Origin of the sequence: Corallococcus sp. AB011P (assembly GCF_003611605.1) — a bacterium.
Classification (GTDB): domain Bacteria; phylum Myxococcota; class Myxococcia; order Myxococcales; family Myxococcaceae; genus Corallococcus; species Corallococcus coralloides.
Genome location: NZ_RAVX01000007.1, coordinates 111,971 through 223,145, shown reverse-complemented (window position 1 = coordinate 223,145; position 111,175 = coordinate 111,971). Strand labels below are relative to the sequence as shown.

At 68.9% G+C, this 111,175-nt stretch carries 110 protein-coding genes (2 of these 110 cut by a window edge); 58 read left to right on the top strand and 52 right to left on the bottom strand.

Features of this window, described 5'->3' with window-relative positions:
* Positions 1-249, bottom strand: partial view of a metalloregulator ArsR/SmtB family transcription factor gene (locus D7X30_RS20850; protein ID WP_120564688.1) — the 5' portion only. Its footprint begins 81 nt before the window's first position; only the first 249 of its 330 coding nucleotides appear in the window; its start codon is at positions 247-249; its stop codon lies beyond the left edge, outside the window.
* Between the two features lie 56 nt (positions 250-305).
* On the opposite strand from D7X30_RS20850, the gene D7X30_RS20845 reads away from it, so the two are divergent.
* The 5 genes from D7X30_RS20845 (at position 306) to D7X30_RS20825 (ending at position 5,026) form a co-directional block, all read left to right on the top strand.
* Positions 306-743 carry an SRPBCC domain-containing protein gene (locus D7X30_RS20845; RefSeq protein WP_120564687.1) on the top strand — a complete coding sequence of 146 codons (438 nt, stop codon included), beginning with the start codon at positions 306-308 and terminating at the stop codon, positions 741-743.
* A gap of 69 nt (positions 744-812) precedes the next feature.
* On the top strand, positions 813-1,832 hold the full coding sequence (locus D7X30_RS20840; RefSeq protein WP_120564686.1) for an alpha/beta fold hydrolase: 1,020 nt from the start codon (positions 813-815) through the stop codon (positions 1,830-1,832).
* 11 nt (positions 1,833-1,843) lie between these two features.
* On the top strand, positions 1,844-2,701 hold the full coding sequence (locus D7X30_RS20835) for a helix-turn-helix domain-containing protein (RefSeq protein ID WP_120564685.1): 858 nt from the start codon (positions 1,844-1,846) through the stop codon (positions 2,699-2,701).
* Between the two features lie 65 nt (positions 2,702-2,766).
* On the top strand, positions 2,767-3,183 hold the full coding sequence (locus tag D7X30_RS20830) for a VOC family protein (protein ID WP_120564684.1): 417 nt from the start codon (positions 2,767-2,769) through the stop codon (positions 3,181-3,183).
* Between the two features lie 49 nt (positions 3,184-3,232).
* Positions 3,233-5,026, top strand: a complete 1,794-nt coding sequence (locus D7X30_RS20825; protein WP_120564683.1) for an alkaline phosphatase D family protein — start codon at positions 3,233-3,235, stop codon at positions 5,024-5,026.
* A gap of 5 nt (positions 5,027-5,031) precedes the next feature.
* Here D7X30_RS20825 and D7X30_RS20820 read toward each other — a convergent pair whose 3' ends face one another.
* From D7X30_RS20820 to thrA, 7 genes are all read right to left on the bottom strand, one after another.
* Complete coding sequence (locus D7X30_RS20820; protein WP_120564682.1) at positions 5,032-5,757, bottom strand: double-CXXCG motif protein; 726 nt, start codon at positions 5,755-5,757, stop codon at positions 5,032-5,034.
* Between the two features lie 29 nt (positions 5,758-5,786).
* A complete protein-coding gene (locus tag D7X30_RS20815; RefSeq protein ID WP_120564681.1) occupies positions 5,787-6,431 on the bottom strand; it encodes a TIGR02269 family lipoprotein in 645 nt (214 codons plus the stop codon).
* 139 nt (positions 6,432-6,570) lie between these two features.
* Positions 6,571-7,299 (bottom strand): double-CXXCG motif protein, encoded by a 729-nt coding sequence (locus D7X30_RS20810; RefSeq protein ID WP_120564680.1) that lies wholly within the window; start codon positions 7,297-7,299, stop codon positions 6,571-6,573.
* A gap of 29 nt (positions 7,300-7,328) precedes the next feature.
* Entirely contained in the window at positions 7,329-7,973 is a 645-nt protein-coding gene (locus D7X30_RS20805; RefSeq protein ID WP_120564679.1) for a TIGR02269 family lipoprotein, read from the bottom strand.
* A 553-nt stretch (positions 7,974-8,526) separates the two neighbouring features.
* On the bottom strand, positions 8,527-9,255 hold the full coding sequence (locus D7X30_RS20800; RefSeq protein WP_120564678.1) for a double-CXXCG motif protein: 729 nt from the start codon (positions 9,253-9,255) through the stop codon (positions 8,527-8,529).
* Between the two features lie 23 nt (positions 9,256-9,278).
* A complete protein-coding gene (locus D7X30_RS20795; protein ID WP_120564677.1) occupies positions 9,279-9,929 on the bottom strand; it encodes a TIGR02269 family lipoprotein in 651 nt (216 codons plus the stop codon).
* 24 nt (positions 9,930-9,953) lie between these two features.
* On the bottom strand, positions 9,954-12,410 hold the full coding sequence (gene thrA, locus D7X30_RS20790) for a bifunctional aspartate kinase/homoserine dehydrogenase I (RefSeq protein ID WP_120564676.1): 2,457 nt from the start codon (positions 12,408-12,410) through the stop codon (positions 9,954-9,956).
* 456 nt (positions 12,411-12,866) lie between these two features.
* Here thrA and D7X30_RS20785 point away from each other — a divergent pair, with 456 nt between their 5' ends.
* Positions 12,867-13,148, top strand: coding sequence for a hypothetical protein (locus tag D7X30_RS20785; RefSeq protein ID WP_120564675.1), 282 nt, complete (start codon positions 12,867-12,869; stop codon positions 13,146-13,148).
* A gap of 65 nt (positions 13,149-13,213) precedes the next feature.
* On the opposite strand, the gene D7X30_RS20780 is transcribed toward D7X30_RS20785, so the two are convergent.
* Both D7X30_RS20780 and D7X30_RS20775 read right to left on the bottom strand, forming a co-directional pair.
* Positions 13,214-14,710 (bottom strand): pitrilysin family protein, encoded by a 1,497-nt coding sequence (locus D7X30_RS20780; protein ID WP_120564674.1) that lies wholly within the window; start codon positions 14,708-14,710, stop codon positions 13,214-13,216.
* A 2-nt stretch (positions 14,711-14,712) separates the two neighbouring features.
* The gene (locus D7X30_RS20775) at positions 14,713-16,119 is read right to left on the bottom strand and encodes a pitrilysin family protein (protein WP_120564673.1); all 1,407 of its coding nucleotides are present in this window, start codon (positions 16,117-16,119) and stop codon (positions 14,713-14,715) included.
* Between the two features lie 132 nt (positions 16,120-16,251).
* Here D7X30_RS20775 and D7X30_RS20770 point away from each other — a divergent pair, with 132 nt between their 5' ends.
* Positions 16,252-17,073 carry a hypothetical protein gene (locus tag D7X30_RS20770; protein ID WP_120564672.1) on the top strand — a complete coding sequence of 274 codons (822 nt, stop codon included), beginning with the start codon at positions 16,252-16,254 and terminating at the stop codon, positions 17,071-17,073.
* A gap of 9 nt (positions 17,074-17,082) precedes the next feature.
* On the opposite strand, the gene D7X30_RS20765 is transcribed toward D7X30_RS20770, so the two are convergent.
* Positions 17,083-17,877 (bottom strand): hypothetical protein, encoded by a 795-nt coding sequence (locus D7X30_RS20765; RefSeq protein ID WP_147443258.1) that lies wholly within the window; start codon positions 17,875-17,877, stop codon positions 17,083-17,085.
* 145 nt (positions 17,878-18,022) lie between these two features.
* On the bottom strand, positions 18,023-18,811 hold the full coding sequence (locus tag D7X30_RS20760; RefSeq protein WP_120564670.1) for a hypothetical protein: 789 nt from the start codon (positions 18,809-18,811) through the stop codon (positions 18,023-18,025).
* Positions 18,812-18,925: 114 nt separating this feature from the next.
* On the opposite strand from D7X30_RS20760, the gene D7X30_RS20755 reads away from it, so the two are divergent.
* The gene (locus D7X30_RS20755; protein WP_120564669.1) at positions 18,926-19,366 is read left to right on the top strand and encodes a CBS domain-containing protein; all 441 of its coding nucleotides are present in this window, start codon (positions 18,926-18,928) and stop codon (positions 19,364-19,366) included.
* Between the two features lie 6 nt (positions 19,367-19,372).
* Here the strand turns inward: D7X30_RS20755 and dnaA are convergent, their stop codons facing one another.
* Complete coding sequence (gene dnaA, locus D7X30_RS20750) at positions 19,373-20,731, bottom strand: chromosomal replication initiator protein DnaA (RefSeq protein WP_120564668.1); 1,359 nt, start codon at positions 20,729-20,731, stop codon at positions 19,373-19,375.
* A 257-nt stretch (positions 20,732-20,988) separates the two neighbouring features.
* Here dnaA and D7X30_RS20745 point away from each other — a divergent pair, with 257 nt between their 5' ends.
* Together D7X30_RS20745 and D7X30_RS20740 are read left to right on the top strand one after the other, a co-directional pair.
* A complete protein-coding gene (locus D7X30_RS20745) occupies positions 20,989-21,675 on the top strand; it encodes a hypothetical protein (protein ID WP_120564667.1) in 687 nt (228 codons plus the stop codon).
* A gap of 131 nt (positions 21,676-21,806) precedes the next feature.
* Positions 21,807-22,193, top strand: coding sequence for a hypothetical protein (locus tag D7X30_RS20740; protein ID WP_147443257.1), 387 nt, complete (start codon positions 21,807-21,809; stop codon positions 22,191-22,193).
* 300 nt (positions 22,194-22,493) lie between these two features.
* On the opposite strand, the gene D7X30_RS20735 is transcribed toward D7X30_RS20740, so the two are convergent.
* The gene (locus tag D7X30_RS20735) at positions 22,494-23,261 is read right to left on the bottom strand and encodes a DUF5953 family protein (RefSeq protein WP_120564665.1); all 768 of its coding nucleotides are present in this window, start codon (positions 23,259-23,261) and stop codon (positions 22,494-22,496) included.
* On the bottom strand, positions 23,258-23,854 hold the full coding sequence (locus D7X30_RS20730) for a DUF6310 domain-containing protein (RefSeq protein ID WP_370051484.1): 597 nt from the start codon (positions 23,852-23,854) through the stop codon (positions 23,258-23,260). Before D7X30_RS20730 ends, D7X30_RS20735 begins: the two co-directional genes overlap by 4 nt.
* Positions 23,855-24,453: 599 nt before the next feature.
* Here D7X30_RS20730 and rpmH point away from each other — a divergent pair.
* The 8 genes from rpmH to D7X30_RS20690 all read left to right on the top strand — a co-directional run bounded on the left by rpmH (position 24,454) and on the right by D7X30_RS20690 (position 30,281).
* Entirely contained in the window at positions 24,454-24,606 is a 153-nt protein-coding gene (rpmH, locus tag D7X30_RS20725; protein WP_120526629.1) for a 50S ribosomal protein L34, read from the top strand.
* 15 nt (positions 24,607-24,621) lie between these two features.
* Positions 24,622-25,041, top strand: a complete 420-nt coding sequence (rnpA, locus tag D7X30_RS20720) for a ribonuclease P protein component (RefSeq protein WP_014400871.1) — start codon at positions 24,622-24,624, stop codon at positions 25,039-25,041.
* Positions 25,038-25,256 carry a membrane protein insertion efficiency factor YidD gene (gene yidD, locus D7X30_RS20715; protein WP_014400870.1) on the top strand — a complete coding sequence of 73 codons (219 nt, stop codon included), beginning with the start codon at positions 25,038-25,040 and terminating at the stop codon, positions 25,254-25,256. Before rnpA ends, yidD begins: the two co-directional genes overlap by 4 nt.
* A 52-nt stretch (positions 25,257-25,308) precedes the next feature.
* Positions 25,309-27,129, top strand: coding sequence for a membrane protein insertase YidC (gene yidC, locus D7X30_RS20710; protein ID WP_120564663.1), 1,821 nt, complete (start codon positions 25,309-25,311; stop codon positions 27,127-27,129).
* Positions 27,126-27,905, top strand: coding sequence for a hypothetical protein (locus tag D7X30_RS20705; RefSeq protein WP_120564662.1), 780 nt, complete (start codon positions 27,126-27,128; stop codon positions 27,903-27,905). The genes yidC and D7X30_RS20705 overlap by 4 nt, the downstream gene beginning before the upstream one ends.
* Positions 27,906-27,951: 46 nt before the next feature.
* Positions 27,952-28,179 carry a hypothetical protein gene (locus D7X30_RS20700; RefSeq protein WP_120564661.1) on the top strand — a complete coding sequence of 76 codons (228 nt, stop codon included), beginning with the start codon at positions 27,952-27,954 and terminating at the stop codon, positions 28,177-28,179.
* Between the two features lie 58 nt (positions 28,180-28,237).
* The gene (mnmE, locus tag D7X30_RS20695) at positions 28,238-29,596 is read left to right on the top strand and encodes a tRNA uridine-5-carboxymethylaminomethyl(34) synthesis GTPase MnmE (protein ID WP_120564784.1); all 1,359 of its coding nucleotides are present in this window, start codon (positions 28,238-28,240) and stop codon (positions 29,594-29,596) included.
* Positions 29,597-29,672: 76 nt separating this feature from the next.
* Positions 29,673-30,281 (top strand): Uma2 family endonuclease, encoded by a 609-nt coding sequence (locus D7X30_RS20690; RefSeq protein ID WP_120564660.1) that lies wholly within the window; start codon positions 29,673-29,675, stop codon positions 30,279-30,281.
* A 10-nt stretch (positions 30,282-30,291) separates the two neighbouring features.
* Here the strand turns inward: D7X30_RS20690 and D7X30_RS20685 are convergent, their stop codons facing one another.
* The gene (locus tag D7X30_RS20685) at positions 30,292-31,311 is read right to left on the bottom strand and encodes a general secretion pathway protein GspE (protein ID WP_120564659.1); all 1,020 of its coding nucleotides are present in this window, start codon (positions 31,309-31,311) and stop codon (positions 30,292-30,294) included.
* A gap of 325 nt (positions 31,312-31,636) precedes the next feature.
* On the opposite strand from D7X30_RS20685, the gene D7X30_RS20680 reads away from it, so the two are divergent.
* Positions 31,637-32,200, top strand: a complete 564-nt coding sequence (locus D7X30_RS20680) for a cysteine dioxygenase family protein (RefSeq protein ID WP_233591687.1) — start codon at positions 31,637-31,639, stop codon at positions 32,198-32,200.
* A gap of 1 nt (position 32,201) precedes the next feature.
* Here D7X30_RS20680 and sppA read toward each other — a convergent pair whose 3' ends face one another.
* Positions 32,202-33,998 carry a signal peptide peptidase SppA gene (gene sppA, locus D7X30_RS20675; protein ID WP_120564657.1) on the bottom strand — a complete coding sequence of 599 codons (1,797 nt, stop codon included), beginning with the start codon at positions 33,996-33,998 and terminating at the stop codon, positions 32,202-32,204.
* A 250-nt stretch (positions 33,999-34,248) separates the two neighbouring features.
* On the opposite strand from sppA, the gene D7X30_RS20670 reads away from it, so the two are divergent.
* Positions 34,249-35,235, top strand: a complete 987-nt coding sequence (locus D7X30_RS20670) for an aldo/keto reductase (protein WP_120564656.1) — start codon at positions 34,249-34,251, stop codon at positions 35,233-35,235.
* 21 nt (positions 35,236-35,256) lie between these two features.
* On the opposite strand, the gene D7X30_RS20665 is transcribed toward D7X30_RS20670, so the two are convergent.
* Complete coding sequence (locus D7X30_RS20665; protein ID WP_120564655.1) at positions 35,257-35,646, bottom strand: hypothetical protein; 390 nt, start codon at positions 35,644-35,646, stop codon at positions 35,257-35,259.
* 230 nt (positions 35,647-35,876) lie between these two features.
* Here D7X30_RS20665 and D7X30_RS20660 point away from each other — a divergent pair, with 230 nt between their 5' ends.
* The 6 genes from D7X30_RS20660 to rsmG all read left to right on the top strand — a co-directional run bounded on the left by D7X30_RS20660 (position 35,877) and on the right by rsmG (position 43,633).
* Positions 35,877-38,702, top strand: coding sequence for a pitrilysin family protein (locus tag D7X30_RS20660; RefSeq protein ID WP_199724462.1), 2,826 nt, complete (start codon positions 35,877-35,879; stop codon positions 38,700-38,702).
* Positions 38,703-38,742: 40 nt separating this feature from the next.
* The gene (locus D7X30_RS20655; RefSeq protein ID WP_120564653.1) at positions 38,743-39,204 is read left to right on the top strand and encodes a macro domain-containing protein; all 462 of its coding nucleotides are present in this window, start codon (positions 38,743-38,745) and stop codon (positions 39,202-39,204) included.
* Between the two features lie 36 nt (positions 39,205-39,240).
* The gene (locus D7X30_RS20650) at positions 39,241-39,918 is read left to right on the top strand and encodes a glutathione S-transferase family protein (RefSeq protein ID WP_120564652.1); all 678 of its coding nucleotides are present in this window, start codon (positions 39,241-39,243) and stop codon (positions 39,916-39,918) included.
* A gap of 108 nt (positions 39,919-40,026) precedes the next feature.
* Complete coding sequence (locus tag D7X30_RS20645) at positions 40,027-40,581, top strand: hypothetical protein (RefSeq protein ID WP_147443256.1); 555 nt, start codon at positions 40,027-40,029, stop codon at positions 40,579-40,581.
* A gap of 480 nt (positions 40,582-41,061) precedes the next feature.
* Complete coding sequence (mnmG, locus tag D7X30_RS20640) at positions 41,062-42,903, top strand: tRNA uridine-5-carboxymethylaminomethyl(34) synthesis enzyme MnmG (protein ID WP_120564650.1); 1,842 nt, start codon at positions 41,062-41,064, stop codon at positions 42,901-42,903.
* A 76-nt stretch (positions 42,904-42,979) separates the two neighbouring features.
* Complete coding sequence (rsmG, locus tag D7X30_RS20635; RefSeq protein ID WP_120564649.1) at positions 42,980-43,633, top strand: 16S rRNA (guanine(527)-N(7))-methyltransferase RsmG; 654 nt, start codon at positions 42,980-42,982, stop codon at positions 43,631-43,633.
* Positions 43,634-43,661: 28 nt separating this feature from the next.
* On the opposite strand, the gene D7X30_RS20630 is transcribed toward rsmG, so the two are convergent.
* Positions 43,662-44,822: an NAD(P)/FAD-dependent oxidoreductase gene (locus D7X30_RS20630; RefSeq protein WP_120564648.1), complete on the bottom strand. Its 1,161-nt coding sequence runs from the start codon at positions 44,820-44,822 to the stop codon at positions 43,662-43,664.
* Positions 44,823-44,852: 30 nt separating this feature from the next.
* On the opposite strand from D7X30_RS20630, the gene D7X30_RS20625 reads away from it, so the two are divergent.
* A complete protein-coding gene (locus D7X30_RS20625; RefSeq protein WP_147443255.1) occupies positions 44,853-45,158 on the top strand; it encodes a MarR family winged helix-turn-helix transcriptional regulator in 306 nt (101 codons plus the stop codon).
* Between the two features lie 267 nt (positions 45,159-45,425).
* Entirely contained in the window at positions 45,426-46,274 is an 849-nt protein-coding gene (locus D7X30_RS20620) for a helix-turn-helix transcriptional regulator (protein WP_233591683.1), read from the top strand.
* Positions 46,275-46,295: 21 nt separating this feature from the next.
* On the opposite strand, the gene D7X30_RS20615 is transcribed toward D7X30_RS20620, so the two are convergent.
* Complete coding sequence (locus D7X30_RS20615) at positions 46,296-47,249, bottom strand: oxidoreductase (RefSeq protein ID WP_120564783.1); 954 nt, start codon at positions 47,247-47,249, stop codon at positions 46,296-46,298.
* A gap of 99 nt (positions 47,250-47,348) precedes the next feature.
* Between D7X30_RS20615 and D7X30_RS20610 the strand changes: the two genes are divergently transcribed.
* The 7 genes from D7X30_RS20610 to D7X30_RS20580 all read left to right on the top strand — a co-directional run bounded on the left by D7X30_RS20610 (position 47,349) and on the right by D7X30_RS20580 (position 55,212).
* A complete protein-coding gene (locus tag D7X30_RS20610) occupies positions 47,349-47,741 on the top strand; it encodes a VOC family protein (protein WP_120564645.1) in 393 nt (130 codons plus the stop codon).
* A gap of 3,684 nt (positions 47,742-51,425) precedes the next feature.
* Entirely contained in the window at positions 51,426-52,217 is a 792-nt protein-coding gene (locus tag D7X30_RS20605) for a ParA family protein (protein WP_120564782.1), read from the top strand.
* 116 nt (positions 52,218-52,333) lie between these two features.
* The gene (locus D7X30_RS20600) at positions 52,334-53,242 is read left to right on the top strand and encodes a ParB/RepB/Spo0J family partition protein (RefSeq protein WP_120564781.1); all 909 of its coding nucleotides are present in this window, start codon (positions 52,334-52,336) and stop codon (positions 53,240-53,242) included.
* A 3-nt stretch (positions 53,243-53,245) separates the two neighbouring features.
* The gene (gene bacM, locus D7X30_RS20595; RefSeq protein WP_014400844.1) at positions 53,246-53,692 is read left to right on the top strand and encodes a bactofilin BacM; all 447 of its coding nucleotides are present in this window, start codon (positions 53,246-53,248) and stop codon (positions 53,690-53,692) included.
* Positions 53,693-53,694: 2 nt separating this feature from the next.
* Entirely contained in the window at positions 53,695-54,255 is a 561-nt protein-coding gene (locus D7X30_RS20590; protein ID WP_120564644.1) for a hypothetical protein, read from the top strand.
* Between the two features lie 51 nt (positions 54,256-54,306).
* Positions 54,307-54,756: a CoA-binding protein gene (locus D7X30_RS20585; protein WP_120564780.1), complete on the top strand. Its 450-nt coding sequence runs from the start codon at positions 54,307-54,309 to the stop codon at positions 54,754-54,756.
* 264 nt (positions 54,757-55,020) lie between these two features.
* Positions 55,021-55,212 carry a hypothetical protein gene (locus D7X30_RS20580; protein ID WP_014400841.1) on the top strand — a complete coding sequence of 64 codons (192 nt, stop codon included), beginning with the start codon at positions 55,021-55,023 and terminating at the stop codon, positions 55,210-55,212.
* A gap of 101 nt (positions 55,213-55,313) precedes the next feature.
* Here the strand turns inward: D7X30_RS20580 and egtD are convergent, their stop codons facing one another.
* Together egtD and egtB are read right to left on the bottom strand one after the other, a co-directional pair.
* Entirely contained in the window at positions 55,314-56,336 is a 1,023-nt protein-coding gene (gene egtD / locus D7X30_RS20575; protein ID WP_120564643.1) for an L-histidine N(alpha)-methyltransferase, read from the bottom strand.
* Positions 56,337-56,343: 7 nt separating this feature from the next.
* Positions 56,344-57,678: an ergothioneine biosynthesis protein EgtB gene (gene egtB, locus D7X30_RS20570; RefSeq protein ID WP_120564642.1), complete on the bottom strand. Its 1,335-nt coding sequence runs from the start codon at positions 57,676-57,678 to the stop codon at positions 56,344-56,346.
* Between the two features lie 359 nt (positions 57,679-58,037).
* On the opposite strand from egtB, the gene D7X30_RS20565 reads away from it, so the two are divergent.
* Positions 58,038-58,415, top strand: coding sequence for a response regulator (locus D7X30_RS20565; RefSeq protein WP_120564779.1), 378 nt, complete (start codon positions 58,038-58,040; stop codon positions 58,413-58,415).
* 36 nt (positions 58,416-58,451) lie between these two features.
* On the opposite strand, the gene D7X30_RS20560 is transcribed toward D7X30_RS20565, so the two are convergent.
* Positions 58,452-58,721: a hypothetical protein gene (locus tag D7X30_RS20560; RefSeq protein ID WP_147443254.1), complete on the bottom strand. Its 270-nt coding sequence runs from the start codon at positions 58,719-58,721 to the stop codon at positions 58,452-58,454.
* A gap of 313 nt (positions 58,722-59,034) precedes the next feature.
* On the opposite strand from D7X30_RS20560, the gene D7X30_RS20555 reads away from it, so the two are divergent.
* The 3 genes from D7X30_RS20555 to D7X30_RS20545 all read left to right on the top strand — a co-directional run bounded on the left by D7X30_RS20555 (position 59,035) and on the right by D7X30_RS20545 (position 60,585).
* A complete protein-coding gene (locus D7X30_RS20555) occupies positions 59,035-59,544 on the top strand; it encodes a hypothetical protein (RefSeq protein ID WP_120564640.1) in 510 nt (169 codons plus the stop codon).
* A gap of 146 nt (positions 59,545-59,690) precedes the next feature.
* Entirely contained in the window at positions 59,691-60,071 is a 381-nt protein-coding gene (locus tag D7X30_RS20550) for a helix-turn-helix domain-containing protein (protein ID WP_120564778.1), read from the top strand.
* Between the two features lie 28 nt (positions 60,072-60,099).
* A complete protein-coding gene (locus D7X30_RS20545; RefSeq protein ID WP_120564639.1) occupies positions 60,100-60,585 on the top strand; it encodes a cupin domain-containing protein in 486 nt (161 codons plus the stop codon).
* A gap of 6 nt (positions 60,586-60,591) precedes the next feature.
* Here the strand turns inward: D7X30_RS20545 and D7X30_RS20540 are convergent, their stop codons facing one another.
* The 8 genes from D7X30_RS20540 to D7X30_RS20505 form a co-directional block, all read right to left on the bottom strand.
* Positions 60,592-61,305 carry an immunity 52 family protein gene (locus tag D7X30_RS20540; RefSeq protein ID WP_120564638.1) on the bottom strand — a complete coding sequence of 238 codons (714 nt, stop codon included), beginning with the start codon at positions 61,303-61,305 and terminating at the stop codon, positions 60,592-60,594.
* Positions 61,306-61,317: 12 nt separating this feature from the next.
* Positions 61,318-62,670, bottom strand: coding sequence for a restriction endonuclease fold toxin 5 domain-containing protein (locus tag D7X30_RS20535; RefSeq protein WP_120564777.1), 1,353 nt, complete (start codon positions 62,668-62,670; stop codon positions 61,318-61,320).
* 89 nt (positions 62,671-62,759) lie between these two features.
* Positions 62,760-65,609 carry an Ig-like domain-containing protein gene (locus D7X30_RS20530; protein ID WP_120564637.1) on the bottom strand — a complete coding sequence of 950 codons (2,850 nt, stop codon included), beginning with the start codon at positions 65,607-65,609 and terminating at the stop codon, positions 62,760-62,762.
* A gap of 262 nt (positions 65,610-65,871) precedes the next feature.
* On the bottom strand, positions 65,872-66,675 hold the full coding sequence (epsA, locus tag D7X30_RS20525; RefSeq protein WP_120564636.1) for an exopolysaccharide biosynthesis glycosyltransferase EpsA: 804 nt from the start codon (positions 66,673-66,675) through the stop codon (positions 65,872-65,874).
* 10 nt (positions 66,676-66,685) lie between these two features.
* On the bottom strand, positions 66,686-68,833 hold the full coding sequence (gene epsB, locus D7X30_RS20520) for a GH44 family glycoside hydrolase EpsB (protein ID WP_120564635.1): 2,148 nt from the start codon (positions 68,831-68,833) through the stop codon (positions 66,686-66,688).
* A 66-nt stretch (positions 68,834-68,899) separates the two neighbouring features.
* Positions 68,900-69,436: a serine O-acetyltransferase EpsC gene (gene epsC, locus D7X30_RS20515; protein WP_014400828.1), complete on the bottom strand. Its 537-nt coding sequence runs from the start codon at positions 69,434-69,436 to the stop codon at positions 68,900-68,902.
* A gap of 5 nt (positions 69,437-69,441) precedes the next feature.
* Positions 69,442-70,479 (bottom strand): exopolysaccharide biosynthesis glycosyltransferase EpsD, encoded by a 1,038-nt coding sequence (gene epsD, locus D7X30_RS20510; RefSeq protein ID WP_120564634.1) that lies wholly within the window; start codon positions 70,477-70,479, stop codon positions 69,442-69,444.
* Entirely contained in the window at positions 70,476-70,997 is a 522-nt protein-coding gene (locus D7X30_RS20505; RefSeq protein WP_233591682.1) for a hypothetical protein, read from the bottom strand. The genes epsD and D7X30_RS20505 overlap by 4 nt, the downstream gene beginning before the upstream one ends.
* Before the next feature lie 473 nt (positions 70,998-71,470).
* Here D7X30_RS20505 and D7X30_RS42350 point away from each other — a divergent pair, with 473 nt between their 5' ends.
* On the top strand, positions 71,471-71,785 hold the full coding sequence (locus D7X30_RS42350) for an IS66 family insertion sequence element accessory protein TnpB (protein WP_199724456.1): 315 nt from the start codon (positions 71,471-71,473) through the stop codon (positions 71,783-71,785).
* Here D7X30_RS42350 and D7X30_RS20495 read toward each other — a convergent pair.
* The 3 genes from D7X30_RS20495 to D7X30_RS41680 form a co-directional block, all read right to left on the bottom strand.
* Positions 71,690-72,364, bottom strand: a complete 675-nt coding sequence (locus D7X30_RS20495) for a hypothetical protein (RefSeq protein WP_199724454.1) — start codon at positions 72,362-72,364, stop codon at positions 71,690-71,692. The genes D7X30_RS42350 and D7X30_RS20495 overlap by 96 nt on opposite strands.
* Positions 72,365-73,168: 804 nt before the next feature.
* Positions 73,169-73,756 carry a hypothetical protein gene (locus D7X30_RS41685; RefSeq protein WP_147443253.1) on the bottom strand — a complete coding sequence of 196 codons (588 nt, stop codon included), beginning with the start codon at positions 73,754-73,756 and terminating at the stop codon, positions 73,169-73,171.
* A gap of 15 nt (positions 73,757-73,771) precedes the next feature.
* A complete protein-coding gene (locus D7X30_RS41680) occupies positions 73,772-74,173 on the bottom strand; it encodes a type II toxin-antitoxin system MqsR family toxin (protein WP_147443252.1) in 402 nt (133 codons plus the stop codon).
* 181 nt (positions 74,174-74,354) lie between these two features.
* Between D7X30_RS41680 and epsE the strand changes: the two genes are divergently transcribed.
* Positions 74,355-75,569, top strand: a complete 1,215-nt coding sequence (epsE, locus tag D7X30_RS20485) for an exopolysaccharide biosynthesis GT4 family glycosyltransferase EpsE (RefSeq protein WP_120564631.1) — start codon at positions 74,355-74,357, stop codon at positions 75,567-75,569.
* A gap of 3 nt (positions 75,570-75,572) precedes the next feature.
* Here the strand turns inward: epsE and D7X30_RS20480 are convergent, their stop codons facing one another.
* A complete protein-coding gene (locus tag D7X30_RS20480; RefSeq protein WP_233591681.1) occupies positions 75,573-76,226 on the bottom strand; it encodes a DUF6445 family protein in 654 nt (217 codons plus the stop codon).
* Positions 76,227-76,655: 429 nt separating this feature from the next.
* Here D7X30_RS20480 and D7X30_RS20475 point away from each other — a divergent pair, with 429 nt between their 5' ends.
* The gene (locus tag D7X30_RS20475) at positions 76,656-77,204 is read left to right on the top strand and encodes an RNA polymerase sigma factor (protein WP_158619307.1); all 549 of its coding nucleotides are present in this window, start codon (positions 76,656-76,658) and stop codon (positions 77,202-77,204) included.
* Positions 77,205-77,208: 4 nt separating this feature from the next.
* Here D7X30_RS20475 and D7X30_RS20470 read toward each other — a convergent pair whose 3' ends face one another.
* Complete coding sequence (locus D7X30_RS20470; RefSeq protein WP_120564628.1) at positions 77,209-78,816, bottom strand: mechanosensitive ion channel family protein; 1,608 nt, start codon at positions 78,814-78,816, stop codon at positions 77,209-77,211.
* Between the two features lie 166 nt (positions 78,817-78,982).
* On the opposite strand from D7X30_RS20470, the gene D7X30_RS20465 reads away from it, so the two are divergent.
* From D7X30_RS20465 to D7X30_RS20455, 3 genes are all read left to right on the top strand, one after another.
* Positions 78,983-80,029 (top strand): cation diffusion facilitator family transporter, encoded by a 1,047-nt coding sequence (locus D7X30_RS20465; protein ID WP_120564627.1) that lies wholly within the window; start codon positions 78,983-78,985, stop codon positions 80,027-80,029.
* An 81-nt stretch (positions 80,030-80,110) separates the two neighbouring features.
* Positions 80,111-80,746, top strand: a complete 636-nt coding sequence (locus D7X30_RS20460; RefSeq protein WP_120564626.1) for a hypothetical protein — start codon at positions 80,111-80,113, stop codon at positions 80,744-80,746.
* The gene (locus D7X30_RS20455; RefSeq protein ID WP_120564625.1) at positions 80,747-81,202 is read left to right on the top strand and encodes a hypothetical protein; all 456 of its coding nucleotides are present in this window, start codon (positions 80,747-80,749) and stop codon (positions 81,200-81,202) included.
* Here D7X30_RS20455 and wzy read toward each other — a convergent pair.
* Complete coding sequence (gene wzy / locus D7X30_RS20450; RefSeq protein ID WP_120564624.1) at positions 81,199-82,764, bottom strand: exopolysaccharide repeat unit polymerase; 1,566 nt, start codon at positions 82,762-82,764, stop codon at positions 81,199-81,201. The genes D7X30_RS20455 and wzy overlap by 4 nt on opposite strands.
* A gap of 56 nt (positions 82,765-82,820) precedes the next feature.
* Here wzy and epsH point away from each other — a divergent pair, with 56 nt between their 5' ends.
* Genes epsH through D7X30_RS20420 form a run of 6 tightly spaced genes read left to right on the top strand, consistent with a single transcriptional unit; the run spans position 82,821 to position 86,977 of the window.
* Positions 82,821-84,131 (top strand): exopolysaccharide biosynthesis glycosyltransferase EpsH, encoded by a 1,311-nt coding sequence (gene epsH / locus D7X30_RS20445; protein WP_120564623.1) that lies wholly within the window; start codon positions 82,821-82,823, stop codon positions 84,129-84,131.
* 21 nt (positions 84,132-84,152) lie between these two features.
* Complete coding sequence (locus D7X30_RS20440; protein ID WP_120564622.1) at positions 84,153-84,848, top strand: TIGR02269 family lipoprotein; 696 nt, start codon at positions 84,153-84,155, stop codon at positions 84,846-84,848.
* Positions 84,848-85,564 (top strand): double-CXXCG motif protein, encoded by a 717-nt coding sequence (locus D7X30_RS20435; RefSeq protein WP_120564621.1) that lies wholly within the window; start codon positions 84,848-84,850, stop codon positions 85,562-85,564. The genes D7X30_RS20440 and D7X30_RS20435 overlap by 1 nt, the downstream gene beginning before the upstream one ends.
* Before the next feature lie 10 nt (positions 85,565-85,574).
* Positions 85,575-86,006, top strand: a complete 432-nt coding sequence (locus D7X30_RS20430) for a hypothetical protein (protein WP_120564620.1) — start codon at positions 85,575-85,577, stop codon at positions 86,004-86,006.
* A 49-nt stretch (positions 86,007-86,055) separates the two neighbouring features.
* Complete coding sequence (locus D7X30_RS20425) at positions 86,056-86,496, top strand: hypothetical protein (protein ID WP_120564619.1); 441 nt, start codon at positions 86,056-86,058, stop codon at positions 86,494-86,496.
* Positions 86,471-86,977 (top strand): MerR family DNA-binding protein, encoded by a 507-nt coding sequence (locus tag D7X30_RS20420; protein WP_158619305.1) that lies wholly within the window; start codon positions 86,471-86,473, stop codon positions 86,975-86,977. The genes D7X30_RS20425 and D7X30_RS20420 overlap by 26 nt, the downstream gene beginning before the upstream one ends.
* Positions 86,978-87,049: 72 nt before the next feature.
* Here the strand turns inward: D7X30_RS20420 and epsU are convergent, their stop codons facing one another.
* From epsU to glp, 10 genes are all read right to left on the bottom strand, one after another.
* Positions 87,050-88,261, bottom strand: a complete 1,212-nt coding sequence (epsU, locus tag D7X30_RS20415; protein WP_120564617.1) for an exopolysaccharide biosynthesis GT2 family glycosyltransferase EpsU — start codon at positions 88,259-88,261, stop codon at positions 87,050-87,052.
* A 56-nt stretch (positions 88,262-88,317) separates the two neighbouring features.
* Complete coding sequence (epsV, locus tag D7X30_RS20410; protein ID WP_120564616.1) at positions 88,318-89,817, bottom strand: PCP family exopolysaccharide biosynthesis protein EpsV; 1,500 nt, start codon at positions 89,815-89,817, stop codon at positions 88,318-88,320.
* On the bottom strand, positions 89,814-90,221 hold the full coding sequence (epsW, locus tag D7X30_RS20405) for an exopolysaccharide biosynthesis response regulator EpsW (protein WP_120564615.1): 408 nt from the start codon (positions 90,219-90,221) through the stop codon (positions 89,814-89,816). Before epsW ends, epsV begins: the two co-directional genes overlap by 4 nt.
* A 23-nt stretch (positions 90,222-90,244) precedes the next feature.
* Entirely contained in the window at positions 90,245-90,421 is a 177-nt protein-coding gene (locus tag D7X30_RS42345; protein ID WP_014400807.1) for a hypothetical protein, read from the bottom strand.
* Between the two features lie 10 nt (positions 90,422-90,431).
* On the bottom strand, positions 90,432-91,754 hold the full coding sequence (gene epsX / locus D7X30_RS20400; protein WP_120564614.1) for an exopolysaccharide export protein EpsX: 1,323 nt from the start codon (positions 91,752-91,754) through the stop codon (positions 90,432-90,434).
* 3 nt (positions 91,755-91,757) lie between these two features.
* Positions 91,758-92,393, bottom strand: a complete 636-nt coding sequence (gene epsY, locus D7X30_RS20395) for an exopolysaccharide export protein EpsY (protein WP_120564613.1) — start codon at positions 92,391-92,393, stop codon at positions 91,758-91,760.
* Positions 92,394-92,408: 15 nt separating this feature from the next.
* Positions 92,409-93,962 (bottom strand): exopolysaccharide biosynthesis flippase, encoded by a 1,554-nt coding sequence (gene wzx, locus D7X30_RS20390; RefSeq protein ID WP_233591680.1) that lies wholly within the window; start codon positions 93,960-93,962, stop codon positions 92,409-92,411.
* A 114-nt stretch (positions 93,963-94,076) separates the two neighbouring features.
* On the bottom strand, positions 94,077-95,549 hold the full coding sequence (epsZ, locus tag D7X30_RS20385; protein ID WP_120564612.1) for an exopolysaccharide biosynthesis polyisoprenyl-phosphate hexose-1-phosphate transferase EpsZ: 1,473 nt from the start codon (positions 95,547-95,549) through the stop codon (positions 94,077-94,079).
* 293 nt (positions 95,550-95,842) lie between these two features.
* Complete coding sequence (gene fdhD, locus D7X30_RS20380; RefSeq protein WP_120564611.1) at positions 95,843-97,273, bottom strand: formate dehydrogenase accessory sulfurtransferase FdhD; 1,431 nt, start codon at positions 97,271-97,273, stop codon at positions 95,843-95,845.
* Entirely contained in the window at positions 97,270-98,523 is a 1,254-nt protein-coding gene (gene glp, locus D7X30_RS20375; protein ID WP_120564610.1) for a gephyrin-like molybdotransferase Glp, read from the bottom strand. Before glp ends, fdhD begins: the two co-directional genes overlap by 4 nt.
* A 156-nt stretch (positions 98,524-98,679) precedes the next feature.
* On the opposite strand from glp, the gene D7X30_RS20370 reads away from it, so the two are divergent.
* Together D7X30_RS20370 and D7X30_RS20365 are read left to right on the top strand one after the other, a co-directional pair.
* Entirely contained in the window at positions 98,680-99,291 is a 612-nt protein-coding gene (locus D7X30_RS20370; RefSeq protein WP_120564609.1) for a molybdenum cofactor guanylyltransferase, read from the top strand.
* Positions 99,292-99,353: 62 nt separating this feature from the next.
* The gene (locus tag D7X30_RS20365; RefSeq protein WP_147443251.1) at positions 99,354-99,962 is read left to right on the top strand and encodes a hypothetical protein; all 609 of its coding nucleotides are present in this window, start codon (positions 99,354-99,356) and stop codon (positions 99,960-99,962) included.
* Between the two features lie 3 nt (positions 99,963-99,965).
* Here D7X30_RS20365 and D7X30_RS20360 read toward each other — a convergent pair whose 3' ends face one another.
* The 5 genes from D7X30_RS20360 to fdh are packed head-to-tail and all read right to left on the bottom strand — an operon-like array spanning position 99,966 to position 106,977.
* Complete coding sequence (locus D7X30_RS20360) at positions 99,966-100,565, bottom strand: hypothetical protein (protein ID WP_120564607.1); 600 nt, start codon at positions 100,563-100,565, stop codon at positions 99,966-99,968.
* Between the two features lie 6 nt (positions 100,566-100,571).
* A complete protein-coding gene (locus D7X30_RS20355; RefSeq protein ID WP_120564606.1) occupies positions 100,572-101,681 on the bottom strand; it encodes an AAA family ATPase in 1,110 nt (369 codons plus the stop codon).
* 43 nt (positions 101,682-101,724) lie between these two features.
* Positions 101,725-102,930 (bottom strand): NrfD/PsrC family molybdoenzyme membrane anchor subunit, encoded by a 1,206-nt coding sequence (gene nrfD, locus D7X30_RS20350; RefSeq protein ID WP_120564605.1) that lies wholly within the window; start codon positions 102,928-102,930, stop codon positions 101,725-101,727.
* Complete coding sequence (locus D7X30_RS20345) at positions 102,927-103,727, bottom strand: 4Fe-4S dicluster domain-containing protein (protein WP_199724452.1); 801 nt, start codon at positions 103,725-103,727, stop codon at positions 102,927-102,929. The genes nrfD and D7X30_RS20345 overlap by 4 nt, the downstream gene beginning before the upstream one ends.
* A 4-nt stretch (positions 103,728-103,731) precedes the next feature.
* Entirely contained in the window at positions 103,732-106,977 is a 3,246-nt protein-coding gene (gene fdh, locus D7X30_RS20340; protein WP_199724472.1) for a formate dehydrogenase, read from the bottom strand.
* A 321-nt stretch (positions 106,978-107,298) separates the two neighbouring features.
* Between fdh and D7X30_RS20330 the strand changes: the two genes are divergently transcribed.
* From D7X30_RS20330 to D7X30_RS20310, 5 genes are all read left to right on the top strand, one after another.
* The gene (locus D7X30_RS20330; protein WP_158619303.1) at positions 107,299-107,691 is read left to right on the top strand and encodes a response regulator; all 393 of its coding nucleotides are present in this window, start codon (positions 107,299-107,301) and stop codon (positions 107,689-107,691) included.
* 136 nt (positions 107,692-107,827) lie between these two features.
* Entirely contained in the window at positions 107,828-108,427 is a 600-nt protein-coding gene (locus tag D7X30_RS20325; RefSeq protein WP_158619302.1) for a DUF2378 family protein, read from the top strand.
* 129 nt (positions 108,428-108,556) lie between these two features.
* Positions 108,557-109,555: an SDR family NAD(P)-dependent oxidoreductase gene (locus D7X30_RS20320; protein ID WP_120564601.1), complete on the top strand. Its 999-nt coding sequence runs from the start codon at positions 108,557-108,559 to the stop codon at positions 109,553-109,555.
* A gap of 201 nt (positions 109,556-109,756) precedes the next feature.
* Positions 109,757-110,356 carry an outer membrane beta-barrel protein gene (locus tag D7X30_RS20315; protein WP_120564600.1) on the top strand — a complete coding sequence of 200 codons (600 nt, stop codon included), beginning with the start codon at positions 109,757-109,759 and terminating at the stop codon, positions 110,354-110,356.
* Between the two features lie 118 nt (positions 110,357-110,474).
* A protein-coding gene (locus D7X30_RS20310) for a protein kinase (protein ID WP_120564599.1) crosses the window boundary here: on the top strand, positions 110,475-111,175 show its 5' portion. It continues 259 nt past the right edge of the window; the window shows 701 of its 960 coding nt (coding positions 1-701); it begins with the start codon at positions 110,475-110,477; its stop codon lies off the right edge, out of view.

Genomic DNA, 111,175 nt, shown 5'->3' with positions numbered 1-111,175 from the left:
GATGTCCTGGATGGGCGCCGCGTTGAGGTGGTTCCACCGCGTGCGCCCCTCCTTGTGGGACAGCACCAGCTCCGCCTTCTCCAGGACCTTCAGGTGCTGCATCACGGTGCAGCGGTCCAGGGTCTTCTCGAAGTGCTCGCACAGCTCCCCGGTCGTCCGGGGCGCGTCCTTCAACAGGTCCAGGATGGCCCGCCGGCGCGAGTCCGCCAGCGCCTTGAAGAGGACGTCGTCCTGGTCGCTCCTTGACATGTTATATTTCTATAACCTATTTGCGGGCAGGACCAGTTCACGACCAGGGGTGCCACATGGAGCCGAAGTTCCAGGTGCAGTTGAAGATCCGCAAGCCGGTGGCGCAGGTGTTCGAGGCGGTGGTGAACCCCGCGAAGCTGAGCGGCTACTTCGTGAAGACGAGCAGCGGTCCGCTGGCGGCGGGCGCGACGGTGAAGTGGAGCTTCGCGGAGGCGCCGGGCGAGTTCGACGTCATCACGCGCGAGGTGATTCCCAACGAGCGCATCGTCTTCGAGTGGCCCGCGGACGACAGCTACAACACGCGCGTGGAGATGCGCTTCGTGCCGTTGGACGCAAGCAACACGATGGTGAAGATCAGCGAGTCCGGATGGAAGCCGGATGAGAAGGGCATCAAGGCGTCCTACGACAACGCGGGTGGCTGGATGCACATGATGCTCTGCCTCAAGGGCTACCTGGAGTTCGGCATCAACCTTCGGGAGGGCGGGGCGTTCTGAAATCCGCGACGCGGGGGAATGTCCCGGCCAGACTGCCGTTCCCTCGCGTCCCGTTCGCAAAGGAGCCCCATGTCGTCCATCCGCGTGCCCGCCCTGCTCCTGTCCGCCCTGCTGCTCTCCGCGCCCGCCGCGAACGCGCAGGAGTCCAAGCGCGCCCCGGAGGCGCTGGGCCTGGGCATGGAGGGCTACCCCTACCCTGCTCCCGTGCAGTTCCTGTCCGTGAAGCTGGAGGGCCAGGACCTGCGCATGGCGTACATGGACGTGAAGCCCACGGGCAACGCCAACGGGCGCACGGTGGTGCTGCTGCACGGCAAGAACTTCTTCGGCGCGTACTGGAAGGACACGATTCGCGTCCTCACCGGCGCGGGCTACCGGGTCGTGGTGCCGGATCAGATTGGCTTCGGCAAGTCGTCCAAGCCGGCCATCGCGTACAGCTTCCACACGCTGGCGTCGCTGACGAAGCAGGTGCTGGACGAAGTGGGCGTGAAGCAGGCCGTGGTGGTGGGTCACAGCATGGGCGGCATGCTCGCGACGCGCTTCGCGCTGATGTACCCGGAGGTGACGACGCAGCTGGTGCTGGAGAACCCCATCGGCCTGGAGGACTACCGCGAGTCCGTCCCCTGGAAGTCCACCGAGGACCTCTACCAGGAGAACCTGAAGGCCACGGAGGAGGGGCTGCGCAAGTACCAGCGCGGCTACTACGTGAAGTGGAAGCCCGAGTACGACGAATACGTCCAGGTCCTCTACCGCCAGACGCTCAGCGGTGAGTACCCGCGCCTGGCCTGGGTGTCCGCGGCCACGCAGACGATGATCTACGAGCAGCCGGTGGTGCACGAGTTCCCGTTCGTGAAGGTGCCCACGCTGGTGGTGATTGGTCAGGAGGACCGCACGGTGGTGGGCAAGGGCAGCGTGCCGCCCGCGCTCTTGCCGAAGCTGGGGCAGTACCCGGCGCTGGGGAAGAAGACCGCCGCGGCCATTCCGGGCGCCACGCTGGTGGAGATCCCGAACGTGGGCCACATCCCCCACTTCGAGTCGCCGGAGAAGTGGCACTCGGCCCTGCTGGACTTCCTGCGCAAGGTTTCGAAGTAGCCTTCCGCGCCATGCATCGCATCCGCGTGGTGCGCCACGCGTCCGAGCGGGGCGGCTGGGAGATGGCGCTGGCCACGCCGCCACCGGCGCTGGCGCCGCTCATCCGGGACTACTGCGGCTTTCGCGAGGCCATGCCCCAGCCCATGCGCCGGCAGGAGCTGCCCGGCGTGCAGGTGGTGCTCATCCTGGAGTTCGGTCCGCTGCTGAAGCACCTGGACGACGCGGGCCGGGTGACGCGGCATCGCTCCGGCTTCGTCGCGGGCCTCGATGAGCGCTGGAGCACCACCGAGCACAACGGCGAGTCCCACGGGCTCCAGGTGAACCTGACGCCGCTGGGGGCAAGGCGCCTCTTCGGTCTGCCCATGCACGAGCTGGCTCACCGGGTGACGGGCCTGGAGGACCTGTGGGGCGGCGAGGCACGGCGGCTGGTGGAGTCCCTTGCGGAGGCGCGGGACTGGGCAGCGCGCTTCGCCCTCGCGGACGCGTTCCTGATCCAGCGAGCGGAGCGGGGGCCCGCGGTGGATGCGGGGGTGAAGTGGGCGGTGGAGCGCATCCAGAGGACAGGAGGCCAGGTGGACATCGCCACGCTGGCGAGCGAGCTGGGCCACAGCCACAAGCACCTCATCCACCAGTTCCATGAACAGGTGGGGCTGCCGCCACGCAGGCTTGCGCGCCTGTTGCGCTTCGACCGGGCGGTGGAGCGGATCAAGTCCGGAGGCCCGGTGCGCTGGGCGGAGCTCGCGCTGGAGCTGGGCTATTTCGACCAGGCGCACCTGAACCGGGACTTCCGCCAGTTCACCGGCGGGCCGCCGTCCGCCCTCCTGCGGCGTGCGCTACCGGACGCGGGCGGGTTCGAATCCGGTGCGTAGGTAAAATCCGTCCAAGAAGAACCGTGAGCGGATGGGCAGGATGCGCGGTGAAAGGAAGACACACCATGTCCCTGCCCAGCCTGTATCCCTTCGTCCACTACGCCGACCCCGAAGCGGCCCTGCGTTTCCTGAAGCAGGCCTTCGGCTGCGAGGAGCGGGTCGTCTACCGCAAGCCTGACGGCGCCATCGCCCATGTCGAGCTGACGCTGGGCCACGGCCTGGTCATGTTCGGCGGCGCGGAGGGCGGCCGGCTGAAGATGGCCGCGTCGAAGGACGTGCCCCTGAAGAACCAGGGCATCTACGTGGTGGTGACGGACCCGGATGCGCTGTACGCGCGGGCGAAGGCGGCGGGCGCGAGCATCGTCATGGAGCTGCACGACACGGACTACGGCTCGCGAGACTTCAGCGCGCTGGACCCCGAGGGGAACGTCTGGAGCTTCGGCACGTACCAGCCGCTCGCGGTGCCTCCGCCGAAGGGGTGAGCCTGGCGCCTTCGTCGACGGGAGGGGGTGTCCATGCAAGGCTTTCCCCATGAAGCTCTTGCTGGGACCCATCCTGTACGCCCGGGCGCAGGCCACGCCGGACCCGAAGTCTCACGACGTGTGGAGCTTCTTCGTCAACGTGTTCCTGGACAGCACGTCAGCGAAGAAGCCTCCGGCGTTGAGGCTGTGTTTCCGGGATGCGAAGGGCAAGCGGGTCGCGGTCTTCGACGAGGCGAAGCCCGCCGCGGACCTCACCGCCCTGCCCAAGGACACCCGGGGCGTGGTGTGGCGCTGGGAGGTCATCCTGCCGCGCACGGACGTGGCCCAGCGTCTGTCCTATCACTTCGAATCACCAGACACGCCCGGCGTGCCGGTGACCTTCGAGCGTCCGACGCCGCGAGACAACCGGCCGTGGTCCTCGAAGGTCATCCCGCCGGAGCCGCTGGTGGTGTCCGACGTGGTCGTCCCCGCGAAGGGTGTGTCGCCGAACATCGCGTTCTTCTCCTGCAACGGCGCCAGCCGTGCGAGTGATTGGAGCAATCTGGCGCAGCCCTTCGCGCTGTGGGATCGGATGCTGCAACAGCATCAGAGGGACCCGGTGGATCCGGCGAAGACGCCGGGCTTCCAGCTGCTGATCGGGGGTGGGGATCAGCTCTACGCGGACTCGCTGCACAACACGCTGGATGTGTTGAACGCGTTCATGAAGCTGCCCCGGTCGGAGCGGTTGAAGCTGCCGGTGCCGGACGGACTCTCGGAGAAGCTGTTCGCGGAATACGTCTGGCTCTACCGGGAGCGGTGGGGCGGGAGCCAGGGCATCGCGCCGTTGCTGCGGAGGGTGCCGGGCCTGTTCATGTGGGACGACCACGACATCTTCGACGGATGGGGTTCGCACGAGGATCTCCAGCAGGCGCCCTGGTACCGGGCGCTCTACAGCGCGGCGGCGCGAGCATTCGAGGCCTTCCAGCGGGGCTGGCTGGAGCAGCCGGCGAAGGCACGCGAGCCGGACGACCGGGGCGTGGTGAAGCCCGCGCAGCACTATCTCCAGACGTTCTGTTTCTCCACGGCGGACTGTGACCTGGACGTGGTGTTGCTGGACCTGAGGAGCGGCCGGACCAGCCGGGTGATGGACACCGGGGACGCGCATCCGCAGACCGAGTTCACGGTGATGAGCCGGTCACAGTGGGACGCCTTCGACGCGTGGCGCGAGGAGCACCGTCAGCGGCCGGAGAACGGCAAGAAGGCGCGGCACGTGTTGGTGGTGTCGTCGGTGCCGCTGGTGCACTTGCGTTTCGGTCCGGCGATGGAGCGGATGACCGGAGGTGGCGTCGAGCTGCGCGACGACCTGTTGGACCAGTGGGAGTCCTCGGTGCACAGGGGCGAGCGCACGCGGTTGTTGATGAACCTGTTCTCGCTGGCGAAGAAGTCCTACTGCGCGGTGACGGTGTTGTCGGGGGACGTGCACGTGGGGGCGAGGGCGCGCGTGCGTTCACGCAATCCGGACCACCTGGTGCCCGCGTTGGGAACGGTGGGGGAGGTGTTCATCGAACAGGTGACGTCCTCGCCCATCGTGCATCCGCCGCCGGGATGGCTCTCGTTCAAGGGGATGCTGGCGTTGTCGGAGGATTCCCGAGAGGACCTGCCAGGGTTCCTGCAGACGGAGCTGTTGCCGGTGGGCAAGGAGCTGTACCTGCGGGACCGCAACTGGCTGTCCATCCGGCTGGAGCGGCCCAAGCACCGCGACACGACCGCGCGTCCGAAGCTGTGGGTGAAGTGGATCGCGGAGAAGGAGAACCTGCCCATGGAGGTGGTGGTGGAGCCACCGCCCTTCCCCGCCGCGGGCTGAGGGTTTCAGCGGACTGGGAGCTCACGGAAGGAGATACCGGCCCAACCGCCCTGCTCCACCGCGTCCTTGAAGCGGTCCGTGCCGATGATCATGGTGCTGAAGTTGCCGACGCGGAACAGGTCCCTGTCCGTGGGCAACGAAGCACCGTCGAGGATGGGGTCGTCCGGACGTCGGAAGCCTTGTCGTCCGCAGGTGGGACAGGGCGGCTCCAGGTCAGGAGGAAGGCAGTCGCGGTGCAGGAGGCCGCGCGGTTCGATCTGGAGTTCGAGGATGTCCGGAGCCGCCTTCTGCCGGAACCGCAGCTCCGTCTTGCAGCCCAGCAGCCCACGAACGCCCGCGGCCTGGAGACCGTCGAGTGCGTCGCGGCGGATGAGCATCAGCGAGGTCCCCTGCCAGGTGAACGGCCCGAACTGACCGGACGCAGTGCCCGTGAGCGGACCGAAGCTTGTTCCGGGAGGAAGAGATGCATTGGGTGGCATCAGCGGGCGCACCAAGTCCTGGAGACGGACGAATTCGTGAAACGGCTCCGGTCGAGGCTCTTCAAATTCCCGATGCTCGGGGATGAGCGAAAGGTCCACGGCTGGGTACTGATCTCCCCATCCACCCCACGTTACACCGCAGCCTGGGCACTCCTTGATGCCGGGCAGGATCCATTTGTGTGCGGCATCGAAGTCTCCGCTGTAACGGGATGTGGCTGCTTCGTCGTCGCGGAGCCAGAAGAAGGGGGGCATGGACCGTCAGGCCTCAGATGGATGAAGGCTCAGTTGTACCGCTGGATGGGACCACCCAGGAGTTGGAATCGATAGATCAGCTCCCCGGCATGCTTGAAGATTTCCTCTGGGGGAGCGCCTCCGTTCGTATCCCTGAACTCACGCCAGTCCTTGTTCCACAAACCTCCCTTGGGACCATCGCTGTGGATACGCCGGTGGACATGCACGGGAATGGGGATCGTGAACTGGTGGATGTTGATGCCCTTGATTTTGAACCACGCGGCAAGGTCCTGCGCCTGCGGGAAGATGTGGTGCTTCTCGAACTTGCCCGCTGGCAGCTGCCGTTGAGGAGGCACGGGCTTGGGGTTCCCGTACCAGGGGAACACCATGACGGGTTCCGCATCACCCGGCAGGCCCATGCTGCCGCCCCAGTTGCGCCGGGGCCCGCTTCCCGGTGCGGGGGCCACGGCCACGGGTGGTGGCCGGGGCGGCAGTCCCCGCGCCAGCACCACCTCCCCGGGCACATCCTCGCACCGGAAGAAGCCGCAGGTCGTGTCCCCACAGACCAGGGTCACACAGGCGTCGCTGCTCGCGTCACCACACTCCGCCTCGGCTTCATCCCAGCGCTGCTGGAGCGGCGTGCTGGACGCGCACGCCGCCATCCACAGCGCCAGGAACATCAGCATCTTTCGCATGGCGGCAAAACCTACTCATATCCGGCATCTCTGTTTCCGTCAGGCCGTGGAAGCCGCACGTGCCGGTCAGTCGCTGTTCCTTCACGGGGTCGAGGAGCGCTTTCCCCAGCGGTTGTCTTCACGAAAGACAGTCTGAACTTCAGGAACGCACGGGCAGTTCGCGAAAGGAGATGCCGGTCCAACCGCCCTGCTCCACCGCGTCCTTGAAGCGGTCCGTGCCGATGATCATGGTGCTGAAGTTGTCCAAGCGGAACAGGTCTCTGTCCGAGGGCAGCGAAGCACCGTCGAGGATGGGATCGTCCGGACGTCGGAAGCCTTGTCGTCCGCAGGTGGGACAGGGCGGCTCCAGGTCGGGAGGAAGGCAGTCGCGGTGCAGGAGGCCGCGCGGTTCGATCTGGAGTTCGAGGATGTCCGGAGCCGTCTTCTGTCGGAACCGCAGCTCCGTCTTGCACCCCAGCAGTCCCCGGATGCCCGCGGCCTGGAGGCCATCGAGTGCGTCGCGGCGGATGAGCATCAGCGAGGTCCCCTGCCAGGTGAACGGCCCGAACTGACCGGACGCAGTGCCCGTGAGCGGACCGAAGCTTGTGCCGGGAGGAAGAGATGCATTGGGTGGCATCAGCGGGCGCACCAATTCTTGGAGACGGACGAGCTCGTGAAACGGCTCGGGTCGGGGCTCTTCAAATTCCCGATGCTCAGGGATGAGCGAAAGGTCCACGGCGGGGTATTGCCGCCCTGATCCGCTCCACGTCAGGCCGCACCCCGGACAATCTTTGAGGCCAGGAAGTCCCCACCTGTGTGCAGCATCGAAGTCTCCGCTGTAACGGGAGGTGGCTGCCTCGTCGTCGCGCAGCCAGAAGAAGTGGATCATGGACTGTCAGGCCTCGGATGGATGAAGAATCAGTTGTACCGCTGGATGGGGCCACCCAGGAGCTGGAATCGATAGATCAGTTCCCCGGCATGCTTGAAGATTTCTAGAGGAGGAGCGAGGTCGTTCGCGTTCTTGAACTCGCGCCAGGCTTCATTCCACATGCCCCCGCTGGGCCCATCGCTGTGAATGCGTCGGTGGACATGCACGGGAATGGGGATCGTGAACTGGTGGATGTCGATGCCCTTCTCCTTGAACCACCGGGCCAGGTCTTGCGCTTGCGGGAAGATGTGGTGCTTCTCGAACTTGCCCGCTGGCAGCTGCCGCTGAGGAGGCACGGGCTTGGGGTTCCCGTACCAGGGGAACACCATGACGGGTTCCGCATCACCCGGCAGGCCCATGCTGCCGCCCCAGTTGCGCCGGGGCCCGCTTCCTGGCGCAGGGGCCACGGCCACGGGTGGCGGCCGGGGCGGCAGTCCCCGGGCCAGCACCACCTCCCCCGGTACGTCCTCGCACCGGAAGAAGCCGCACACTGTGTCCCCACAGACCAGGGTCACACAGGCGTCCGCGCTGGCGTCACCGCACTCCGCCTCGGCTTCATCCCAGCGCTGCTGGAGCGGCGTGCTGGACGCGCACGCCGCCATCCATAGCGCCAGGATCATCAGCATCTTTCGCATGGCTGAAAAACCTACTCATATCCGGCGTCCCTGTGACCAACGTCAGACTTGAAGACCTGGGCAACGCAACGACCCTCGACTCCCTTCGCGATTCCCAGTGGGAAGCGGAACTCCGTGCTTTTGACGGACTCAATCCCTGCATCCTCCGGAGCATCGACACAGGCGTGGATGTCCCTGGAGGCATCGACACGGGCGACGGTCCCTACGTCATCCAGACGGCCGGTACGGAGACCGCAACGCGGTGCTCAGCGCCAAGGGAGAGCTCCAGGCACGGGCTGTCTTCCTCGCGAACAGCGCCCGTGTCTACGCGGATGGAGGCGTACGGGCCCTGATCTACGCGCCGCAAGGAGCTGGGAGTCCCTGACACCTGACATCGAGAATGAAGGGAATGGAGACGGAGCTGAGTACTTCGACCCCTCGGTACTCGACCGCTACGGCGACCTCCACTTCCGTCAGGCCGTGGAAGCCGCACGTGCCGGTCAGTCGCTGTTCCTTCCCGGGGTCGAAGAGCGCTTTCCCCAGCGACTGTCTTCACGAAGGGCAGCGTAGGGCTTCAGGAACGCACGGGCAGTTCGCGGAAGGAGATGCCGGTCCATCCGCCCTGCTCCACCGCGTCCTTGAAGCGGTCCGTGCCGATGATCATGGTGCTGAAGTTGCCGACGCGGAACAGGTCCCTGTCCGTGGGCAACGAAGCACCGTCGAGGATGGGATCGTCCGGACGGCGGAAGGCCTGCCGCCCGCAGGTGGGACAGGGCTGCGCCAGGTCGGGAGGAAGGCAGTCGCGGTGCAGGAGGCCACGCGGTTCGATTTGAAGCTCGAGGATGTCCGGAGCCGTCTTCTGCCGGAACCGCAGCTCCGTCTTGCAGCCCAGCAGCCCACGAATGCCCGCGGCCTGGAGACCATCGAGTGCGTCGCGGCGGATGATCATCAGCGCATTCCCCAACCACGTGAAGGGACCGAACTGACCGGAGGCGCTTCCTACGAGGGGGCCGAAGTCCGTTCCGGGAGGGAGCTCGGCATGGGACGGGGCCAGTGGACGCACCAGGGCTTGAAGACGCAGGAACTCGTGAAGGGGTTCAGGTCGAGGCTCTTCAAACTCCTGATGCTCGGGGATGATCGAAAGATCCACGGCTGGATACTCGTGTCCCGCCTCAGACCAGGTAGCGCCACACTCCGGGCAGTTCTTGAGACCCGGCAGTCCCCACTTATGTCCTGCGTCGAAGTCCGCGCTATAGCGCGCTGTCGCCACCTTGTCGTTGCGCATCCAGTAGAAGAGGGACATGTGCTGGTGGGTTCGCTCGAAGTTCAGTGGTACTGCTGGATGGGTCCGCCCAGAAGCTGGAAGCGATAAATGAGTTCCCCGGCGTGCCGGAAGATTTCTTGCGGCGAAGCGCCTCGATTCTGTTCCTTGAAGTCGCGCCAGGCTTCATTCCACATGCCTCCGCTGGGCCCATTGCTGTGAATACGACGGTGGACGTGCACGGGAATGGGGATCGTGTACTGGTGGATGTCGACGCCTCGTTCCTTGAACCACCGGGCAAGGTCCGGGGCCTGCGGGAAGATGTGGTGCTTCTCGAACTTGCCCGCCGGCAACTGCCGCTGAGGAGGCACGGGCTTGGGGCTCCCGTACCAGGGGAACACCATCACCGGTTCCACATCACCCGGCAGGCCCATGCTGGCGCCCCAGTTGCGCCGGGGCCCGCTTCCCGGAGCGGGAGCCACGGCCACGGGTGGCGGCCGGGGCGGTAATCCCCGCGCCAGCACCACCTCCCCCGGTACGTCCTCGCACCGGAAGAAGCCGCACACTGTGTCCCCACAGACCAGGGTCACACAGGCGTCCGCACTGGCGTCACCGCACTCCGCTTCAGCTTCATCCCAGCGCTGCTGGAGCGGCGTGCTGGACGCGCACGCCGCCATCCACAGCACCAGCGCACAGAACGCCAGGCTTTTCCTCATGGCGGAAAAGCCTAACACCCGCGCTCAGGGCAACGGCCCCTCCACCAATCGCAACACATCCGCGAGCACCCCCGCCGCGGTCACCGCCGCGCCCGCGCCATACCCCCGAATCACCAGCGGCGTGGGGCTGTACCGCTCCGACAGGAAGCTCAACGCGTTCTCGCCGCCCTTCACCGCCGCCAGCGGATGCTCCAGTGGCACCGGCACCAGGCCCACGCGCACGCCCTCCGGTCCCACGCTGCCCACGTAGCGCAGCACCTTGCCTTCCTTCCGGTGCGCGTCCACCCGCCTCTGGAAGATCTCATCCGCCTGAGGCAGCCGCGCCAGGAACTCCGGCAGCGGCCCCTTCGCGTCGAACTCCTCCGGCAACAGCGACGCCAGCGCCACCTCCTCCAACTCCAGCGACCGCCCCAGCTCTCGCGCGAGGATGAGCACCTTGCGCGCCACGTCCGTGCCCTCCAGGTCGTCTCGCGGATCCGGCTCCGTGAAGCCCTTCTCCATCGCCGTGCCCACCGCCTTCGACAGCGGCACCCCGGCCTCCGTCAGCCCCAGGATGAATGACAGCGAACCCGACAGGATGCCCTCCACCCGGTGCACCGTGTCTCCCGTGCGCAGCATGTTCTTCAACGTGTCGATGACCGGCAGCCCCGCCCCCACGTTCGTCTCGTAGAGGAACTTCCGCTGGTGCCGCACCGCCGTCTCCCGCAGCGCCTTCCAGTGCTCCTGCCGCCCCGCATTGGCCTTCTTGTTCGCCGTCACCACGTGCAGCCCGGACGCCATCAACGCCGGATACCCCAACGCCACGTCCTCGCTGCTCGTGCAGTCCACGAAGATGGGCCGGCCCGGCCGCCTCGCCTTCGCCCACGCTCGGAACGTGTCCAGCGTGAAACCAGACTCACTTGCGTCCAGCCGCGCCTTCCATCCGTCCAGCGCCACGCCCTCCGGCGCCACCAGGCTGTGTCTGCTATTCGCAACGGCACACACCCGCAAATCCAATCCGTGTGCCCGCAGCTTCGGCGCTTGCTGATGAATCTGCCGCAGCAGCTCCCCGCCCACCGTGCCCACGCCCGCAACCAACAGCTCCACCACCTCCGTGGTGCCAAAGGCCTTGCGGTGCACGTGTGCCATGGCACGCGGCCCGTCCTCCCGCGAAATCACCGCGGAGATGCTCCGCTCACTGGACCCCTGCGCGATGGCAGCGATGCTGCAATCCACGTCCGCCAGCGCGCTGAAGAACGTCCCCGCCACGCCCACCCGGTGCCGCATCCCGTCTCCCACGATGCTCAACACCGCGAGCCCCGGCTGGTGCTCGATGGGGTCCACCTTCCCTGCCTCGCGCTCCACCTCGAACTCGTCCTCCAGCGCCAGCACCGCCCGCGTGGCCTCCGCCTCCCCCACGCAGAAGCTGATGGAGGACTCGCTGGAGCCCTGGGTAATCAGCACCACGGAGATGGACGCCAGCGCCATCGCCTCGAAGACGCGCGCGGCCGTGCCCGGCACACCCTTCAACCCCGCGCCCGCGATGTTGATGAGCGCGATGTCCGGCAGGAACGACAACCCCCGCACCGGGTGCCGCGAAGCCGGCGCCGTGGCCGTCACCCGCGTGCCCGGATGCTCCGGCCGGAAGCTGTTGCACACCCGCACCGGGATGCCTCGCTCCCTCGCGGGCGCAATCGTCTTCGGATGCAGCACCTTCGCGCCGAAGTAGGCCAGCTCCATCGCCTCCTCGAAGCTCACCTCCTCCAGCGCGAACGCCTCCGGCACCAGCCGCGGGTCCGCGCTGAAGATGCCGTCCACGTCCGTCCAGATCTCCAACAGCCGCGCATCCAGCGCCACCGCCGCCAGCGCCGCCGAGTAGTCCGACCCTCCCCGCCCCAGTGACATCGTCTTGCCGCGCGCATCCCCTCCAAAGAAGCCCGGCATCAACATCAGCCCCGGCCCGTCCTCACGCAGCGCCGCGAACCGCGCGCGGATCTCCTCCACCCGGGGCGTCGCCTGCAGCGGGTCTCCCGAACACACCAGCACCTGCCTCGGGTCCAGGCTCACGGGCGAAAGCCCCCGTGCATCCAACAGCGCCGCGAGCAGCAGGCACGACGCCCGCTCCCCCAGCCCCGACAGGTGCGCCAGCACCGACGGCGAGCACTCCCGCAAGAGCCCCACGCCCTGCAACAGCCCGCGCAGCTCCACTCCCAGCGCCACCAACCCCTCCGCCAGGGGCCGGGTCTGCGCGGGCTTCAGGTCCACGCTCAGCGCCTTCGCGATGGCGGAGTGCGTGTCGTCGAACCGGGCGCAGGCCTCCTGCACGGACTCGCCCTCCTGCGCCACCTTCGCCGCCTCCACCAACAGATTCGTGATGCCCGACACCGCGGACGCCACCACCATCACCCGCTCGGCCTTGCGCGCCTCCTCCACCAGCGCCACCACGCCGCGCATCCGTTCCGCATCTCCGACACTGGTGCCACCGAATTTCATCACGCGCATGACACGGCCTCCTCTCGGAACATCGGGACTCGGTGGCTGGGGCGGCACATCGGAAGCGGCGTCATGCGGGGCCTCGGGGTTGGCGACTGGCAGGTGGGGCAACGAAAAAGCCCCGCGCTCGGGAGGAGCGCGGGGCCGGGTTCGGAAGGGGGACCTTCAGGAGGTCCGCTTCGGAAGTCAGGCGGTCCGCGCTCCGCGAGGAGTCAGGCCGGTGCGAGTGCAAGTCTCGGTCAGCAGGGTCTGGACACGCACGCCCACGGAGGACGTCGTCCCCTCGTGCCGCTGGTTGTTCCCGCTGCGTCCGACCATGGAGTCCCCATCCTAGCCGCTTCCGCGCGCCAAGGTCAGGGGGCAGGCAGCCAGCCCCCCGCTCCAGGGCCCCCACCGTGGTGCTCGCGGCCAGGGCTGCCGACATTGAGCGTGTGTGAGCCGTCCCACCCCCTTCAGGAGCAACCCATGGCCACCCACAAGAAGAGCGACACCGCCCACAAGCCCGGCTTCGCCAAGGACCGCGTGGAGCGGGGGCTGGAGGCGGACGACACCAAGCCCCTGTACGCGGACGACGCCAAGCACTCCACCGAGGAGCAGAAGTTCGCCCTCGACAGCGACGGCCCCGTCGGCGGGCCTCGCAACAATCCCCAGAGCGTCCTCGATGACGTCGATGACGAGGAGCGCGAGGAGAGCGGACGCCTCAAGGCCGAAGCCCGCCAGGAAGAGAACGAGCCCACCCGGGAATGAAAAAAACGGGGCCCCGACACCCACGTCGGGACCCCGGCTTCAACACCTCGAAGTGAAGCGCCCGGCTACTTGGACGCCGGCGTCTCCACCAGCGTGAGCTTGCCCAGGTTGAGCGGCGTCACCTGCTCCTGGATGACCAGCGGGTCGCCCACGAGCACCACCTGCATGCTGGCCGGATCCAGGTAGGACTCGGCCACGCGCTGCACCTCCGCGGCGCTGGCGTTCTCCAGGCCCTCCACGGTGCGCTTGAACTCATCCATCGGCCGGCGGTGGAAGTAGAGCTGCGCGGCGCTGCCACCCAGGCCCTCCACCGTCTCGAAGGCGCCCGGGAACGCGCGGATGAGGCCTTCTCGCGCGGCGGCCAATTCCTTCTCCGTGATGGGGTTGGACTTGATGCCGGCCAGCTCCTTGATGAACTCGTTGAGCGCCGGACCCGTCACGTCCTGCCGCACGGCCGCGTACGCGGTGAGCGGTCCCACGCCCAGGCGCGTGCCCAGGTGCGCGTTGGCGCCGTAGCTGTAGCCCTTGTCCTCGCGGATGTTCATGTTGAGCCGGCTGCCGAAGAAGCCGCCGAACACCGTGGTCGCCAGCTCCAGCGGGTACTCGTCCGGGTGGCCCGCGGCGAGGCCCGGACGGCCCACCAGCACCACCGTCTGCTCCAGGCCCGGCTTGGGCACCACGCGCACCTGCTGACGCGGCGGCGCGGGCGGCGCGGGCGGCGGCTTGGGCGCCACGGCCCCGCCCTTCCACCCTCCGAAGTACTTCTTCCCCCACTCCACTGCCTGCGGGAGCGTCACGTCGCCGGTCATGATGAGCGCGGCGGCGCGAGGGCCCGTGTTCTTCGTGTAGAAGCTCTTCGCGTCCGCCAGCGTGAGCGCCTCCACCGTCTTCGGCGTACCGCCGGACGTGTGGCCATACGGGTGATCCGCGCCGAACACGGCCTGGTAGTAGGCCTGCTGCGCCAGGAAGTTCGGGTCGCCCATGCGGCGCACCAGCTCACCCAGCTGCTGCTTCTTGCGGCGCTCGAAGGCCTTCGCGTCGAAGGTGGGCCGCAGGACGACGTCCGACAGCAGGCTCATCGCCGCGTCCACGTTGGTGGTGAGCACGCGCGCGCCCACGAAGGCGCCATCCGGGTCCACCGACATCGCGGGCGACACGCCCAGGTCCGCGAACGCGTTGTCCAGCGCCACCGTGTCGCGCTTGCCCGCGCCCTCCAGCAGCATGCGGTAGGACAGGTCCGCGATGCCCAGCTTCGCGGCGGGCTCCTGCGACACGCCCGCGGCGAAGGCGATGCCCACGAACACCAGCGGCAATTCCTTGCGCGTGCTGACGATGACGGTGAGGCCGTTGTCCAGCTTCGCCTGCTCGAAGGTGGGCAGCACCAGCTCCGGCGGCTTGCCGGGCTTGGGCTGCTGCTCGCGGAACGCCTCCGCGTCCGGAGCCGGTGTCTGGGTTCGCGGCTGCGCGGCCGGCGCCGTTTCAGCCGGCGTCTCCGCGGGCTTCGTGGTGGCGCAGCCGGCGACGGACAGCGTGAGGAGGGCAGTGAGGATTCGGCGGTGCATGACTAGCGGGCCTCCTTGCCCGGAGCGGAAGACGGCGCGGCCTTGCCGGCGGACGGCACCGCGTGGAGCACGACGCGCGCGTCGGGGCGCAGCACGTCGTTGGCGAACTGCTTCACCGCGTCGGGGGTGACGTCCTGGTAGCGCGCCAGGTCCTGCGCGACGTAGCTGGGCTCGCCCACGAACTGGTTGTACGTCTGGAGCGTGTCGGACTTGCTGCCGCTGCCACCCACCGCCTGCAGACCCGCCAGCTGCCGCGTGTCATAGCGGGTGCGCGCGCGGACGATCTCCTCCTGCGTGACGCCGTCCTTGCGGACCTCGTCCAGCACCGCGTCGATCTCCTTCTTCAGCGTGTCCGTGGTGACGCCGGGCCGGGCCACCGCCTCGATGGAGAAGACGGACTGCGCGCCCTGGCTCTGCTGCACGGCGTCCACGCTCTGCGCCAGCTGCTTGTCCAGCACCAGCCGGCGGTACAGGCGGCTCGCGCGGCCCGTGCCCAGCGCGGTGGCGAGCACGTCCGCCGTCGCGTCCCCGGGCTTCAGGTACGGGGCGGTGAGCCAGGACATGGTGAGCAGGGGCAGCGTGGCCACCTTCTCGTCGTGGCGGATGGTCGTCTCGCGAGTGACCTTCACCGGCTGCACGTCCGGACGCTGGGGCTTGGGCGCGGAGGTCAGCGTGCCGAAGTACTTCTCCACCAGCGCCTTGGCCTTCGCGGGGTCGAAGTCGCCCACGATGGCGAGCGTCGCGTTGGAGGGCGCGTACCACTTGCGGAAGAACGCCTTCACGTCATCCACCGTGGCCGCGTCCAGGTCCTTCATGGACCCAATCACGTTGCCGGAGTACGGGTGCGGCGCGGGGAACAGCGCCTGCCACGCCTTCTCCTGTGCTTCACCGTAAGGGGCCGTCTCCACGCCCTGGCGGCGCTCGTTCTTCACGACCTCCTTCTGCGTCTGGAGCTTCTTCTCCGTGAGCGAGTCCAGGAGGAAGCCCATGCGGTCGCTCTCCAACCACAGGGCCGTCTCCAGCAGGTTGCTGGGCACGGTCTCGTAGTAGTTGGTGCGGTCGAAGCTGGTGGTGCCGTTCAGGTCCGTGGCGCCCGCCTGCTCCAAGAGGCCGATGTGCACGTCGTCCGGCACGTGCTTGGAGCCCTGGAACATCATGTGCTCGAAGAGGTGCGCGAACCCGGTGCGGCCCGGCGTCTCGTCGTAGGCGCCCACGTGGTACCAGACGTTGACGGCCACCACGGGCAGCTTGCGGTCCACGGAGAAGATGACCTCCATGCCGTTGGGCAGCGTGTACTTCTCATAGGGGATGGCCAGGTTTTCGCGGCCGGGCTCCAGCGGCTTCGCCTCGGGGGTCTGCGCGAGCGCCGGAAGCCCCACGAACAGGGCCGCTGCGGCGAGGGCCTTCAATCGGGACAAGGTTCCTCCACGGTTCAGGACGGTCTTTCGCGCGCTTAGCACGCGCCTCGGGGCCTGTAAGCCGGAAGGAGACGGGGTGGGCTCCAGGGTGCCGGGTGTTGCTCGCCGTGCGACACTGCGGCCATGAGCCTGGAGGTGCCCCTCTCCCAGCAGGGTCGCTGCGCCGTCCACCCGGACCTGCCCGCGGGCGGCACCTGTTTCCGCTGCGGAAGCTTCATCTGCGCGGACTGCACCACGTCCGTGCCGGGCCTGGGCGTGCGCCTGTACTGCCAGGCCTGTGCGGCGCGTCCGGACGTGAACTACCTGGAGGCGCTGCGCCAGCGCTACCAGGGCAAGCGTGATGGATGGGCGTGGGTGGTGGCGGGCGTGACGCTGCTGCTCTGCGTGGCCACCGCCGCCGCCCTGTCGCAGTGGGGGCTGCGCGCGACGAAGGAGGCACTGTTCACGCTGGTGCTGCTCATTCCCGTGCCGGTGGGCGTGGCCTTCTTCCTGGGCCGGCGCTGGGCACGGCATGCGCTGGTGGCCACGCCGCTGGTGATGGCGGTGGTGGCGGATGCCCTGGCACCGTCCGGGCGCTTCCTCTTCTTCCTGTGCGCCATGCCCGGCCTGATCACCGCGGCACGCATCCACCGGGACGTGCGCAATCAGCTCTTCTTCCGGCTGCCGGTGCCGCCCGCGATGCTGAAGGTGCTGTGGAACGAGCGCTTCAACAACCCGATGGCGCGTCAGGCCTCGCGGTTCGGTTTCAGCGCGCTGTTCATGCCCATGCTCGCGCCCGTGGCGGTGATTTGCGGCGTGGTGGCGCTGAAACGCGTGGACCCGAAGGCCACGCCGCCCATCGGCCGCCGGGACCAGGCCTTGATGGGACTGGTCCTGGGGCTGGTCAGTCCGCTGCTGTGGGGGGCCGTCCTGCTGCTGTGGCTGTCCGACCGGATCCACTTCTGACCGCGGTGGTCAGAAGGAACGGGTCTGCAGCTTGAGCCGGGTGCGGATGGCGTCGCGCGCCCGGTCCCCGGCGCCCTGGCACTCGCCGCCCACCTCGTCCAGGCTCCGCTTGGGGCCCGGCCGGGGCCAGTCCCCGTTCTGGTAGCACGCGGACAGCGGCAGCTCCTTCAGCCAGGCATTCTGGTCGAACATCACGCGCAGGGAACCGCCCTCCTCCAGCCTGAGGTCAGAGGTGGCCTCGACGGCCATGGCCGTGCCTTCGGGCAGGTCCAGGTCCATGCCCCAGGATGCATCCCCGGCGTGGAGGGTCTGGGCCGTGAAGCCGTTCTTCCCCAACACGAAGTCGATCCGCCGGTAGGTGCCGGGAGGGAGCTCCATCACGGCATTGGAGACATTCCCGGACGGCAGGTTGATGCCGAACGGACCCGCGAGCGTGACCGTGGCCGGGGAACCTTCGGGCTGCACGCACCCGGTGCCCTCCGGGAGTTGGTCGCGCACGTCGTCGCAGCCGAGCCCCCCGGCCAATTCCAGACGGATGTCGGACACCCGGACGCTGGCGTCCTCCAGATGGAAGCGCATTCCGTCGCCAGACGTGATGTCGGGAGGCGTGGGCGGGGACGTCATGGCTCGGACGCCAGAGGCCGGAACCGCCAGGGACGACGCGCCCAGCGGGTTCGCGTTCAGCGAGAAGATGAGCCGGGTATGGGTTCCGGTGTCACAGCCGGACAGCCCCAGGGACATCAAAGACAGACACAGCACGGTGACAGCAAGGCCGGAGGTACGCAACCAGGGGATGGAGGGCATGTCGGAAGTAACTCGTGAGGGGGAGCGCCTCCGGCCGGGCGTCCCGATGCGCGAGCCCCACTGGGCCCGCGAAGTCCCAGCATGCCTCAGGACGGGAGAGGGGGAACAGCCAGGCCCTCTTCCGGACGTCCTGGGGAGAAACACTTCAGGGGTGCAAGGACAGTCCCATCGCACCGCTGGCTTCGATGTTGCCGCGCATCCGTTCCGAGGCGCCCGCACAGGCACCCTGGCCCGCCTCCAGTGTCAGGCTGTTGCCCAGAAGGCTCAGGTCTCCAGACTCCAGACAGCCCGCCACGGGCACCTCATCGAGCCAGCGGTCCACGACCAGCCAGCCCCAAAGGGCGGAGCCATCCTCCGCGGAGGCGAAATCCAGCGAGCCTTCTCCTCCCTGGGGTTCGAAGCGGAGGACCGCGTCGGACTGGAAGTCGGCGTCCAGCACGGAGGCCATGCCCTGCCATGTGAAGCTCGAGCGAGACTGGAAGGTGGGATGGGAGGGCGTCCCGCGTTCCAGCCTGGCCTCGATGCGGGGATAGACGCCCCGAGGGATGCGCAGCCCGGCTGCATCGAGGGACAACCCCTGCCGCAGGTCCCATTCGAGCGGGCCCGCCACGGTCAACCGGCCCGGCTGCTCCTCTGTCGCGTCCTCGCAGGTCATCCGTGGAGACAGCAGACCTTGCTGGTCCGCGCACCGGATGCCCGGTGGCAATTCCAGACGGATGTCGGACAGCCTGGCGAGGACGCTGTCCACGTGGAAGGTGAGGCCGTCCGAGGACTCGAAGGCGTACTCGGGAGGCGGCATGGGGTCGCGCGCCGCGCGCACGCGGTTCGAGTGGAGGCTGAACCGCAACGAGTAGCCGTTCGGATCCTCGCCACACGCGGACAGGCACAGCACGGCGGCAAGGCTGGAAGCGTACGACTTGAGCGAAGGGGCCACGAAGCCGAAGCATGCCCGGCGCCCGGGGAAATGGGCAGACACCCGCGATGGCGGCGCATGCCAGCGGACAGGCCGGTGCCCACGCTGAGGGAGGAACCCCACAGGAGAGACACCATGGCAACGCAACGAGTGAGCGACGTAATGACATCCGACGTGGAGGTCGTCCGTCCGTCTGATTCCCTGAGGATGGCCGCGGAGAAGATGCGCCTGCTGAACGTAGGCCCCATCCCCGTGTGTGACGGCGACGAGCTGGTGGGCATCGTCACGGACCGGGACATCGTCATTCGCGCGGTGGCGCAGGGGCTGGACGCCGAGCGCACCCAGGTGGCCCAGGCGATGACCCGGGGCGTGGAGGTCGTCTACGACGACGACGACCTCACCCAGGCGGCCCAGAAGATGAGGGCCTCGCAGATCCGCCGCATCCTGGTGTTGAACCGGGCCAGGCGGCTGGTGGGCATCCTCTCGCTGGGAGACGTCGCGGCGGAGCTCAGCGACCAGGAGAGCGGCAGGACGCTGGAAGAGGTCTCCGCCCCATCACAGCCGGCACAGCCCTGAAGTGGGCTACATGCCGCCGAGCTTCGTCTCCAGCTCCGACAGGTCGCGGTGCACGGCCGCGTCCGTCTCCCGCAGGCCTTCGACCTTGCGCACGGCGGAGATGACGGTGGAGTGGTCCTTGTTGAAGCGCGAGGCGATCTCCGGGAAGGAGCTCTTCGTCAGCTTGCGGCTCAGGTACATGGCCACCTGGCGCGCGTGCGCGAGCGCCTTGTGGCGCCGGTCTTCCTTCAGCGCTTCGACGGTCACCTTGTAGAAGCGGGCGACCTCGCGCTGGATGGCCTCCACGTCCACGGTGCGCTGCGCGGGCAGGATGTCGCGCAGCACCTGGGACGCGAACTCCTCCGTCACCGGCTGCTTGGTGAGGCTGTGCATCGCGGACAGCTTCACGAGCGCGCCTTCCAGTTCGCGCACGTTCTTCTGCACGTGCTTCGCGATGAAGTGCGCCACGGGGTCCGGCAGGTCGAGGCCCTCCTGCTCCGCCTTCTTCTGGAGGATGGCGACGCGCGTCTCGTAGGTGGGCTCGCGGATGTCCGCCATCAGGCCCATGACGAAGCGGCTGCGCAGGCGGTCCTCCATGCCGGGCACTTCCGCGGGCACCATGTCGCTGGTGAGCACGATGGCCTTGTTGAGGCCGAAGAGCGTCTCGAAGGTGTAGAAGAACTCCTTCTGCGTCTCCTCGCGCTTGCCCAGGAACTGGATGTCGTCGATGAGCAGCACGTCGCACTCTTCGCGGAACTTCCGGCGGAAGTCCGTCATGCGGTGCTCGCGCACGCTCTCCACGTACTCGTTCGTGAACTGCTCGCTGGAGAGGTAGACGATGCGCTGGGTGGGGTCCTTCTCCCAGATGTGATTGCCCACCGCCTGGAGCAGGTGTGTCTTGCCCAGGCCCGTGCCGCCGTAGATGTAGAGCGGGTTGTAGTTGTGGCCCGGCCGGTGGGCCACGGCCTGCGCGGCGGCGGCGGGGAGCTGGTTGCTGTCCGCGACGACGTAGGTATCGAAGGTGAAGCGCGGGTTGAGCCGCGCGGGCCGCATCGAGTTCACCTTGACGGTGGGCGCGGGCGGCAGGTCCGCGGACGACGGCGGGGGACCGACGATGACCTCGTAGGCGACGCGGCCCAGGGACGGCTCCAGCCGGGCCAGGTGCGTCTCCAGCATGGCGCGGTAGTGGTCATCCACCCAGTCGCGGAAGAAGCGGTCCGGCACGCCCAGGACCAGGGCGTTCTCGCGCACCTCCATGGGGCGCATCCGCTCCAGCCAGGTGAGGGCGTAGTGGAGCCCCTCCTGACGGATGGCTTCCAGCGTGCGGGTCCAGATGACGCCGGCACTGGGAAGCGAAGGCGAAGGGGCTTGGGCGAGGGCGTTCACTTGGAGGCTCAGGGACGGCGCGGAACGAGGGAACCCGCAGGCGTTCGGCGGTGCTAACACCCGCTCTCCGGCTGATCAAGGAACCGGCCTGTAGCACGGATCAGCGGGACCCCCTGGCGGGTGGGGATGATCACTCCCGGTGGATCCGCTTTTCCGCCACCGGCGCGAGCCGTTCCGCCGGGTTGTGCGAGGTGTGCCGTGGAGCCACCTGAACAGCCTTGACGTGATGCACCCAACGTTGCCAGGGACATGACCCCATGGCGCTCGATGAGCGCAGGACGCTGTTCGCGACGACGACCCTGGGACGCATGTTCGTGCTCCGCCGGTATGATCCACCGGGCGAGCCCCTCGCTTATGAGCTGTCGCTGTACGACGACTACCTGGGCCCCGCGCCCAAGGAGCTGTCGCTCCCCGACGCCCTCCAGAAGAGCTTCGATTCGGAGGCGGAGGCCGTGGCGCAGTTTCGCCAGCACTGGCCCGAGCAGACCGGCCCGTTCGAGGACGTCCGTCTGGGCCACCAGGTGACCTTCGACCTGGCGGAGGCGCTGAGACAGGGGACCCTGAAACCGCTGCGGGCCTCGATGAGCGCGGAGGAGGTGGTGGATGTGCTGGGCCTCCCCGAGGATGTGGCGCCCACCTCGCAGCCGGGCTGCGTCCGCTGGTTCTATGGTGCCGTGCAGGTCCACCTGGAGGACGGCCGGTTCCGGTACCTGGAAGTCGAAGACGCCTTGGAGTCCTTCACCACGCTGGACTTCACGGGCTGGTTCCTGAAGCCCTCCATGACGAAGCGGCGGCTGGAAGGCGCACTGAAGTCCCGGGGCATCCCCTTCACGCGGGAGACCCAGGGCCTCGCCGTGCCCGGCGGCTTCCTGTTCGACTTCCACGCGGAGGTGGGCCGGCTGCACGCGCTCTCCTGGAACCACCCGCTCGCGGTTCCCAGGTAGCGGAGTCACTTGAACGGACCCGCTGTCGTGGCCGGGACGTCCTGCGCTGGACGGATGACGGAGGTCCGTCCGTGGCCCTCCCCTGCTCCCGGACTCATGGGCGGGAACCCTCGAGGCCTGTGAGCGGCGGGATGTGTGAGGCGCATCGTGGAGTGGGGCTGACGCGCAGGAGCGAACTGTTCGCCGGGGCGCTGCTCCTGGGCGCGGGATGTTTTCGACGGGGGACGGTGCCCGTGCGCGAGGCGATGCCTCCGGACACGGCGAAGGCGGGCCGTCGTTACCTGGTGAAGGGCGGCGTGGTGACGCTCATGGAGCGCGGCAACGTGGACACCGTCATCGTGGCCGGGCAGGTCCGCAAGTGGCGGGGGGCGTTGGAGGTGGACCTGGAGGGCCTGCGCCAACGGGTCACCGCGTCGCGGGACTTCCTGTTCGAAACAATTCGGTGCGGTACATGGCGTACAGGCTTTCCGTCTGAATCTTCTGGGCCGTTCCGTCAGCAGAAACCCACGAGAAGGTGACATCGGAGTCGTGACTCTTCCCAGAGTTACTCCGATAGATGAGTACGCGCTTGGTCACGAGCAGGCCCCCAATCCTCATTTGGAGGATCTCCGGAAGAGAGGTGGCATACGCCCGGAGCTCTACGGGGTCGCCGAGGCCCGCCCTCTTCTTGCGCAGCTCGAAGAGTCCCGCTTCATCCATTCGGATAAGCAGGGACGCACCTGTGGGAGTCACCCGATTGTGCCCGAAGCCCTTGGAGCATTCGTACAGGTCCGAAGGCGGTGATGATCAACCCGGGACTGGGTTCTCGACGGCGTGGATCAGGAGGTTTGGGAATAGGGGTGCCGTCCGCCGACCTCCGGAAAACGCTCGTAGGCCCACAGGAGTGCTGCCAGGTGCGCGCGGTTTCCCAGGTCGAGCGGAGCATCCGTGAGCCGGACCACCCACCCGCCAGTGGCCGTGCGCCGGGCACGTGACAGCAACTCGGCGTCACGCGAAGGGTCCGGGAACCCGATGGCCTTCGCGGCCTCGGCCGACCAGTAGTTCAGCCAACCCAGGTGGCGTGGAATCTCTGGAGCGGAAATCGCTTCTGGGAGCTTGAGGGCGGGCAGTCCCAGAGGTGGCTTTTCAGGTCCATGTCGCTTCGGGCCTGTCTGATCCGCGATGACCTGCATCACGGATGACGGCGCCAGGAGCCCCCAATATGCGCGGACACCCTCCGCGACGTGCTCCAGCACCTCCGCTGCCGCCGCGATGCTGGCTGCGTCCTGAGGCAGCTTCGCATGGACCTGGAGTTGAGGCTGTCCGCCCGGACTCGAACTGGCGGATCTGCGCAGTCCGGAAATCGTCACGGGGTGGTCCTCGTCTCCGTTGCAGATGAGCGGAAACTCTCCTCGTGCCGCTGAGGCCGCGAGCCACGCGTCTCGCTGAGATAGCGCGACGGGCTTTCCTTCCTTGGATATCTCCCACGCCAGACGCATGCCGGGCATCGCCCGTTCCATGCCTTCAACGACAGCGAGCGTACGGCCGTCGTCCATCGTCAGAGCCGGCGCATGGACATTCAGGATGAGGCGGTCGCGCGTCGTCATCGTTCGCACCCCGTGACGACGATATCCAACTCGTCGGCAATCTCCTTCAGCGCGGCTTTATGCGCCTCGCTGCTCACGCCCACCACGAAGGCGTAGCCACATGCCCCCGCGATGTCTCGCTCCTCCAGCAGTTCGGCCACCTGGTCCCTGACCACCTGCGCTTGAAGGAAGTCGCTGTACGTGTCGAACTGGTCGGTCTTGATTTCCCACAGCACGCGCACACCGACTTGCAACGCATCGAAGTGCTTGCCGTTCACGAGCACGTCATGGCCGGGGTAGCGATTCGGTGGAATCCTGTCGGCACACAGGTTGTGCGCGTCGTCTCCTCCCCGGTGCTTGACCGGGATGGGTTCGCACCTGGGATGGCGCGTCCGGTCCAAGGCGTCGGGAGGCATCGGGGGCTGCCAGTCCTTCCCAACAGGGTCGGGTTCAAGCCTGGGCTTCCGTTTCGCCACGGTCTCCCGGGGAACGGCCTTCGCTCCACGCATGGCCCCAGCTTCCTCGGGATAGAGCTGGCGGAACTCGTACGCGTCCAGTGCTTCTTTGATGGCGACCGCCACCACGACAACACCTGTGATGATGACTGCGCCCATGACGATTTCAGGAGCGACAAGGACACAAACTCCAAGCCCCAGGGTCGCGGCTCCAGCGGAGGCGACCGTGCAACGTCCAGTCGGATCGTGAAACCGGATCCGGTCATGGTCCAGCGCTCCGAAGCAGCGCTCCACCACCACTGACCAAGGCGAAGAAGCCTCCTGGACGACGCATCGCCCCTCATCACTCCAGGGCAGCTTTGACGCCCTATGGAGGTTGGCGACTCTCAAGGAAGGGGTCGTGCGGGCCCTCAGGGGCGTTGAGGTAGCGCACGCCGAGGATAGGAGCAAAAGCAGGATGCAGGCAGGGAGGCGCATGGCCACGTCCGTTCAACCGGCCAGCCACTCGTGGGTCAACAGCGAAGGACCTGGAACGGGCCCGCCCCGCGCTGGACCCAGGGTCCTTCAGCCAAGCCCTCTTCCTTGCCCCCTCTCCCCTTTTCCTACATGATCGCCCGGTCCACCCGGCGCAGGGCTGCACAGTCGGCGCTGGTGATCCTTGATTGACTTGTCCAGGAAATAGGGTTACGGACGCCCCCTTTCCACTGTACGGGTCGCGCCGATGATTCAGGCGCTGCCTTCAGCTCTCAGGAGTCGTTGTGTCCAAGCGCACGTACCAGCCGTCGAAGATCCGGCGCAACCGCGCCCACGGGTTCCGTAAGCGGAATGCCACCAAGGGCGGCCGGGATGTCCTCAAGCGCCGCCGCGCCAAGGGCCGTAAGCGCTTGGTGGTGTCGTCGTTCAAGAAGTAACCGGACGCACGGACGATGGCCGAGGGAGCGGCGCCGCGGGTGCCTCAGGCAACCGACGAGCGCTTCCCCAAGGCCTTTCGCCTGCTCCAGCGGCGTGAGTTTCTTGAAGTCCAGGAGGGCGGTCAGAAGATTCCGTCCGACTGCCTCCTGGCCCTCGTTCAACGCAATTCCCGGGCGCACTCCCGCGTAGGTCTCACCGTTTCCAGCAAGGTGGGCAACGCGGTGGTGCGCGCACGCCTGCGCAGAGTGCTTCGCGAGCTGTTCCGCAAGCACCGCGGGCAATGGCCCCCCGGTCTCGACGTAGTCCTGGTCGTTCGCTCCTCGGCGAAGGAAGCCTCCTTCGCGCAAGTTTCCCGTGCGTTCGACGGTGTCACCCGTAAGCTGCAACGGCTCTTTCCGGCACCTCGCGTGCCTCCCAAAGAGCCCGCCCCATGAGTCCACTCGCCTTCGTCATCGCCCTGCCCATCCGCTTCTACCGGCGGTTCCTGGGGCCGCTGCTGCCGAAGGCGTGTCGGTTCCATCCCTCGTGCTCCACCTACGCCATGCAGGCGCTGGAGAAGCACGGCGGGTTGAAGGGCAGCGCCCTCACCGTCTGGCGCCTGCTGCGCTGCCAGCCATTCCACCCCGGTGGATTCGATCCCGTCCCCTGACGGTTTGCTTCCGCCCGCCCTCCGGCGCCGTGCCGCCGGCACAGGGAACTCCATGACGAACGACCCGCTGTCGCCCCAGTCCAACGATTCACAGAAGCGGCTGCTCCTGGCGCTCGCCCTCTCCTTCGCGGCCACCGCCGCCTACACCTTCTTCTTCGCCCCCCAGGGATCGCCCCCGGGCGCCGAAGGGACGGATGCGGGCGTCGAAGTCGCCGCCACGCTGGATGCCGGCACCCCAGGCACGGCCGCCGTGCCGCCGCCGGGCGCGGGTGGCGAGGACGCGGGCACCCACGCGGAGGCTCCGCTCCCGCCGGCGCGCACCGTGGAGTTCGCCCGCCCGGAGGTGAAGTACACCTTCTCTTCCGAAGGCGCCGGCCTCACCTCCGCCGTGCTCCAGGGCACGAAGATGCGCGAGCAGCAGTCGCTCACCGTCAAGGAGGGCTTCGAGAAGCTCTTCGGCAAGGACATCCCCCCGCCGCCGCAGATGAATGTGGCGCACCCGGTGCCCGGCCAGCCCCTGCCGCTCGCGGTGACGATTGAGGGCGCTGCTCCGCTGGCGGCGAATGCCCGCTACGCCGTGCAGGAGGCCCCCACCGACAACGGCGGCAGCGTCGCGTTCACCGGCCGCCAGGGCCCGTGGGAGGTGACGAAGACGGTGCTGTGGCCGCGCGACGGCTTCGAGTTCACCTACACCCTCCAGGTGCGCAACACCTCCGCCCAGCCGCAGACGGGCGAGCTCAAGCTGCACTACGGCCGCGCCATCGACCCGGAGTTCGAGCACGCGCCGTCCTTCTTCGGCGGCGTGGGCAACCTGAGCCGCGCCTCGTGCCATGTGGGTGAAGAGCTTCACAACCTGTCCCCGGGCGACAAGCCGCCCGAGGAGACGCGCGGCCCCATCTCCTTCTTCGGCATCAACCAGCAGTACTTCCTGTCCGCGCTCTACCCGCTGGACGGCGCCCTCAACGGCCATTGCACGCTGACCGCCACGCCCACCGCGCGCGAGGTGTCCGCGGGCTTCCCGCTCAACGTGGGCCCCGGTCAGGTGGCCACGTTCCGCTTCGGCGGCTACGCGGGCCCCAAGGACCCCGACCTCCTGCGCATCGTGCCCGGCACGGAGCTGCGCGCCGTGTCCGCCCTGTCCGCCACCACCTTCCACCCGACGCTGGAGGACACGGTCGACTTCGGCATCTGGGCGGTGGTCTGCAAGCTCCTGCTCGCCGTCATGAAGTTCTTCCACGGCATCGTGGGCAACTGGGGCGTCGCCATCATCCTGCTCACCGTGGTGGTGAAGCTGGCGCTGCTGCCGCTCACCTACCGCTCCATGGTCAGCATGGAGGCGGTGAAGGTGCTCCAGCCGAAGATGGAGGAGATCCGCAAGAAGTTCGCGGACGACAAAGAGCGCCAGAACATGGAGATCATGAAGCTGTACCAGGAGGCGAAGGTGAACCCCCTGGGCGGCTGTCTGCCGTTGCTCATCCAGATGCCGGTGTGGATCGCCCTGTTCACGTCGCTGCGCAACAGCTTCGAAATCTACGGCGAGCCCTTCTTCGGCCCCATCTGGCGCGACCTCACCTACAAGGATCCGACGTACATCCTGCCGCTGGCGCTGGGCGTGTCGATGATCATCACGCAGAAGATGCAGCCGCAGATGATGGACGCGGCGCAGGCGCGGATGATGACCTGGGTGATGCCCATCATCTTCACCTTCACGCTGCTCCAGTACCCGGCGGGCCTGTCGCTCTACATCTTCACGAACAACGTGCTCTCCATTGGCCAGCAGTGGGGCCTGCGCAAGTGGCTGGACCGCAACAAGAACCAGACGGGCGGCGGGACGCCGGCGGTGGTCTCCGCCGGGGGAGGCAAACGCAAGTGAGCGGGGCTCAGGTCGTGGCGGGTGGCGGGGACTTCCGCCCCCGGGTGGAGAAGCTGCTCACGGACATCCTCGGGCTGATGGGGTTCCCTGCGCGGCTGGACCTGCAGGACGCCACCGACGGCAGCCTGTCCGTGGCGCTCCACTTCGAGTCCGGCGCGCCTCCGGGCGTGGAGCCGGGCAAGCGCAGCCAGGTGCTGGATTCGCTCCAGTTCCTGCTCAACAAGATGCTCCACCGCCCCGGCGTGGAGCGCCGCTGGGTGATGCTGGGCGCGGGCGCGCACCCGGAGCCCCGGCCGCGCCGTGACGCGGCGGCGCAGCAGCAGGCCGCCGCTGCCGCTCCGGTGGCGTCCGTGGCGCAGGTGGCTTCCACGCCCGCGCAGCAGCCGGCCCGGGCCGCGGCGCCCGCTCCGGCCGCGCAGCCGCAGCAGCGCAACGCCCGGGGAGGGCAGCAGGCCGCGAAGCCCGCGCAGACTCCCGCGAAGAGCGCGGAGGCGGACGAGCGCACGCTGCAGGTCGAAGAGGATCCGGTGTTCCGGGAGGCCGTCCGCAAGCTCGCGGAGAAGTCCGCCAGCCTGGGGCGCTTCTATGCGTTCGCCGCGATGAAGACGGAGGACCGCGCGCGCGTCCTGAAGGCAGTAGAAGGAGTGGGTGGAGTGAAGGTGGCGGCGGAAGGCGAAGGCCGCAACCGGCGCGTGGTGTTCACCCCGGCGAAGCCCGCACCGATGCCCAAGCGGAGCCTGCTGCCGGACGACGACGAAGACGACGTCGACGCCTGAGCAGGTGTGCCCGCTTCGGGACCACCGGCGGGCGCGAGAGGAGCGAATGGGTAAGTCGAAGGGTTTGAAGGACAAGCTGTACGGCGCGGCGGTGCTGAAGATGAGCTTCCGCCTGCGAGGGGACGAGGAGTCCCCGGCGTTCCGCTTCGTCTACCCGGGCGTGCTGCGCGACCTGGCGGTCGACGACGCCGAGGTGGAGAAGTACATCGAGGAGCACCGCGACGACGTGGAGCGCGCCGCTCGCGGCTCCACTCCGCCGCAAGGCGTCCGGTAGGCGCTCGGGGGCGGGAGCCATGCGTGCGCGCCCGCCCGCCGGTGGCCCCTTCCCCGCCATGACGTCTGACTCCGCCACCATCGTCGCCCTCGCCACCGCGCCCGCCGCGGGGGCGGTGGGCATCCTCCGGCTCTCCGGGCCGGCAGCGCTGGAGGTGGGTCGCAGGCTCGCGCCCGTTGTTCCCGCGTCCCCGGCTCCGCGCCATGCGTACCTGGCGTCGTTCGTGGACGCGGCGGGCGCGGTGCTGGATGAGGGCCTGTTCCTCTACTTCCAGGCGCCCCGGTCCTTCACCGGCGAGGACGTGGTGGAGCTCCAGGCGCATGGCAGTCCGCGCCTCTTGCGGCTGCTGCTCGTGCGAGCGCTGGAGGATGAGCGCGTGCGTCCGGCGCTTCCCGGTGAGTTCACCCGGCGCGCGTTCCTGAATGGCCGCATCGACCTGACCCGCGCGGAGGCGGTCGCGGACCTGGTGTCCGCGGATTCGGAGGCGGCCGTGCGCGCCGCCGCGGCCGGTCTGTCCGGCGCGTTGGCCGAGCGGATCCGCGCGCTGGAGACGCCGCTGCGCGAGCTGCATGCGGACCTGGAAGGCGTCCTCAACTTCCCCGACGAGGCGGAGGGCGCGGACTCGGGAGCCGGCGCTCGCGTCGCCGCGCTGCGCTCCGTCGCGGAGGCGCTGCGCGCGGAGGTGGGCCGTGGACGGCTGGTGCGCCAGGGCGCGCGCGTGGCGCTGTACGGCCCGGTGAACGCGGGCAAGTCCACGCTGTTCAACCGGCTGGTGGGCGAGGCCCGCGCGCTGGTGGATGACGAGCCCGGCACCACCCGCGACGCGCTGGAGGCCCGCGTCGAGTGGGACGGCCTGGGCGTCACCCTCTACGACACCGCCGGCCTGCGCGAGGCTCCCGGACGCGTGGAGGCCCTGGGCATCGCGCGCACGCGGGAGCTGCTCGCGGCCGTGGACCTGGCCGTGCTCGTGCTGCCTCCGGAGACGTCGCGCGAAGAGGCCGCTTCATGGACGCGCGAGGCCGGCGCCACGCCCGTGCTCTCCGTCACCGGCAAGTGCGACGTGATGCTGGGGGATCGGGGGGAGCACGGCTCCGCCATCCACCCCTCCCCTGCCCCGCCGCGCGTCAGCGGCCTCACGGGCGAAGGGGTGGAGGCGCTCCGGACCTCCGTGCTCACGCGGTTGTGGGGCGGTGGCACGCCCTCCGCGGTGGCGCTCGTCTCCGAGCGTCACGCGGACGCCCTGCGTCGCACCGCCGAGGCGCTGGGCCGCGCCGAAGCCGCGTCACGTGTGTCCACCCTGGAGGTCCTCTCCGGCGAGGTGGGGCTCGCGCTGGAAGCCCTGGGCGAAGTGTCCGGAACGAGCGTTTCCGAAGCGCTTCTGGACACCCTTTTCCAGCGCTTCTGCATCGGGAAGTAGTGCCCGGCGGGTGGCGGTCGGCATGTCAGACCCCTCCCTAGAATGCCTCGCGTTCACCGGCGCTCCCCGAGGATTCATGACGGCACTCCAGCAGCTTCAACCCACCTCCCACTCCCTGCTCTCGGCGCTGCCGTCGGGCTGGGTGGGGGAAATCCTCGATGGCGAGCTGGTGGCCTCGCCCCGCCTCTCCGTGGCGCCCGCTCGCGCGGCCTTCATGATGGGCGTGGAGCTGGGAGAGCGGCTGGATCCGCGCCGTGGCGGCAACGGCCGCTGGTGCTTCCTGCGCGCGCCGGAGCTGCACCTGGGCGAGGACATCCTCGTGCCCGACCTGGCCGGCTGGCGCCGTGAGCGCGTGGCCGCCCCGCCGGAGCCCGGCGCCGCCTTCTTCACCCTGGTGCCGGATTGGGTCTGCGAGGTCCTCACCCCCGCCACCACCGCGCTGGACCGGGCCCGCAAGCTGCCTCTGTATGGGCGGGCCGGCGTGTCCTACGTCTGGCTGGTGGACCCCGTCGCGCGCACGCTGGAGGTCTACCAGCGCCTCAAGCGCGGCTGGCTCCTCACCTCGAGCCACGAGGACGACGCCCTGGTGCGCGCCGAGCCCTTCCCTTCCGTCTCCCTGGAGCTGGGCTCGCTGTGGCTCCCCGACGCGCCGGAGGAGATGCCCCGGCTCGTCGCGGTGCCCTGAAGCCGCGGCTTCAGCTCGCGTGCTTGAGGCGCGCTTCCTCGGAGGCGCGCGACAGCCGCCGCACGGAGCGCAGCAGCAGGTCCGGATCCACCGGCGCCGCCACGAAGCCCCGCGCATGCACGGCCTGCGCGCGGGGCAGGTCCCGCTCCGGCGCCTTGCCCGCCACCAGCACCTGCGCGCGCAGCCGCTGCGCCAGCACCTCCATCGCGGGCAGCGGCGCCACCACCACCTGCGCCTCGGTCGCGGCGCACACGTCCCCCGTGCTCGCCACCTTCACCGTGAAGCCCGCCCCGCTCAGCACCTGCACCAGGCCCGCCGCCGCGTCCGCGCCCCAGCCGTACACGAGCACCTGCTCGCGCACCGTCACGCTCGGCTTCGGCGCCGCCGGCACCGGCGCCCAGGCGAGCTCCAGGGGCGCCAGCATGGGCAGGCTCGTGCTGTCCGCCTGCCGCACGGGTTCGCGGACGGGCTCCGGCGTCGGCGTGTCCGTCAGCTCCGGCAGGGACGTGCCCACCACCAGGGGCATGGGCTCGTCCCACTCCGGGAGGGAGAAGCTCTCCATCCCGGGACGGCGTTGCGGCGTCGCCGGCTCACCCCGGTACATCCGCCCGATGGCCCGCCCCAGCGCCGCGTCCGTGGCCAACCGGGGCACCACCCGCGCCTTGCCGGACACGCTCTTCACCACATCCAGCGTGGCCAGGCTCGCCGGCGCGGCCAGGGCCACCACCAGCACCTCCCGCGCGCCCTGCCCTTCCAGCCGCAGCGGCACCACGCGGTGGGCCTCCGCCACCTTGCACGGAATCAGCCTCGCGAGCGACGCGTCCAGCGGACAGGCGTCCAGGTCCACCGCCTCCACGCCGGACTGGGCCGCCAGCGCGGACAGCACCGCCTCCGCCGTGCAGAAGCGCTGGTCCACCACCACCTGCCCCAACGCCACGCCCCACTTGCGCTGGTACGCCAGCGCCGACTGCAACTGCAATGAATCCACCACACCCCGCGCGAGCAGGATGTCCCCCAGGCGCTTCTTCATCGCTCGTTCTCCTCCGGCCCCCCTCGATGCTTCGGCCGGGACGACCTGACCACCATGCCCTCCCCTCTACGTCAGGAGAGTGTAAAATTACATTTAAAACGGAGGAAGCGGGCTCTAGGTAGGTGCTGGTTGCCTGCTCGGACCCAGAAGGCGCCGGATGGCCACTTCTTCCCGCCGGTGCACCGTCCTTCAACGAACCCCGCCTCGATCCTTGAGGGGGGGGCGACAAAGCGGACGTTCATTGGCAGACCCGAGGGTGGCCGGATGTCGCAGACGTTCCTAGCCTGTACGCATGGCTGACGCGTGTCTGAGAGAATTCGTGCGGATGCTCCGCGCGCGCCGTGCCGCTCCCGGTGGACTCGCGGGGGTGGACGCGCAGATGGCAGGGCTGCGGTTGGAGCCCTCCAGCCTCAAGCCCTACCTGCACTTCCTGCCGGGGCGCTACACGCGCAACCTCGTCCACCGCGACGAGGGAATGGAAATCATCCTCAACTGCTGGTCCCCGGGAGTGGCCTCGCCCATCCATGACCATGACGGTCAGGAGTGCTGGTTCAGCATCCAGCGCGGCGAGTTCCTCCTGGAGAACTACCCGCTGCTGGAGGGCGGCACGCAGCCCGGCCTGGCGCGGCTGGGGGCGCCGGCGCGCGTGGGGCCGGTGGGCGCCGGGCACGTGGACTTCCGCGACCCGGGCGCCTCCATCCACCGCGTGAGCATCGCCGGCAACGTCCCGGGCGTGACGCTGCACGTCTACGCCGGCCCGGTGGCCAGCTGCCTCGTGTTCGACCCGCGCCGCCACCGCTGCGCGTCGCACGACCTCCGCTACCACAGCATCTTCGGGCGACCGGTGCGGCCCTCCGAGGGCCGCGTCCCGGTCCCACTGCACGTCTGAGCTACCAGCGCACCTCCGGAAGCGGCGCGTACAGCATGCGCCCCTCCGCGCCCTGCCCGGTGAGGCCCAGCTTCGCGCCCACGCGGTACACGGCCCGCACCTGCTCCAGCACCTGGGACGACACGGCGGCGTGGCTTCCGGTGGTCTCGTCATCGCTGTTGTCCGCCTCGTGGTTGCCCAGCAGCTCCGACAGCACCTGGCCCGTGGGCCGGGGGCGCGGGAAGACGACGAGGCGGACCGGGGCGCCCTTCTCCAGCTTCGCGGCTTCCCTGGCCAGCTCCAGCGCCTTCGGGTAGCCGCCGAGCGCGTCCACCAGCCCGCGCTCCAGCGCGTCCTCGCCCGTCCAGACGCGCCCCTTCGCGACCGCCTGGAGCTTCTCCAGCGGCATGTTCCGCGCCTGGGCGGCGCGGCTGGTGAAGTCCAGGTAGATGGTGTCCAGCTCGGTCTCCAGCTGCGCGCGCTGCTCGGGGGTGAACTCCTGGTCGGAGCTGGCGAAGGTCGCGTTCTTCCCGAAGGCGATGGTGTCGAAGTTCACGCCCAGCTTCGCCCACAGCTCCGACGTGACGAACTTGCCGTTGTACACGCCGATGCTCCCCGTCAGCGTGCCCGGCTGGGCGACGATCTTGTCCCCGGCCATGGCCACGAAGTAGCCGCCGCTGGCCGCGTACGTCCCCATGGAGACGATGACGGGCTTGCCCGCCTCACGCGCGCGCTGCACCTCCCGGCGGATGGTGTCGCTGGCGGAGTAGCTGCCGCCCGGGCTGTCCACGCGGAAGAGGATGGCCTTCACGGACGGGTCCTCCACCGCCTTGCGGAAGGCCGCCGCCACCGTGTCGCCGCCCATCACCTGGCCGCCGGAGAGCGGGTTGGACTGGCTCTTGCCGCGCAGCACTTCGCCCACGCCGTAGATGAGCGCGATGCTGGTGCCCGTCTGGTGCGGCCGGCCCGCGCGCTCCAGGTACTTGTCCACGTAGAGGAACTGCGCGCCCTCTCCGGCCTGCTGCTTCAGCTCGTCGTGGATTTCGTCGCGGTAGCGCAGCCCGTCCACCAGCTTCGCGTCCACGGCCGCCTGGCCCATGAAGGGCGCGCGGTCGATGAGCGCGCGCACCTCGTCCTCGGACAGCTTGCGGCCCTCGGCCACGCCCTTCACCACCTGCTGGAAGAGGCTGCCGCCGTAGGCCTCCGTGGCCTCACGCTGGTGCGGGCCGTAGGACTCGTCGGTGAAGCTGTTGACGGCGTTCTTGAACTCGGCGCGCTTGCCGAACTCCGGCTTCACGCCCAACTTCGCGAAGGCGTCGCGCGCGAAGGGCGTCTCCATCACCAGGCCGGTGAGCCCCACGTCGCCGGAGGGCTGGATGTAGACGGAGTCGAAGGCGCTCGCGAGGTAGTAGGCGCCGGTGCCGTTGCCCGCCTCACCGAAGCCGTCCGCGTAGGCCACCGCCCGCTTGCCCGACGCGCGGAAGGCCTTCACCGCGTCCCGCAGCTCCTGCACCTGCGCCGCGCTGCCCGGCTGCCCGATTCGCACCACCAGCGACTTCACCCGGGGGTCCGTGGCGGCCTTCTCCAGGCCCTCCACCACGTCCCTCAGCGACGTGGGCTCCTCGCCGAAGGCGCCCGCCAGGGACGTGTCCAGCGTGTACTCCGGCAGCGGCTCCTTCAGGTCCAGCTCCAGCACCAGGTTGGACGGCACACCCGGCTTGCTCGATGCCGCGAGCATCAGCAGCCCCACCACACCCACCACGAAGAGGATGGACAGCGCTCCAATGAAGGCCAGCGCGCCAATGAAGAAGCGTTTCATCCGAGAGGACTCCTGGTGCCCAAGTACCCGAGGGGCATTCCCCCATCATCAGGCGGCCTACCATCAACGCGCGCGTCCGACGACGCTTGCGTGCGATGCATTGATGGACGGCGGACGGGGAGGCAGGGCCCGCCCGTCCTGGTGGCCGGTGGGCGGGCCGGCACCCGGGCCCGGGCGAGGGCCGCCGCGGTGCACACCGTCCTTCTTGGAGCCAGGGGAACCAGGGGCCTCCGGCCCCGGGAGGCATGGGATGCAGAAGCGACGGTTGGGCAATTCCGACATGGACCTCACCGCGCTGGGGTTTGGCGCGTGGGCCATTGGAGGGGGCGGCTGGGCGTTCGCCTGGGGCGCGCAGGATGACGCGCAGTCCATTGAAGCCATCCAGCGCGCGTTGGATTCGGGCATCAACTGGATCGACACGGCGGCGGTGTATGGGTTGGGGCACTCCGAGGACGTGGTGTCCCGGGCGCTGAAGGGCCGGGACAAGCGGCCGTATGTCTTCACCAAGTGCGGGATGGTCTGGGATGACCGGGGCAAGGTCAGCCGCGGGTTGAGAGCGGACTCGGTGCGCAAGGAGTGTGAGGCATCCCTGCGCCGGCTGAAGGTGGATGCCATTGATTTGTATCAGGTGCACTGGCCGGTGGAGGACGGGGCGGAGCTTGAAGAGGGATGGACGGCGCTGGCGGAGCTGCAACGGCAGGGCAAGGTGCGCTGGCTGGGTGTGTCCAACTTCAATGTCTCGCAGTTGGAGCGGGTGCGGCGCATTGCTCCGGTGACGTCATTGCAGCCGCCTTATTCGATCATCCACAGTGACATCGAGGACGACCTGCTGCCCTACTGCCAGACGCAGGGCATTGGGGTGATTGTGTATTCACCCATGGCGTCCGGCCTGCTGACCGGAGCGATGACACGCGAGCGCATCCTGGCGATGCCAGACGACGACTGGCGCCGCGGCAGCGAGGACTTCCAGGAGCCGAAGTTGTCGCATCACCTGTCACTGGTGGAGCGCATGCGTGAGGTGGGTGCGCGGCATGGGCGTTCTCCGGCGGAGGTGGCCCTTGCCTGGACGCTGCGAGGGCCGGCCGTCACCGCCGCCATCGTGGGGGCGCGCAGCGCGAAGCAGGTGGATGGCTTCATCCAGGCGGGGGACTTCCGGCTGACGTCCGAGGAGGTCCGCGAGGTGGAGGAGGTCCTGGGGTCCGGCTCCGCGATGGCGCCCGGGGGCATCTACGCCTGAGTAAGGAGGCGCATGGAGGGTTTAGTTCTCCCCTGGGCCGTCCATGCGCTCTTCCAGCACGTCGATGCGGTTGCGGTCCGTGCTCTGGGCATCCGCGAGCTGGTTCAGCATGCGGCCCGCCTGACCGAACATTTTCGTCTGGTGGAGTTTGATGCCATCCACCTCTTTCGCAAGCGTCGAGAGGTGCGTGACGAACTCATCCATGTTGTCGCGGAACCCATCCACTTCCCTGGAGAAGGCACGGACCTGATCCGCGAAGACTTGGGTCCTCCGGTAGACGACCCGGCACTTCGTGCGGAGCACCCTCAGCTCCTTCTGGGTCCGCGCGTACTGCTCCTTCGCCTCCTCCTGCATCTCGCGGAACTCGTGCAGCATCTGCAGCATCAGGTCCCCGCCCATCGCCTTCGCCATTCCGTTCCCTCCCTGGTGACGCGCGAGTCTCCTACCAACCCATCCTGACATCGGATCCGCGCCAGGATACATGACGACCTGTGAGGTTGGAAGCGCGGGACAGGACCTGTGACGGTCCATGGGTGTCCCTGGGTGGACGCCTGCCCGGGGGGTTCGGGTTTCTCGGGATGGGAGGACCCGGTGGAGCGGTTAGAAGTCCCGTGCCTACTCCTTCGCACCCCGAGAACCGCATGACGCGTCGTACCCCGCTCGCCCTGCTGGCTGTCCTGCTCGTGGCGGCCCCGCCCGTGTGGGCCCGGGCCCCGGCTCCCCTTCCGAAACCCGCTGCCTCCTCGACCGCGCGCGCTCAGACGAAGCCGGCCGCCCTGGCTCCCGTCGCGAGCGTCGAGGGCATCACCGAATACCGCCTGCCCAATGGCCTGCGCGTCCTGCTCTTCCCGGACCCCACCAAGGCCACCGTCACCGTCAACGTCACCTACCTCGTGGGCAGCAAGCACGAGGGCTACGGCGAGACGGGTATGGCGCACCTGCTCGAACACCTGATGTTCAAGGGCACGCCCACCACCCCCAACGTGCCCCAGGCCCTCACCGAACGCGGCGCGCGCCCCAACGGCACCACCTGGCTGGACCGCACCAACTACTACGAGACCCTGCCCGCGTCGGACGACAACCTGTCCTGGGCGCTCGCCTTCGAGGCGGACCGCATGGTCCACAGCTTCATCGCGAAGAAGGACCTGGACAGCGAGATGACCGTGGTCCGCAACGAGTTCGAGTCCGGCGAGAACGACCCGCGCGGCATCCTCTTCAAGCGCACCATGAGCGCCGCGTACCGCTGGCACAACTACGGCAAGGCCACCATCGGCGCGAAGGCGGACCTGGAGAACGTGCCCATCGACCGGCTCCAGGCCTTCTACCGGCGCTACTACCGCCCCGACAACGCGACGCTCGTCATCGCCGGCCGCTTCCAGCCGGAGAAGGCCCTGTCGCTCGTGCAGTCCACGTTCGGCAAGCTCCAGAAGCCCGCGGATCCGGTGCCCGTCACGTACACCCAGGAGCCCACCCAGGACGGTGAGCGCGAAATCACGCTGCGCCGCGTGGGCGACAACCAGCTGATCTCCAGCGTCTACCACGTGCCCGAGGGCGCCCACCCCGACTTCGCCGCCATCGACGTGCTCACCCAGGTGCTGGGCGACGTGCCGTCCGGCCGCCTCTACAAGGCGCTCGTGGAGACGAAGAAGGCCTCGCGCGCGGGCGCGTTCAACTTCCAGCTGCGCGACCCGGGCGTCATCGGCTTCAGCACGGAAGCCCGACAGGATCAGCCCCTGCCCCCCGTGCGTGAGGCGCTGATCAAGACCGTGGAGGAGGCCTCCCGCACGCCCTTCACCGACGAAGAGGTGAACCGCGCGAAGACGGCCCTCGCGAAGCAGACGGAGCTCCTGCTCAACAACTCCGAGCGCGCCGCCATCCTCCTGTCCGAGTGGGCCGCCGTGGGCGACTGGCGCCTGCTCTTCCTGCACCGCGACCGCATCGAGGCCGTCACGCCCGCGGACGTCACCCGCGTGGCCGCCGCGTACCTCAAGAGCTCCAACCGCACCCTGGGCACCTTCGTGCCCACGCCCAAGCCGGACCGCTCGGAGCTGCCGCCCGCGGTGGACGTGGCGAAGATGGTGGACGGCTACCAGGGCAAGGCCGCTGTCGCCCAGGGCGAGGCCTTCGACCCCTCCCCCGCCAACATCGAGTCGCGCGTGCAGCGCGGCGAGCTGGCCAACGGCGTGAAGTACGCGCTGCTGCCCAAGAAGACGCGCGGTGAGATGGTCAACCTGGCGCTGGACCTGCGCTGGGGCACCGCGGAGGCCGTGAACGGCAAGCTGCCCGCTGCCTCCTACGCCGGCGGCATGCTGATGCGCGGCACGAAGAAGCACACCCGCCAGCAGCTCTACGACGCGCTCGACAAGCTCAAGGCCCGCGTGGGCATGGACGGCGGTGCGATGGGCGCCAGCGTCTCCATCGAGTGCCCGCGCGCGAGCCTCCCGGAGGTCCTCAAGCTGGTGGCCGAAGTGCTGCGCGAGCCCGCCTTCGACGCGAAGGAGTTCGCGCTCCTCAAGCAGGAGCGGCTGGCCTCGCTGGAGTCGCAGCGCAGCGAGCCGCAGCCCCAGGGCAGCATCGCGTTCTGGCGCGTGCTGAGCTCGCACTACCCCAAGGGCCACCCGTACTACATCTCCTCGCTGGATGAGCGCCTGGCCGACGCGAAGGCCGTCACGCTGGAGCAGGCGCGCGACTTCCACCGCCAGTTCTACGGCGCCTCGCGCGGGGAGCTCGCCGTGGTGGGTGACTTCGACGCGAAGGAGATCACCTCGCTCGTGGGCACCCTGCTCGACGGCTGGAAGAGCCCGGTCCCCTACGCGCGCGTGCCTCGCACGTTCCAGGCCGTGGCCCCGAAGTCCGTGGTGCTGGAGACGCCGGACAAGGCCAACGCGTACTTCCTCGCGGGCCAGCTGCTCCAGCTGCGCGACGACCATGCGGACTGGCCCGGCGTGATGATGGGCAACTTCATGCTGGGCGGCGGCTTCCTCAACTCGCGGCTGGCCACGCGCGTGCGCCAGCAGGACGGCCTGTCCTATGGCGTGGGCAGCAGCGTGTCCGTCGAGGAGCTGGACTCGGTCGGCTGGTTCCTCACCTACGCCATCTACGCGCCGCAGAACGCCCAGAAGCTGGAGGCCGCCATGCGCGACGAGGTCACTCGCGCCGTGCAGAAGGGCTTCACGCCGCAGGAGCTGGACAAGGCTCGCGCGGGGCTCCTGGAGTACCGCCAGTCCGCTCGCGCGCAGGACAGCAACCTGGCGCAGCAGCTGGTAGACGGCCTGTATCTGGGGCGCACGCTCGCGTTCGACGCGGCCGTGGAGGCGAAGCTCCAGAAGCTGACCCCCGAGGACGTGCGCAAGGCCCTGTCCAATCACGTGGACTTCAGCAAGGCGACCTTCGTGCGCGCGGGTGACTTCGCGAACGCCGCCAAGCAGCAGGCCCCGGCGCCGGCCAAGGCGACCGCGGCGCCATAAGGCCGTGTCTGTCATTGGGCATGGGCGCTAGAGTCCGCCCATGCCCGTGCAACTGGTGGAAGGCGACCTGCTGGACCAGCCGGTGGACGCCATCGTCAACGCGTGGAACCGGAACATCATCCCCTGGTGGCTGCTGTTGCCGCAGGGGGTGTCCGGGGCCATCAAGCGCCGGGGCGGCACGGCGCCGTTCCGCGAGGTCGCGCGCGTGGGGCCCATGCCGCTGGGCTCGGCGGTGGTGACCGGGCCCGGGCGCCTGCCCTTCAAGGGCATCATCCACGTCGCGGGCATCAACATGCTCTGGCGTGCGTCCGCGCGGTCCATCCAGGACTCGGTGCGAAACGCGCTGGGGCGGGCCACGGAGCACGGCTTCCGCTCCTTGGCGTTCCCCATCATCGGCGCGGGCTCCGGGAGCTTCAACGAGGACCGCGCGCTGGAGCTGATGCGCGAGGCCCTGGGGGACGCCCCCGATTTCGACGTGCGCGTGGTGCGCTTCCGCCGTTAGACGAGCGCACCTCTTCACACGCGAAGCGAGGGTGACATGATCGACCTGTACACGTGGGGCACGCCGAACGGCTTCAAGGTCTCCGTGGCTCTGGAGGAACTGGCGCTGCCATACACCGTGCACGCGCTGGACATCTCCACCGGCGTGCAGAAGCAGCCCGCGTTCCTGGCCATCAACCCGAATGGCCGCATCCCCGCCATCGTGGACCGCTCGGAGGGCGACTTCGCCGTCTTCGAATCCGGCGCCATCCTCATCTACCTGGCTGAGAAGACGGGCAAGCTGATGCCCACGGACGCGAAGGGCCGCTCGCGAGTCATCCAGTGGCTGATGTTCCAGATGGGCGGCGTGGGCCCCATGCAGGGGCAGGCCAACGTCTTCTTCCGCTACTTCCCGGAGAAGCTTCAGCCCGCCATCGACCGGTACCAGAACGAGACGCGCCGCCTGTACACGGTGCTGGAGAGCCGGCTGAAGGACCACGAGTACCTGGCCGGGGACTACAGCATCGCGGACATCGCGAACTGGGCGTGGGTGCGCTCGCACGAGTGGGCGGGCGTGTCCGTGGACGGGCTGCCGGGCGTGCAGCGGTGGCTGGCCTCCATCGAGAACCGGCCCGCGGCGCAGCGCGGACTGGATGTGCCCACGCCGCGCAAGCAGGAGGACGCACGGACCGCCGCGCAGCGCATCGAGGGCGCTCGCGGGCTCATCCAGCGCTGAAGCGCCCTCCCCTCCCCTGCCCCGTCATGGACCCGGACATCCGTCTCGGGCGTGCGCATGATGGGGCCGTTCAAGGCTCCTGAATCGGGAGCCCGGGGAGTGGATGACATGGAAGTGGTGCGGAGCCTGGGCCGGTGGGCCGGACTGTGTCTGGCATTGGGACTGTGGGGCGCGTGCACGCCGAGCGGCGGCACCGTGCGCGCGTCGCGGGACAACGTGGCGCTGGATGGCTGCGCGCCGGCCACGTGCTCGCAGGCGATGGTGGCCTGTGGCCGGACGCCGGACGGGTGTGGCGGCTTCATCGACTGCGGCGACTGTCAGGCCGGCACGTGCACCGACGGCCGCTGCGTGGCCCCGCCCGTGCCCGCCGAGCCGAAGAAGGAACCCACCGGCCCCATCAGCACCTGCAGCCCCGGGTGCAAACCCAACGAGTCCTGCGTGGACGACCGCTGCGTCTGCCAGCGCTCGACGTGCGCCTCGCTGGGGCTGAAGTGCGGCACCGCGAACGATGGCTGCGGCGGCGTGGTGCAGTGCGGCGCGTGCGTGCCGGCGTGCCGCCCGGACGAGATGGAGTGCTGCGGCGCGTGCATCCCGAAGTCCGACGGGCGCTGCCCGGAGAACGTGCACTGCCCCAGCCGGTCGAATCCCCTCCCCACCCGCTGACGCCGGGCGGTTTCCGGGCCCGGGTGAAGGGCCCGGAACCGGGAATGTCAGACCCCCCCGCTATACCCTTCCCCGTCGCGCACACGGAGGGTCCGCCGGCCTCGCTGGTTCGAGTCCGAGAGCCCCATGCGCCCTCACCGCATGGGCCGCTTTCCGGCCCCCGTGTGTGCGACGCCATGTGAAGGCACGAGGTCCGGGGGACTCGTGCGGGCAAGGTCCCATGGATGCCATCGCCGTCGAAGGGCCAGAGACGCCACCGGTGTGTCAGGCGCGTCCTTGACGGATCCACGATGACTGGTGCGCGCGAGGCGGGCGGCGTTGTTACCCCTCCCACTGCCCGCCTCGCGTGCTCCCAAACTTGGCCGGGCCATGTCTGTGTTTGGGCCACGGCCCAGGCCGGGGAGGAACCAGCCGGGTGGACGGTGTCCCCAGGGTCGGCTTGCCACGGACGCGCCGGGGCGTGATACCCCCCGGGACGCGATGGAACTCCGATACGACATCGTCGTGGTGGGCCTGGGCCACGCGGGCTGCGAGGCGGCGCTCGCGTGCGCCCGAATGGGCCTGTCCACCCTGGGCGTGACGCTCAAGCGCGAGCGCGCCGCCGTGATGAGCTGCAACCCCGCCGTGGGTGGCACCGCCAAGGGCCACCTGGTGCGTGAGCTGGATGCGCTCGGGGGCCAGATGGGCCGCGCGGCGGACCTCGCGGGCACGCACGTCAAGGTCCTCAATCCCTCCAAGGGCCCCGCCGTGCAGGCCACTCGCGTCCTCTGCGACCGCGATGCCTACGCCGCAGGCATGCAGTCCTTCCTCTTCACCCAACCCAACCTCGCCGTGCTCGAAGGCGAAGTGGCCGCCGTCGTCGCGGAGGAGGGGAGGGTGAAGGGCGTGGTGCTGGGGGACGGCACGCACGTACTGGCCCGCGCGGTGCTCCTCACCACCGGCACCTTCCTTCGCGCGCTCATGCACGTGGGCGAGCAGAAAGAGGTCGGCGGCCGTCTGGGAGACGAAGCCGCGCGCGGCCTGTCGGAGTCGCTGCACGCGCTCGGCTTCACGCTGGGCCGCTTCAAGACGGGCACTCCCGCGCGCCTGTCCCGGGACAGCATCGACTGGGACGCAGTCACGCCGCAGTCGGGGGACGTGGGCGTGCGGCCGTTCTCCTGGCGCACGCAGGTGGAGCAGGGCCTGCCGTTCCCGCGCCGGCCCTCCGTGATGTGCGGCCTCACCGCGACGACGGAGGCGACGCACCGGCTGCTGCGCGACAACCTGCACCGCTCGCCGCTGTTCCAGGGGGACATCGTGGGGCGAGGGCCCCGGTACTGCCCGTCACTGGAGGACAAGGTGGTGCGCTTCGCCGCTCGCGAACGGCACCAGGTGTTCCTCGAACCGGAGGGGCCCACGTCGCCGCTCGTGTACCCGGCGGGCCTGTCCACCAGCATGCCCGCGGACGTGCAGCTGGAGTTCCTGCGCACCATCCCCGGCCTGTCCCGCGTGGAGGTGGTCCGCTACGGCTACGCGGTGGAGTACGACTACGCGCCTCCCACGCAGCTGCACTCCACGCTGGAGACGAAGGCCGTCGCGGGCCTGTTCTTCGCGGGCCAGCTCAACGGCACCTCCGGCTACGAGGAGGCCGCCTTCCAGGGCCTGTGGGCCGGCATCCAGGCGGCGCTCCAGGTGAAGGGCGAACCGGCGCTCGTCGTGGGTCGTGATGAAGCGCACGGCGCGGTGCTCGTGGATGACCTGGTGACGAAGGGCGTGGATGAACCGTTCCGCATGTTCACCAGCCGCTCCGAACACCGGCTCAAGCTGCGCGAGGGCAACGCGGACCTGCGGCTCGCTCGGCACGGACATCGCGTGGGGCTCCTGCCGAAGGAGGCCCTGGAGCGCGCGGAGGCTCGGGCCCAGGCGGTGACGGCGGAGGTCGCGCGGCTCAAGCGCTCCGGCCTGGCGATGCGGCTCAAGCGCCCGGAGGTGACGTACGCGCAGCTGGCGCAAGAGCGCGAGGACTTCCCGGCCCTCACCCCCGACGTCGCGGAGGAGGTGGAGGTGGAGGTGAAGTACGAGGGCTATATCGCCCAGGCCGCCCGGGCCGCGGCGCGCGAGGCGGAGGCGTCCGACCGCTGGCGCATCCCCGACACGTTCCGCTTCACGGACGTGCGCGGTCTGGGTACGGAGGCTGTGGAGAAGTTGTCCGCGCACCGGCCCGGGACGGTGGGGCAGGCTCGGCGGATTCCGGGCCTGACGCCCGCCGCGGTGTCCCTGCTCCTGGTCGCGCTCAAGCGGGGGCAGGGGTCGTCAAGTGATCAGGAACAGGGCTGTGGATAACGTGTGGATATTTCTGGGGATGAATTTCTCCTGAATGATTCCAAGGACTTGAAGGGCCCTTCGGGGTGGAGGTGTTGTGGATAACGCGCGGTTCGCAGATCAGCTGGCATCAGGATGCAGTGCGTTGGGAATCACCGTGGGACCGGACGTGGGACCCAAGCTCCAGCGGCTGATGGCGGAGCTCCTGAAGTGGAACGCGAAGGTGAACCTCACGGCCATCACCGCGCCGGAGGAGGTGCTGGAGAAGCACTTCCTGGACTCGCTCGCGGTGCTGCCGGAGGTGAAGGGCGCGACGTCGCTGTTGGACCTGGGCGCGGGCGCGGGCTTCCCCGGGCTGCCGCTCAAGCTGGAGCTGCCGGAGATGGGCGTGACGCTGGTGGACACGGTCGGCAAGAAGATCGCGTTCATCAAGGCCGCCGCCGCCAGCCTGGGCCTCGTCGGCGTGCGCGGACTGCACGCTCGGGCGGAAGGGAAGCCGGAGACGGAAGGGATTCCGCGCGCGCAGGTGCTCATCGCGCGAGCGTTCATGGACCTGCCGGACTGGCTGAACCTGGCGCCCGCGTACGTGGAGGAGGGTGGACGCGTGGTGGCGATGCTGGGCAAGCAGCAGACGGACGCGGAGCTCCAAGCGCGCGCGGCCGAGCGCAACCTGCGCGTGGTGTCCGCTCGGGCGTACCGGCTCCCTTTCTCCGGCGCCGAGCGTCAGGTCGCGGTGTTCGCGAAGCAGTAGGGGAGGGGAGGGCGGTCGGGCTCCGCCTTCAGTGCGAGCCCATGCCCGCCGCCTGCTGCTGGATCTCCCGGAAGTGCTCCAGCACGTGCTCGAGCGCGTGCTCGGAGACGAAGTCGAGTCCCTGCATGGCGCCTGCGGCGGCCGAGGCGGCGCGCTCGAACATGGCCTCCTCGTAGCCCTTCACGGCGCGGCTCCAGTCGGCATTCGCCGCGAGCGCGAGCCCCAGCTCCAGACCATCGAGCATCGCCATGTTCACGCCCTCGCCGGAGAAGGGCGGCATGACGTGGGCCGCGTCTCCGAGCAGCGTCACGCCCGGCCGGTGCATCCACCGGTGGCCCACGGGCAACGCGACGATGGGGCGCGCGACGAGGGTGTCGTTGCACGCGTCGATGAACGCGAGCAGGAACGGCGCCCATCCTGGGAGCAGTGCCTTGAGCTGTTCGCGGGCCCGGGCAGGGGAGGACGTGTCCACGAGCCCCTGCTGGAGCTGTGCCTCGGACACCCGGAACATGAAGTACGCGCGCACGTGGCCGTGGCTGCTGCGCTGGGCGATGAGTCCCTGGTTGTTCCCGATGACGGAGATCTTCCCGCGCGGGAGCAGCTTCGCGACCTCCGGATGCCGCGTGTCCACGTCGTCGATTTGCAGCTCGATGAAGAGCACGCCCGTGAAGGCCGGCGTCGCTGAGGACACGAGCGGGCGGATCCGCGACCACGCACCATCCGCGCCCACCACCAGGTCGAACTCGCCGAGCGAACCCGCCGGACCCACGACGCGGTAGCGCCCGTCGGGGAGCGGCTCCACGGAGGACACCTTGCTTCCCCAGCGGATCCGCTCCGCGGGGAGGCTGTCCAGCAGGAGTGAGCGCAGCTGCGTGCGGTCAATCTCTGGCCGGTCGCCGTCGCTCGCCTCGTTGTGTTGGAAGTGGAGCGTCCCCTGAGCGTCGTAGATGGCGTCGCCCTGGTCGTCGTACCGGGCGACGGCCTTGAACTCCGCCTCCAGTCCGGCCTCGCGAAGCGCGCGCAGTCCGGAGTCGCCGTGCAGGTCCAGCGAACCTCCCTGGGGACGGGCGAGCGGGTGCTCATCCAACTCGAACACCGTGGCCGCGATGCCCCGTGTCTCCAGGACCCGAGCCAACGTCAGCCCACCCGGACCACCTCCAATGATTCCCACTGTCTTCGTGATGTGCATAGTGTGCTATGTAAATTGGGATGGGGCCTCATGCAACCCAAAGGGACTCCGGGTGGTGGGACACCAATCGAGGCGAAGTGGGTGCGGGTGGAGCAGCCGGCGATGGCGGAGCTGCTGGCGCGCATGGAGCGCGATGGCGTGGTCCAGCGCGAACCCAATCCGGCGGACGCGCGCGGAAGCCTGACGTCGCTCACCTGCACGGCGCGACAGCGATGGCCGGAGGGGAAGGCGGCGCTGATGGCCGTGGAACAGGACGTGATGGCGGGCTTCAGCGCGAAGGAGAAGGAGCAACGGGTGAGACTGCTTCAACGCGTGGTGGAGAACCTGAAGCGGTGACGCGGATCCGCGTCACGACGTGAGTGGATCCACGGTCGCTTCAGCGGTGCTCGGATCCATCGCACGGAGAAGCAGCAGGGCCTCCCGTCTGAGTCGCACCGCGCGAACTTGTCCGACAGTCGGACAGGTTTGGAGCGCCCCGTCGGGAGGGGAGGGCACCTGGACCGTTCGCCTGAACGTCTGGGGTGGTCACGAACGTTCGCGGACGATGCGTGGAACGCGCGGTTCCGATGCCGCACGCGGATGGTTCGCCTAACGTGCCTCCGCGTGACGGACACCTCCCGCAGCTCCGGGCGCGTCGAACTCGCGCACTTCCTTCGCAGCCGCCGTGAGCGTTTGCATCCGGAGGAGGTGGGACTTCCCACGGGTTCGCGGCGTCGCACGCCGGGCCTTCGTCGCGAGGAACTGGCGCGGCTCGCCGACGTGGGCGTCAGTTGGTACACGTGGCTGGAGCAGGGGAGGGACATCCACGTCTCCGAACCGCTGCTGGAGCGCCTGGTGGTCGCGCTCCGCCTGACGCCGACGGAACGTCTGCACCTCTTCGCGCTGGCGCACGGCCGGCCCGCGCCCCTGCCCGTGCGCTCTCCGGAGTCGGTCAGCGACGCGCTTCAACGGCTGCTCGATGCGCATCCCTTTCCGGCGCTCGTCTCCACCCGGCGGTGGGACATCATCGCGTGGAACGCGGCGGCGACGATCCTCTACGCGGACCTGGGACTTCCGGCCTCCTCGCCGGAGGAGCGCAACGGCTTGTGGGCGCTGTTCATGAATCCGGACCGGCGCGCGCGCATGCCCTCTTGGGAGGAGGCGGTGCGCCGAGCCGTGGCGGGATTCCGGATGGACGCCGCGAGGGCCGCGGACCGGTCGGAGTTCGACGCGCTGGTGGAGAAGCTCCAGGCCGCGAGCCCGGAGTTCGCGCGCCTCTGGCGTGAGCACGACGTGGTGGAGACCCCCTCCATGTTGAAGGTGCTCATCCTCCCGGAGCTGGGGCCCATCGAGTTCGAGAACGTCACGCTCACGTACTCGGAACCCGATGGGCGGGAGCTGCGCGTGTCCTTCTATGCGCCGCATCCCGGTCCCAACCTGGATCGCGCGCGGAAGCTGTTCCTGCGGACGTAGCGCGGATCCGCGGACCGCGCGTCACGGGTTGAAGCGAACGCCGGTCCACGCCTCGCTCGCGGACCACAACCGGTCGGCCCGCTTCGGATCCACGGCCCAGTCCTTCACGCCGCGCCGGATGGTGGCGTCGGCGGGCGCCATCACGGCGATGTCGACGTTCTCGCAGTAGACGCCGCCCTTGCCCGCGAGATGGGGGCTGGTCGCGCACCAGACCGTGGTCGCTGCGCCCTGTTCCGGCGTCTTCAGCGGTTCGACCTTGTTGGAGTTCTCGATGGAGGCGCGGACCTCCTCCTCGGACATGGACCGGACCAGCTCCGTGAGGATGCCGCCGGGGTGGACGGCGAACGCGCGCACGCCGTGGGCCTCGCCGCGCGCATCCAGTCCGACAGCGAAGAGGATGTTCGCGGTCTTCGACTGACCGTAGGCGACCCACTTGTCGTAGGGGCGCTGCTGGAAGAAGGGGTCCTCGAAGTCGACGTCGGCGAAGAAGTGGCCGCGCGATGACAGGCACACCACGCGCGCGCCGTTCGCCTGCTTCAGCGCGGGCCAGAGCCGGGCGGTGAGCTGGAAGTGGCCCAGGTGGTTGGTGGCGAATTGGGACTCGAACCCGCGCGCGTCGCGGGTGAGCGGCGAGGCCATGATGCCCGCGTTGTTGATGAGCAGGTGCAGCGGCCGGCCGGACGCGATGAAGCGCGATGCGAACGCATCGATGGACGCCGGGTCGATGAGGTCCAACGGCTCCAACTCCACGCGCTCCAATCCAGCGAGCGCGGCGCGGGCCTTGTCGGGAGTCCGCGCGGGGACGATGACGGTGGCACCCGCGGCGTGGAGCGTGCGGGTGGTCTCCAGTCCGATGCCCGCGTAGCCGCCGGTCACGATGGCGACAGTGCCATCGAGCCGGGTGTTGCCCAGCGCCTCGCGTGCGGTGGTGGTCGCGCTGAAGCCGGAGTTCAGGGGCTGCTGTTTCGTGGTCATGGACACAGGGTGCAGGCCCGAGGTCCGCGCGAAAAGAGCGTCAATTCATCCTATGTCTGGCACCACCCGGATGCGGATCCGGGAAGGGGAGGGCAGCGCATGGACGCGGTGAAGCTGCGGGTCGCGAGGCCGACACGGGACCTGGATGCGGTGGTGCGCTTCTACCGGGACGGGTTGGGCTTCGAGGTGCTCGGAGGATTCGAGGACCACGCCGGGTTCGACGGCGTGATGCTTGGACATGCGGGTGCGCCGTATCACCTGGAGTTCACGGTGGAGCGCGGACACGAAGCGCCGCGAGCTCCGTCCGAAGACCACCTCCTGGTGTTCTACGTGCCGGACCCGGAAGCGTGGGCAGCGCGAGTCCACCGCATGGAGACCGCGGGCTTCGCGCCGGTGCCATCACGCAATCCGTACTGGGACGCGAACGGAAGGACCTTCGAGGATCCGGACGGCTACCGCGTCGTGCTTCAGCAAGCCGCCTGGTCACGCTGAACGGCGAAGCGCGGCGGCGCATGTTCCACGTGGAACGTCCAAGGCGGAGTCGCCCGGATGCGTTCGCGGGTCATGAGGCTCCGCGTTCCACGTGGAACACGTGCGCGAGTTCAGCCGCGTGATGAATCGAAGTTCGGGACCGTCGCCGTGAAACGCGGCATCGGTCTGAGCCACGGAGCTCCATGCGGATGAAACGCATGCCCGAAGTTGTGGCGCGAAAGCGCATGCGGACCGGACTCCCTGCCGCGGCGTTGGGAGGCCTCCTGTTCCACGTGGAACGTCTGAAGCGGAGTCGCTCGGAGGCGTTCGTTGCTCATGAGGCTCCGCGTTCCACGTGGAACATGTTCACGGCGAGAGGCTCGAAGCGGAACGCGGACGCACGTGATGCCCATGTTCCACGTGGAACACGCGCTGCCTGAAGGTCCCGCGGATGGACCCGAAGGTCGATGCGGTTGAGTCCTGGCTGAGCATCACAAGAAGCCGCGTGAAAGCCCGCTCACGAAGGACCGGACTCACGTCGTTGTTCGCGCATGGGCATGCACGTGGGCCCGCGTCGCGCCGCGGCTTCGGGTCCAGGCATCCGCATGCGCGGGGCTTTGAGGTCATGAGCCTCCGCCCACCACCGGATCCGATGCGTGATGGGCTGCGCTGAAAGAGATGAAGCGATGGAGGCACGGGCTGAGTGGCCGACCGGTGTTCCACGTGGAACACGGCCGGCCTCCGGTCCGCGTGTGGAGGCGCTGACGAACAAGCGTTGAAGCGGCACGCGGTTGTTCGTTGTGTCGGTTAACCGTGGCTGACCTGAAGCGCTTGATGGGGAGAAGGGGAGGGGAGCCGGCGCTCATGCGGCTTCGCATGTTCCACGTGGAACACGCTCCAAGAAGGGGCTCCCCTGGTTGCTCGGACTGCGGCCGTCAGCGTGAGGGACAGCGCATCGGACGTGCTGTTGGGTGATGAGGAAGGGAGCGCATGAACGGCTCCGCATCAGGCGCGCATCACGGCGGTGCGCGGACCCTTGGGTGCCGGATCCGGACAGGCATCCATGCGCTGATTCATGGATGGCGGATGCGAAGCGCGGTGGATGAAAGGGAGCCCCAGGCTGGTTGCTCCTTCCCCAACCACGGCTCGAATCGCGCGTGCCGGAAGTGGTTCAGACACTTCCACTTCGCGGCCTCCATGACGTGTTCCACGTGGAACGTCCCGGCATGGATGCGGCGCTTGAAGTGAGCAACGCGCTCAACGAGCAGTAGTGGGTTCAGTGCGTGGAGGAGCGCATGAGGGACGGCGTGTTCCACGTGGAACGTCCCGTTGGATCCACTGCCTTGAGGCGCCGTGTTCATGAACAGCGCGGGACCGGTCGTCGCCTGCGCGTGTTCGCGGATGCGTGAGCGTGTTCCACGTGGAACCTCATGGGGGATGCAGTCCCTGCCGGAAGCACGGTCCGCATGAAGCGCTGAAGGTTCTTCCGCAGCGCAGGCGCGTGACGGCTCGCGCGTGTTCCACGTGGAACGGCCCGCGTGGATCCACTGCCCGAGCATGGTCAGACCCCTGCGGCTTCTGGACCGAGCTTCCTCCTGCCCGTGTTCGCGGATGCGTGAGCGTGTTCCACGTGGAACGTCCCGCGTGGGAACCAACAGGCCGGGCAGAAGGGGTTCACGTCAGATGCTGGACCGAGGCTCGCCGCATGCGCGCGAGATGGCGTGAGCGTGTTCCACGTGGAACGAGCCGCACGGGCCTGTCGCTTTGAAGTGGCGCCGTTGTCCGTGATGGATCCCGGCCCTTCCTTCGCGCATGTGCTCGCGACCGCATGTGCGTGTTCCACGTGGAACGGCTTGGCCCGTGTTGGGTCACGGCTTGGAACCGTCGTTGTCCGCGCCTGAAGCCGGACCTTCTTTCGCGCCGCCTGTTCGAAACGGCGTGGCGTGGTCCGCCTGAAGCAGCGGCGCTGAATCGCGGACTCGAACTGATGGGGTCCACGCGAGATGCCGCGCTCCGCATCGTGTGCTCGCCACCGCGTGAGCGTGTTCCACGTGGAACCTGCCGGCGCAGGCGCGCGGCCTTTGGGTTGGCGCGGTCCACGAAACGCGATGGACCGTTCTTCCGCATGGCGGCGCTCGCATCCGCGGGCGGTCGTTCATGCCGAGCGACTCGTCTTCAAGGCACCGCTCGATTCGCGCGGGGTTCGTGAGAAGCGGCAGCCCGTCCGTTCGCGTCGCGCCGCTCACGCCAACGGATGCGGCTACGGAAATGCCTGGTGTGGCGGCTTCGATGGGCGTGGTTCGCGAAAAGCGGAGGGAGCGCTCTTTCGCGGCGTGGTGCTCGCAACGGCATGGCGCGTGTTCCACGTGGAACGGCTGGCGGTCGTGGCTGGGACCACCGCATCCCATGGACTCGTCACCGGATGGGGCTCGGCCGGGAACCCGGTGCCTCGACACATGTCGCGTGACGCGCTCCCCATCAAGCGCGGCTCCAGGTCCGAAGCCGGCGACGTGTGGCCGGTGGTGCCGGTGCCTCCGATGACGGTTCGCTGTGGAGGTCCGTGGGCCGCATCGCCCGGTCGACGCCACGAACCCAGGCATCGCATCCACGGTCCGCGTGCATGCCAGACCGATGATGGACGCCGTGCTTCGCGGCGGTTCGTGCATCCCATGCGGTGCGCCGCACGAACCGCCAACTCACGACCCGAGGCCGACATGGCGGAGCAGTTGGCGCCGATGCGCGTTCCACGTGAAACGACCGTCGCGGCCGGCATGAAGTGGCGGCGGTCTTGGGATGGCGGCACTGCGCATGGCGGCTCGGTTCCGCGAAGGCGCCTGGCGGAACGTCGCATCCGGCTGACGCGTCGAACCGGATGCCATCCGGCGCGCACCGCGAACCGCGTGGCGTTCACGGGTCCCATCCATGAACGTGGCCCGGACGCTCATCAGGCCCGGCACCCACGGCGCTCCATGTGCTCCGCGGAGGTGGACCTCGCGCGGAGGGCATCACCCGGATGGCTGGGGCGTGTCGGCCGCGCATGAGCATCGACCCCGGTTCAGCGGCGAGCTTGAGAAGGCCTCGCGGCCAGGGACTGACCACGACACCTCCGCCCGCGCGAACGCCCACCGTGGTTCAACGGCGCGCTCGCGCTGCGTCCACGCCACCGCGAATCCGGAACCCACGACCCGAAGTCGCCGGACCAGAACGCGGACTCGCGCGGCGACCTCAGCTCAGAACCGGCGCCCACTCCGCCGCGCCCAAACGTGAACTCGAACCGGACGCCGTGCCCGAACGCGTGAACCGAATCGCCGCACCAGTTCGCGCGAAATCCACCCGCCGCACGGACCCACGAAGCCCCGACCCGTTCCACGCGAAACGCCGGACCCGCGAACCGCGTGAAGCCGCCACCACGAACTCGCCGCGCGCGACCCCCTGAAAAACCCAACACCCTTCCGCCCCGCACGGAATCGGCCTCCCGAAAGCAGCCGAGCATGCACACGCAGCCACCCCCATCCGCGCGAATTCCCATCATCCACGGGCTCCCGAGCGAGGGACCGGGCAGGGCTCCCATCCCACCTTGGATGGGAAATTGATCCGTCCTCGAACCCCGTGCTAGCTGCCTGATCAGGCTCCGATTCGCGCGCACGTCCGCGCGAACCGCGGGCGGGGCTCTGGCGTCAGCCGGGGCGAGAGAGGATGGGCCACGTGGGTCGTATCATCTGCATCTCCAACCAGAAGGGCGGCGTGGGTAAGACCACCACCGCCATCAACCTCGCAGCGAGCCTCGCCTCCGCGGAGCGCCGCACCCTGCTGGTGGACATGGACCCCCAGGGCAACGCCGGCAGCGGCCTGGGCCTCAAGCGCGAGAACCTCACCGGCACCGTCTACGACGCACTCCTCGGCGGCCGTCCCGCTTCGGAACTGATCCACCCCACCGAGCTGCGCTTCCTCCAGGTCATCCCCGCCACGCCCGACCTCACCGGCGCGGAAGTCGAACTCGTCAACCAGGAGCGCCGCGAGTTCCGCCTTCGCGAAGCCCTGCTGCCGCTCAAGGACAAGTACGACTACATCATCATCGACTGTCCGCCCTCGCTCGGCCTGCTCACGCTCAACGCGCTGGTGACCGCGGACTCCGTCCTCATCCCGCTCCAGTGCGAGTACTACGCGCTGGAAGGTCTGTCCCAGCTCACGCACACCATCGACCTGGTCAAGCAGGGGCTCAACCCCTCGCTGAAGATGGAGGGCATCCTCCTGACCATGTTCGACGCGCGCGCCAACATCGCCCACCAGGTCGTGGACGAGGTGCGCGGCTACTTCAAGGACCAGGTCTTCCAGGCCGTCGTGCCGCGCAACGTGCGCCTGTCCGAGTGCCCGTCCTTCGGCAAGCCGATCATCCTGTACGACATCAAGTCCAAGGGCTGCGAGAGCTACCTGGCCCTGGGCCGCGAGCTGATGCGCCGGGACTCCCCCAAGCCGTCCAAGCGCCGGGTCGCCTGACCGGCCGCCTCCTTAATAGAGCGATGTGAATGGTGGGACCGGGTGCCCGGTTCGCCGTGAAGCACTCAAGGCCCATGCGCGCCGGCCCCTCGCCGGCGCGGGAGTTCCCAACCGCCGTGCAGAAGAACGCAGACACCCAGAAGCGCGCCCTGGGCCGGGGCCTGTCCGCCCTCATCCCCCAGGCCGCCCCCGCCGCGCCGGCGCCCGCCGCCCCGCCGCCGAAGCCCGGCGTGCTCAAGCTGGCCATCGAGTCCATCCACCGCGACCCGCTCCAGCCCCGCCGCCACTTCGACGAGACCAAGCTCCACGAGCTCACGGAGTCCATCAAGGCGCAGGGCCTGCTCCAGCCCATCCTCGTCCGGAAGAACCCGAACAAGGGCGGCGAGGGCTACCTCATCATCGCGGGCGAGCGCCGCTGGCGCGCATCCCAGGCCGCGGGCCTGAAGGAAATCCCCGCCATCATCCGCGAGGTCACGGAGGCCGAGTCCTTCGAGCTCGCCCTGGTGGAGAACCTCCAGCGCGCGGACCTGAACCCCATTGAAGAGGCGGACGGCTACCGGCGCCTGGTGGAGGAGTTCAAGCTCACGCAGGAGCAGGTGGCCCAGAAGGTCGGCAAGGAGCGCTCCACCGTCGCGAACGCGCTGCGCCTGCTGGCCCTGCCCCCGGACGTGAAGGCCATGGTGGCGGACGGGTCGCTCAGCATGGGCCACGCTCGCGCGCTGCTCGGCGTGCCCCGGCTGCCGGAGCTCCAGAACCTGGCGAAGCAGGTGACGGAGAAGAAGCTGTCCGTGCGCGACACGGAGCGGCTGGTGCAGCAGGGCAAGTCCGCGAAGGGCGGCAAGGATGCAGGCAAGCCGGCGCCCAAGGTGAGCCCGCAGGTGAAGGCGCTCACCGAGGAGCTGCAGCGTCGGTTGGGAACAAAGGTCCGTCTGTCGGAGAAAAGCCCGGGAAAAGGCACCCTGGAAGTCGACTTCTTCTCCTACGATGACCTGGACAGGTTGTTGAAGCTTCTGAGGAAGGAGTAGGGCGTGGCGCTCCTTGGCGGGAAGAAAGACGAAGCACCCAGCAAGCCCCTGTTCAAACGGGAGGAGGATTTCGTGTCGACGCGTCCGGGTGAGGTTCACACGCTTCTGGGTAAGGGAAGCGAGTTCGAGGGGAAGCTCACCTTCGAAGGTCAGGTTCGAATCGACGGCAAGTTCAACGGGCAGATTGTCACCAAGGACGTGCTCGTCATTGGCGACGGCGCCCGCGTGCAGGCGGAGATCCAGGCCGGCACCGTCATCATCAACGGCACCGTGGAAGGCAACGTGCGCGCCACGCAGCTCATCGAGCTGAAGCAGCCGGGCCGCGTGAAGGGCAACCTGGAGACGCCGTCGCTCTCCATGGACCGCGGCGTCATCTTCGAGGGCTCCCTCAAGATGGAGAACATCGGCAAGGGCGGCGGAAACCCGCCCCCGCCCGGAGAGAAGAAGTAACGGTGCGCGTGTTCGCGTCCAACGCGCGGAAGGTCCCGGGGCTCATCGGCCTCGGGGTCGTCTCGCTCGGCGTCCTGTTCGGCGGCTGCGAGGGCTGCCAGAAGAAGACGCCGGTCGACGACATCCATGCGGAGGACGCGGGGCTGCGCTCGGGCGTGAAGGTGCCGCTGCCGCCGGGTTGGTCCGCGCAGGTGGCCACCGACGGCAGCTTCCAGGCGGGCCCTCCCGGCCGCCCGGTGCTGCGAGTGGATTTGAAGCCGGGGCAGGGTGAGCAGATGCCCTCCTCGGAGACGCTGGCGGACAACGTCCGTCAGCAGATGAAGCAGTTCACGCTGTCGCTGGACCAGGAGGAGGACACCCCCTCCTTCGCCCTCTTGCGCGTGACCATGGCCCCGTCCCTGTCGGATGGCGGCGTGGGCCCGGAGGCACCCGCGTTCTTCGGCGCCCGGCGCGTGGGGGACGACCTGTTCCTCTGCGCCAGCCTCCCCGGCGCCACCGCCGAGGAAGTCCGCCTGGCCACCGAAGCCTGCCGTACCATCCAGGTCCAGGCCGCGCCCCGCTGACAGTCCCTGCGTGAGGGTCGCGGCCTCCTTATGAAGGAGGGCGGAGACCCCATGGACGACTGGCGCAAGAACCTCATCGACGACGCGGAAGGCATTGGCGAGCTGCTCGCGCGCACGAAGCGCATCGCCGTGCTGGGCATCCGGCCGGAAGCGCAGGCGGACAAGCCCGCGCACGCCATCCCGAAGTTCCTCCAGGACCACGGCTTCACCGTGCTGCCCGTGCCCACGCACGGCGAGCAGGGGAGCATCCTGGGCGAGCCCATCTCCGCGTCGGTGAAGGACGTGCCCGGGGAGGTGGACGTGGTGCAGGTGTTCCTGCGGCCGGACGACATCAACGCGCACGTGGACGGGATGCTGGAGAAGAAGCCGCACGCGGTGTGGTTCCAGCTGGGCATCCGCAACGACGCCGCGGCCGAGCGGCTGGCGCGCGCGGGCATCCGCGTGGTGCAGGACCACTGCATGAAGGTGGAGTGGAAGAAGCGCCACCCGGACGCCCGATAAGCGCCAGCCGGAGGGGAACCCGGGAACGTCCTGCGCGGCCCGGGTGTCCTCATTACGTGAGGAGCGTGATGTTTCGGGTGGCTGCGACTGGCAGGGGATGGACTTCGGGCCCGGCCCGGGGTGCAATTCCGTCCACGTCCTGTCAGCTGGAGTCCCCGGGACTTCCCGAAAGCCTTCCGACTTCCTAACCTTAGCTTCCCGACCTGTGTCGAGCGCCCGCGCGGCCCGGGTCTTCACGCTGTGCCCCTCGTAAGGAGTCCGCGCATGACGCTCACCGAGATGCTTCCCCTCCCCCTGGCAGCCGTGGAGATCGGGCCCCTGGGTGAGCAGCTAGCAGCGGCGGGGGGACTGGTCATCACCGCGGCCGCCGCGCTTTGGGCCGCGTGGACCCGCCCGCAGCAGCAGCCGGCTCCGGTGCCGGTGCCCGTGCGTCGCGATCCTCCGCGCCGCCGCTAGGCCGCGCCCGTCGCACCCGTCGTCACCGTCTGGATCCGGGCCCTGACCCGGCGCCGCGAAGAGCAGCGCCGGGCGGCCCTCAGCAAGAGCGGCCCTGCTGCTCAGCGCTTCATCGCCAGCGACAGCGCGAAGTCTCCGTCCTCGTCCGTCCACCACGCGGTCAGGTCGAGGCCCGCGTCGCCAAGCTCCGCCTGCACCTGCTCGCGACAGAACTTGCAGCTCACCTCCGTGCGCAGACATTCGCCTTGCGCGAACTCCACGCGCCGCTCCAGGTCCTTCAGCCACACGGACTGGGCCCTGCGTGAGATGAGGCGCATCTCGATCCACTTGTTCGTTTCATCGAACGGGGCCAGGTGCTCGAAGGCCTCCGGGTCGAAGTCCGCGTTCAGCTCGCGGTTGAGCACGCGCAGCACGTTGCGGTTGAAGTCCGCCGTCACGCCCGCGCTGTCGTTGTAGGCGGCGAACAGGCGCTCGCGGTCCTTGATCAGGTCCGTGCCCAGCAGCAGGCCGTCCCCGGGCTTCAGCCCGGACGCCAGCTCGCGAAGGAACAGCGCGCGCTGCGCGGGCTTCAGGTTGCCGATGGTGCCGCCCAGGAAGGCGATGAGCCGCCGGCCGCCGCCCGGGATGCGGCCCAGGTGCTGCTCGAAGTCGCCCACCACCGCGTGCACGGCGATGCGCGGGTACTCGCGCGCCAGGCCCTCCGCGGCCTTGCGCAGGAAGGCCTCGCTCACGTCGAAGGGCACGAAGCGCTTGAGCTGTCCGGCCGCGTCCATGGCGTCCAGCAAGAGGCGCGTCTTCTCACTGGTGCCGCTGCCCAGCTCCACCAGCGTGTCCGCGCCGCTCAGCCGGGCCACGTCGTCCGCGTGGGCGCGCAGAATCTCGCGCTCGCGGCGCGTGGGGTAGTACTCCGGCAGGCGGGTGATGTCGTCGAAGAGCTGGCTGCCGCGCTCGTCGTAGAGCCACTTGGGGCTCAGCTCCTTGGGCCCGTGGCAGAGCCCGTCCAGCACCTCCGCGCGCAGCGCACGCCGCGCGTCCCCGGGCTGCACGTGCACGTCCACCTTCACGCCCGGCGCCGAGTAGCCCTCCGCGCCGCGTGCCTCGCCCTGCTCCGTCCTCATCCTCATGTGGCCCTCACTTCACGTCGCGTGCACAGCGGAAGCCGGCGAAGATCTGCCGGCGGATGGGGAAGTCCCAGTTGCGGAAGCTGTTGCGCACCGCCACCGGCGCGCTCGCCCAGGCACCGCCGCGCAGCACCTTGGACGTGTCTCCGAAGAAGACCTCCGAGTACTCGCGGTACGGAAAGGCCCGGAAGCCCGCGTACGGTTGGAAGTCGCTGGCGGTCCATTCCCAGACGTCGCCCAGCAAGCCCCAGACGCCGTCCGCGCTACGGCCCGAAGGGTGGCTGCCCACGGGCGACGGCCCCCAGCGCGTCCCGCCCAGGTTGGCGTGCGCGTCCGTGGGCTCGGTGTCCCCCCAGGGGTGCGCGCGCGGGACGCCGTCACTGCCCTGCGCGGCCTTCTCCCACTCGGCTTCGGTGGGCAGGCGCTTGCCGGCCCATCTCGCGTACGCGTCCGCCTCGTACCAGGACACGTGCTGCACGGGTTCGTCCTTGGGCAGCGGCTCCACCGTGCCGAAGCGGCGGCGCAGCCAGACGTGGTTGCCCTGCGAACTCCAGAAGAGCGGATGGCGGATCTTCTCCGCCTGGATCCACGCGAAGCCCTTGGGATCCCACCAGCGCGGATCCTCGTAGCCGCCGGACTCCACGAACACGAGGAAGTCCCCCGTGGTGACGGGGTGCGCGTCCAGGAGGAAGGGCGCCAGCTCCACGACGTGCCGGGGGCGCTCGTTGTCGTAGGCCCACGGGTCGTCGCTGCCCAGGCGCACCGGGCCGCCGGGGATGAAGACCTCGTGCTGCGGCACCGCGCCGGGCTGGGGGCGCAGGGCCTCCACCGGGTGGTACTCCACATGCGTCATCAGCTGCAGCGTGGCGGCCAGCGTCTCCGCGTGCTGTTGCGCATGCTGCGCCACCATGCCGAAGGCGAAGCCACCGTGGAGCAGCGGATCCACGCTGTCCTCGGGCAGCGTCTCCAGGTGCGCGGCCACCGCCTCGCGCACGCGGGTGGCGTAGGCCCAGGCGGCCTCCGGCTCCAGCAGGGGCAGCGTGGAGCGCGTGTTCCGCGGGTGGCGGAAGGCGTCGTAGATGGCGTCGAACGCGGGATCCGTGAAGGCCGGAGCCCCCAGCGCGCGCAACAGCCACTGCTCCTCGTAGTTGGCCACATGGGCCACGTCCCAGACCAACGGGGACATGAGCGGCGAGTGCTGCCGCATCAACTCCGCCTCCGGCAGCGGCGCGAGCATCGCCTGGATGCGCTCGCGCCCCGCCTCCAGCTCCCGCCACGCCCGGGCCTTCCACGACACGGCCTGGCGGACGCGGGCACTCCCCTGTTCCTGGCTCCTCAGCGACATGGTCGGCCCAAGGTAGGAAGGGGCTCCGGGCCCCGCTAACCCCCCGGGCCCCCCTGGTGGGACAGACCCGTGAGGGAGCACACGTTTGCGAGCCTGCTTCCCCTCCGCTGTGATCCGCGGTCCTAACGAGCTTGCGGGCGCCTGTCGGAGAATTCTGGACCGGAGAGGTCGTTTCTGTCCAAAAGATACTCTTGGATGGCGGCCCTGCTCCCGGGGCCCCCGCCCGCGTCCCCTCCCTTCCAGAGCGGAGCCCCCGCCCCAGGAGGACCACCCTCCAGGGCGGCCATCTGTCCACCAGTCGTCGGGGTATTCCGGGAAGCCGTGTCCGTGTGGGGGAGGGGGTCTCTATGCTGCGGGACATGGTTCAGCCCGTGCCGCACAAGCCCGTGCTGGTGGTGGAGGACGACGAGGATGCTCGCGCCGCCATCGCCGAAATCCTGGAAGCCGACGGCTACGAGGTGGCCGTCGCCGCCAATGGCCGCGAGGCCCTGGATGAGCTCCAGCACCTGCCCCCGCCGAGCCTCATCCTCCTGGACCTGCGGATGCCGGTGATGGACGGCCCGGAGTTCCTGCGCCACCTGCGCGCGGACTGGCCCCGGCTGAAGGCCGTGCCGGTGCTGCTGCTGTCGGGCGTGGGGACGGAGGCGCTGCCGGAAACGGGCGGCCTGCTGAAGAAGCCCATCGTCCCGGACGAGCTGCTGGCGACCGTGGGACGGCTGTCCGGCCGGATCGCGTGAACCCGGGGGCCTCGTGGAACGAGGGGCCCGGGTGTGTCAGCCCAGCCGCGTCACCGCGAGCAGCGTGAGCGTGCTGGCGCGAGGGTCCTTCTCGTAGGTGAGCTCCAGGTCGTGGCCCTCCACGCGGTGCCGCGCGGGTCCCACCACCGAGTCGTGTGTCTTCGACCGCTCCGCCAACCGCGCCAGGGTCTGCTGCAGGGCCTCGAAGGCCTCGGAGGACATCCGCCCCACTTCCCGCCACGCGGGCGGCGCGTAGTGGACGCGGTAGGGCAGGACCAGGCGGTTTCTTGCGGAAGACTGGGACACGGGTTGGGTTCCTCGACGCTCCTTCGCTCTTGCGAACCGCGTGCCCGCCCGCCTCTCCCGGGAATTCCGGGCACTTTCACGGTGGGTCGGCCGCGACGTCTGAAGAAGTTACGGACTCGACCCAATCGTAGGGGAAGAAATGACTGGCCGTACGGCAGGCCCGGCAGGGGGGTGAAGGGGCCCCTGGCCGTCCGTTCGGGTGGGGCTGGGGCGGGCCCGGGGGGCGAGGTGGCTGCCCCCTTCCGCGCGGGGTGCGCAGCCTTGAAGGGACGGGGCCGCTTCCGGCGCCCGCACGCCCCCGAGGAGGCACACCATGGCACGGAGGACCCCCACTCCCTGGTCGCTGACGAACGGGCTGTTGTTTGGCCTGGCGGCGGGCGTGTTGCTGGCGCTGGCGCAGACGGCGTTGGCGGTGGCGGCGGGAGAAGGGCCGCTCGTGCCGGTGCGGATGAGCGCGGCGATGGTGCTGGGGCCGCCGGCCTTCACGCCGCAGGTGTCCACGGCGGTGGCGGTGGCGGTGGGGCTGGGGGTGCACCTGGTCATCTCGGCGGGCTGGGGCGTGGTGTACGCGCTGCTGGACGCGATGCTGCCGTTGGACGGGCGGGGGCGCTGGGAGTTCCAGGCGGCGGTGGGGATGCTCTTCGGCATCTTCGTGTGGCTGGTGGACTTCCAACTGCTGGCGCGCGGCTACTTCCCCTGGTTCCTGAGCGTTCCGCAGTTCCTCCAGATTGTGTGGCACGCGGTGTTCCTGGGGCTGCCCATGGCCCTGCTCTTCACCGCGGCCGAGCGCCGGCGCGCACCCGTGCCCGAGCCCACCCCCTGAGAGGGCGGACCGGGAGGTTTTGGGGGACGTCCCGGGTCGGATGGGGGAGGCGGAAAAAACGCCAGAGGTAAGGTGACATGACCCGACCTTCAGGGTTATGCCCAGCGCCCGGTGCCATGGAGGCGCTTCGCACCCGGGACAAGGGCATGGACACGGAACTGGCGGGAATCCTCGGCTCGGCGGCACGGAATGTGCGGGTGAAGCTGGGTCTGACGCAGGCGGACGTGGCTGACCGCATCGGCATGGCGTCTGAGGTGTATGGCCGGCTGGAGCGGGGCCACATGCTGCCGAGCGTGCAGAACCTGCGCCGTCTGTGCGTCGTCCTGAACATCCCGCCGCACGACCTGCTGGGGTTGGGGGAGGAGTTCGCGGCGCCGCCGCCGAAGGAGAAGCCCCGGGTGCGGACGGAGGAGGACGTGCCGGAGATGCGGCGGTTGATGCGCAACCTGCGGCGGCTGACGCCGGTGCAGCTGAAGCTGATGAACCTGGTGGCGTCCGCGATGCAGCAGCAGAAGAAGAAGCCCTGAGGGGGCGTGGCGTTAGACTGTGCCCACCATGGTTGAAGAGCTGGTGAGGAGGCTGGACCTCAAGCCCCATCCGGAGGGCGGCTACTACCGGGAGACCTACCGGGCGGCGTTCCAGGTGCAGACGCTGCGAGGGCGCAGGTCCGCGGGGACGGCCATCTACTACTTGTTGCAGCGGGGGGAGTTCTCCGCGTGGCACCGGGTGGTGGGCGCGGACGAGCTGTGGCTCTTCCACGACGGGGAGCCGATGGCGTTGCACCTGGTGCACGAGGACGGCCGGCTGGAGTCCCCGGTGTTGGGGCGGGACGTGACGCAGGGCCATCAGCCGCAGGTGCTGGTGCCGGCGGGCGTGCTGCAGGCGGCGGAGCCGCTGGGCGCGTACACGCTGGTGGGCTGCACGGTGTCGCCGGGGTTCGAGTTCGCGGACTTCGAGTTGCCGGAGGCGGAGGCGATGGTGGCCCGCCACCCGGCGCACGAGGCGCTGCTGCGAAGGTTCGCGAAGGCCGGGCGGCGCTGACGCGGCTCAGGTGCCCCAGGGGCGAAGCGGGGTGAGCAGCCCCGCCGCCTGGAGGCGCGCCTGGACGTCGGCGGCGAGGGCGACGTGGGCGGGGTTGGAGACGCTGAACTTCTCCTGAGTGAGGGTGATGAGCGTGCCCCGGTCCGGGATGTGCTCCACCTGGACGGAGGAGGGCAGCGGGGGCACGGGGCCGCGGAAGTCGGCGAGGTAGGTGACCCAGCCGACGTGGGTGTCGGAAGGGGACGCTGCCACGAGGTCCCGGTGCTGTTCAGAGGTCGCCAGGGCGAACTCGGGTTGCCATGCGAGCGCCATGGCACGCACCACGCGGGTCAGGACGGGCGCGGTCAGCACCCGCTCCGCGACCGGGCCTCGGGCCGGCGGTTCCAGGACACAGACCGAGTTCACATGGGGGGAGGATCCCCCGCAGAAGCCATTGACCGCGGAGGTCTCATCCTCGTTCTCGCCCGCCCAGAGCCAGAAGTTGGAACTGTCGAGAGACCGATTGCGCTTCCGGCCGAGGAGTTTCGTCAGTGTCGGTGCATCCGTCTGGACCTGAAGTCTTCGAGCCTCTTCGTACGAGTCAGCCGCTTCATGCCAGCGGCTCCATGAAGGCTCGAGCGGGCCGAGCTCCCGAAGGAAGGCTTCAAGGTGCCGGGCGCAGTCCTCCACCGGTTCGGGGCGGGCCAGCCAGTAGCAACCCGCGTAGTACGTCTCGGTCATGGCTAGGACTCCTCAGGGGGCGGGAGGACGTGGAGGGATGTAGGCGACTTCAATCTTGAAACGGAGACGGCTGAAGGCCGCACGGAGGAAATCCGCGAATGGTTTCTCCGCCACGATCCAGCGGATGCGCTTTCCTCCTGCCATTGCCACCTGGCGCTGGGCCTGAGCGCGAAGTCCATTGAACCCAGTGAAGAACTTCTTCATCTGCGCATCATTCTCAAGGAACTTCGCGTAGCCCGGGCCCTTGGCCTCCAGCAACAAATCGTCGACCAGGTCGTAGCCGTCGAAGTCGACCTCATCGTCTCCACTCTTGAGCCGGTACGCGGAGCCCTTCGGTGCTCCAGTCACCTGGGCCTGATAGTCGCGAGCACGGTCGGACATCGACTCATTCACCTGCACCCACTTGCCTGGGCCTCCTGCGCTACTCGGAAGAGGCGGGCCCATCGTGGCCATGGCCACCGCCGTGGACGCGAGCGTCACCTCCACCACTCCGTCCACCACCGCCACCGCGCTCACATCCAGCACGCGTGCCGGGTTGAAGCCCGCCTGCGTCGAGCCCAGTCGCACCGCGTCCGGGAAGCGCGGCATCAACGAGAGCGCGGATGAAAGCCCCACCGTTACGCCGTGACTCACCAGCACCGTCACCGCGAGCACGAAGACGCGCGCCACCTCCGGTCCCAGCGCTTGCGCGAAGACCTCCGCCGCCTCCTCCAACTCCTGGAACGTCTGCGCCCGGTCCGTCGCATCCTTCAGCGCACCGCACGCGCGCACCACCGTGAGGAACGACTGCACGCCCACGTACGCCAGGAACACGGCGGCAATCACCGCCGCGGCCTTGGTGAACAGGGGCTCCGGCGCCGCCGCCAACACCACCCAGGACGCAATCGCTCCCGAAACCACGGACACGAAGAACTCCGGATTCAGCGTGTCCTGCAGCGCGGCTCCAATACTCGCGCGCAAGGGGTCCAGCGACATGCCCACCGCGAGCGTCAGCCGGTCCAGTTCACCGAAACCCGCCCCATCCTCCAGCAAGGACAGACAGTCCCCCGGAGCCTCATGCGCCCGGCACCACCGCCCGTACCCGTCCCGCAGCATGAACCCGAGCCCGAGGTCCAGCTGCGCCCCCTTCTTCGCGACCGCGCGCACCACCCTGGGTGAGCGCACCGTCAGCGGCACCTCCAGCACCAGCCGCGCCAGCGACTCCTCGAACTCCCGAGCACTGACCGGCACGCGCCGGTCCCACGTCACCGGGGCGTACGTCCGCGTCCCCCGCTCCGTGCGCAGCCGCACCGTGGGCCCGCTGGCGCAGCCCGTGAGCAGCACGAACAACAACATCCACACGCCGGCCCTGCTGTGTGCACGCATGCCGTGCAGCATGCGCCCCAAAGACAACGGGGCGGAAGGCCCGTGAGGACCTCCCGCCCCGAAGGGGCACCGCCGTCAATGGCAGACGGCTAGTTGTTCTTCACCGTGAAGCTGAAGCTCTGGATGACGAAGTTGTCCACCGCGTCCGTCATCCACACGTCCACCGTGTGCGTGCCATCCAGCAGCTCGCGCGTGTCCAGCTCCGCGGTCCACGTGCCGTTCGACTGGAGCGTGCCGGCGCGGATGCCCGACCCGTCCCGCGTGAACGCCACGTTCTTGATGCTGCTCAGCGCATCCGTCACCCGCGCCGTCAGCGTCACCACGCCACCCACCGTGCTGCCCGGAGCCGGCGTCACCAGCGTCGCCGTGGGCGCCTGCGTGTCGTAGCGCACCGTGCGCGTCACGCGCGTCGTGCGGCCCGCCTCGTTCGTCGCGTCGATGGTCAGCGTGTTCACGCCCGACGCCAGCGTCACCGACGTCTGGATTTCACCGCCGCCGCGCGGCAGCTGGAACTGCTGGCTGCCCAGCTTCACCGTCGTCGCGGACACGGAAGACACGCGAATCACATACGGCAGCGCATTGTTCGCGCGAGGCCCGAACGTGGCCCCGTCCGCCGTGTCCGTCGTCACCGTGGGCGTGCCCGAATCCACGAACACATGCACCACGGCTTCCGTCACGTTGTTCGCGGAGTCCGTGGCGCGCACCAGGATGCCCTGCTCGCCGAAGTTCGGCAGGCTCACCGGGTGCGTCACCGAACCGGTGCCGAACTCCAGCAGCGTGGTGTTCACCCACTGCGTCTCCACGCGCGTCGGCGTCTGCTCGTCAATCTGGCTGATGACATCCACCAGCCCACCCACCACCTGGCCGTTCACCGGCGACTGGATGGTGATGACCGGCGGCACGCGGTCCACCGTCAGGTTGATCTGCTTCGTCGTGACACCGCCCAGGTTGTCGCGGCCCGTGAGCTGGATGATGTTCGGCCCTTCCACCAGCTCCACCGGCATGTAGACCAGACCGCCGCTCAGCTCGGGGTTCACCACCACCGGCGCGCCGCCATTCACGATGAACGCCGCGTAGGTGATGAACGCGCCGTTGGTGGCCGGCTTCACGAAGCCCCACGCGTTCAGCGTCGTCTCGCGGAGGAACGCGGGCTGGTTGCCCATGATGACCTCCGGCGTCGTGTACGGATAGGGATTGATGACCAGCGTCTGCGCCGCCGTGCTGCCCAGCAGGTTCTGGCTGGCCGGCTGCAACGTCACGCCGGAGTACACCGCGCGGTAGTCCTGCGCGCCCGTGGCGGACCACGTGTCCGTCGCGATGGTCCAATTGAGGGAGAACACGCCGTCGCCGTCCGCGTCGTCATCCGCGCCAATCGCCACGCCCGCCACGAAGAACGTGACCACGCCCTTCTGCGACCCCGTCACCACGGCATTGGTCGACGCATTCCGCACCCGCGCGGACAAGGTCGCCTGATTGCCAATGGTCACGCTCGCGTTCGCCGCCGGAGAGAGAATCGTGGTCGTCGTCGCCACGCCCGTCACCGGGGGCTCCGGCGGCGTGTACGTCCGCACGCGAGCCGACGCAGACACACCCACCGCGCCACCCGAGGCCGCCGTCACCGTGACCTCCGACAGCAGCGACGGCAGCAGGTTCGCGGGGGCGCGCACCGTCACCGTCACGGTGGACTCCGCGCCGGCGGCCAGGAACACCGTGGGGCGGCTCAGCGTGGCCGTCCAGCCGGGCAGGCCGCCCGTGGTGCTCAGCGTGTACGTGTCCGCCTGGTAGCCGTGGTTCTTCACCTTGAGCGTGTAGGTCGTCTCCTTCGGCTCCGGGTTGGGGATGGAGAACATCTTCGTGTCCTCGCCCACCACGGACACCTCCACGCTGAAGTCGCCGAAGCACGCCAGGCCCAGCGACGCGAACGTCGTCGGGATGTCCCGCGCCGCCGACCCAGGCTCCCAGCCTCCGTCCGCCGCCTGCTTCGTCTTCAGCCACTCAATCGCATTGAACAGGCGCGTGTTGCTCGCCGGCTCCTTGCCCGCCAGGCACAGCGAGTACACGGCGATGCCCGTGGCGAAGTCGTCGGACGCGCCCGTCGGCAGGCGGCCCCAGCCCTTGCCGCTCACCGCGGGCATCGCGATGAGCTGGTTCGCCAGCGTCTGGATGGTGGTGGTGTTCACGCCATTCGCGCCCGGCCCCGCGGCCTTCAGGCCCACGATGGCCCACGACTTCTGGAACGTGTACGGCATGCCGTCGTCGAAGACGCCCGTGGTGGCCGTGTTGATGTTGGCCCGCAGGTACGCGGCCGCCTTGTCGATGGCCGCCTGGTACTGCGCCGCCTTCGCCGGGTCCACGCGCTGCTTCGCCTGCGCCAGCGTCACGATGTAGCGCGCGGTGATGGGCACGTTGCCGTGGTTCACCGGCGAGCCGTCGTGGTCCTCGTTCCACCGGCCGCTGGACTGCTGCGTGCCCAGCGCCCAGTTGGCCGCCATCACCAGCGCGCTGCTGTACTGCGTGGACACGTACTGGTCGAAGCCCGCCAGGCCGAACGACGCCCAGCCCGTCTTGGAGTTCGGGAACGAGGACCCCTGATACAGCCAGTGACCGGAAGGCAGCTGGTCCGTCTTGATGCGCGCCGTGATGGCGTCCAGGTTCTGCTGGAGCGTGCGCCCGTTGCTCGCCGTCTGCGCCATGTTGTAGCCATTGGCCTTGGCGCTCGACAGGCCGAACACCGCCGCGCCCTGGCGGTGGCACGCGATGCAGTTCTCGTGCGTGGTCCAGTTGGCCACGTCCGCGCTCAGGAACTGGATGGCCTTCTGCGTGGCCTCCGTGTTGGTGGCGGCGGCGGCCGGCAGGCTGAAGGCCGACAACACCATCACCGCGAACATGACGAGTCGCGCCGCCCAACGGGGCGACGAACGGGATACGGCTGATGACATGAGGGGACGTCCAGGGGCCTACGGGTGGGCACACCCGGACGCGAGGAGCAGTCCCTCTTCCAGCGCACACCCCGGTTCGTCCACCCGCGCCTCACCTCGGCGCCCCGGTGATCCGAAACCCGCGTCCGGCTGGAAGAAGCACCCCGCGAAAGGCGTGCGGGGATAGAATACTCAAGTTTGGCTGTAACTGTCCAGGGAGGGGCAAAGCGCCCCAGCCTTAGAAATCAGGGACCTACGGCCAGTCGCGCGAGTCCCTGGCGACTCAGCTTTCCTGTGAACCCCGGGTGCGCTTCCACAGCTCGCGCAGGAGAATCACGCCGAACTGGGAGTCATTGAGGATGTACCGGCGCCACAGGCGCTTGGGCTCGTGGGTGAGGCGGTAGAGCCACTCGAAGCCGGCCTTGGCGATCCACTCGGGGGCGCGCTTGGCGGTGCCGGCGATGAAGTCGAACCCCGCGCCAATGCCGATGGCCACCGTGGGCCCCAGCTTCTGGGCCACCTGTGAAATCCAGACCTCCTGCTTGGGGCTGCCCAGCGCGACGAAGAGCAGGTGCGGATCCATCTCCCGGATGCGCGCGACGATGGGATCATTCTGCGCGTCGCCCGCGTCCAGGTTCACCATGGGCGAGTCCCAGCCCACGACCTCGATGCCGGGGTACTGCGCCTGGAACTGCTTGCCCACCTTCTCCGCGACGCCGGGGCCCGCGCCCAAGAGGAAGATGCGCCACTTGCGCTCGGCGCCCAGCTTCACCAGCGGGAGGATGAGGTCGGAGCCGGCGATGCGCTCTGGCAGGGACACGTCCAGCATGCGCGATGCCCAGACGATGGGCATCCCATCCACCACGGAGATGGTGGCCTTGGCGTACGCGTCGCGGAAGCGCGTGTTCGTCTCCGCCAGGACGACGTGGTCCACGTTGGCGGTGAAGACGTAGCCGCCCTGGTGCGCGTCCACCAGCTCGCCAATGGCCGTGATGGCCTCCGGGAACGTGAGCTGGTCGATGGTGAGCTGGCCGATGTTCAGGCGCGGGCGGGGGGAAGCGGCGGCGGGGGCGTGTGCGGTGGTCAAGGCGTCGTCTTCACTTCACCGTGAGGTCCAGCACGGTGATGGAGTAGGGGGGAAGGCGCTGCGAAAGGGCCTGCTCGGCCTTTGTGCCGGTGGCCTGTTCGGTGAAACCGCCCGGCGCGCCCGAGTACCCCATGACGCGCACGGTGTTGAGCGAGCCGCAGCCCTTGAACTCCAGCTGCGCCTGGGCGGCCTGCTCGGGGTCGAAGTTGAGCAGCACGGCGGTGAGCTTCTTGCCGGACGCGTCGCGGGACGCGAAGAGGCTGGTGCCCTCCGCCGCGGTGGTGGACAGGCCGTGGTCCTGGAAGCGGCCGCCCCGCCCGTCGAAGTCGCGGTACGCGCGGAACGCCCAGAACGTGGGGCTGTTCTCCGCGGGGTACTGCCAGAAGAACGCGGACGTGAGCCCCTGCTGTCCGAAGCGGCCCAGGGCCTCCGCCTGCGCCAGGCCCCCGCTCATGTGCTTCATGGCGCCGAAGTTGTACTCGCCAATGGACATGCCCCGGCCGGGGTAGTTCTCCGCGATCCACTGCTTCACGCGAGGGATCAGCTGGATGGGCTCGGCGATCCAGGACTCGTCCTTGTAGGTCGGATCCCACAGCGCGCGGGTGGAGCGGATCCGCCGAGCGTTGGTGTCCGGATCCGTGGCGCCCTCCAGGCCCAGGCCCACGTTGGTCTGCGGGTAGAAGTGCACGTCCACCACGTCCAACAGGCGCACGCCGGTCTTCTTCTCGTGGTCGCGCAGCTCGCGCAGGTACCAGGGCAACAGGGGCACGTCGCCGTGCGCGCGGCGGTCCGTGTACGGCGGGCGGCCGGGGGCGAAGTCCGCGGCGGACCAGAAGTAGTTCGTCCAGCCCCACTCCGCGGGACCGGCGATGACCGCTTCAGGGTCCGCCTTCCGCACGGCGGTGCCGTACTCGATGGTGCGCTTGAGCAGCTCGTCGTAGGTGAGCGGATCCGGGTGCACGTCCCGGTGCGTGGAGCTCCAGAGGGCGGGCTCGTTGTCCAGGATGTACATGTTCACGCCGCGCTTGGCGGCCTTGAGCGACTTCACCCACTCGGAGATGAACTCCGGCGGGGCCTGCACGCTGGTGGTCGTGGGAGCGGCGGGGACCAGGGGCGTGCCGTCGCGGCGCACGCCGTTGCCGCCCGCGGGCTCCGTGTCGTCCTGGGCCTGCTGCGGGCCGAAGGTGGACACCGGGAAGCCCACGGCGGACGTGTCCTTGGCCACCCATCCGATGAGCGGCAGCGTGAGCGCGGACTGCACGTTGTTCTTCCGGTTGGACTCCAGGAAGTCATCCGCGCCGAAGCCCAGCTCCACGTTGCGGAAGTACCAGTCGTTGCCGGTGTTCCACGCGCGGCCCAGCTTCCAGTTGTAGCGGGACGTGGGGTTGCCGCCCCAGCGGCGGATGGTGGCGCCCAGCTTCCACTGGTGCGTGTCCGTGGTCTCCTTGTTGCCGTCCAGCGCGATGCCGTAGATGAGCGGGCTGATGGGCTTGGACGGCGCGGAGCAGTCGATGATCATCTTCGACTCGCGCCCGTCGCCCCGGCCCATGCGCCCGCCACCGGCCGCGCGCGCGGCAGCGACATCCGGAGACAGCGGCACCAGGGCCACCTTGTCGAAGAGCACCCAGTCCCGGCCCACCTCCTTCGACGCGCGCAGCACCAGGCGGTCGAAGGGCTCACTGCGCGGGTTGAGGACCTCCATGGGCACGACGACCTCCGCCCACTCGCGGTCCTTCTTGACGATGAACTCCGGGCTGATCCGCACGTGCGGGAACGTCGCGGCGCCGGGGGCGTCCAGGCGCACGTCCAGGAACTCGCCGTAGGACTCCGGGGCGGTGAAACGGAACGTCAGCGCGCCGTACGCGCCCGGGAGCTTGGGCCGGTAGAGGATCCACCCGCCGTAGTTGAACATCCGCAGGCGCGCGGGCGCGCCCTTGGGAAGCTCGCGAGGCGCCCAGCCGATGTCCTTCCAGCCGGCCTGGATGCCCCCGTCGTACACGGCCACCGCGTCCGTGGAGGCGGGCTGCGCGGCCGGCTGCGTGGTGGCGTCTTTCGCGGCGTTCTGCTGCGCCATCGCCACGCCCGCGCCGCCGCCCAGCACCGCGCAGGTGAGGATGACGGTCCGCTTCCACCGCGCGTGCTTCGTCCTGTCTGCCATGACCTTCTTCAACGCATCCCCCGGAACGAACCCGGCACAGCGGATCAACCAACGACGGTGTGACGGCTACAGCGGGACCTCGTCCAGGTCCTTGCGCGGGAAGATGCGCGCGGGGATGCCCACCGCGACGCTGTCCGGCGGCACGTCCTGGAGCACGACGGCGTTCGCGCCAATGCGCGACCGGGCGCCAATGCGCACGGGCCCCAGGATGCGAGCGCCCGCGCCAATCCAGACGTCGTCCTCGATGGTGGGGTAGCCGTTGTCTTTGGCGGTGCCGACGGTGTTGTTGCCGTAGAAGCGCACGCGGTCGCCGATGCGCGCGTCCCCGCCGATGACGACGCCCAGGCTGTGCACGAAGTACACGCCCTTGCCCAGCGTCACGTCCTTGCCGATCTCGATGCCCATCACCGCCGTCTGGGCCACGCGCAGCACGTGGTTCACCAGCGGGATGTGGAAGGCCAGCGCCGCCTCACGCGCGCGGTTGAGCGCGGTGATGCGGTACGAGTCGCTGGTCAGCACCACCTTGGCGATGGACTTCGCGTCCGACGTACCGGTGGCCGCCTTGGCCATCTCCAACGCGTCCGAGATGAGGGCTCCGAACATGGCTTTCATCCTTGGGGATTTCCCCGGCCCTGCAGGTAGCGAGCGAGGCCCTTGGCGACGCCCACCCATCCGCCGGCCTCCGTGCGGGCACCGCGCAGGTACTCCATGCCGTACGCCACGGAGGTGCCCGCATACGCGGCGCCCGTGAGCCCCAGCTTGTCCGCGACGCTGGAGGCCTTCACCACGGCCTCGGTCAGCTTGCGCGACGCCTCAGGGGCCACCACCGCGGAGGCGAGCAGCGGGCGCGAGAGCAGGTTCGTCTCGAAGAAGAGGCGCCACGGGTTCACGCCCTTCACGTCCGGGTGCTTCACGGAGACGTGGGTGTCGAACATGCCGTAGCGGTGAGCGCGGCGGATCCACTTCTCGAAGCTGACGTGGTCGCTGCCGTGCAGCACGTACGCGTCCGGCGCGAAGAGGAACGCGCAGCCGGCCTTCTCCAGGCGCACGCCCAGCTCCACGTCTTCTGACTGGCCCAGCGTCTTGTCGAAGCCGCCCACGCCCACGTAGTCCGCGCGGGGGAAGGACACGTTGCCCGTGTACAGGTGGTTGCCGTGCGCCTTCACGCCGGGGACGGACAGCTCCTCGGCCATGCGGTTGTTGAGGTGCGCGTACCAGCGCTCGAAGAGGGGCATCTCCCCGATTTCGGGGTCCGGCCGGATGCGGCCCAGCACCACGTTGCGCGAGCCCTGCGGATGGTGGGCCAGGTGGCGCGCGAGGAAGTCGGAGGCCACCTGCATGTCGTCATCCGTGACGAGCACCGTGGCGCCCCGAGCGGCCAGCACGCCCCGGTGCCGCGCGGCGGCGGCGCCCGCGTTCTGCTGCACCTCCACGCGCAGGGTGTAGGGCAGCTTGAGCTCGGACAGCGGGCCCTTCACGTCGGAGGCGGAGCCGTCGTCCACCACCACCACCTCGAACTCCTCGGGCGGCAGCGTCTGGCCGGCCAGCTGCTGGAGCAGACGGGTGATGAGGGGCAGCCGGTTGTACGTGGCGATGACGACGCTGAGCCGGGGGGCCGGGACAGCGGGGGAGTCGGAAGGGCTCATGGCTTCTTCTTCTTGGCCGCGTCGGCGCGCTTCTGCTTCTTCGTGGGACGCGGGAAGGTGACGCTGCCGGCGAAGCGGTCCTCGCCCACCAGGGCGAGGGTCTTCTGCGCGGAGCCGAAGTCCGTCTCGCCCAGGGTGACGACCAGCAGGGCGGTGTCCGCGGCCAGGGCCAGCGGGAGGCTCGCCGGGTGGGTGATGAGCGAGTCGATGACCACGACCACACGCTCGCCTTGCTCCACGCGGCGGCGCACCTCCTGGACCATGCGCGGGGCGCCGGCGGGCTCGATGCCGGTGGCGTCCACCATACGCAGGGGAGGCTCCGGGTAGGGCGCACCGGCCTCCATCAGGGCCTGGGCCGCGTCCTGCGCGGGGGCACCGGGATGGGCGGGGACGACGACCAGGTAGTTCCAGGCGCGGCGGTCCAGCGCGAACCACAACCGCGACAGCTCCGGCGAGGGCACGGCGCTGGCGGGCGGGGTCTCCTCGGAGGGCGTCGGGGGGCTCGAATCGGCGGACATGGGAGCGCGCACGGTATAACGCAATGAGGCGTCATGACCCAATGACCCGGGCGGGCGGGCAGGCGAAGGAGCGCGCCGCCGGTCTGCTGTCACGGCTGACACCCCTGACCTGAAGTCTCTATAACTGAGTAGGGGCGTAGAAGACCTTATCGGATGAAGATAGGGTGTTTGAACTTTCTCCGGTAAGTAGCGCGAAGGCGTCGACAATGGTTGGCCTCAGAGTAATTGGCCGCGTCCTCGCCAATTGTCGCGCGAAATAGGGCGTCCTCGTCGTTCTATGTCGACGAGTCATGCCTCTATCCCTCCTTTATTGGGCAATTGGTGCGGACTTTCCTTTGGTCCGACTTTGCAGTTGTGCACTGGAGGCAGGGAAGCCTCATCGTCCATTCCTCACACTTGCCGCGTACCCGTCCGGCCAACGACGTGCCGTGAGGGATTGCCGGGGTAGCGGCGCGCGGCGGACGCTTCCGGGCATGGCGAAGCAGGTGGAGAAGCCGGAGTGGGCGCGCATCGCGGAGGCCTTCGAGGCGAGCGGGCAGACGCAGCGGGAGTTCGCGTTGGCGCGGGGCATGCGGCTGAGCACGTTGCAGTCGTGGGTGTACCGGGCACGCCGGAGCGCGCCGGAGCGAGTCGAGCCGGTGAGACTCTTGCCGGTGCAGGTGGCGACGCCGCCCGCGGCGACGGAGTCCCTGCTAGAGGTGGTGGCCGCGAGCGGAGCGCGGGTGCGATTCGCCGTCGGTACCGACGTGGCGTACGTGGCCCGGCTCGTCGCGGCGCTGGGACGGTGAGAGGGTGTTCGCGCTGCCTGCGTCGGTGCGCGTGGTGCTGGCGGTGGAGCCGGTGGACATGCGCAAGTCGATCGATGGCCTCATGGCCCTGGTCGAGGCAATCACCTCGCGCAGTCGCTGAAGCGTCTGGTCCTCCACCAGTTGCCGGTTGCCCGCGGAGGCGGACTTCACCAGCGTCGTCCACAAGAGCGGAGTGGCCCGCCCATGCCGGGTGATGAGGCTCGCCACGAGCGTCTCCTGGTCGTCCTGCTCGAAGTCCGTCCAGTCCAGCGCGATGACGGCCTCGGTCCTCTCCGCCAGCACGAAGGGCACCCAGGCCGCGAAGAGCCTCCACACGTCGAAGCCCCCATTCGAAAGCAGTCGGTCCACCTGCTTCACCGCGTGCTTGGACGTGACGTCCTCTCCACGTGCCCACGCCATGGCCTTGCCGATGGCCGCCACCGACAGGCTCGCCGCCTGCACCGCCCCCAGCGTCGCGTGCGACAGGGACAGGATTCGTTTGACGTGCAAGTCGTCCTCGAACACTTCCGTCAGGAACGCCCGCACCTGCTCTGCGTCAATGGCCACCTTGCGCCTCATGGTGGATGCACTCTTTGCCCGACTGCCAGCTCCGTCGCACTCAGCTGCCGAGCGAGCGTATGCTGATCAACTCGCTAAATGAGGGGATCCTTCAGGCGCTGGTGAGCGGAGCGCGACTATCAAGAACTGAAGAGAGCGGTCGGACTGGACCACGTTTAAGGTCGTCGCCGACGAGGCTTCCGCCATCATGCTGCACTGTCCTGCCGCGTGCGCTTCTCCCCTTGAGGCAAGACGCGATCGATGAGGCCTCTGTGTCTTCGTCGAGTCAACGCCGGCACGCCTATGGCCGAGTAGCGCTTGGACTTATCTCCAAATTCCATTGGTGCCGACGAGATGGCTTTCAGGGGGTGTTTGTGGTCGATGCTTCTGATTGGCTTCGAGTCACTCTGAAAGGGGGCAGAATTGCTGCAGGAACCGCTAGCTCCCCGCATGATGATTGAACGTAAGCTCGGAAATACGGCCACAGATGAATCATTCCGTTGGTCGCTGCGAACGCTTGTAGAACTTCAGTGGAAGGCAATGGCTGTCTTAATCGATAGGTGGCCCCAATTCTGTAGCCTAGGTCTAGGAAAATCTTGTCGTCATCTCTCGACTTGGCTTGAAACTTGAACCGACACTCGACGACGAAGCCATCAGGCAAACCAGCTGTTTGAAGTTTGCTGGTGACAGAGGCTGTCAATTGGCTACTTGATGTCGGCGCTGGGCGAAGCAGGCGAGCATTGAAAGCAATGACTTTTATGTCTGCCAAGTCTACGGACTGAGCGAGTTTGGCAACCAGCGCTTGAGTGCTCTCCGAAGTGGTTGTCATGCCGCCAAGTACCCCCAAACATCTTGGGAGTTATCGGTGCTTACCTCTATGTCAACCATGTCAACGTCTTGTGTGACAGTGGTGAATAGCGCGAGTCGTGGAATGCCTGTTTTCTCGCTGACGGTTACCAGCGGAGGCTCGGTCATGCTCTCGACTTCCTGCTTGTCGGAAACAGTCCAGCGCCTGCTGATCTCATCTAACAGGAAAGGATGCTCTGCCAAGATCATGAGAAGTGCAGCCATGGGCGCGGAAGTATCTCGCCCATTCTTGATTTTAGATAGCCACCCGGACGACAAGCCAAGCAGCCGCTCTAGATCTCTCTGCGGAATTAGAGAAGAGAGGCGCTCAATGGAAGTCTCGGCTTTTCTGGCTAGCTCAGTGCGATAGGCGGACTCCATGGCCGCCTCAATGCTTTTTGTTGTTGCTGAATCAAGCCACATTTCCCCGCAGTGATCGCATGTTGGTATTGCGAGGTTCGAGGGCAGTTCAAGGTTTGGTATATGGCGGTAGCGCATTCGACGGCCGGGAGCCGTCCTCATGACGATGTCTCCAATATTGCATTGGGGACAAGTGAAACCCTCCATGATTTCCTCCTGCCTTTAACGCTCGGGCTTGAGCAAGCCGCCATTGCGGCTCATTTCGAAGGCCAAGGGATGTAAGGACATAAAAAACAAAGATTCGCCCTTACGATTGCTGCGGACGGTGATTTTTACGTACCAAGTAGAAATCTTCACTTCGAATTCTTTCGTCAGAGCAGGAGACAATCGAATTCCGTATTCATCTGCTAATTCGCCGCTAGGTTCTGGCCAACGTCGAGACTGCCAGAAATCATCAATTCTAAGCTCACCAATGACAGCTTGAGCAAAGGGACGGTAATTTGAAAGCTCGCCAAAAAGGTAAGCCTCAAGTGCGCCAATGCACGCTGGACCAGTACCGAAGGCAAAGCGGTCGGCGCCTATTAACTGCTTGACATGGTCAAGTTTGTAAAAAGGTGGTCGCACTGACTCCTGAATTCTGCGGAGGACTGAGTCCAAAGTCAACTCCGTCTACTGCAGATGTGTAGTGGTGCCCGCACATCACACTGGCTTGCATGGGCACGGCTGCTCGAAGGTCCGTGTGAGTTTATGTGTGTTCGTGTGTGTTGTGGCCGCCTTGGTGGGTAACGCGTGTTATGGAAGAGGCGTGCAGAAGATCGGCTACCTGATTCCCGAGTTCCCCGGACAGACCCACATCTTCTTCTGGCGCGAGCTGCAGGCGCTGCCGGGGAAGGGCGTGTCACCGGAGCTGGTGTCCACCCGTCCGCCGCCCGCGCGCATCATCAGCCACAGCTGGGCACGCGAGGCCATGTCGCGCACGGAGTACCTGGCGCCGCCGCCGCCCCTGGGCGTGCTGCGGGCCGCGCTGGAGATTGCCCGGTCCATGCCCACGGGCTGGGCGCGGGTGCTGGCCTCCATCGCGAGGGCGGAGGGCCTGGACGCGAAGGGCCGCGCGCAGCTGGTGGCGTTCGCGGTGATGGGTGGCCGGCTGGCGTCGCTGGCGCGCGAGCGCGGCTGGACGCACGTGCACGTGCACTCCTGCGCCAACGCGGCGCACGTGGCCATGTTCGCGCACCTGTTGTCGGGGCTCACGTACAGCATGACGCTGCACGGGCCGCTGGACGACTACGGGCCGAACCAGCGGGAGAAGTGGCGGCACGCGAAGTTCGCCTTCGTCATCACGAAGAAGCTGTTGGGCGAAGTGCGCCAGGAGCTGGCGGGGAGCCTGCCGGACCGCATCGAGCTGGCGCCCATGGGCGTGGAGCTGTCGCGCTTCCAGCGCACGGTGGCCTATGAGCCGTGGTCCGGCGAGGGCCCGCTGCGGCTGTTCTCGTGTGGCCGGCTGAACCCGTGCAAGGGGCACGCGGACCTCATCGACGCGGTGGGGATGCTGCGCAAGAAGGGTATCGACGCGCGGCTGTCCATCGCGGGCGAGGACGAGGCGGGCGGCACCACGTACCGCAAGGTGCTGGAGGCGAAGCTCGCGCAGGACGGCCTCACGGACGCGGTGACGCTGCTGGGCGCGGTGAGCGAGGACGTGGTGAAGGACGGCATCCAGCGCTCGCACCTCTTCGCGCTGGCGAGCCTCCAGGAGCCGCTGGGCGTGGCCATCATGGAGGCCATGGCGATGCGCGCGCCGGTGGTGGTGACGGGCGCGGGTGGCGTGAAGGAGCTGGTGGACGACGGCGTGGACGGCGTGCTGGTGCCGCCGCAGGCGCCCGCCGTGCTGGCGGAGAAGCTGGAGAAGCTGGCGCGTGACCCGGCCGAAGCGGTGCGGCTGGGCGAGGCCGGCCGCCGCAAGGTGGAGGAGCAGTTCAGCAGCGAGCGCAGCGCGGACATGCTGGCGCGGATGCTCGCGTAGCCTTCAGCGCACGGCCTTCCAGAAGAACAGGGCGGTGGCGCGCTTGGTCCGCTTGTCGCCCTGCCCGAAGTACGCGGTCGCCGAGTGCACGAAGTCGGCTCGGTAGACGATGAGGCGGTTGAAGACGTTCTCCACCTCCAGGTCCTGAGCCCACGCGTTCGAGGGCAGCTTCGTTACGCCGAAGGCCTGGGTGAGGTTGACGCAGCCGGGAGGGCAGGTGTTGCCGCCCAGGCCGCCGCCGGGCATGCGCAGCCGGTAGAAGGACGTGCCCACGTGTCTCACGGGCGGCTTCGGGTGCAGGTAGATGACGCCCGCGAAGTCGCACAGCGCCAGCGAGTCCACGTGCGGCTTCGCGGTGGACTCCTTCTCCCCCACGAGCTGCACGTGGTTGTGGGACAGCGAGCCCTGCGCGGGAGACTCCTGCTTGAGGGCGCGCACGCCGGCCTGTTCGCGGATCCACTGCTCGATGGGGGCCAGCTCCGCGGGCGTGAGCGCGTGGGGGGCGCGGATGCCGGGCCAGATTTCGGGCCGCCACGGAGCGCCCATGGTCCAGTCCTCGCGGGCCAGGTTGCGCTCGTAGACCTCCAGCGCGTTGGGCAGCGCGTTGTCCTTGATCCAGTAGTCCCGTCCCAGCTTCGGCTTCCGGTAGGGAAGCACGTCGCGGACTGCCGACTCCGGGCGCCGTGATTCGAGCATGGGAGGCGTGTCAGCAAGAACCCTGCCGTGTTTCACGTGTGTTTCATGCATCGGGCCGGGGCGTTCTGCCCCATCCGCCCGAGGGCCTCGCTACACCGGGGCGTTTTGCCCCAGGGTCAATCGCCCCGGAGGGCCTTCGTCGTGAGTCTCCGCGCGGATGACGACTGCTGATCACCCCGGCGCGCTTCTGTCGGAAACCCATGTGCACCTGCCCTGGATGGACATCCAAAAGACAGACACTGGATGCATTCGGGACGTTGGAGGCGGAAATGGCCGGGTGGGATAGGATTTCCAGACACTCTGGGTAATCCGGGTAAAGAATGCCATGACCGTATTGGAAGGCTTTGTCATCATGGGCCCGCGCGGAAACGGAGCTCGGGGGGCACTTCCATGGCTGACAAAGAGATGCAGACGTTCGCGGCGCTGGTCATCCAATTCCGTTCAGGGCTCTTGAAGCACGCCCAGCGCATCCTGGGGAATGCTGCGGACGCGGAGGACCTGGTGCAGCACGCGCTGGACGAGGCGTGGAAGGAGCGGCTGCACCTTCAGGGGCCGGAGGCCTTCCGTGCATGGACGGGGCGGGTCATCAACACGCGGGCCATCAGCCTGCTGCGCCACCACCGCGCGGAGCAGCGCAAGGCGGTGAACGCGGGCTGGGTGACGGTGCTCGCGGACGACCCCGAGGAGTCCGAGGGCGGCGAACTCTGGACCTTCATCCAGGAGAAGGACCTGCGCGAAGCGGTGGAGCGCCTCCCGCCGCAGCAGCGGGAAGTGTTCCACCTGCGCGCGCAGGGGCGCTCCTACGTGAGCATCGGCGCCCAGGTGGGCCGCTCCACGGGCACGGTGGGCTGGTGGCTCCACCAGGTGCGCGAACAGCTGCGCGAGCGGCTCCAGCCCATCGCGGAGGAGCGCCGGCTCTCCGTGGGCACGTGGCACTGAGGCCTCAGGTGTTGCCCGCTCTCGCGGCCAGCAGCGCCGGTCCCGCGGCCTTCTCCTCCGGGAAGGGCAGGGGCGTGGCCTCCGCGCGCAGCAGTGGCAGTCCGTGCGGCTGGGCCTGGAGGTAGGCCACCAGCTTCTCTCGCACCACGCAGCGCAGTTCGAACGCCTTGCCCGAATCCGCCGCGCTCACCAGGGCGCGCAGCTTCATGGTGCGCTCGCTCAGGTCCGTCACCTGGAGCCCCTGCACCTTGCCGTCCCACAGCCCGTTGGACTCCTGCTCCAGGACGCGCTTGAGCTCCGCGCGCACCGCGGGCACGTCCGTGCGGAAGTCCACGTACAGCTCCGCCGTGCCCAATATCTCCGGCGACACCTTGCTCCAGTTCTGGAACGGCTTCTCCAGGAACTGCGTGATGGGGATGACCAGCCGGCGCAGGTCCCACACCTTCACCACGACGTAGGTGAGGGTGATCTCCTCGATCCACCCCCACTCGTTCTCGATGATGACCGTGTCGCCAATGCGCATGGGCTGCGTGATGGACAGCTGGATGCCCGCGAACAGCGTGGACAGCGACTTCTGCGCAGCAAGGCCAATGGCCAGGCCCGCGATGCCCGCGGACGCCAGCAGCGACACGCCCACGTTGCGCACCGCCTCGAACTGGAGGAGCAGCAGCGACGCGGCCACCAGCACCACCGCCACCTCCACCACGCGCCGCAGGATGGCCAACTGCGTGCGCAGGCCGCGCACCCGCGCCACGTCCGTGCCCTCCGGCGACTGCGCGACCTTGGTCTCCAGGAAGCGCGCGGCCCGGGTGAGGAAGCGCAGCACGAACAGCGCCACCGCCACGATGACCACCGAGCGCGCCGCCAGGTCCACCGTCTCCTGCGCCGGCGGGGGCAGCTTGAGGAACCGCGCCCCCGCCGCCACCAGCACGCCCGCCAGCACGAAGCGGATGCTCCCCTTCCCGGCGGCGAGCAGCTCGTCATCCCACCCGGACTTCGTCAGCCCCGCGGCGCGAGCGCCCACCCGCAGCGTCACCGCCTCGCCCAGCCGCCCCAGCGCCCACGCCCCCACGAGCACGACCGCCAGCCCCAGCCACTGCCACGCCTCCAGCACCCACAGCGGACGCGTGAAGAACACGGGCGGCAGCATCTCCAGGAGCGGCGACCCGTGCTCCTGGAACAGCGTGTCGATGGCGCCCACCGTGTCCGCGCTGAAGACCCACACCGGGCCTCCTTCCGCGTCCACGCGCTCCAGCACGATGTCCTGGGGGCCTCGCGTCGTGGCCACCTGGCCCAGCACCTCGCGGCGGGCGCGCTCCCCGGGGCCCGCCGGCTCCTTGCCGATGCGCGCGAAGTCCAGCCACAGCGTCCGGTCCATCACCACCACCAGCCGCCGCGCCAGCTTCAGCCCCTCCTCCGCCTGCGTCTCCGGAGGCAGCCGCGACAGGTCCAGGTAGTGCGGCGCCCGCAGCCCGTCCCGAGCATGCGCCGCGTCCAGGAACCCCGCCGCCGTCGCCGTGGGCGTGCTCCGGTCCACCTCCGGCGGAGGCGGCGGCAGCCCCGCGTTCAGCGCGAAGGCCCCCACGGGCCCCAACAGCAGCAACATCCACATCCACGGCGGCACGAAACGGCGCACGGCGCTCTCCCAATCTCTATGTAATTTGAGGGCAAACAATCACCCTGGGCGGAGGCTGTCCAGCGGTGATGACGCGGAAGGACAAGGGTCGGGCGTGGGGCGGACGGGCGGGAGGGCGCCCCATGGTAGGTTTAGCACCTCCATGTCCGCTCCTGCTTCGTCGCTCAAGGCCGTCATCGCCGCGCTGTCCGGCAACGTGTTGGTCACGTTCATCAAGTTCATCGCCTTCCTCCTGTCGGGGTCGGGGGCGATGTTGTCGGAGGCGATCCACTCGGCGGCGGATACGGGCAACCAGGTGTTGTTGTTCCTGGGATTGAAGCGGGCGGCGCGCGTGGAGGACGACTCGCACCCGTACGGCTACGGAGGCGAGCGCTTCATCTTCGGCATCCTGTCCGCGTCCGGCATCTTCTTCGTGGGCTGCGGCGTGACCGTCTACCACGGCATCCAGTCGCTCCTTCACCCGCACGTGGCGGAGACGGGTCCGGTGACGTTCGGGGTGCTGGGGCTGTCGTTCCTCATCGAGGGCGGCGTGCTGCTGTTCGCGGTGCGCGGGCTCCTCAAGCAGGCCGCGGGCGAGCCCTTCTTCCGCTTCGTGCGGACGAAGGCCGACCCGGCGTCGGTGGCCATCCTGTTGGAGGACGGCGCGGCGGTGCTGGGCCTGGTGCTGGCGACGGCGGGCATCGCGCTGGCGCACGTGACGGGCAACCCGCTGTGGGACGCGCTGGCGTCGCTCACGGTGGGCGTGCTGCTGGGGCTCATCGCCATCTACCTGATGGTGGCGAACCGGGAGCTGTTGCTCGGCCGGTCGGTGCCCGCGGACGTGGAGCAGCGCTTCGAGGAGCTGCTGCGCGCGCGCGTAAGCCTGGCGGACCTGCACGACGTGAAGACGCGGCAGCTCACCCCGGAGTCCTACCAGTTCAAGGCGGAGCTGCGCTTCAGCGAGTCCTTCGTGGCGGCCCGGCTGGCGGAGGCCCTGCCCGCGCAGGGGCTGCCCCCGGTGGGCGCGGAGCGCGAGCGCGCGTTGACGGACGCGGCCCGGCACCTCATCCGCACCCTGAGCGAGGAGATCGACGCCATCGAAGCGGAGGTCCGCCGCGCCATCCCGCAGGCGAAGCACATCGACCTGGAGCTGGAGCACCTGACCGCCGCCGCTGCCGAGGCCGCCGAGCTCCGCGCCCGCACCGGGTGAGGTTTGCCTTGAATCCTGGTTTTGTTGTTTAGGCCGTGTTATGCGTTTTCCCGGTTCCCCTCTTCAGGGTGGCGAGACGGGATGCGCGGACGGAATGCATGGAGCGTGGGCGTGGCGCTGCTCGTCGGCTGCGCCGGCACGTCCTACTTCCAGAGCGGCAGGGAGGTCTTCTTCGGCCAGCGGGGCGCCAGGGTCTGGGTGAAGGGCCCGTGGCCCGCCATCCAGCCTTCCGTGGACGTGGACGAGGTCATCGACCAGCTCTGTCCGGCGGTAATGGCATTGGAGCGGGCCCGGGAGCGGGACTACGGCCAGGAGTACTGCGGGCTCATCTATTCGCTGGGCGGCGGGGAGTACTACGCGAGCTGGCCCTCGCCCCTGGGGCGCACGACGTTGGTGGGCGCGGATCTGCGCCGCAAGAGCTGCAGCGTGCCCAGCGTGGTGAAGGACGACCGGGGCCTGCCCTCCACGCTGGCGGACTTCCACAGCCACCCCTGGTTCCCGTCGGGAATGTCACAGGAGGACCGCTGGGGTCAGTCACAACGTTGGACCCTGCGAGTCCAATTTGATGCAGGATGCACGGTGACGAAGCTGGTCCCGTACAAGGGCGAACAGCGTCCGGGTGAGGTCTATCTGCGGCAGGGCAAGGCGTGGAAGCTCATCGGGTACATCCATGAAGCGGACAAGGACACGGGCTTCATCACGCCCGTGGAGGACTAGATGGGGCGCCAGGGTTCGTCATCGCGGCGGGTGTGGGTGAAGCGCGGGCTGGTGGCGCTGCTGGCGTTGCCCCTCTCCGGCTGCGTGCTCTTCGCGCGGCCCATCCGTCCGCCCCGCGCCTCCGACGAGGAGATGGCCCGCTTCCAGTTCCCGTTGGATCTGCCCGCGGAGGGACGCACGCAGACGCCCGCCATGGTGGCGGTGGCGACGCAGCTGGCGATGGATGACTTCCGTCCGCTGGATGTGAAGCCGCACAAGGGCGCGACCGCGGACGAGCTGTGCCTCTACCGGCGGGACTCCTTCGACGTGTGGACGGCGCCCGGCCCGGAGGGCGTGATGTTCGTGCGCTTCGTGCCCCGGCAGGACGTCTGCAACTCCGAAGGGCCCGTGACGGACGCGAGCGCCACGTACGCCATCGACACGCGCCAGTGGCGCATCCTCTCCATCCAGCGCTAGGCCGCCGTCGCACCCGAGGGCGGCGCCTCATCCGGCGTCGCGCGTGTCAGGCCCAGCACCTTCTCCCGCTGCGGCCACGGCCACGCGCCGGTGACCATGGCCAGCTTGCCCGCGAGCACCGAGCACACCGCGACCTGGAACGTGCAGATGTACGAGATGATGCCCATGTCTCCGAATACCTGGTTCAGGTAGGACGCCACCACGCCCACGATGAGCAGGCACGCGGTTCGATGTTCCGCCGCGTACGCTCGATGGTACGAGCGCGCCGCCAGGTACACCGTCACCACCAGGTACATCCACACGCCCGTGAACCCGAACCACCCGCCGAAGGCCAGCAGGCCCAACAGTGAGTTGTGCGGGTGGAAGCGGTACGTGGGGAACACGAACGCGATGTTGGGCAGCGGGTAGGGCTCCAGGAACTCGTGCCCGTAGCCCGTGCCGAACACGGGGTTCGTGTTCCATGTGGCGATGAGGTTGAGGTTCTCGATGTCGCGGTAGTCCAGCTCTCCTTCGGCGTGCTGACCCTCGATGATGGAGCGGAAGGTCGCCACCGGCTTGAACACGCTGCTGTTGGAGCTCCACCCCACCAGGAAGTACACGACCAGCAGCGGTGAGCACGCGATGAGCCCGCGCGTGATGAACTTCTTCAGCGGCGTCCACGGGTTGAAGAAGTACGCCGCGGCCAGCCCGCCCACGAGGCTCACGTACGCGAGCCGGCGGTCGTTGAAGAACATCCCGATGAACACCAGGATGATGATGAGGAGGCCTCGGATGGCGTGGCCGGACTTGGGCCGCTCCAGCCAGCGCATGATGCACACGCTGATGGCGAAGATGAACGTCATCGAGTCCGAGTGGCAGGTGGTGTACTCCACCTCCAGGTGCTGGGCCGGCACGATGACGAGCGCGAAGTAGGTGCTCACCGCGGACTTGGTCAGCGCCGCCGCGATGATGGTCTTCGCCACCAGGGGCCAGTCCTCCGGCCCGCGCAGGCTGTAGTGGTACATCATCCCCACCAGCGGGAGCACCGCGGCCTGGTGCCACTGCCAGAGCGAGTTCTTGATGTCCCCGCCCCGCGCGATGCCCCACACCTCCATCCACATGATGGAGAAGAACGAAATCGCCAGCACCACCGCCAGCGGCCGGGGGATGGGCACCACCGGTGGATCAATCTTGGACTTCGTGGCCCGCCGGTAGATGCCGATGCCAATGGAGCCGATGATGAGCCCGTCGATGAGCGGGAAGCGCAGGGCGCCAATGCCCACCAGCTCATGCATCTGCGTGAAGAGCAGCTTGCCCAGCGGGAAGAGCGGCGACGGCCAGAACATCGACTGGGGGCGCTCGGGTGTGTAGTCCACCGCGAGCACCAGGTAGAGCACCGTGATGGCCAGGTAGCGCAGCGGCACCTTGATGATGACCCACCCCACGGTGAGCGCCAGCACGGGTGCCAGGGTGACGATGGGGTCCCCGTTACCCACGGCGGCCGCACCCAGGGTGACGGCGCCCAGGCCCACGACCATGACGATGTACTGGAGCCAGGCGGCGGGCGAGGGTTTGAAGGCCATTCGAGCGGGGGGGAGGCTATATCCCGGGCCCGTGTTGGGATAGATGCGGAAGGCGTATGGCTGGCACCCGACCCCGCGTCCTCCTGATTGCTGAGCTGTGCAACCCAGACTGGGTGAGCGTCCCCCTGGAAGGCTGGTCCCTGGCAAGGGCGCTCGCCGAGGTGGCGGATGTGCACCTGGTCACCCAGGTCCGCAACCGCGAGAACATCCTCAAGCAGGGGCTGGTGGAGGGGAGGGACTTCACGGCCCTGGACTCCACGCCGGTGGAGCGCCCGCTGGAGAAGGTGGGCGAGGTGCTGCGCGGCAAGGCGGGCGTGGGCTGGACGACGGCCACGGCGCTGAGCGTGCTGCCGTACTACTACTTCGAGGAGCTGCTCTGGCGGCGCTTCGGGGACCGCATCCGCGCGAAGGAATTCGACGTGGTGCACCGCTACACGCCCATCAGCCCCACGACGCCCAGCACGTTGGCGGCGCGGTGCGCGGACGCCGGGGTGCCCTTCATCATGGGCCCCATGAACGGCGGCCTGCCGTGGCCCAAGGGCTTCGGGGACGCGCGCGTGCGTGAGCGCGAGTGGCTGAGCTACATCCGGGACGTCTACAAGCTGATGCCCTTCTACAAGTCGACGCGGCAGAACGCGGCGGCGCTGATGATGGGCTCGCGGGCGACGCGGGCGCAGCTGTCGCGGGAGTACCAGGACAAGGTGGTCTACATCCCGGAGAACGCCATCGACGTGCGGCGCTTCGGTTCGTCGAAGGCGGAGCCGCCGAAGCCGGGTGAGCCGCTGCGGGTGGCGTTCGTGGGGCGCTTCGTGCCGTACAAGGGCATGGCGATGCTCATCGACGCGGCGGCGCCGCTGGTGCGTGAGGGCAAGGTGCAGGTGGAGCTCATCGGCGACGGCGCGGAGATGCAGAACCTGCGCGCGCAGGTGGCGAGGAGCGGCCTGGAGAACGGCGTGACGTTCGCGGGCTGGGTGAAGCACCAGGAGCTGCAGGGCCGCCTGTCGAAGAACCACATCTTCGGTTTCCCGAGCGTGCGCGAGTTCGGCGGCGCGGTGGTGGCGGAGGCGATGGCGCTGGGGCTGGTGCCCATCGTGATGGACTACGGCGGTCCGGGAGAGATCGTCAGTCCGTCCACGGGCTTCGCCATCCCCATGGGCACGCCGCAGGAGATCGTCGAGCGCGTGCGCGGAGTCCTGGAGAAGCTGGTCGCGGATCCGTCCGTGATTGGCCCCATGGGCGAGCGCGCGCGGGCGCGCATCTTCAAGCACTTCACGTGGAAGGCGAAGGCGGAGCAGGTGCTGGAGGTGTATCGCTGGGTGTCCGGCGAGCGCGGCCAGCCTGACTTCGGCATGCCGCTGGCGGACTGAGGGCCGCGGGAAGGGTCCGCCATGCGAAGGTGGGCGCTGGGCCTCATCGCGGGAGTCCTGGGGTGCGCGTCTTCCGGGGCGCCCCCTGTAGGGACTCCGCTTCAGGTCTGGGCGCGGGCGGAGATCGGACAGGGCTGCGAGCCGGACGCAGGGGACCGCTGTGTCGCCACGCTCTGTACCGAGACGGAATGCGCGCTCTTCTTCTGTGAAGATCTCGCGTCCTCCGGGATTGTCCGCACGCGCGCGACTGCGCCCGTGTTCGTGGCGCCTGGGGGCACCGCACAGCGGAACTGGGGCAGTGCGCAGGGGCTGCCGGGGGACCGGCAGCCGGTCATGGTGTTCCGCTGGTATCCGCGCGAGCGCCTCCCGAGCGAAGTGCGCCGCCAGCAGGCCATGGAGGAATGGGCCCGGCGTCCCAAGGAGAAACACCATCTCTTCCCCCAGCAGTACACGGCGTACTTCCTCTCCAAAGGCATCAACGTGCATGACTACGTCATGGCCATCGACAAGGACCTGCATGCGCGGATCCACCGGGGCACTGATGGCGGCCCCTGGAATGGCGAGTGGCGCATGTTCTTCTCGAGGACCTACGGCCGGGCCACCAAGCCGCAGCACTTCGAACAAGCATCGAAGATGATCCAGCAGTTCGGCCTGTTCGGACTGACGATGACCTACTGGCAGAGCATCGAGCTGGGTCCCTTTCCCAGGGATGACTGATGCGCTACTTCGAACTGAGCACGCCGCACTACGACGCGCCTCGTGTCTGGACGGGGAGCTATCAGGCGGATGCGCGCTGGATGTTGCCTGGCGTGGAGTGCCCTACCTGCGGTGAGACTTGGAGTGGCATCGCACTGGCCTATCCCTCCGTGGACCTGTCCCAGCACCCGATGCGGACGGAGCTTGAGACGCCGCGCCTGGAACCCTTCGCGCGTTACGCACGGCTCCTGGAGCAGGTGAAGCCGTTGTTGCCACCTGGGGCTCAAGTGGAGCCCGGGACGACCTTCGGTCCCCTGGTTGGGACCGCGGAGGGGACGTTCGGCCCCCTCGTCTTGAGGGATCCATGGAAGCTCCTGGTGCGGGAGGACGCCCTGGACGCGCTGCGGATCGCCGGGCTTCAAGGCCTTGTGCCGGTGAGGGCGGAGCTGACTCCAAGCGGGGCAGCGATTCCGACGCTCCATGAACTGGAGCTCACGGCGCGTGGGCGGTTGTTCCCATTGGGGCCGCCGCCCTGTGCAACCTGTGGACGGGTGGATGCGGCCATGCCGGAGGAGTGCCGGCTGGAGGGCGCGTCGTTGCCACCGGACCTGGACATCTTCCGGCTGACGGATGCCGTGACGTTGATTGTCGCGACCGAGCGTTTCGTGGAGGTGGCGCGTGGCCTCGGACCCCTGGATGTCCTCTTCAAGGAGCTTCCCGTGGGCGGCGGGGGATAGGGTTCCGGGCATGAGCTCCTCGCTGCTTCGCCGCGCCGTCCGTGGCTTCGCGGTGTACGACCTGTGCGTCACGCTTCCGTTCGCCACGCCGTGGACGGCGGGAGCGATGGTGAGCGTCATGAGCTGGGCGCACGAGGGCCTGTCGCTGGGCGGAGAGGCCGTGCCTGCCTTCACGCCCACGCACGTGTTCTTCGTAGCCCTCTTCGGTGTGGTCGCCGTCATGTGGGCGCTGGTCCGCGTCCTCCAGCCCACCGCGTTGCATGGCGCCATCGACACGGTGGGCCGGGGGCTCGTCTCCGCGTGGATGGTGCTGGCGATCACGCAGGGGGCGTCGCAGGTGCTTGGCGTGTTCCTCGTGATGGAGGCCGCCGGCATGTTCGTGCAGGGCGCGCTCCTGCTCGGCGCGCGGCGGCGGGACGTGGCTCCCGCGACGGGGAGCTGAGCGGAGGCCCTTGCCTCTGCACCAAGGTGCAGGGGTTACGGTCCTTCGCATGAACCCTGAACCGTCCCTGCTTCGCCGTGTCGTCTTCGCCAGCGCGCTCTACGACTTCTTCGTCACCATCCCCTTCGCCACGCCGTGGACCGCGGAGGCGGTGCTCGCGGGCATCCGGTCCGTGCACCACGCGCTGGGCCTGGGTGGTGATCCACTCCCCGTGTTCACGTCCACGCACCTGTTCTTCGTGGCCCTGTTCGGCACCATCGTGACGCTGTGGTCCGTCGTGCGGCTCGTCCATCCCACCGCGTTCAACGGCGCAGTGGACACTGCGGGCCGGGCGCTGTTCTCCACCTGGATGGCGTGGTCGCTCACGCAGGGTGCGACGCGGGTGCTCGTCGTGTTCCTCGTGCTGGAGCTGGCGTGGATGTTCGCCCAGGGCGGTGTCATCCTCGGCGCCAGGAGGTGGCGTGGTGGCATCCCCGCGACGGCCCGTTGAAGCAGCCCCCTTGCGCATCGGCGCGCTCGCCCGTGAATCCGGCGTGAAGCTGTCCACGCTGCGCTTCTACGAGCGCCGCAAGCTGCTCCTGCCCATGGACCGCAGCGAGAGCGGCCAGCGCCTCTACGGCCCGGACGCCGCCATCCGCGTGCGCTTCATCCGCCGCTCGCAGGAGCTGGGCTTCACGCTGAAGGAGGTGTCCGCCGTGCTCGCCCTCACCGACCGGCGCGGCACCCCCACTCGCGACGTGGCCCGCTTCGCCGAGGCGAAGGTCCAGGCCATCGACGCGCGCATCGACGACCTGCGCCGCATGCGCCGCGCCATCACCACCCTGATGGCGGAAGGCTTCTGCCCTCCGGACACCGTGTGTCCCATCCAGGCGTCGCTCGGAGCACCCGCGCATCCAGCGAAGCGCAAGGCCCAAGCCGCGTCCTCCACCGCCAAGGCCCGGCGGCCTGCGCCCAAGACGCGGACCGGCTGAACGAGCCCCAAGCCCGGGGTCCACGGTACGCAGGGGAGACCCCTGCGCCCGGACCCACCGAGCGGACGCGCGCTACCGCCGCTCCGCCTCGCGCGTGGTGCGCACCCACTCGCCGCGCTTCTCCGCGCCGGGGCCGCGCACCATCAGCCACACCTTCCACACCACGTAGAAGGGCGCCCACGCCAGGTCCAGCAGGCCACGCGCCCCCACGCCGGACACCCACCAGCCGCGCAGCACGTACAGCGTCAGCGACATCAGCCCGAACGACGCCAGCGCGGACGCCGCGACCGCCGTGCCGCCGGACAGCCACACCACGCCGGCCGCAAGCACCGAGCCCGCCACCGTCGCCAGCACCAGCTGGCTCAGGGGCGGCACCAGCACGTCCATGGACAGGTCCAGCAAGAGCCCGCTCTTCTGCTTCAGCGCGTCGCTGAGCAGCGGCCACCCGTGGAGCTTGCGCATCTGCGCGCGTCCGCCCTCCCAGCGCTGGCGCTGAGAGCGGCTCTGCTTCTCCGCCGTGACCATCTCGCCCAGCACCTCCGCCTCCCAGGCGTAGTGCACGCGGTGCCCCGCGCGCGCCAGGCGGATGCCGTACTCCAGGTCCTCCACCACGCTGAACGCGTCGTGCGGCACCTGCTTCAGCACCGCGTGCGTGAAGCACATGCCGTTGCCGCGCAGGCCGCAGGACACGCCCATCCGCTCGCGACCCATGGAGCGCACGCGGTGGAACATCCCCAGCGCGATGGTCATCAGCCGCGTGCGCCACGACGCCGTGGGGTTCATCACGCCGTAGTGCGCCTGCACGCCGTGCGCCCCGTCCTCCAGCCGGCGGGCGAAGGCGTGCAGCAGGTTCGCGGACACCACCGTGTCCGCGTCCACCACCACCACCGCGTCCGCGAAGCCGTCACGCTGGCTGTGCTCGAAGGCGTGCGCCAGCGCGTAGCCCTTGCCGCGCTTCTCCGCGTCCTGGCGCTCCAGCACCGTGGCGCCCGCTTCCCGCGCCTTCTGGGCCGTCGCGTCCGAGCAGTTGTCCGCCACCACGATGATGCGCCGCAGGTGCGCCGGGTAGTCCACCGCGGACAGGTTCGCCACCGTCCGGGCAATGCCCAGCTCCTCGTTGTGCGAGGGGATGATGACGTCGAACTTCCGCACCGCCGGCGACGGCGGCACCGGCGCCGCCTTGCGCCCCGACAACAGCGTCAGGAGCAGCAGGTAGCCGCAGCCCACCACCACCGGCAGCAGTCCCACGCACAGCGCCACGTCCACCCAGGTCCAGACCGTCACGACAGTGTCACCCCCGCGCTCGCGCCATCTTCAAGGACGGCCGAGCGCACGAACCTTCAGCGCCGTTCCAGCTCCGCCAGCACCGGCAACTTGAGCAGCCGCTCCACTTGCCACTTCTCCAGGACCCGGCGGCGCAGGATGTCCAGCGCCACCGCCGCGAACACCGCCAGCGCCACCCCGCCCACCACGCCCGCGATGGCGATGAGCTTCGGGTTCGGCTTGGACGGCTTCTCCGGGAAGAGCGCCGGCAACAGCACGCTGTAGCGGTGCTTCATGGACACCTTCGAAATCTCCAGCTCCGTCTGCGCCTGGTCCAGCCGGCGCAGCTTCTCCTGGTGCCGCATCACCACCATGCGCATCCGGTCCGTGGCCACCGCCACCTCCGGATCATCCGGCGTGCCCAGCATCGCGCCCGCCATGGGCGCGCCGAAGCCCGCCGCCAGGCTCGTGCCCTCGGTCGTGGAGTCCACGTCCGTGCCGCCCATGCGCAGGTACTCCTGGATGAGCGACTGCTCCTCGGAGCGCAGGGACGTCAGCTGCGGCGAGTCCGCCTGCATCGTCGCCACGCGCTGCTCCAGGTCCACGATCACCGGATGCTGCGGGGAGAACACGACGCGCTGCTCCGCCAGCTGCGAGCGCAGCTCCGTGAGGCGGCGGCCGCGGAACTCCTCCACGTCGCGGATGGCGCGGCGCTTGGCCTGCACCAGGAACTTCAGCTGCGCGAGCGCGTGGTCCGTCTGCAACAGCGCCTGCCGCGCGCTGGCCTGCTTGGGGTCCGCTTCCTTCTTCTTGCGGCGCGCATCCGCGGCCCGCACCGCGCGCTCCAGGTCCGCGATGGCCTGCTTGATGTTGGCGGCCTCGTTGGCCACCTGGCCCTGGAGGATGTTCACGGATTCGGAGATGGCGCCCATCTCCGAGTCATGGCGCATGTCCAGGAAGTTCTGCGCCGCGGCCTCCACGATGTTGAAGGCCATCTGCGGGTCGCTCCAGTCCACCCCGATGGTGACCGTGCCGCTGCCGCCCTCCGCCATCACGATGAGGCTGGTCTCCAGCATCGCGATGAGCGCCTCCTCCTTCTCCTCGTCCGTCATGGGAGGCGGAGCCTTCTTCAGGTACTGCTCCTTCATGCGGCTCATGGGCGAGCGCATGTGGTCCCAGTACTCGATGAGCTTCGCGTTCTTCACCACGGACTTGAGGTTGCCGCGGCTAAGCACCATCTCCCACGCGGCGCGCGTGGGTTGATCCGCCTCCACCGGGATGGACCGGCCCGGGTTCACCAGCGAGGAGATGATGAGGTTGCGGTACGTCAGCATCCGCGTCTCGACGTGGTACTTGCGCGGCATCAGCTTCGCCGCCGCCGAACCCAGCCCCGCCATCACCGCGACGATGCACAGCCCCAGGAACCAGTGCCTGAAGATGGCCCTGCGCACGAAGCCCAGCCCGTCGAACAGGAAGCCCCAGTCGATGAGGTCCGCCGGCGCGTTTGTCTCTTCGCGCTCGGGGACGTACGGCGGGGGCGGGGCGGAGCGTGGCGTGCGTGGGGCGGGCGTGGTCACGCGCTGCCCCGGGGCGCCGCGGCCTTGAGCACCTGGCGCACGCGCTTCTCCAGCTCCTCGGGCGTGAAGGGCTTGCCCAGGTAGCCGTTGGCGCCGGCCTCTTCCGCGTAGGCCTTGTCCTCCGGCAGGTTGCGCGCTGACACCATCAACACCGGCACGTGCGCGATGGCGGGCGTGCGGCGGATGTGCTCGCAGACGTCGTAGCCGGACACGTCCGGCAACGTCAGGTCCAGGCACACGAGGTCCGGCTTGAGCTCGCCGCTCGCCAGGTACTCCATGGCGGCCTTGCCGTTGGGCTGCTCCACCACGTTCTTCACGCCCATCTGCTGGAGCATGTCACGCAGCATGACGCGGAACATCGGAGAGTCCTCCACGAGGAGGACGGTGAGCTGTTGGAGCTCCATCACGTCTGACGCCTTTCCTTCCCTCACCCGAACCCGTACCTGGGAACGAGGACGAGCACGCCATATGCGTACGCCATGTTGAAGAGGGCCACCCACAGGATGGCCTTCTTCATCCCCCGCCACGGATGCGCATCGCGCGCGGCCGCTCCGGGCAGCGCGATGGTGGCAACGAGGACGGACAGGAGGATGAGCTTCGCCATGGCGGGAGGCTCAGAGGATACCCGTTTTCTGGACCGTCAGTCCCAGCGTCGCGGACCACACCGTGCGGGCCGCCTCCACGTCGGGCGAGCGAGTCCAGGCCGCGCGGGTGTCCGCCTCCAGGGTCACCCATCGGTTCAGCGTCCAACCCGCGCCCACACCGCCCACCACCTGCCGGTCCCCCACGGCCCCGCCTACCGCGAAAGCGCCGCCCCCCGTCCCGGAGAACCGGAAGCGCGGGCTCAGCGCCCAGGTGCCGTTCAACGTCAGGTCTGCTCTCGGGTACACGAGCCCCGTCAGCCGGTCCACGAAGGGCGTCACCCGCGCGGCGAGCCGGCCGTTGAAGTCCGCCGTCCGCGACGGCACCCGGTGGGACACCGCCAGCGTCAGGTCCGGGAGCAGCTCCAGGCGCTGCGGCGGATCCTCCACCGGCGCGCCCCCGACCTGAAGGGTCCTCAGCCGTCGGCTACCTGCCGAGGCGGCTGATGGGGTGACCCCGGGCGCCTCCGGGTCATCCGGGGTGTCCTCTCCGGTCGCGCGCACGGAATACGCCATGCCCACGCCCACCCCTGCCTCCACCGACGTGCGCCGGTCCAGCCGGTGCGTCCAGGCGCCGGTGAGCGTCGTCACGGTGGCGCGCGCGCCGGTGGAGAAGCGCGAGTCCGTGTAGGCCAGCGTGGTGCTCAGCGTGTGCCGGGGCGCGGGGGAGTTCCCCAGGGACAGCTGCGCGCGAGGGCCGTACTGGAAGGGCACCGCCTCCTTCGCCGTGTCATCCAGACCGCCGCTGGCGGAGAAGCCCGCGCTGCCGGACAGCCGCCAGCCCGGGCCCAGCCACACCGTCTCCGCCGCCAGCGTCGTCAGCGAGGACAGGAAGAACACCGTGTCCACGCCCTCCGGCAGGGGCTGGATGGGGAGGGCCGGCGTGTCCCCTGGCACCGTCGGGTCGTCGTCCAGACTGCCGCCCAGGGGCAGGTTGGTGAAGAGGTTCACCTGGCCCAGCACGAACTCCTGGGTGCCGTGCAGCGTGAGCCCGCGCGAGGGGCGCCAGTCCCCCAACAGCCGCCCCACGTGCTGCACCTCGGTGCGAGGGTTGGTGGTGGCCTCCCGGAAGGAGATGCGCGGCGCGTACTCCACCTGCGCCACCGCGCTGCCGTCGTCGTACTTCAGGCTCACCGTGGGGACGATGTCCATGTCCGCCGCCAGGGGGGACACGGCTTCCCCCGTGGCCTGCTGGTCCATGGAGCGCGCGCGGGTGTCCACGCGGACCGCGGCGCCGTACGTCACGGAGGCGGAGGCCACCTCCAGCCACAGGCTCGCGAGGGCCGCGTCCAGCACGGGCTATTCCACCACGACCACGTCGCCGGGGCGCAGGCGGAAGGCAGCCGCGCGGCCCTCTCCGCGGATGATGTCCTCGTAGCGCACGCGGATGCGCGTGGGCTGCTCCGCCTGCGGGTCGTCCCGGCGCAGCACGAAGATGCGGTCGCGGTGGGCGTAGTCGGTGAAGCTGCCGGCGGCGCCCAGCGCCTGGAGCAGCGTCGCGCCCGGGTCCAGCACGTGCGCGCCCACGTTGGCCACTTCCCCCAGCATCGTCACGGACATGGGGCGCGCTTCCTCCAGCGACACCGTGACGACGGGGTGGTTGATGAAGTCCTTGAGCCGCGTCTGGATCTGCTGCGCCAGCAGGGCCGGCGAGTGGCCCGCGGCCTCCACGTCGTCCAGGAAGGTGAGGCTGATGTGGCCGTCCTCGCGCACCCTGGCGCGCGTGGTGAGCGCCTCCTGGCCGAACACCTTCACGTTGAGCACGTCGCCGGGGACGATGCGGTAGGCCTCGTCCGACGCGACGGGCTTCTCCTGGTAGTCGTTCACCCAGGTGTACTTGCCCAGGCCGCTGCACGCGGGGGCCAGCAGGAGCAACCCGGCGCACGCGAGCGCGCGGGAGACGGGACCGCGGAATCGGGACGGGCGGGACGGCATGGCGCTAGAAGCTCCTCACGCGGCAGGGGCGGCCGGCACGGCCACGTCGGAACCATTACCACCGCGCTGCTTCGCCATGCGCACGACCTGGAGCAGCTCCGAGGGGCGCACGGCGCCGGTGCCCAGCACGCCCACCACGTAGGCGGTGGCCGTCAGCCCCAGCCGGGGCCACGCCTGCATGCCCGCCCCGGACAGCACCCGGTCCAGGACCACGCAGCCCACGCACACCGCGGCCGTCTTGGCCACCATGAGGAGGGAGCGCCGGTCGAAGGAGTTCCTCCCCATGCGGCTGAGGAACAGCACCGTGACGATGACCTCCGTGAGGAACATGGAGAGCGCCGTGGCGGTGGCGCCGCCGGACGGGCCGATGCGGCCGTACAGCGACGGGATGAGCATCAGGTTGAGGATGGGGTTCACCACCGCGCCCATGGTGGCCGCCAGCGTCACCCACCACTCCTTGTTGGACATGGTGAGCCAGATGCTGCTGACCATGGTGACGTAGGCCATCACGAAGATGGGGGACAGCACGCGCAGGGGCAGCGCCGCGGGCTCGAAGCCGGGGCCGCACATCAGGCGCACCCACAGGTCCGCGCCCAGCACCATGGCCATCATCACCGGCACGGTGAACGCGAGCACGCCCTCCAGCGAGCGGCGCGTCAGGTTCGACAGCTCCTCCGGGGAGCGGGCCGCCGCGCGCGACATCATGGGCATCAGCACCCAGCCGAAGATGGGGGAGATGAGGAACGTGAGCCCCGCGATGCTGAACGCACCGCCGTACCAGCCCACCTCCTCCTTCGACGCGAGCTTGCCGAGCAGCGTCATGTCCGTGCGCCCGTTGCACGCCAGCGCCGCCGCCGTGAGGAAGAACGGCAGGCACGCCTTCATCACCTTCTTCGTCGCGGTGAGGTCGACGCGGAACTTCAGCCCCAGGTGCTCCTTCGCCAGCTTCCAGCTGATGATGAGCTTCACCGCCTCCGACAGCACCATGGGCACGGCCAGCCACTGCAGGCCCACGCCGAACGCGGCCATCAGCGCCAGGCCGCCGCCCCACACAATCTTGGTGATGACGTTGGAGACGGACAGGCCCGCGACCTTGCCCTTGGAGTGCAGCAGCGCGGCCATGGACGCGTTGATGACCATGAGCGACTGGGCCACCGCGAACCACTGCACCAGGTGCTGCACCTCCGGGGGCTCGCCGGTGTGGTGGAGCACCAGCGCCAGCGCCACCATCAGGACGAGCGTCATCGCCAGGCGCAGGAGCATCGTGGTGCCAAAGAAGTCGCTCGCGTGCTCCGGGCGGACGGGGACCTCTTTGCGGATGTACGTCTCCAGGCCCAGGTTCGTGGCCACGAAGAACGTGGCGGCGAACGCCTCCGACCAGTTGAAGTAGCCGAACGCCTCCGGCCCCAGGTAGCGCGGCATCAGCGCGCGGATGCCCAGCGCGATGGCGTACGTCACCATCAGCGAGCCACCGAGCTGCAGGGTGCTGCGGACCGCGCCGCGCACTTCGTTCGCACGGGCGCCGTCGTCGGCTTCAGCGGAGGGGGAGGTCGGACTGTTCACGGTCATGGAAGACGCGGGCCTTCGGGGCTGCTGTGCACCCAAGGGGAGGAAGGCCCGCCCCATGGAAAGACGAACGGGCCCGGCGCGTCAACGCCGGGCCCGGGGATGACACTCCGGTTGCTAGCTTGCTCCGCGACCGGTGATGACCACCGGCACCGTCTGCAGGAGCAGCCGCAGGTCGCCGGTGAGGCTCCAGTGGTCGATGTACTGCATGTCCAGGTACATCCACTGCTCGAAGGAGATCTGGTTGCGGCCGGACACCTGCCAGATGCAGGTGAGGCCCGGGCGCACGGACAGGCGGCGGCGCTGCCACGTCTCGTACTTCGCCACCTCGCTGGGCACCGGCGGGCGCGGACCCACGATGCTCATCTCACCGCGGAGCACGTTGAGGAACTGGGGCAGCTCGTCGATGGAGAACTTGCGGATGAAACGACCGATGCCGGTGATGCGCGGGTCGTTCTTCATCTTGAAGACGGGGCCGGTCTGCTCGTTCTGCGCGGCCAGCCGCTCCTTGAGCTCCTCCGCGTTCACCACCATGGAGCGGAACTTCAGCATGTAGAACGGCTTGCCGTGCTGACCGGTGCGCAGCTGCTTGAAGAAGATGGGGCCGCGCGAGGTGAGCTTGATGCAGGCGGCCACCACCGCGAACAGGGGCAGCAGGGCCCACAGCGCCACCGCGGACACCGCGATGTCGAACAAGCGCTTCATGGCCATCTGGTGCGGCTTGGGCGCCACCGCGGCGAAGTGCAGGTAGCCGTCCGCCACCGCGCGGGACTCCACCGGGCGGGCGCGGTCCAGGCGGAACGAGTGCGCCGGCAGCGCGAACGGCACGCCGAAGCGCTCCGCCAGCTTGATGGCCGCCTGCATGGACTCGCCCTGCTTGAGCGTGTTGCCCGCGATGTAGACCTCGCTGACGGGCAGCGTGCGCAAGAGGCGCTCCAGCTCGTCCGCGGGCCCCAGCACGTCCGAGGGCAGGCTGTCGCCGGAGGCGTGGTCCTCCGGGAAGCGCACGTAGCCCAGGATCTTGTGACGGCCGCGCTTGAGCAGGTCCTCACCCGTGTAGCGGCCCATGGCGCCGGTGCCCACGATGAGCACCTCCTCCGTGGGGGCCTCCTGCGAGGCCACCTGGCGGAAGACGCCCAGGCGCAGGAGCAGCGCCACCGGCCAGAAGATGAAGAGCAGCGGCGCCAGGCCCACGTGGGCCGACTGGGGCATCGCCAGCTCCAGCACCGCCTGGATGGTCACCACCGCCAGCGTGGTGACGGACACCAGCGCCACGTGGTCCAGCTTGCTGCGCTCGGCGAAGCGCGAGTCGTACAGGCACAGCGCCGTGCCCGTGATGAGCCACACCAGCACCGCCGTCACCACCATGCTGGGCAGCTCCCAGCTCATGGGGAACGTCAGCCCGCCGCGCATATAGGCGGAGCCCAGCAGCACCGCCACCAGCAGCGCCACATCCACGGTGAGGTTCAGCTTCGCCGCGAAGCCAGGAGCCAGGCGCGGCGGATCGGTGACCTCGGCCGCGGCCGTCACCCCCGTCGCCTCGGATGCCTTGACCTCGGCGCTTGCAGTCGCACTGCTCATCGTGTCCACCCCCCTCTGCTCACGTTCGGCTCTTGCAGAGGATGCCGTCTAGACTAGAAAAGTTTAACCAGGAGGAAATGAAAGATTGCCAAATAGTGCGTCGCGGCGCAACCACTGCTCAGCAAGAAAGACATGACAACAGGTGAAAACTTGGACACCCATCCCAGCCGTCGGGTGTGAGTTCCCTTGCGTGGACAGTGAAGTCTGGCGGGGTCATTGGATCCCCCCTGGACTCCCATGTGACCCGATGGAGCCGCCGACTGCATGTACGATGCCGGTCTGACAGTCGGATGTTCGCGCTTTCATCGGGATGCGTCATGGCGGAAGTCATGAGGAATTCCCGAGAGTTGGGGATGCGGCTCCAGACGTTCAGTCGCCGTGTAGACGTTGCAGCGGCCGTTCCTTGAGAACGCGGCGAGCGTCACGCCGGCACGCAGGGCCAGGTCGATGGCCAGGGAGCTGGCGGCGGACACGCTGACCACGACGGGGATGCGGGCGCGGGCGGCCTTCTGGACGATTTCGAAGCTGGCGCGGCCGCTGACCGCGAGGACCGTGGGGGCGGCGGGGAAGGGCGGTGTGGGCAACCGGCGCGGGGAGCGCACAGCGCCGGCCAGGACCAGGGCCCCCACCACCTTGTCCACGGCGTTGTGGCGGCCCACGTCCTCGTGGGCGGCGAGCAGCTCGCCGTGGGCGTCCAGCGCGGCGGCGGCGTGCACCCCACCGGTGAGTTCGAACGTGTGCTGGATGGCGCGCAGGCGTTCGGTGGCGCGGGCCACGGTGTGGGCGGAGAGGACGGGGCCGGGGGCGACGCTTTCGCAGGTGGCCATCAGGTCGTCCACGCCGCGGCGGCCGCACACGCCGCAGGCGGAGGTGGTGAGGGTGCCGCGGCGGGTGGCCTCCACGCGCTCCAGGTCGAGCACGGCGCCGGCGGCGGGGACGACCTCCAGCACGTTCCCGTACCCTTCCTCGCCGGGGTGTCCGCAGTGGAAGAGGCTGCCCAGGTCGTCGCCGTCGTCGAGGATGCCTTCGGCGAAGAGGAAACCCACCGCGAGCTCGCGATCATGGCCGGGGGTCCGCATGGTGGTGGCGACGGGGTCGCCATTCACGCGGATCTCCAGGGGCTCCTCCACGGCCACTCGGTCATCCTCGGCCGCACGGAGCGTGTCTCCGTCGAAGCGGCGCACGGCGCGGTGGGTGACGCCGCGCGGTTCCGGACGGAAGACCTTCGGCGCCGAAGATTGATCACGCAGCCACGCGGTGAGGAAGTCCGCGACTGCACAGACGGTGGCCGGCACGCGCGGGCGCGAGGCCACGGTGGCCGGGAGCGCGGGAGCGTCCGTCACCAGGGCCAGCACGTCGGGGCGCGAGGCCGCGAGCGGGGCTTCCAGGCCCTCGCGCCACACCTCCAGCTTCGGGAGGGGGCCGTCCTTCCAGCCCTCCACGAGCACCAGGTCCACGCGGTCCGCGTCGCGCGCGAGGAGCGAGGGGGACAGGGGCTGCCGGGTGGTGAGCTGCGTGCCGTCCGGCGTGGAGAAGCCGGTGAGGACCGCGCCCGCGGCGTCCAGGCGCGCGGTGTCGCTGCCCGGGCGGTGGAGCGGGTGCGCGTCCGAGGAGTGCTTGACGTACGCGACGCGCAGGCCGCGCGAGGCCAGCTCCGGCAGCAGGCGCTCCAGGAGCGTCGTCTTGCCTGCGCCGGAGTGGCCGATGAGGGCGAGCGCGGGAGGCGGCTTCACGCGGCCTCCACGGCTTGGAAGTCTGGCTGCTCGAAGAGCTGCACGTCCACGGACTCGCCCTGGGCGAAGTCGGCGCGGCCGGCGGGGAGCACGGCCCAGCCCCGGGCCGCCACGTTCTGGAGGATTTGTCCGGCGCCCTGGGGACGCAGGCGGGCCCACGGTTCGACGCTGTCCTCGCGCGTCTCGAGCGCCGCGACGGTGACCAGGTAGGTGAGGCCGGCCTGCTTGTGGCGGGGCTCGGAGAGGCGGGCGCGGGTGACGCGGCGCTGTTCGATGACGCCCTGGTGCTTGAAGAGGAGGGGCCGCGCGAACTGGTCGAAGGCGACGGTGGCGGCGCCGGGGTTGCCGGGCAGCACGACGACGGCGGTGGAGCCCAGGCGGGCCACGGCCACGGGCTTGCCGGGCTTGAGCGCGACGCCGTCCACGAGGAAGCGCGCGCCCATCCGTGTGAGGACGCGCTTCACGCAGTCCTTGTCGCCCACGGACGCGCCGCCGGTGGTGATGAGCACGTCGACCTGGGGCGCCAGCTTCTCCAGCTGCGCGTGCAGCTCCGCCTCGTCGTCGCGCGAGCGGGCCAGATGGGTGATGTCCGCGCCGGCCTCGCGGGCCAGGGCGGCCACGAGGAGGCGGTTGCTCTCGAAGACCTGGTGGGGTTGGGCCGGCTGGCCGGGGGGAACGAGCTCATCCCCGGTGGCGACGACGGCGACGCGTGGCGCGGGGCGCACGAGCGCGGTGGCTTCGCCCAGCGACGCGAGCACCCCGAGCACGGTGGCGTCCACGCGCTGGCCGGCGGGGAACAGCGGCGTGCCGGGCATCACCTCTTCGCCGGCGCGGCGCAGGTCATGGCCGGGGTCGACGGAGACGAAGAGGTCCACGTGGGTGCCGTCGTCGGTGGGGCGCGCGGCCTCCTGGCGGACGACGGCGTCGGCGCCGGGGGAGAGGGGGGCGCCGGTGAAGACGCGCGCGGCCTCGCCGGGCTGGAGGGCGCGGCGCGGGAGGTGGCCGGCGTAGACGGTGTCGACGATGCGCAGGCGCGCGGGGCGGTCGCGGTTGGCGCCCCGGGTCTCCTCGGCGCGCACGGCCCACCCGTCCATGGCGGAGTTGTCGCAGCCGGGCAGCGCGCGTGACGCGACGATGCCAGCGGCGAGGAACCGGCCATGGGCTTCCATCAAGGGAAGGCGAGCGGGTGCCGCGGGCACGATGGCTTCGAGCGCGGCCAGTCGCGCGGCGGGGAGGGGAGTCAGCGGCATGAGTCGGCGAGGGAGCGGCGGACTCTACGACGGGGTGCGCGTGCCTTGTCCACGGGGGGCATGGGAATGGCGGTTGCTCCCTCCCTCTGGGGCTTGGCGGAATCCGCGAGATGAAGCGTTTTCTGGGCGGATGAGAGGTGTGTAGGGTCGGCGGACATGGACGGATCCGCGACCTTTCCCGACGTGACGCTGGCCATCCTGGCAGGGGGGCAGGGGACCCGGCTGGGGGGCGTGGCCAAGGGGCTGCTGAGCGTGGAGGGGCTCACAACCTTGGAACGGCTGCGAGCGTTCGGGTCGCATTTCGAGGACACGGTGCTGGTGGCGAATGTTTCGGAGCCGTACGAACGCTTCGGGATCCGCACGGTGGCGGACGCCGTGAAGGGCAAGGGAGCGCCGGGAGGGGTCCATGCGGCCCTGGGTGCGGCCCGCACGCTGTGGGTGTTCGCGGTGGCGTGCGACATGCCGTTCGTGACGGAGGCTGCGGCGCGGGTGGTGCTGGATGCGCGGAGTGGGGACGTGGATGCGGTGTGCTTCGAACGGGACGGACGGTGGGAGCCGTTGTTCGCGGCGTATCGTACGGAGCTGGTGACGCGGTGGGGTGAAGCGTTGGTGGAGGATCCGTCTCTGCGGCAGTTGCTGATGCGGTTCCGAACGCGGACCTTGCACGTGGACGCATTGCGCGCGGTGGATCCGGAGCTGCGCGCCCTGGCGAACGTGAACACGCCGGAGGACCTGGTTCGCTATGGCGTCACGTTGCCGGAGCGGTGAGTCCGGGACGTGGGCGCGCGGGGCAGGTTGACGGGGAAGGGGGAAGGATGGAGCCTTTCAGGATGACCCGGGACTGGAACTCGCTGATTCGCTACGCCCTGGAGGGCGCGGAGGGGGAGCCCTTCCTGCGCTTGCTCAAGGAGCGGCTGCGGACCGGGAGTCAGGTCGTCAGCGTGCGGCTGGAGAACGCGGGTGGGAAGCCGGAGTACGTGCTCATCCTGTCGCTGCACAAGCAGCTGTCGGAGATGCGGGTTCCCCATTCGGAGGGGTTCACGAGCTGGTCGTTCGATACGGGAACGCGGATGGCGGACGAGCAGCAGGAGCAGGCGCGGTTCGTGCTGCTTCTGGGGGAACGGCTTGCTGCGCTTGCCAGTGATGTGGGGCCGGATGTGCTGATGGCGCTGCTGTCGAACCATCTGCCCGCGTTGGGGGCACCGCGTGCCAGTGAAGCTGCGCGGCACCTGCGGACTTCGCGGCATGTGGACAGCGCTGTTCGGCGGGCGGCTGAGAAGCTGGATTTCCTCCTGGTGGGACTGGCTCGCGCGCTGGGGCGCTCGCTCAAGTACGACGAGGCGACGACCGGGCGGATCCTGGATGGTGCGTTGGCGCAGTGGATCTCGCAGCCGCCTCGGGCACTGGGCTTGGATGCCCAGGTGCCGCACCTGTCGTAGCGTTCACCAGCGCTTCACCTGGTCGACGAAGGCCTTGAAGCTTGGGCGTGCTGAGAGTCGCGCGATGGCGTCCGGCTGACTGAGCCACTCCAGCGCCATGCCCTTCATGACCTGGCTGGACGGCTGGGGCTTGCCGTAGCAGTCCTTCTTCAGGACCGGACGGCTGTAACGCTGCTCGGGAGATGGCTCCGTGAATGCATGGCCCTTGGCGATGAGGAGCCAGGTCTCCAGGGTCTGCGTGGGCACGACCACGCAGGACCGATAGGGAACTTCGCGCCAGCTTGTGGGAATGGTGCTGTGCAGCCAGCACACGCGGCACCCGTGCTCATTCGCGCATTCTTGGGCAGAGTCGTGCGCCGGGTCGTGGGGAAGCCCGCGTGTGCTTCCTCCATCGTTGTCGATGGCGACGAGCGCGTGACGGACGCCCTGCTGCGCCGCCGTGTTGAGGTACAAACCGGCTTGCTTCCGCACATGCTTGCAGCCGTTGAACTCGATCTCGCTCTTCCATGCTTCGACGGGAGTGCCGAGAACCCGTTCAAGCAGGTAGCGGTAGAGCTCCCCGTCGTAGGCGTGGAACTCACTGGCGATGGCGACCGTGATCACGAGATTTCAGAACGCGGTGCTGAAGGCGCCAGTCTCCAAGAGGTCTCCTGGTGGTGTCTGCTGGAGTGTTTCTACCAGCTCCGGCACGTCGCTTAGGCGCTTCACACGCGTTCCCTTGTCGGAGCGACGGAAGAGGAGGATTGCCTCCGGCTCGTCCCGGAACGAATTGAGAAGAACAGTTGAGTGCGTGGCGATGATGAACTGGCAGCCACGCTCGCGGACGATGTCCTTGAGAAGGTCGACCAATTCGCGAAGCCGCTTGGGATGGATCGACTGCTCTGGTTCTTCAATGCAGAGGAGTTGACCTGGTTCCGCGCTGAGTGCGTGCATGGCCAGCGCGGTGAACGCCAGTACGCCGTCGGAGACATGCTCCGCGTCGAACTCGAAGCCATCCTTCTGCCTGAACCAGAGCCGTTGATGTCCTGGCACCGGAGCCGGGCGTACCAGCACATCCTTTATTTCGGGAAGGCAGCGTGTCAGGAAGCCATTGAGCGCGTCCACTTTCTCCGGCACGGCTCCTCGCCATAAGCCCAGGACCGCCGCGAGTCCTCGACCGTCCAAGCCGATTACGGGATGGAAGACGACCTCCGCGTCACTGCGAAGAGCGCTCAATGAAAGCTTGATGGTCTTGCTGTGCACGAAAGGCTTCACCAAAGGGACAAGTCGTTCCCCCTGGAGATCGGTCATCAGAGAGGTCTGCCGGACAAGCATCCGAGCCCCATCTACCTTGTGCTGCCCATCAAGTTGCCCATTGACCAAGTCATTGTGATTGCTTCGGTAAAAACTCAATTCCCTGCCTGGGTCCTCGAATCCTTCATATTCGATTGACACCCCCGGTTTGGGAGAGGGTCTGATGAAATAGGCACCCTGATGGCCTGCCCATTCGATGTGGCAGAAGTCTTCAGGGGCTCTGGGCTGGTGGAAGAAAAACTCCCCTTCCTGACTGATTGCCGTGGGGACATCCGCCACCATGCTGTTGGTCAGGAACCGAGCCACGCTCATAAAGTTCGACTTGCCCGAGTTGTTCGGCCCCACGAGCACCGTGATGGGCTCCAGTGGGATGGTCTGCTGCTCGCCGAAGCTCTTGAAGTTCCGGAGCGTGATGGACTCAATCATGCTCCGAACGTAGCACTCCCTACCGACAAGGTAAGGCGCGGCGTCACGGCTCCGGCTGCGTCACCATGAACCGTGCGTAGGGCATGCCGGCCCGTGGCGCCGAGCCCTGACCCAGCACGGGCAACGGGAAACTCAGTGGCTTTCCATCCGACGCCGCAGTGTTCCCCTCCACCTGTGCCGCGCCGAGTCCCTGTCGCTGTCCCTGGAACGTGGCCTGCGGATTCCTCGCGGAAGCCCTGCCCGCTTGGATGACGGCATATCGCGCGGCCACCGCGCCCACCGTGGACAGCACGTCCGCCGTCACCTGTTTCCACCTCGCTCGTCCCGGCAGCACGTCCATCACCAGGCCCGCCAGGGAGCACGTTCGGGACAGCGTCCACAGCGCTCCCGACACACCCGTGCGCAGCGGCTTCCCTACCTCCACCACCTGCCGCGCCTCCAGCTCCACCGCTTCGCGCGTGAACACCTCCGCCACCTTGCCCGCCACACGGAAGCGGCGCAGCACGCGCTCCTCCGCGTCCGTGTTCGGGAACAGGGACAACAAGCTCCCAGCGCTCGCAGTCGCGGAGGCCATGAAGAACAGCGGCAGTGTGCGCCCCACCTGCTGCCATAGGGGCACCGCCGTGTTGCTCACCAGTACAGCCGTGTACCCCGCGAGCGGCAGGCCCAGCACCGCGCCCATCCACCCCGCCGCGCGTCCCACTCCGCCCAGCATCCCGGGCATCCGTCGCAGCACGAACGCCGCCGTGTTCACCGCGCCCGAACCCGCCAGCACCCACGACCCTACGCTCATGGGCGACGTGGGCCGGAACACGCGCAGCATGTTCAGGAAGCGCGACGGCCGGCCCAGGTCGTGGATCAACAGCCCCGCGCTCACGATGTCCCCCGCCGTGGCCACCGCGTGACAGCGCCCCGCCAACCGCTCCAGCCTCCGTCCTCCTAGAGACTCCAGCGTCACCCCGAGCACGCTCGCCGCGCCCGCCACTCCGCCCACGTAGAAGTACGCCGGGACCGTCCAGATCCACAGCGGCTCCTTCAACACCGGCATGCCGTAGTAGCTCGGCGCCTCCGCGCTGTCCGGCCCCGACCGCGACGGCACCGTGGGCAACACGTCCATCCCATGCCGCGTGGGCTCCGGGTCCTTCACCCGCTGCTGAGCACCCTCGCCCTCCAGGATGCCCGCACGCGTGTCGATGTTCCGCCCGTCCGCCTTGCGCTGGAGCCGGTCCAACAGCGTGTCGTCGCTCATCCGCGCCCCTCCCGACCGAACGCCACCGCGCCCAGCGCCACCGCCACCATGCCCGCCGCGCCCATCGCCACCGAGGCCCACGACCGCAGCGCCTTCTTCGTCGGCACCACCGGGTCGGGCGGCAGGTTGTAGACCTCCGGCTTGTCCAGCAGCAGGAAGAACGCGTTGAGCCCACCCGTACCCGGCTGGTTCTCCGCGTCCTTCCCGTACAGGTACGCGTCCGTCATGCCCCGCTGATGCAGGTCGCGCACCCGCGACTCCGCGCGCGCATGCAGTTCATCCAAATCTCCGTACTGGATGGACGCCGTGGGACACGCCTTCGCGCACGCGGGCGTCTGGTCGTCGCCGATGCGGTCGTAGCAGAGCGTGCACTTCCACGCGCGGCCGTCATCCTCGCGCCGGTCAATCACTCCGAACGGACACGCCGACACGCAGTAGCCGCAGCCGTTGCACACGTCCGGCTGCACGTAGACCGTGTCGAACTCCGTGCGCACGATGGCGCCCGTGGGACACGCCTCCAGGCACCCCGCGCGCTGACAGTGCTTGCACACGTCCGACATCATCAGCCACGAGAAGTCCCCCGCGCCCGACGTCTGCCCCTGCAACGGCACCGGCCGCTCCACGAACGCCACGTGCCGCCACGTCGACGCGCCCAGGTGCGCCGTCTGGTCGTAGGACATCCCCGTGAAGTGGAAGCCGTCGTCCGGAAGCTGGTTCCACTGCTTGCACGCGACCTCGCACGCCTTGCAGCCGATGCAGAGCGTCGTGTCCGTGAAGAACCCCTTGCGGCTCCCCATGCGCCTATCCCTTCCCCTCGGGTTCCTGCGTCTCCGAGTGGTCCGTGACCTGCGGCGGTGTCACGTCGCGCGGCACCTCCGGCACCGTCAGCGGAGGCGGTGCCGCTCCCGCCGCGGCCCTCTCCCCCGAGCGCATCCGCCCCGCCCGCAGGTCCGCCGTGAACGCCTTCGACTCCTGGATGTCCACGTTCTGATCCGCGACGAACGCCGTCAGCTCGTTGGCCCCTTCGCCTCGCACGCGCCCCGTGACGCCCCAGTGGTACGGCAGACCAATCTGGTGCACCTGCCGCCCCTTCACCTTCAGCGGGCGGATGCGCTCCGTGACGAGCGCCCGGCACTCCAGGTCCCCTCGCGCCGTGGCGAGCGTGCACCAGTCCCCGTTGTTCAGCCCCTTCTCGCGCGCCAGCTCCGGGGAGATTTCGCAGAACATCTCCGGCTGCAATTCGCTCAGCCAGGACAGCCAGCGTGACATGCCTCCCGCGGTGTGGTGCTCGGTGAGCCGGTACGTCGTGACCAGGTACGGATAGCGCGGGTCGCCCCAGGCCCGGTGATAGGGGTTGTCCTTGCGCTTCCACTCTTCGCGCGTGGGGCTGCACTGCTGCGCGTAGAGCGGGTTGGACACCACCGACTCCATCGGCTCGTAGTGCGTGGGCAGCGGCCCGTCCATCATCCCGCTGGGCGCGAAGAGCCAACCCTTGCCGTCCGCCTGCAAGAGGAACGGATCATTGCCGGCGATGGTCGCCAGCCCCGTCGCGCCCTCGGGCGGGCGGTACTCCGGCGGACGGTCCGCGATGAAGTCCGGCACGTCCTCGCCGGTCCACTTCTTCTCGCCAGCGTCCCACCACACGTAGCGCTTGCGCTCGCTCCAGGGCTTGCCGTTCGCGTCCGCCGACGCGCGGTTGTAGAGGATGCGCCGGTTGGACGGCCACGCCCAGCCCCACTCGGGCGCCACCCACGTCTGCTCCTGCCCCGGCTTGCGCCGCGCCGTCTGGTTGACTCCGTCCTTGTAACAACCCGAGTAGATCCAACAGCCGCACGCCGTGGAGCCGTCGTCCTTCAGCGCCGTGAATCCATCCACCAGCTTCCCGTCCGCCACCGTGCAGCCGTTGATCTCCTTCAGCACCGCCTCCGCGGAGGGCTCCGCGTGCGGCCCGAGCGTGGGGTAGTCCCACGTCAAATCCAACAGCGGCGCGTCCTTCGGGTCCGTGGAGCCCGCGTAGCGCTCACGCAGCTTGCGCCCCAGGTGGTAGGTGAAGTGCAGCTCGCTGCGCGTGTCCCCCGCCGGCTCCACCGCCTTGTGATGCCATTGCAGCAGCCGCTGCGTGTTGGTGAAGGTGCCGTCCTTCTCCGTGTGCGCGGCGGCCGGGAAGAAGAACACCTCGGTCTGGATGTCCTCCGGCCGCACCTGTCCAGACTGGACCTCCGGCGCCGTGCGCCAGAACTCCGCGGTCTCGATGAGCGTGAAGTCGCGCACCACCAGCCAGTCCAGCTTGCGCAGCCCCTTGCGCTGGAGCGCCCCGTTCATGCTGCCCACGGCGGGGTTCTCCCCCATGACGAAGTAGCCCTGGAGCTTCCCGTCCGCCATGTCCGCCACGGTCTGCATGTGCGAGTGATTGCCCGTCAGCCGCGGCAGGTGCGCGAACAGGTAGTCGTTGTCCTGCGTCGCCTTGTCCCCGAACCACGCCTTGAGCAGCGACACCGCGTACTTGGGGAACTCCGACCACCAGCCGCTGCCGGACTTGTTCTTGCGGATGTAGTGCTCCAGCGCGTCCGTGCCGCTCGCGCGCGGCATGGGCAGGTAGCCGGGCAGCAGGTTGTAGAGCGTGGGGATGTCCGTGGAGCCCTGGATGGACGCGTGCCCGCGCAGGGCGAGGATGCCGCCGCCGGGCCGGCCGATGTTGCCCAGCAGGAGCTGGAGGATGGCCGCCGTGCGGATGTACTGCACGCCCACCGAGTGCTGCGTCCAGCCCACCGCGTAGCAGAACGCGCTGGTGCGCTCCGGGTTGGAGTTGTCACACAGCGTCTGGGCCACCTGGAGGAACAGCGCCTCGTCCACGCCGCACACCTGGGACACCACCTTCGGCGTGTAGCGCGCGAAGTGGCGCTTCAAGAGCTGGAACACGCACCGGGGATGCTGGAGCGTCTCGTCCCGGTGCTCGTCGCGGAGGTCCACGCGGTGGTCATGCCCGCCCGCGCCCGCGCCCGGCTCGTCCGTCAGCTCCTTGTGGCCCGCCGCCGGCACCACGCCGGACACGCCCTGGTACTGCCAGGTGTGGGTGTCGTAGCGGTTGTCCTTCGGCTGGTAGCCGCTGAAGAGCCCCTCCAGGTCCTCCGTGTCCTGGAAGCCCTCGCGGATGAGCGTGGCCGCGTTGGTGTACTGCACCACGTAGTCACGGAAGTACCGCTCGTGCTCCAGCACGTAGTGGATGAGCCCGCCCAGGAACGCGATGTCCGAGCCCACGCGGATGGGCGCGTACACGTCCGCCACCGCGCTGGTGCGCGTGTAGCGCGGGTCCACGTGGATGACCTTCGCGCCCCGGGCCTTCGCCTCCATCACCCACTGGAAGCCCACCGGATGGCACTCGGCCATGTTGGACCCCTGGATGAGGATGCAGTCCGAGTGCTGCAGGTCCTGCTGGAACGTCGTGGCTCCGCCGCGGCCAAACGTGATGCCCAGACCGGGCACCGTGGACGCGTGTCATATTCGAGCCTGGTTCTCCACCTGCACGACGCCCAGCGCGCTGAAGAGCTTCTTGAGGAGGTAGTTCTCCTCGTTGTCCAGCGTCGCCCCGCCCAGGTGCGCCATCCCCAGCGTCCGGTTCAGCCGCTGGCCCTTCGCGTCCGTCACCTCGAACGTCGCGTCGCGCGTGCGCTTCACGCGCTCGGCCACCTTCTCCATCGCCTCTTCCAGCGGGATGGGCTCCCACTCCGTGCCGCCGGGGCGACGGTAGAGGACCTGCTGCACGCGTTGCGTTCCCGTGACCAACTGGAAGGTGGCGGCGCCCTTGGGACACAGCCGTCCGCGTGAGATGGGGGAATGCGGGTCACCCTCGATGTCGAGGATGCGCCCGTCGCGCACGTGCACCTCTTGCCCGCAGCCCACCGCGCAGTAGGGGCAGATGGACTTCACGACCGCATCAGCGGACTTGGTGCGCGGCGCCAGCGAACGGCTTCGCGCCGACATCGCCGTGTCGCCCAGGGCCCGGCTGTCTCCCCGCGCGAACTGCCGCAGCACGGGCCAACCCTTCATCAGGTCGCGGAACTTCAAGGCCGCTCCTCCCAAGGACGTGCACGTGGAATCCAGTCCCCAAGATGGGGACGCACGGAGGGGCGGACCAGTGCCGCCGGTCCCGTGCCAGCGTTCAACAGCGGACGCGAGAGCAGGCGGGCAGGCACGAAAATGCGCGGCGCGCGAAATCAGACCGGGGGGCTCGAATCGTTATTTCTCCACGGTGCCAACGCCTCTTCCGGCTCCTCCCTCCCTGTGGGGCCTCGGGCCTTCAGGCGGAGCAGGAAGACCCACAGCCACGTGATGGCCGGATTCGTGGCGGAGAGCGAGTGGAGAACCTGCATGACAGACAGTGCCCCTCTCATCCTGTTGATCGAGGACGAGGAAGACCTTCGGGACGCGGTCGCGACGCTGTTGGAGATGGAGGGTTATCGCGTCGCGCAGTGCATCCACGGCGAGGATGCCTGGAGCTGGCTGGCGTCCCATCCCCGTCCAGGCCTGGTGCTGCTGGACCTGATGATGCCGGTGATGAACGGACAGGCCTTCCTCGCGAGGCTGTCCCAGGAGCGCATGCTGGAAGGCGTGCCCATCATCGTGCTGTCCGGCAGCCCCTTCCATCCACCGGGCGCGGTGGCCTACCTGCGCAAGCCCGTGGCGGTGGGGTCCATGATGGAAGTGGTGCGCCGCTTCCTTCCATCATCCGGGGAAGGCCCGGAAGGACCTCACACGTCGTGAAACATGTGTCGCATGGCGTGCCGCGTGCGCATCGAGGACTCGCGATGGGGTGGGACCTGTGGAATCCTCGCGCCCCGTCAGGTCCCCGCCTGGTCCATTCCCCCTCATTCAAAGGACGGCGCAGATGCCGGCTGGCATGCTGAATCTACCCGAGGACGTCACTCGTGACCTGGAAGCCCGCCTGGCCGCGACGACATCGGAGGATACGAGCCGGGGCCTGTTCTTCCTGGGGGTGTTGGACGCGGTGCGCTTTCTGGGCGGAGCGGACGCGGTGAAGCGCTGTCTGGAGCAGGTGGGGGAGACCGCGGACTTCATCCCCATGCAGACCTATCCGTTCCCGCGCTTCCTGCGGCTGTCCTACGTGGCGGCGGAGCAGCTCGCGCCGCTCGTCGGCGGCCATGCGGCGGCGCAGCGGCAGATTGGCACGCAGGCGATGCTGGACTTCCTCAACTCCATGTTCGCGCGCGACTTCGTGCAGCAGGCGGGTGGCGACCCGAAGCGGCTGCTGGAGCTGATGCACTCCGGCTACCGCACGGCGCTGAACTTCGGCGAGCGCTCCGTGGAGTGGCTTGGCCCCAGGTCGGGCCGGGTCATCATGAAGCGCTCGCTGATGCCGGTGCCCTACAACGAGGGCATCCTCCAGTCCGCGTTGGAGGTCGCGGGCGTGCACGACGTGCAGGTGCGCGGGCAGGCCCAGTCGCTGGTGGACGCCATCTACGAGGTCTCCTGGTCGTAAGCCGCGCGCGGCCTGCTCTCCGGTCCGGAGGGCGGCCGTGCGAGCGTGCGCGCGCGGAGGATTCCGGGGGCTTGCCTCGTGCGAAGCCCGGCCGGAGGGCCCACCTCAGGCGAGGAGGGGCGAAAGCGCATGGCACATCACGAGGACTTGAGGGGACAGGTGGCCATCGTCACGGGCGCGTCGAGTGGCGTGGGCTGGCAGTCCGCGCTGCGGCTGGCGGAGGCGGGCGTGCGGCTGTGTGTCACCGCTCGGCGCCAGGCGGCCCTGGAGCGGCTGCGCGTGGAGGTGCTCCAGCGCGGCGGCGAGTGCCTGGTGAGTGACGGCGACGTGACGGTGGCCGAGGACGTGGAGCGCGTGGTGCGCGAGTGCGTGGCGCACTACGGCCGCGTGGACCTCCTGGTGAACGCGGCGGCGGTGCAGTCCTACGGCTACTTCGACCAGTTGCCCTGGGCGCACATCACGCGCGTGTTCGACGTGTCGTGCTTCGGCTACTTCCGCTTCGCGCGCGCGGTGCTGCCGCACTTCCGCAAGCAGGGCCACGGCCACCTGCTCAACGTGCAGTCCATGCTGGCGTCGGGGGCCGCGCCGCTGCTGTCCGCGTACGCGTCCGCGAAGCACGCGACGTTGGGGTGGGCGCAGGCGCTGGAGGTGGAACTGGCCGGCACGGGCATCCACGTCTCCAACGTGATGGTGCCGTCCGTGTCCACGCCCATGTTCGACCACGCGCCCACGATGCTGGGATGGAAGCCCGTGCCGGTGCCGCCCACCTACGACGTGGACCTGGTGGCCCGCGCGGTGGTGCGGCTGGCGAAGCGGCCGGGCCACACGTCGGTGCCGGCGTTCCTCCAGGGGCGGTTGATGCTGTGGCTCAACGGCCTGGCGCCGTTCGTGGGCAAGGCGGTGCTCTCCCGCTTCGGCGTGCGGATGCAGACGACGGACATGCCGCTGGACAGGCCCGAGGGCAACCTCTTCACCCCCGTGGTGGAGGGCGTGGGCCCCCGGGGCAGCGTGCCGCCGACACCCGCGTGGAAGCGCTTCACCGCGACGCTGGGCCTGGCGGCGCTGACTGGGAGCGTGGTGGGCGGCGCGGTGCTGGGCGCTCGCGGCCTGCTGCGCGCGGCGCGCTGAAGCGACGGCGCCATCCGACGGCACCGGCGCCGAGGGGGCCGCGATCAGGATTTTTCCTGTTCGTGGCGCTGATGGTGGGGTGTCAACGAAGTGTTGGGTGGGTCAGAAAACATCCTCGCGTTGCGGCGCTCTTTGGCTAGAAGGGGCCCCGCATGCGCTCCGGGAAGGGTCGGCCGGGCGCCAACGAGGGGAGAAACATCGATGCGTGGAAGCAATAAGTGGACGGGCCTGGCGCTGGTGGCGGGCCTCGCGGTGTCGGCGCAGGCGGTGGCGGCGGAACAGCCGAACCTGAACGCGAACCCGGGCCAGTCGTCGTCGTTCGGCCAGGCGGGCCAGATGGTCATCAGCCAGGACCTCAACGGCTTCCTGGGCTACAACACCGCCTCCGAAGTGTTCCTGATCCGGCTGGAGCCGTCCGCGGACTACTTCCTCCAGCAGAACCTGTCGGTGGGCGCGTCCGCGCTGGTGGCCTTTGGCTTCGGTGACAGCACCGTCGTGGGCCTGGGCGTGCTGGGCCGCGTGGGCTACCACCTGCCGCTGGGCGAGCGCGTGTCGCTCTGGCCCAAGGCGGGCTTCGGCGTGCAGTTCGCCCACGTGACGGGCGCCAGCGACGTGAACTTCGTCCTGGACTTCAACGCCCCCGTCCTGTTCCACCTCACGCCGCACTTCTTCATCGGCGCGGGTCCGCAGGTGCGCGCGGTCATCAGCCAGAGCGTGGGCAGCCTGGGCTCGGAGCAGGGCTACTTCGCCGGCAACGACGTGACGCTGGGCATCACCACCACGGTCGGCGGCTACTTCTAGCCTCGGGCCTTCCCCGGCACCCTGGGCTTCGTGCCCGGGTGTCGGGGAGTGCAGGACCCGTGACGTAGGACGCGGTGCGTTGACGTCACGGGTTGGATGTGTTGGGTTGGAGGGTGCCATGTCCGTGCTTCCGTTCGCCTCTCGGCTGCCCACGTTCGCCCCCCTGCATCCGCTGGGGAGGGGCCCGCTGGGGGAGTGGGTGTCCCTGGTGTGGCCGCTGGAGCAGGACTCCGCGGACGCGCGCCCGCTGGTGGTGAAGACGTTCCTGTTGGCGTCGGGCCTGGCGCCGGAGACGCGGCGTCCGCTGGAGGAGTCGCTGACGCGGGCGGTGCCGCTGCGGCATCCGGGCATCGCGAGGCTCCACGGCTTCCAGGTGGACGTGCGCGACACGCTGACGGTGGTGTCGGACTACGTCCCGGGCTGTTCGCTGGCCACGGCGCGCCGGCGGGTGCTGGGGCGGGGTGGACGGCCGTCGGAAGCGTTCGTGTGTCACGTGGGCGCGGAGGTGGCGGGAGCGCTGCAGGCCGCGCATGGCGCGCGCGTGGTGCACGGGGACGTGCATGCGCACCGCATCCGCGTGGGTCCTCGGGGCGAGGTGACGCTGACGGACTTCGGGCTCAGGCCCGCGCGTCCGCTGCTGCGCCGGTTCACGTCGCCGTCCCGGCCGGACGTGGTGGAGCTGCCCGTGTGCGAGGACGCGGTGGGCTCGTCGGTGGAGGCGCGGGAGGACCTGCGCGCGCTGGGGCGGGTGTTGTTGGGGCTGGTCTCCGGGAACACGGTGGCTCCGGAGGACGCGGCCGGGGTGGACGCGGCGCTGGG

Coding starts and splice junctions, on each gene's coding strand:
- D7X30_RS20845 (WP_120564687.1), top strand. CDS start 306: ATGGAGCCGAAGTTCCAGGTGCAGTTGAAGATCCGCAAGCCGGTGGCG.
- D7X30_RS20840 (WP_120564686.1), top strand. CDS start 813: ATGTCGTCCATCCGCGTGCCCGCCCTGCTCCTGTCCGCCCTGCTGCTC.
- D7X30_RS20835 (WP_120564685.1), top strand. CDS start 1,844: ATGCATCGCATCCGCGTGGTGCGCCACGCGTCCGAGCGGGGCGGCTGG.
- D7X30_RS20830 (WP_120564684.1), top strand. CDS start 2,767: ATGTCCCTGCCCAGCCTGTATCCCTTCGTCCACTACGCCGACCCCGAA.
- D7X30_RS20825 (WP_120564683.1), top strand. CDS start 3,233: ATGAAGCTCTTGCTGGGACCCATCCTGTACGCCCGGGCGCAGGCCACG.
- D7X30_RS20820 (WP_120564682.1), bottom strand. CDS start 5,757: ATGCCCCCCTTCTTCTGGCTCCGCGACGACGAAGCAGCCACATCCCGT.
- D7X30_RS20815 (WP_120564681.1), bottom strand. CDS start 6,431: ATGCGAAAGATGCTGATGTTCCTGGCGCTGTGGATGGCGGCGTGCGCG.
- D7X30_RS20810 (WP_120564680.1), bottom strand. CDS start 7,299: ATGATCCACTTCTTCTGGCTGCGCGACGACGAGGCAGCCACCTCCCGT.
- D7X30_RS20805 (WP_120564679.1), bottom strand. CDS start 7,973: ATGCGAAAGATGCTGATGATCCTGGCGCTATGGATGGCGGCGTGCGCG.
- D7X30_RS20800 (WP_120564678.1), bottom strand. CDS start 9,255: ATGTCCCTCTTCTACTGGATGCGCAACGACAAGGTGGCGACAGCGCGC.
- D7X30_RS20795 (WP_120564677.1), bottom strand. CDS start 9,929: ATGAGGAAAAGCCTGGCGTTCTGTGCGCTGGTGCTGTGGATGGCGGCG.
- thrA (WP_120564676.1), bottom strand. CDS start 12,410: ATGCGCGTGATGAAATTCGGTGGCACCAGTGTCGGAGATGCGGAACGG.
- D7X30_RS20785 (WP_120564675.1), top strand. CDS start 12,867: ATGGCCACCCACAAGAAGAGCGACACCGCCCACAAGCCCGGCTTCGCC.
- D7X30_RS20780 (WP_120564674.1), bottom strand. CDS start 14,710: ATGCACCGCCGAATCCTCACTGCCCTCCTCACGCTGTCCGTCGCCGGC.
- D7X30_RS20770 (WP_120564672.1), top strand. CDS start 16,252: ATGAGCCTGGAGGTGCCCCTCTCCCAGCAGGGTCGCTGCGCCGTCCAC.
- D7X30_RS20765 (WP_147443258.1), bottom strand. CDS start 17,877: ATGCCCTCCATCCCCTGGTTGCGTACCTCCGGCCTTGCTGTCACCGTG.
- D7X30_RS20755 (WP_120564669.1), top strand. CDS start 18,926: ATGGCAACGCAACGAGTGAGCGACGTAATGACATCCGACGTGGAGGTC.
- D7X30_RS20745 (WP_120564667.1), top strand. CDS start 20,989: ATGGCGCTCGATGAGCGCAGGACGCTGTTCGCGACGACGACCCTGGGA.
- D7X30_RS20740 (WP_147443257.1), top strand. CDS start 21,807: ATGTGTGAGGCGCATCGTGGAGTGGGGCTGACGCGCAGGAGCGAACTG.
- D7X30_RS20735 (WP_120564665.1), bottom strand. CDS start 23,261: ATGACGACGCGCGACCGCCTCATCCTGAATGTCCATGCGCCGGCTCTG.
- D7X30_RS20730 (WP_370051484.1), bottom strand. CDS start 23,854: ATGGGCGCAGTCATCATCACAGGTGTTGTCGTGGTGGCGGTCGCCATC.
- rnpA (WP_014400871.1), top strand. CDS start 24,622: ATGGCCGAGGGAGCGGCGCCGCGGGTGCCTCAGGCAACCGACGAGCGC.
- yidD (WP_014400870.1), top strand. CDS start 25,038: ATGAGTCCACTCGCCTTCGTCATCGCCCTGCCCATCCGCTTCTACCGG.
- yidC (WP_120564663.1), top strand. CDS start 25,309: ATGACGAACGACCCGCTGTCGCCCCAGTCCAACGATTCACAGAAGCGG.
- D7X30_RS20700 (WP_120564661.1), top strand. CDS start 27,952: ATGGGTAAGTCGAAGGGTTTGAAGGACAAGCTGTACGGCGCGGCGGTG.
- mnmE (WP_120564784.1), top strand. CDS start 28,238: ATGACGTCTGACTCCGCCACCATCGTCGCCCTCGCCACCGCGCCCGCC.
- D7X30_RS20690 (WP_120564660.1), top strand. CDS start 29,673: ATGACGGCACTCCAGCAGCTTCAACCCACCTCCCACTCCCTGCTCTCG.
- D7X30_RS20685 (WP_120564659.1), bottom strand. CDS start 31,311: ATGAAGAAGCGCCTGGGGGACATCCTGCTCGCGCGGGGTGTGGTGGAT.
- D7X30_RS20680 (WP_233591687.1), top strand. CDS start 31,637: ATGCTCCGCGCGCGCCGTGCCGCTCCCGGTGGACTCGCGGGGGTGGAC.
- sppA (WP_120564657.1), bottom strand. CDS start 33,998: ATGAAACGCTTCTTCATTGGCGCGCTGGCCTTCATTGGAGCGCTGTCC.
- D7X30_RS20670 (WP_120564656.1), top strand. CDS start 34,249: ATGCAGAAGCGACGGTTGGGCAATTCCGACATGGACCTCACCGCGCTG.
- D7X30_RS20665 (WP_120564655.1), bottom strand. CDS start 35,646: ATGGCGAAGGCGATGGGCGGGGACCTGATGCTGCAGATGCTGCACGAG.
- D7X30_RS20660 (WP_199724462.1), top strand. CDS start 35,877: ATGACGCGTCGTACCCCGCTCGCCCTGCTGGCTGTCCTGCTCGTGGCG.
- D7X30_RS20655 (WP_120564653.1), top strand. CDS start 38,743: ATGCCCGTGCAACTGGTGGAAGGCGACCTGCTGGACCAGCCGGTGGAC.
- D7X30_RS20650 (WP_120564652.1), top strand. CDS start 39,241: ATGATCGACCTGTACACGTGGGGCACGCCGAACGGCTTCAAGGTCTCC.
- D7X30_RS20645 (WP_147443256.1), top strand. CDS start 40,027: ATGGAAGTGGTGCGGAGCCTGGGCCGGTGGGCCGGACTGTGTCTGGCA.
- mnmG (WP_120564650.1), top strand. CDS start 41,062: ATGGAACTCCGATACGACATCGTCGTGGTGGGCCTGGGCCACGCGGGC.
- D7X30_RS20630 (WP_120564648.1), bottom strand. CDS start 44,822: ATGCACATCACGAAGACAGTGGGAATCATTGGAGGTGGTCCGGGTGGG.
- D7X30_RS20625 (WP_147443255.1), top strand. CDS start 44,853: ATGCAACCCAAAGGGACTCCGGGTGGTGGGACACCAATCGAGGCGAAG.
- D7X30_RS20615 (WP_120564783.1), bottom strand. CDS start 47,249: ATGACCACGAAACAGCAGCCCCTGAACTCCGGCTTCAGCGCGACCACC.
- D7X30_RS20610 (WP_120564645.1), top strand. CDS start 47,349: ATGGACGCGGTGAAGCTGCGGGTCGCGAGGCCGACACGGGACCTGGAT.
- D7X30_RS20585 (WP_120564780.1), top strand. CDS start 54,307: ATGGACGACTGGCGCAAGAACCTCATCGACGACGCGGAAGGCATTGGC.
- D7X30_RS20580 (WP_014400841.1), top strand. CDS start 55,021: ATGACGCTCACCGAGATGCTTCCCCTCCCCCTGGCAGCCGTGGAGATC.
- egtD (WP_120564643.1), bottom strand. CDS start 56,336: ATGAGGATGAGGACGGAGCAGGGCGAGGCACGCGGCGCGGAGGGCTAC.
- egtB (WP_120564642.1), bottom strand. CDS start 57,678: ATGTCGCTGAGGAGCCAGGAACAGGGGAGTGCCCGCGTCCGCCAGGCC.
- D7X30_RS20565 (WP_120564779.1), top strand. CDS start 58,038: ATGGTTCAGCCCGTGCCGCACAAGCCCGTGCTGGTGGTGGAGGACGAC.
- D7X30_RS20555 (WP_120564640.1), top strand. CDS start 59,035: ATGGCACGGAGGACCCCCACTCCCTGGTCGCTGACGAACGGGCTGTTG.
- D7X30_RS20550 (WP_120564778.1), top strand. CDS start 59,691: ATGGACACGGAACTGGCGGGAATCCTCGGCTCGGCGGCACGGAATGTG.
- D7X30_RS20545 (WP_120564639.1), top strand. CDS start 60,100: ATGGTTGAAGAGCTGGTGAGGAGGCTGGACCTCAAGCCCCATCCGGAG.
- D7X30_RS20540 (WP_120564638.1), bottom strand. CDS start 61,305: ATGACCGAGACGTACTACGCGGGTTGCTACTGGCTGGCCCGCCCCGAA.
- D7X30_RS20535 (WP_120564777.1), bottom strand. CDS start 62,670: ATGCGTGCACACAGCAGGGCCGGCGTGTGGATGTTGTTGTTCGTGCTG.
- D7X30_RS20530 (WP_120564637.1), bottom strand. CDS start 65,609: ATGTCATCAGCCGTATCCCGTTCGTCGCCCCGTTGGGCGGCGCGACTC.
- epsB (WP_120564635.1), bottom strand. CDS start 68,833: ATGGCAGACAGGACGAAGCACGCGCGGTGGAAGCGGACCGTCATCCTC.
- epsC (WP_014400828.1), bottom strand. CDS start 69,436: ATGTTCGGAGCCCTCATCTCGGACGCGTTGGAGATGGCCAAGGCGGCC.
- epsD (WP_120564634.1), bottom strand. CDS start 70,479: ATGAGCCCTTCCGACTCCCCCGCTGTCCCGGCCCCCCGGCTCAGCGTC.
- D7X30_RS20505 (WP_233591682.1), bottom strand. CDS start 70,997: ATGTCCGCCGATTCGAGCCCCCCGACGCCCTCCGAGGAGACCCCGCCC.
- D7X30_RS42350 (WP_199724456.1), top strand. CDS start 71,471: ATGGCGAAGCAGGTGGAGAAGCCGGAGTGGGCGCGCATCGCGGAGGCC.
- D7X30_RS20495 (WP_199724454.1), bottom strand. CDS start 72,364: ATGAGGCGCAAGGTGGCCATTGACGCAGAGCAGGTGCGGGCGTTCCTG.
- D7X30_RS41685 (WP_147443253.1), bottom strand. CDS start 73,756: ATGGAGGGTTTCACTTGTCCCCAATGCAATATTGGAGACATCGTCATG.
- D7X30_RS20475 (WP_158619307.1), top strand. CDS start 76,656: ATGGCTGACAAAGAGATGCAGACGTTCGCGGCGCTGGTCATCCAATTC.
- D7X30_RS20470 (WP_120564628.1), bottom strand. CDS start 78,816: ATGTGGATGTTGCTGCTGTTGGGGCCCGTGGGGGCCTTCGCGCTGAAC.
- D7X30_RS20465 (WP_120564627.1), top strand. CDS start 78,983: ATGTCCGCTCCTGCTTCGTCGCTCAAGGCCGTCATCGCCGCGCTGTCC.
- D7X30_RS20460 (WP_120564626.1), top strand. CDS start 80,111: ATGCGCGGACGGAATGCATGGAGCGTGGGCGTGGCGCTGCTCGTCGGC.
- D7X30_RS20455 (WP_120564625.1), top strand. CDS start 80,747: ATGGGGCGCCAGGGTTCGTCATCGCGGCGGGTGTGGGTGAAGCGCGGG.
- wzy (WP_120564624.1), bottom strand. CDS start 82,764: ATGGCCTTCAAACCCTCGCCCGCCGCCTGGCTCCAGTACATCGTCATG.
- epsH (WP_120564623.1), top strand. CDS start 82,821: ATGGCTGGCACCCGACCCCGCGTCCTCCTGATTGCTGAGCTGTGCAAC.
- D7X30_RS20440 (WP_120564622.1), top strand. CDS start 84,153: ATGCGAAGGTGGGCGCTGGGCCTCATCGCGGGAGTCCTGGGGTGCGCG.
- D7X30_RS20435 (WP_120564621.1), top strand. CDS start 84,848: ATGCGCTACTTCGAACTGAGCACGCCGCACTACGACGCGCCTCGTGTC.
- D7X30_RS20430 (WP_120564620.1), top strand. CDS start 85,575: ATGAGCTCCTCGCTGCTTCGCCGCGCCGTCCGTGGCTTCGCGGTGTAC.
- D7X30_RS20425 (WP_120564619.1), top strand. CDS start 86,056: ATGAACCCTGAACCGTCCCTGCTTCGCCGTGTCGTCTTCGCCAGCGCG.
- epsW (WP_120564615.1), bottom strand. CDS start 90,221: ATGGAGCTCCAACAGCTCACCGTCCTCCTCGTGGAGGACTCTCCGATG.
- D7X30_RS42345 (WP_014400807.1), bottom strand. CDS start 90,421: ATGGCGAAGCTCATCCTCCTGTCCGTCCTCGTTGCCACCATCGCGCTG.
- epsY (WP_120564613.1), bottom strand. CDS start 92,393: ATGCCGTCCCGCCCGTCCCGATTCCGCGGTCCCGTCTCCCGCGCGCTC.
- wzx (WP_233591680.1), bottom strand. CDS start 93,962: ATGACCGTGAACAGTCCGACCTCCCCCTCCGCTGAAGCCGACGACGGC.
- glp (WP_120564610.1), bottom strand. CDS start 98,523: ATGCCGCTGACTCCCCTCCCCGCCGCGCGACTGGCCGCGCTCGAAGCC.
- D7X30_RS20370 (WP_120564609.1), top strand. CDS start 98,680: ATGGACGGATCCGCGACCTTTCCCGACGTGACGCTGGCCATCCTGGCA.
- D7X30_RS20365 (WP_147443251.1), top strand. CDS start 99,354: ATGACCCGGGACTGGAACTCGCTGATTCGCTACGCCCTGGAGGGCGCG.
- D7X30_RS20355 (WP_120564606.1), bottom strand. CDS start 101,681: ATGATTGAGTCCATCACGCTCCGGAACTTCAAGAGCTTCGGCGAGCAG.
- nrfD (WP_120564605.1), bottom strand. CDS start 102,930: ATGAGCGACGACACGCTGTTGGACCGGCTCCAGCGCAAGGCGGACGGG.
- D7X30_RS20345 (WP_199724452.1), bottom strand. CDS start 103,727: ATGGGGAGCCGCAAGGGGTTCTTCACGGACACGACGCTCTGCATCGGC.
- D7X30_RS20330 (WP_158619303.1), top strand. CDS start 107,299: ATGACAGACAGTGCCCCTCTCATCCTGTTGATCGAGGACGAGGAAGAC.
- D7X30_RS20325 (WP_158619302.1), top strand. CDS start 107,828: ATGCTGAATCTACCCGAGGACGTCACTCGTGACCTGGAAGCCCGCCTG.
- D7X30_RS20320 (WP_120564601.1), top strand. CDS start 108,557: ATGGCACATCACGAGGACTTGAGGGGACAGGTGGCCATCGTCACGGGC.
- D7X30_RS20315 (WP_120564600.1), top strand. CDS start 109,757: ATGCGTGGAAGCAATAAGTGGACGGGCCTGGCGCTGGTGGCGGGCCTC.